Below are 114,133 nucleotides of genomic sequence, written 5' to 3' on the forward strand. Positions count from 1 at the left end.
CGTTCATCCCACGTCCCCTGCACGGAGGGTTCCGTCATGCCGGTCGAGTCGCTCTTCCCGCGCCTGGAGCCGCTGCTCCCGAGCGTGCAGAAGCCGATTCAGTACGTTGGCGGCGAGCTGAACTCCCAGCTCAAGGACTGGGACGCGACCACCGTCCGGTGGGCGCTGATGTACCCGGACGCCTACGAGGTGGGGCTGCCGAACCAGGGCGTCCAGATCCTCTACGAGATCCTCAACGAGCGCGACGGCGTCCTGGCCGAGCGCACGTACTCGGTGTGGCCCGACATGGAGGCCGTCATGCGGGAGCACGGCATCCCGCAGTTCACCGTCGACGCGCACCGGCCGGTCGCCGCCTTCGACGTGTTCGGCGTGTCGTTCTCCACCGAACTCGGCTACACCAACCTGCTGACGGCGCTCGACCTCGCGGGCATCCCGCTGGAGTCCGCCGACCGCACCGGCGACCACCCGATCGTGATCGCGGGCGGGCACGCCGCGTTCAACCCCGAGCCGATCGCCGACTTCGTCGACGCCGCCGTCCTCGGCGACGGCGAGGAGATCGCGCTCGCCATCACCGAGGTCGTCCGCGAGTGGAAGGCCGAGGGCGAGCCCGGCGGGCGGGACGGCCTGCTCCTGCGCCTCGCGGCGTCCGGCGGCGTGTACGTCCCGCGCTTCTACGACGTGACCTACCTGCCCGACGGCCGCATCCAGCGGGTCGCGCCGAACCGTCCGGGCGTCCCGTGGCGGATCGAGAAGCACACCGTCATGGACCTCGACCAGTGGCCGTACCCGAAGAAGCCCCTGGTCCCGCTCGCCGAGACCGTGCACGAGCGGTTCAGCGTGGAGATCTTCCGCGGCTGCACCCGCGGCTGCCGGTTCTGCCAGGCCGGAATGATCACCCGCCCGGTCCGGGAGCGGTCGATCACCACGATCGGCGACATGGTGGAGCAGGGGCTCACCGAGTCCGGCTTCCAGGAGGTCGGGCTGCTCAGCCTGTCCAGCGCCGACCACAGCGAGATCGGCGAGGTCGCCAAGGGCCTCGCCGACCGCTACGAGGGCACCAACACCTCGCTGTCGCTGCCGTCCACGCGGGTGGACGCCTTCAACATCACGCTCGCCAACGAGTTCTCCCGCGGCGGCCGCCGCTCCGGCCTGACGTTCGCGCCGGAGGGCGGCTCCGAGCGGATGCGCAAGGTGATCAACAAGATGGTCACCGAGGACGACCTGATCCGCACGGTCAGCACCGCCTACGAGAACGGCTGGCGGCAGGTCAAGCTGTACTTCATGTGCGGCCTGCCCACCGAGGAGGACGAGGACGTCCTCGCCATCGCCGACATGGCCAAGCGGGTCATCAAGGCCGGGCGGGACGCCACCGGCCGCAAGGACATCCGCTGCACCGTGTCCATCGGCGGGTTCGTGCCGAAGCCGCACACCCCGTTCCAGTGGGCCGCGCAGTGCGACCACGAGACCGTCGACCGCCGCCTGCGCGCCCTCAAGGACGCCCTGCGCGGCGACAAGGAGTACGGGCGCGCCATCGGCCTGCGCTACCACGACGGCCAGCCGTCGATCGTCGAGGGCCTGCTGTCGCGCGGCGACCGGCGCGTCGGCAAGGTCATCCGCGCCGTCTGGGAGGACGGCGGCCGCTTCGACGGCTGGAGCGAGCACTTCTCCTACGAGCGGTGGACGGCCTGCGCCGAGAAGGCCCTGGCCGGAGAGCCCGTCGACCTCGCCTGGTACACCGTCCGGGAGCGCGAGGAGGTCGAGGTGCTGCCCTGGGACCACCTCGACGCGGGCCTCGACCGCGAGTGGCTCTGGCAGGACTGGCAGGACGCCGTCGACGAGACCGAGGTCGAGGACTGCCGCTGGACGCCGTGCTACGACTGCGGCGTCTGCCCCACGATGGGCACCGAGATCCAGATCGGCCCGACCGGCAGGAAGTTGCTCCCACTGAACGTGGTGTAGCCGAATTCGACCGCTTCGTCCCTTGAGCTGCAAGGGTTCCGGGCCTACGGGGGCGGTGCCTGGCCGAACCGGGTCCGGCGCCCCGTACTCTATAGGGAGACCTTTATTTCGACTCGACACGAGTAGGAAGGACCAGAACCCTGGCACCCATGCCGGAGGGTCCGGCGCCGGCCCCCGTGACCCAGCGTCTGCGCGTCCGCTACGCCAAGCGGGGCAGGCTGCGGTTCACGAGCCATCGCGACATATCCCGGGCCGTGGAACGCGCCGTACGGCGCGCCGGGATCCCCGTCGCGTTCAGCGCCGGATTCACCCCCCACCCGAAGATCTCGTATGCGGGTGCGGCGGCGACAGGGGTGGCCAGTGAGGCCGAATACCTCGAACTCGGGCTCACCGAGACCCGCGACCCTGCGCGGGTGCGAGCCGATCTCGACGCGGCCCTGCCTCCCGGACTCGACGTCCTCGACGTCGTGCCGGTACGGGCGGGACGCGGCGACGCCCCGGTGAAGCCGGGCGCGTTCACCGATCGGCTCGAGGCGTCCGAATGGCGGATCCGGCTGGACGGCGTCGCCGAAAGCGACGCCGCCGCGGCCGTGGCCGCCTTCATGGGCGCCGAGAACATCGAGGTGGAACGCCTCACGAAGAAGGGACGGCGCCGTTTCGACGTGCGCGCCGCCGTGTCCGCCTGCGAGCTGGACCGGCGTGCCGCCGAGACGGCGGATGCCCCTTGTGCGATACTTCGAATGGTTGTTCGGCATTCCACACCCGCCGTTCGACCCGACGACATCCTCACCGGACTGCGCCAGGTCGCCGACCTCGCGCCGCCGTCACCGCCGCTGGTGACCAGGCTGGCGCAGGGGCCCCTCGACGCGGACACCGGTGGCCTCGCGGATCCCCTGGATCCCGACCGGGAGACCGGCCTGCCGTCCGGCGACGACGCCGATACGGCCCACGGCCGTGAGCGGCCGCGGTCCGGGGACACCGCGAGCGCGGATGCCGTCAGCGCCTGACCGTGGAACCGAAGCCGTGGAAGCACGGAACCGGTCCCGCAGGGTACGGAAGGCGCACCCCCGACGACTTCGTCGTCATGACCGGGCACCGTCCGGTCACGACGACACCGACTGACGAGGTGCTCTCGTGCGGCGCACCGCATCGTCCCGCTTCCGGCGGGGCGGGCGGACGCGCCCGGGAGCCTGACGGGAGATTGCCCGGATGCTTGAGAACGAAGCCGATGCGGCCGCAGCCGATGGCGCCGACGACGGGACCGTTGACAACGAGACCACGGGGAGCACGGAGACCGCGGGCGCGCAGAGCGGGAACGCCCAGAGCAAGGGCACGGGCGTGACGTCGCGTCCGCGCCGCGCGAGCCGGCCCGCGGGCCCGCCGCCCGACGTGGACGACACCTCCGCCGGGGCCCCCGCCGCGCAGCCGGAGCCCGCGCCCGCCGAGAAGCCCGCGCCCGCCGAGAAGCCCGCGCCCGCCGAGGAGGCCGCCGAGACGGCCGAGCCGCCGAAGCGGACCCGGACCCGCGCGCGCAAGACCACGAAGGCCGCCGCCGAGACGGCGGAGCCCGTCCCGATGACCGGTGCCGAGACCTCGCCCGAGGCCCCCGCCGAGCAGGCCGCCGCCCCCGCCGAGCAGGCCGCCGAGCCGCCCGCCGAAGAGGCGCCGGCGCCCCGCACGAGGACCCGCCGCCGCCCCGCCAAGGCCGCCGCCGAGGTCCCGTCCGTGCCGCAGGTCCCGGCCGTCCCGGTCGCCGGCGAGGTGCCGACCCCCGAGCAGGTGTCGGAGACCGAGCCCGCGAGCGGCGTCGGCGTCCCCGGCGTGACGTTCCAGCCGCCGATGGTCGTCTTCCAGCCGCCGCAGCCCAAGGCCGAGCAGCCCGCCCGCGCGAAGGCCGCCGAGCCCGAGCCCGAGGCGCAGGACGCAGGCGAGGAGGACCAGGACCACGGGCCCTCCGACGAGGACGACTCCGAGGACCGCCCGTCCCGCCGCCGTCGCCGCCGCGGCGGCCGCGGCCGGGGCCGGGGCGGCAAGGAGGGCGCCGAGGACGAGGGCGAGGACACCGAGGCCGAGGCCGAGGAGCCCAAGGAGGAGCCGCCCGCCAAGCCCGCCAGGGCCGCCAAGGGCAAGGTGGCGAAGGGCGGCAAGGCGTCCAAGGCCAAGGAGCAGGACAAGGAGCCCAAGGCCGAGGAGCCCGAGCAGGGCGCCGCCGACGGCGAGGAGGACGAGGACGGCGGCACGAGCCGCCGCCGTCGCCGCCGCAGGCGCCGGTCCGGGGCCGACGGCGAGTCCGGCGGCTCCGACGACCCGCCGAACACCGTCGTCCACGTCCGCACGGCCCGCGAGGAGCGCGCCGCCGCCGAGGACGAGGTCCAGTCGGTGCGGGGCTCGACCCGCCTGGAGGCCAAGAAGCAGCGCCGCCGCGAGGGCCGCGAGCAGGGCCGCCGCCGCCCGCCGGTGATCACCGAGGCGGAGTTCCTGGCCCGCCGCGAGGCCGTCGAGCGGGTCATGGTGGTCCGGCAGGAGGGCGAGCGCACCCAGATCGCCGTCCTGGAGGACGACGTGCTCGTCGAGCACTACGTCAACCGCGCGACGCACCAGTCCTACGTCGGCAACGTCTACCTCGGCAAGGTCCAGAACGTCCTGCCGTCGATGGAGGCGGCGTTCGTCGACATCGGCAAGGGCCGCAACGCCGTGCTCTACGCAGGCGAGGTCAACTGGGACGCCTCCGGCCTGGAGGGCCAGCCCCGCCGCATCGAGTCGGCGCTGAAGTCGGGCCAGTCGGTGCTCGTCCAGGTCACCAAGGACCCCCTCGGCCACAAGGGCGCCCGGCTGACCAGCCAGGTCTCCCTGCCCGGCCGTTACCTGGTGTACGTGCCGGACGGCTCGATGACCGGCATCAGCCGCAAGCTGCCCGACAAGGAGCGCAGCCGCCTCAAGTCGATCCTGAAGAAGGTCATGCCGGAGAACGCCGGCGTGATCGTGCGGACCGCGGCCGAGGGGGCGACCGAGGAGGAGCTCGCCCGCGACGTCTCGCGCCTGGCCGCCCAGTGGGACAGCATCCAGAAGAAGGTCAAGACGGCCTCGGCGCCGTCCCTGCTCTACGGCGAGCCCGACCTGACGATCCGGGTCGTCCGCGACATCTTCAACGAGGACTTCTCCAAGCTCGTGGTGTCCGGCGACGAGGCCTGGGACACCGTCTCCGACTACGTCCAGTACGTCGCCCCGCATCTGGCCGACCGCGTCGAGCGCTGGAACGGCGACCAGGACGCCCTGTCGGCGTACCGCATCGACGAGCAGATCGCCAAGGCGATGGACCGCAAGGTCTGGCTGCCGTCCGGCGGCTCCCTGGTGATCGACCGCACCGAGGCGATGACGGTCATCGACGTCAACACCGGCAAGTTCACCGGGCAGGGCGGCAACCTGGAGGAGACCGTCACCCGCAACAACCTGGAGGCGGCCGAGGAGATCGTCCGCCAGCTCCGGCTCCGCGACATCGGCGGCATCGTCGTGATCGACTTCATCGACATGGTGCTGGAGAGCAACCGGGACCTGGTGCTGCGCCGCCTCGTGGAGTGCCTGTCGCGGGACCGTACCAAGCACCAGGTCGCCGAGGTCACCTCGCTCGGACTGGTGCAGATGACCCGCAAGCGGGTCGGCCAGGGGCTGCTGGAGGCGTTCTCGGAGACCTGCGAGTCCTGCAACGGCCGCGGCATCCACGTCCACCTGACGCCGGTCGAGCCGAAGGCGGAGAAGGCGGCCGGCAAGGAGTCCGGACGCCGCCGCAAGCGCAAGGGCGAGGTCGAGAAGGCCGTCGAGGAGAAGCTGACCCGGCACGAGGCCAAGGCCAAGGAGCCCGCGGAGGAGCCCGCGAGGGAGCCGGTGAAGGAGCAGGCCGCCGAGACGGCGCCGGTCGTGGAGGCCGCGCCCGAGCCGGTCGTCCGCGCGCGGCCGAAGAAGTCCCGGCCCGCCAAGCGCCCGGCCGGTCCGCCGCCCGAGATCGACGAGGCTCCGGCGCAGGCCGCCGTGGAGGCCGCCGACGCCGCCGAGGAGGCATCCGGCACCGCGCCGGGCGCGCTGGACTCCGCCGAGCCGGTGCAGGTCGGCCCGAACGGCGCCGAACCGGCCGACGGTGAGAGCGCCGACGAGCTGAACGGCGCCGAGCTGCACGGCGCCGCCAACGGGGCCGAGCCCGCCCGCCGGCGCCGTACCCGGCGTCCCCGGGCGACGGCGGCGCAGACCGCCGACGGCGCCGAGTCCTCGGACTGACAGGGGCCGGGGCCCTGGCCGGACGCGTTCGCGTTCCGGCCAGGGCATCCGGTACCCTTGACCTTCGGCGCGTCTTCGACGCGTCGCCCGAATCCGCACCGCGAGCCCCGTCCGGGGAACGTTCGGTGTTCGCCTCACCGATCCGGTGGGGGCACAGCAGAGAGCGCCAGGGTCCTCCTGGTGTGCCGCCCTCGGCCCGGTGCCGGGGGTAGGCCCCCGTCCGGGGGCTGGTAAGCCACGCGCGGGACCGGTTCACTCCGGAAGCGCGCGCAGACGAAGGGTTTCCGCGGTGTACGCGATTGTCCGCGCAGGCGGCAGGCAGGAAAAGGTCGCCGTCGACGACGTGCTGACCGTCGACAAGCTGGCCGGTGACGTCGGGTCGACCATCACGCTCCAGCCCCTGCTGGTCGTGGACGGCGACGACGTCGTGAGCCGCACGGCCGACCTCGCCGGCTACGAGGTGACCGCCGAGATCCTCGGCGCGGTCAAGGGCCCCAAGATCAACATCATGCACTACCGGAACAAGACCGGGTACAAGCGGCGGATGGGTCACCGTCAGCCGTACACCGAGGTCAAGATCACCGGTATCAAGGCCGGCAAGAAGTAAAGGGAGAGCGGTCTCATGGCACACAAGAAGGGCGCATCGTCCAGCCGCAACGGTCGCGACTCCAACGCCCAGCGCCTCGGTGTGAAGCGCTTCGGCGGCCAGGTCGTCAACGCCGGCGAGATCATCGTCCGCCAGCGCGGCACCCACTTCCACCCCGGCCCGGGCGTCGGCCGCGGCGGCGATGACACGCTGTTCGCGCTGGTCGCGGGCGCGGTGAAGTTCCGCCGCTACCGCGGTCGCAACGCGGTGAGCGTCGTCCCGCCGGCGGAATAGTCCGCCGGGGGCAGCGACTTTTGTTCGAAGGGGCGGACCGTTTCCGGTCCGCCCCTTCGCCGTTCTTACCAAGGTTCACCGAGGAGAGTCACCGTGGCCGCTGGAGCGGGATCGGGCGCGCAGTTCGTCGACCGGGTGGTGCTGCACGTCGCGGCGGGCAACGGCGGCAACGGGTGCGCCTCGATCCACCGGGAGAAGTTCAAGCCGCTCGGCGGCCCTGACGGCGCCAACGGCGGCCGCGGCGGCGACGTCGTCCTCGTCGTCGACTCCAACGCGGCGAGCCTCCTCGAATACCACCGGCGCCCGCACCGCAAGGCGAGCAACGGCAGGCCGGGCCAGGGCAGCCTCCGGACGGGCGCGGACGGCGACGACGTGATCCTCTCCGTCCCCGACGGCACCGTCGTGAAGTCGGGCGACACCGTCCTCGCGGACCTGGTCGGAGAGGGCACCCGGTTCGTGATCGCCAAGGGCGGCAGCGGCGGCCTCGGGAACGCGGCGCTCGCGACGGCCAAGCGCAAGGCGCCCGGGTTCGCGCTGCTCGGCGAGCCGGGGGAGGAGCGCGACGTCGTCCTGGAGCTGAAGAGCGTCGCCGACGTCGCGCTCGTCGGATTCCCCAGCGCGGGCAAGTCGTCGCTGATCGCCGCGCTGTCGGCCGCCAAGCCGAAGATCGCCGACTACCCGTTCACGACGCTGATCCCGAACCTCGGCGTGGTCAGCGCGGGCGACTCGACGTTCACGGTCGCGGACGTGCCGGGCCTGATCGAGGGCGCCAGCGAGGGCCGCGGCCTCGGCCTGGACTTCCTGCGCCACATCGAGCGGTCCTCCACCCTCGCGCACGTCCTCGACTGCGCGACGATGGAGCCGGGCCGCGACCCGGTCAGCGACTTCGAGGTCATCGAGCGCGAACTCCAGGCCTACGACCGAGTCCTGGGCGACCGCCCGCTGTCGGACCGCCCCCGCGTCGTCGTCCTGAACAAGATCGACGTGCCGGACGGCCGCGACCTCGCCGAGATGGTGCGGCCGGAGTTCGAGGCCCGGGGCCTGCGGGTGTTCGAGGTGTCGGCGGCGACGCACGAGGGGCTGCGGGAGCTGTCGTTCGCGATGGCGGCGATGGTCACCGAGTACCGCGCCTCTCTGCCGCCGGCGGAGCCCACCCGCGTCGTCATCCGGCCCGAGCCGGTCGGCGGGGACACCGACTTCGAGGTCAGGACCCTCGGCGACAACACCTACCTGATCACCGGCGCGAAGCCGGTCCGGTGGCTGCGCCAGACCGACTTCGCCAACGAGGAGGCCGTGGGCTACCTCGCCGACCGCCTCGCCCGGCTCGGCGTCGAGGACGCGCTCGGCCAGGCGGGCGCCAGCGCGGGCGCCACCGTCCTGATCGGCACCATGGACGACTCGATCGTCTTCGACTGGGAGCCGGAGGTCGCGGCGGGCGACGGCACGAGGGGCCCGCGCGGCACCGACCGCCGCCTGGACGGCTGGTCCTAGGCTGTGTTTCACAGTCCCGGCCCACTCCGCTCGCCTGGCGGCTCGCTACGTGACCGGCACTGGGCGAACGCGGCATCGCTTCGCGATCTGCCCGGTTCCGCTCGCCTCCGGCCTCGCTGCACCGGGCAGGTCACGCGTTCGCGAGCGTGGCCGAGACCACTTCGAGGCAGGCCCTGGGAACGGAGCGATCCGGGGGTGCGGGAGTCGTTTCCCGCAGGGACAGAATTGAACAAGGAGAACCGGGTGCGGGGGCGTCTCCCCTCACCGAGCAGGGCATGAGCGGAGCTGGGCATGAGTGGGCGTGAGGCGGTCGCGAAGGCGCGGCGGATCGTGGTGAAGGCGGGCTCGTCCTCGCTGACCACGCCGCAGGGCACGATCGACGTGAACCGCATCGACGCGCTGGTGGGCGTTCTCGCCGCGCGCCGCGGCGAGGGCACCGAGATCGTGTTCGTGTCGTCCGGCGCGATCGCGGCGGGGCTCGGGCCGCTCGGGCTGACCCGCCGCCCGCCCGACCTCGCGACCCAGCAGGCGGCGGCGAGCGTCGGGCAGGGCCTGCTGTTCGCCCGCTACACCTCGTCCTTCTCCCGTTATGCCCTGACGGTGGGGCAGGTGCTGCTCACCGCCGACGACATGATGCGCCGCTCCCACCACCGCAACGCGCAGCGCACCCTCGCGCAGCTGCTCGCCATGGGCGTCCTGCCGATCGTGAACGAGAACGACACCGTCGCCACCGACGAGATCCGGTTCGGCGACAACGACCGGTTGGCCGCGCTCGTCGCGCATCTGATCCGCGCGGACGCGCTGGTCCTGCTCTCGGACGTCGACGCCCTCTACACCGGGGACCCGCGCCGTCCCGGGACCCGCCGCATCGACGACGTGCGCGGCCCGGACGACCTCCGGGACGTGGAGCTCGGCGGCTCCGGGCGGGTCGGCACCGGCGGCATGGTCACCAAGGTCGAGGCGGCGAGGATCGCGGGCATCCCCGTCGTGCTGACCAACGCCGCGTCCGCGGCGCGGGCGCTTTCCGGCGACCAGGTCGGGACGCTGTTCCATCCGGCGGAGGGCCGCCGCATGTCGACCCGCAACCTGTGGCTGGCGCACGCGACGACGGGCCAGGGCCGCGTCATGCTCGACGCGGGCGCGATCGAGGCGGTCGTGCGGCGCCGCAAGTCCCTGCTCCCGGCCGGGGTGACGGGCGTGGACGGCGACTTCGCCGCGGGCGACCCGGTCGACCTGTGCGACGCCGGCGGCGCGGTCGTCGCGCGCGGCCTGGTGAACTACGACGCGTCCGAGATCCCCGAGCTGATGGGGCGCTCGACGCGCTGGCTGGCGCGTGAGCTGGGCGCCGAGTACGAACGCGAGATAATCCACCGCGACCATCTGGTGATACTGCAATGACGGGAGCCTGCTGATGAGCGACGAGCGCGAGGAGTTCCTGCGGGTGGCGCGGCGCGCCAGGGAGGCCGCCGCGGGGCTGGCTCCGCTGCCGCGGTCGGCGAAGGACGCGGCGCTGCACCGCATCGCGGACGCCCTGGTCACCGCCGCACCGGAGATCGTCAAGGCGAACGAGGCCGATGTCGCGCGGGCCCGCGGGAACGGCACCTCCGAGTACATGATCGACCGGCTGAGCCTGTCGGAGGAGCGGATCGCCGCTATCGCCGACGCGGTCCGGAAGGTCGCGGCGCTGCCGGACCCGGTGGGGGAGGCGGTCCGCGGTAACGTGCTGCCGAACGGGCTGGAGCTGCGCCAGGTGCGGGTGCCGCTCGGCGTCGTCGGGATCATCTACGAGGGCCGCCCGAACGTGACCGTGGACGCCGCCGCGCTGTGCCTGAAGAGCGGGAACGTGGCGATGCTGCGCGGCTCGTCGTCGGCGTACGACTCCAACACGGTGCTGGTCGAGGTGATGCAGGGCGCGCTCACCGGCACCGAGGTCCCGCCGGACGCGGTGCAGCTCGTCCCGGGCACGTCCCGGGAGTCGGTGAAGCACCTGATGCGGGCGCGCGGCCTCGTGGACGTGCTGATCCCGCGCGGCGGCGCCTCGCTGATCAACTCGGTGGTGGAGGAGTCGACCGTCCCGGTGATCGAGACGGGCGTCGGGAACTGCGCGGTGTACGTGGACGCCGCCGCCGACGTCGACATGGCCGTGGACATCCTCCTGAACGCCAAGACGCAGCGTCCTTCGGTGTGCAACGCCGCTGAGACGGTCCTGGTGCACGCCGACATCGCCGACGTGTTCGTCCCGCGCGCGCTTGAGGCGCTGCGGAGCGCCGGTGTCACGGTGCACGGCGACGACCGGATCCGTTCCTTCGGCGGCGACGTCGTGGAGGCGACCGAGGACGACTGGTACGCCGAGTACCTCTCGCTCGACATCGCCGCCCGCGTGGTGGACTCCCTGGACGACGCCGTCGCGCACATCCGCCGGTACGGCTCGGGGCACACCGAGGCGATCGTCACGACGTCCCAGCCGGCCGCGAAGCGGTTCGTCGCGCTGGTCGACTCGGCGGCCGTGATGGTGAACGCGTCGACGCGCTTCACCGACGGCGAGGAGTTCGGGTTCGGCGCGGAGATCGGCATCTCGACGCAGAAGCTGCACGCCCGGGGCCCGATGGGGCTGCCGGAGCTGACGTCCACCAAGTACGTGGTGACCGGGGAAGGACACGTGCGCGGCTGAGCTCCGGATTTGTGACATCTTTGCCATTGATGTCACGTGTGCGGGTGTGGTCTGATTCACGATTGTGACTCGTCAGTACAGCCGCCGCCGCGTCCTGAAGGGCGCCGCCCTGGGCGCGGGGATCGCCACCACCGGACTGGCCGCCTTCCCCGCGCGTCCCGCCGCGGCGGCGGCGCCCGCGCTGCGCGGTCCCACCGCCGGCACCACCCTCGACCGGACCTACCTGCTCGGCGCCGCGGGCGCCGGCGGGTACCGCAAGGTGACCACCGGTCCGGGCGAGCCGCACCTGCTGCGCCGCGACCTCGGCGGCGCCGCCTCCGCCCGCCGGGCCGCCACCCGGCGCGGCATCCTGGCGTTCGGCCACCTCACCGACGTCCACATCATCGACGCGCAGTCCCCGGCCCGCGTCGAGTTCGTCGACCGGCTCAAGGACGGCCTGGACGTCCTGCCGGTCGAGGGCGCCTACCGGCCGCAGGAGATCCTGTCCACGCAGGTCGCCGAGGCGATGGTCCAGGCCGTGAACCGGGTCGGGCGCGGACCGGCGACCGGGCTCGGCCTCGCCTTCACCATCAACACCGGCGACGCCGCCGACAACGTCCAGCACAACGAGCTCCGCTGGATCATCGACCTGCTGGACGGCGGGCGCATCCGCCCCGACTCCGGCGACCCGAACCGCTACGAGGGCGTCATGGACTGGGCGTCCTACGACCGCTCGTTCTGGCACCCCGAGGGCCCGCCGCCCGGCGCCGAGGCCGACCTGCCGAGCACCAGGTACGGGTTCCCGCGCGTGCACGGCCTGATCGACGCCGCGCGCCGCCCCTTCCAGGCGACCGGCCTCGACGCGCCGTGGCTGGCCGCGTTCGGCAACCACGACGGGCTCGTCCAGGGCAACCTGCCGGTCAACCCGCTGGTCTCCGGCCTCGCCACCGGCGGCATCAAGATCGGCGCCCCGGCGGACGCCGGCCAGGCCGAGCGGCTCGCCCGCATGATGAGCGGCGGAAACGCCGCCGAACTCGTCCGCCTCAGCCGCGAGCAGGGCGGCGCGGGGGGCCTGTTCCGCCCGGTGACCCCCGACTCCGGCCGCCGGATGCTGTCGCGCGCCGAGGTCGTCGCCGAGCACTTCAAGACCACCGCGTCCCTGCGCGGCCACGGCTTCACCCTCGCCAACCTGCGCGACGGGACGGCCTACTACGCCTTCGACAAGGGCGTCGTGCGCGGTCTCGTCCTCGACACCGTCAACCCCAACGGCTACTCCGAGGGCTCGCTCGACAGGAAGCAGCTCGCGTGGCTGGAGTCGCAGCTCAAGGCCGGTAGCAGCCGCTACACGGCACCCGACGGCTCGGTCGTGAAGCACGCGGTGAAGGACCGGCTGTTCGTCCTGTTCAGCCACCACCCGATCGGCTCGCTGGAGAACCCGCTCGGCGGCGACCGCGTCCTTGGCGACGAGGTCGAGGCGCTCCTGCTGCGCTACCCGAACGTCGTCCTGTGGGTGAACGGCCACACGCACCGCAACCAGGTCATCCCGCACGCGCGCAAGGGCGGCGGCGGTTTCTGGGAGGTCAACACGGCCGCGCACATCGACTTCCCGCAGCAGAGCCGCATCGTCGAGCTGGCCGACAACGGCGACGGCACCCTCTCGGTGTTCGCGACGATCCTCGACTCCGCCGGGCCCGCCTCCCACGGCGGCCGCCTCACCGACCCGGTCGGGCTGGCGTCGCTGTCCCGCGAGCTGGCGGGCAACGACTGGCAGGACCGCGAGGAGGACCGCCGCGGCGAGGCCGCCGACCGCAACGTCGAGCTGCTGGTCCCGTCCCCCTTCTGAGGAACGGCGAAGGGCCGCCGCGTCCGTGTCGCGGCGGCCCCGGCTCGATGCCCGGTCAGCTGCCGGACGTGGGCCCGTTGTCGCGCCGGGTGAACCGGTCGAACAGCCCGCCGGCCGCCCCCGCCGCCGCGTCGGCCATGTCGCGGACCTTGCCCACGAACGGGTCGGCCGTCCGCTCCCACGACTCGCGGTACGACTGGGCGGCCTCCTTGATCCCGTCGCGGACCGACGCGCTGCCGTCGTCGTCCCGGCGCGCGTAGTCCCCGGCCAGGATGCGGTCGTACTCGCCGCTGCGCGCCCACCGGTCGATCTCGGCGAACCGGATCACCGCGAACGGGTGCGACTGCCCGAGCAGGTTCATGAACTTCAGCAGCCCGTCCCGCACGTCGCCGGCCGCGTCGTACTCGCGCGCCTGCTGCAGGAACGCCTCGGCGCTCATCTCGCCGAGCCGCGTCCCGCCCGCGAGCTTCATGTTCACCCGCTTGGCCGCGTCGAGGTCCTGCCCGGCGAGCAGCCCGGCCCGGTCCGACGACAGCTCCGCCTTCCGGAACCACTCGCGCAGCCCGATGATGATCGCCGCGATCCCGACGTTGCCGAGCGGCAGCCACGCCAGCCGCGCCCCGAGCTGCAGCAGGATCTGCATCATCGTCTGGTACACCGCGTGCCCGGACAGGATGTGCCCGACCTCGTGCCCGACGACGAAGCGCAGCTCCTCCTCGTCCAGCAGGTCGATCAGGCCGGTGTTCATCACGATGAACGGATGGTCGGACCCGAGCGCCATCGCGTTCGGCGTCGGGTCCTGCCGGACGTAGAGCTCGGGAACCTCCGGCATGTCCAGGATGTAGGAGGCGTCGCGGACCATGTCGTAGATGTGGCGGAACTGGTCCTCCCCGACGCGCACCGTCCCGCCGAGGAACATCAGCCGCAGCGACCGCTCGTTGACCAGCCCCGACAGCTTGCGCAGCACGACGTCGAACCCGGAGAGCGAGCGCAGCGCCACGAGCGCCGAACGGTCCGCCGGGTGTTCGTAGGCCCGGGAACTGATCCCCGGGAACCGCGTACGTGCTCGATCCGGTGTGTTCTCCGTCATGTCCGACCTCCTGGAGGGTGCAGGGCCTTATCAACGGGCGGACGTGAGACGGCGCCATGCCCCGGGAACGTCCGGGGCTGCGGGTCCACGCGTCTGTCCGACCTTCGCCGGCATGTTCGAATAGTGTTCACAGTGTGACGCACTGTGTCCGCCGGTCCTTCCGGTACCGCTTCTACCCGACCTCGGAACAGGTCGAGCACCTGAGCCGAACCTTTGGTTGTGTTCGTCTGGTCTACAACATGGCCTTGGAGGCGCGCATCAAGGCTCACCAGAAGGGCCGGAGCATGGCGTACAAAGAGTCGTCTGCGGCTCTGACGGCCTGGAAGCGGGAAGACGATTTCTCGTTCCTCAACGAGGTCTCCTGCGTGCCTCTGCAGCAGGCGCTGCGGCACCTCCAGACGGCTTTCCTCAACTATTCCGCCAAGCGGGCGGGACATCCCCGATTCAAGTCGCGCAAGCGCTCGCGCGCGTCCGCCGAGTACACCCGATCTGCCTTCAGATACGCCGACGGCCGCCTGTCCTTGGCCAAGCTGAAGGAGCCGCTGCGCGTCGTGTGGTCGCGCCCGCTGCCGGAGGGAGTGGAGCCCTCCACCGTGACGGTGTCGCGCGACCCGGCAGGACGCTGGTTCGTGTCCCTCCTGTGCGAGATCCCCGTCGAACTCATGGCGCCGACAGATAAGTCGGTCGGATTGGACGCCGGCATCACAGCCCTCGTCACCACGTCCGCAGGGGAGAAAGTGTGCAATCCCCGCCATGAGCGCTCCGATCGGCGCAGGCTCCTCAAAGCGCAACGCGTGCTGTCGCGAAGAGAGCCGGGGTCTGCCGGCCATGCCGAGGCCCGGCTCCGGCTTGCGCGCGTCCACGCGAGAATCGCCGACCGGCGACGCGACTTCCTCCACAAGCTCACGACCCGGCTCGTCCGCGAGAACCAAGCGGTCGTCATCGAGGACCTCAACGTGGCCGGCATGGTGCGCAACCATCGCCTCGCGCGCGCGATCACGGATGCGGCCCTGGCGGGAGATGCGGTTCATGCTGGAGTACAAGTGCGCCTCGTACGGACGTGACCTCGTGGTCATCGACCGCTGGTATCCGTCGTCCAAACGCTGCTCCGAGTGCGGGGCGGTCCGGCGGGACCTGCCGCTGGGCGTTCGCACCTGGACGTGCTCGTGCGGAGCGGAGCACGACAGAGACGTCAACGCGGCCCGCAACATCCTCGCCGTCGGGCTGGCGGAGAGGCGAAACGCCTGTGGAGCCGATGTCAGACCTCAACGGGAGTCTTCTTTCCGAGCGGGCGATCGGCGACGAAGCGGGAAATTCCTTTCAACAGGGGATAAGCCAAGTCTGGCATGGTAGTTCCGACGATCCACCGTGCCGCAGGGTTCCCCGCCGCGGGTGCCCCGTCCGGCTCTGGCCGCGCCCCTGGAGGCAGCCATGTTCGACCCGAAGGCCGAGGCGATGTCCCTCGACGAGCGCGCCGCGCTGCAGCGGCACCGGGTGTGGGGGCTGGTGGACCGGCTCCTCGCGGCCGGCGGCGTGCAGGGGCGGCGGCTCAAGGAGGCCGGGGTCGGGCGCGGGGCCGACGTGACGCTCGCCGGGCTGCGGGACCTCCCGTTCACCACCAAGCAGGACCTCTGGGACCACTACCCGTTCGGGATGCTCGCCGTGCCGCGCGACCAGGTCGCCGCCGTGCACGGGTCCAGCGGGACGCGGGGGCGCCCGACGCTCGTCGCCTACACCAGGGCCGACCTCGACCTGTGGGCGGCGATGTGCGCGCGCTCCCTGTCGTGCGCCGGGGCGTCGCCGGGCAGCATCGTCCACAACGCCTACGGGTACGGGCTGTTCACCGGCGGGATCGGCATCCACCAGGGGGCCGTCGCGCTCGGCGCGACCGTGGTGCCGATGTCGGGCGGCATGACCGACCGGCAGGTGCGCATGCTCGCCGACCTGCGCCCCGACATCCTCACCTGCACCCCCGCGTACGCGCTCCGGCTGGGGGAGGCCGTCGCCGAGGCCGGGGTCGACGTGACGTCGCTGAAGGCCGGGCTCTTCGGCGCCGAGCCGTGGTCGGAGGAGTTGCGCACCGCCATCGAGGACGTCCTGCCGATCAAGGCGATGGACGTGTACGGCCTGTCGGAGATCATCGGGCCCGGGGTGGCCACCGAATGCCTGGAGCAGGACGGGCTGCACGTCAACGAGGACCACTTCATCGTCGAGGCCGTCGATCCCGCCACCGGCGTCCCCGTCGAGGACGGCGTCCCGGGCGAGCTCGTCTTCACCACCCCCACCAAGCAGGCGCTGCCGCTGCTGCGCTACCGGACGGGCGACATCGCGTCCCTCACCCGCGGCGAATGCCCCTGCGGACGAACGCTCGTGCGGATGAGCAAGATCCTCGGCCGCGCCGACGACATGATCGTCGTCCGGGGTGTGAACGTGTACCCGAGCGAGGTCGAGCGGGTCCTGCTCGGCTCCGGGCTCGTCCGGCCGCACTACCAGCTCGTCGTGGACCGGCGCAGCCCCGCCGCGCGGCTCCTGGTCGTCTGCGAGGCCCTCTCCGGCGACCCCGAGGCCGCCCTCGTCCACGCCCTGTACGAGACGCTCGGCCTCACCGCCGAGGTCGCGGTCCTGCCCGGGGGCACCGTGCCGAGGGTCGAGGTGGGCAAAGCCGTCCGCGTCGTGACCTGGGAGGACGGCGACCCGCCGCTGCCCGGCCTCGGCTGAGCCGCCGGGGGCGGACGCTCCGGACGGCGGCCGGCTGGCTATTGTCGTCGCTATGACGCAAAAGCGGCGACTGGGGATCATGGGCGGCACGTTCGACCCGATCCACCACGGGCACCTCGTGGCCGCCAGCGAGGTCGCGCACTTCTTCTCCCTGGACGAGGTCGTGTTCGTGCCCACCGGCATCTCGGCCCACAAGGAGGGGGCCAAGGTCGTCGCCGCCGAGGACCGCTACCTCATGGCCGTCATCGCCACCGCGTCCAACCCGCGCTTCTCCGTCAGCCGCATCGACATCGACCGGCCCGGCGCCACCTACACCGTCGACACGCTCCGCGACATGCGCGAGATCCAGGGCCCCGACACCGACCTGTTCTTCATCACCGGCGCGGACGCGCTGGAGAAGATGCTCACCTGGCACGACACCGACGAACTGTTCGAACTTGCCCACTTCATCGGTGTCACCCGCCCCGGCCACCGGCTCGCCGACCCCGGGCTGCCCGACGGGCGCGTCTCCCTCATGGAGGTGCCCGCCCTGTCGATCTCCTCCACCGAGTGCCGCGAACGGGTCGGCAGCGGCGAACCCATCTGGTATCTCGTCCCGGACGGGATCGTCCAGTACATCAACAAGCGGGGCCTCTACCGCGGTGCCGCCTGACGCGGCGCCCCGGCCACATATTCTGGACGGAGACCGGGGCCGCATCTGCCATAGCGGTCGAACAACGACAAAGAGGTCGATCGACCGCCTCACATGAGAAGGTGGGAGCGGAGACGACCCCTACAGGGAGGATCGCGAGCGCACCGTGACCGCATCCGAGAGGGCGGCGCAGCTCGTCCGGATCGCCGCCGAGGCGGCGGGCGACAAGCTGGCCGACGACATCCTTGCCTACGACGTGAGCGAGCAGCTCGTCATCACCGACGCGTTCCTGCTCTGCTCGGCCCCCAACGACCGGCAGGTCCGCGCCATCGTGGACGAGGTCGAGAAGCGCCTGCGCGAAGAGGCCGAGGCCAAGCCCGTCCGCCGCGAGGGCGAACGCGAGGGCCGCTGGGTCCTGCTGGACTACGCCGACATCATCGTGCACATCCAGCACGAAGAAGACCGCATGTTCTACGCCCTCGAACGGCTCTGGAAAGACTGCCCCCTCATCGACCTGCCGGAAAGCGTCACCGCCCACCAGGCCCAGCGCGCCCGCGCCGTCGGGAGCCCCAGTGAGTGACGCCCGCCCGGCCCGCGAACCGGGCAGACGCCGCCTCGTCCTCTGGCGCCACGGCCAGACCGCATGGAACGTCGAACGCCGCTTCCAGGGCAAGACCGACATCCCCCTCGACGAGACGGGCATCGAGCAGGCCCGGCGCGCCGCCCGGCTCCTCGCCGGCCTCCGCCCCACCGCGCTGCTCTCCTCACCGCTGCGCCGCGCAGCCGACACCGCCCAAGCCCTCGCCGAAGTCACCGGACTGCCCGTCGGCTACGACCGCGACCTCATCGAACGCGACGGCGGCGCCTGGGAAGGCCTCACCTCCCGCGAAATCCGCGAACGCTACCCCGTCGAGCACGCCGCCTGGCAGCCGCCCGGCGGCGAGACCAGCGCCCAGGTCGCCAAACGGGTCGGCGCCGCCCTCGAACGCGCCCTCGACGACCTGCCGCCCACCGGCCAGCTCGTCGTCGCCTCCCACGGCGCCGCACTCCGCCTCGGCATGTCCCACCTCATTGGCCTCCCCGAAGAAGTCTGGGAACGCCTCGGCGGCCTCTCCAACTGCTGCTGGTCCGTCATCACCGAAATGCGCGACGGCGGCTGGCGCCTCGCCGAACACAACGCCGGCACCCTCCCCGAACCCGTCCTCAGCGACGACCGCCCCGACGCCGGCGCCTGACCCAAACGATTCGAGACCAGCCCCGGCCGTCCTATACACTGGCTGGGCGCCGCGGGATGAACGTCCACGCGGCGGCGGGGCTATGGCGCAGTTGGTAGCGCGCCTCCATGGCATGGAGGAGGTCTGGGGTTCGAATCCCCATAGCTCCACGAACGGAGTTGGGAGTCCTGTACTCACGGAAAGCGTGGGTGGGGACTCCCTTCTTTATGTCTTCTGGGGGGCGACCCCCAGACCCCCGATGTGGGGGCTCCGCCCCCACGCCCCCTCCCGGCTCAGCTTCCTGACCACCTGCGGGTTGGTGACGCGCACGGGCTTCGCTTGTTTGGGGCTTCGCCCCTCGCCCCCCTTTTGGTTCGGGTTTTTGAGCATCTGCGGGTTGGCGTGGGGTTGCTGTGCGGGCTTCGCCCGCGTGTTGGGGCTCCGCCCCTCGCTCCCCTTCTGGCTCAGCGTTCCGGGCATCTGGCGAGTTGGTGGGGCGTTGTGCGGGCTTCGCCTGCGTGGTTTGGGGCTTCGCCCCTTGCCCCCTTCTGGCTCGGGTTTCTGGGCATCTGCGGGTTGGCGTGGGGTTGCTTGTGCGGGCTTCGCCCGCGTGTTGGGGCTCCGCCCCTCACCCCCCTTTTGGTTCGGGTTTCTGGGCATCTGCGGGGTGGTGGGGGGTGTTGTGCGGGCTTCGCCTGCGTGGCTTGGGGGCTTCGCTCCTTGCCGCATTCGGGGCGCGGTTCTGATTGTGTGCGGGTGGGGCTGAGCATGGGCGGGGGGATGGTTTCATGCGGGGTATGGGAAGACACCGCAGGGGGGCGAAGCGCGAGGTCACCGTGGCCGACCTCATCGATGAGCTGCGCCGGTTCGATCCCGGGGCCGAGGTGCGGCTGGCGATCCAGCCGCGGATGCCGCAGGAGCACGGCGTCGGGACCCTCGCGCAGGCCGACGGGATCGTGTGGATCGGCGACGGCGGGCAGCGGGGGTACGCGCCCGACGAGGTCGGCGAACGCCTCGGCTGGAGCTGACGCAAAGCCTTCACCATGACGGCGGCTACCTTTCCTCCCGCCGCGCTTCGCCGTGTCGATCATGCGGGAAGGCCCTCACGTGGCGATGCATGATCGAGATGAGGGTTGACCCCATGAGAAGCCGGTTCACCGGGAAGAGGCTGCTGCTCGCGGCAGCCGTCGCCGGGGCGTCCGTCGCGGCGACGACCGTTCCCGCGCAGGCCGCTCCGCCGCCCGACGCGCAGGGCTACCAGGTCGACGACTGCGCCAAGGCGCTCGACGTGCTGTCGTCGTTCAAGCTGCTCCCGAACCAGCCCGACCTCGGCCGGACGCTGTGCTCCATCGTGCAGCAGCAGAGGGATCAGAAGGACCAGTACAGCAACGAGGTCCACACCGAGTACACCGACGAGAACGGCAAGAAGGTCGAGAGCGACAAGTCCCTCGGCTCGGTCGAGTGGCTCAAAAGCCTTACCGTCCGTGTGCCGACGATCAACGACCGCTGGTACGTCTACACCTCGCGGAACACCTGACCCGGGCGCCGGCCGCGGAGGAGTGACCCTCCGCGGCCCGCGCGTCCCAACCGCTCCCAACGTGCACTAAGCTTTTCCTCGCGAGGGGCTATGGCGCAGTTGGTAGCGCGCCTCCATGGCATGGAGGAGGTCTGGGGTTCGAATCCCCATAGCTCCACAAACGATTCGGGAGTGTCGCCCAGGGCGCCACTCCTTTTCGTTTCTCAGGCGGTGAAGCGCAGGACGGCGCCCACCTGCAGGGCCGGGGCCGGGCCGTCCGAAGGCAGGACGACCAGTTCGCCGTCCGTCGCCGCGGCCGCTCTCACCAGGGCGGCGTCGGCGCGTTCCTCACGGGGGTCGGAGACGCCGAACTCCTCGCGCAGCTCCTCGGCGGTGGTGGCGACCTGGGACGGGTCGGGGCCGACCCACAGCCGCGCCTGCGAGTCCGGTTCGTCCGCCAGCAGGAGCGTCTCCACCCGGGCCTGGCGCACGGCCTCCGTCGTCGCGTCCAGTCCGGAGACGGCGCGCTGCCCGTTCGCGAGTTCCCGGTCGAACCGCTCCGCCACGGTCATGATGCGCTCGGTGGACTTCAGTCGCAGGAGACGCCGCAGTTCGGCGTCGAGGTCCGGGTCGTCGACCGTGGTGTTCTTGTCCGCCTCGACGGTGTGCTCCAGGACGTGGTCCGAGACCTCCTCCAGGACGGCCGTCCGCGCGCGGGTGTCACCGGCGATCACGACGGCCTCGGCGCCGCAGCGTTCCGCGGCCCTGTCGATCTCGTGGGCGACCTTCTTGGCGTTGAGCTTCCAGACGTTCTCCGAGGAGCGCTGGAAACGGGACTGGTTCCAGTCGCCCGCCTTGACCTTGCGGATGGGGTAGTCCTCGTCCCCGTCCACGTCGATGCGCTCGCGCCTGCCGTCGGCGGTGACGCAGTCGATCGTGCCGCCGCGCCGGTCGACGACCGCGAGCAGGTGCGGGAACCGCTCGCCGCGCTCGGCGAGGTAGGGGAGGACGTCGGGGAGCGGGCCGAGGGTGGCGCGCGTGCCGCGGGGCGGGCCGGGAAGGCGCTCGGTGTGCACCACCTCGCCGTCCGCCGCGAAGATCACGATGCCTTCGGAGCGGCGCAGTTCCAGGTCGTCCTGGATGGTCCGCTCGACCGCGCGGAGCGTGGCGTCCGGCGTGTTCCGGGCCTCCAGCTCCGATCGCAGCGCCCGCCACCGCAGCTCCGCGGCCTTGGACGCGTCCTCGGTGGTCCGGGTGAGGTCGGCGTACACCGACGCGTACGGTCCCGGCTTTTGGTACAGCGTTTTGAGGAATGCCAGATCCATGGGTTCGCCGTACCCCCCGTATCTGTGACAAACGTGGCGCTTGGGGCGTCAGCCTTCGGCGGAGTTCTGGAGCCGCGCGTAGGCGAGCTGCAACCAGTCCGAGCCGGCGACCGCGGTCATCGTGGCACCGGCGAGACGGGTCGCGTCCGGGGCGAACACCAGGCCCGCCGCGTACGCCGTCGCGACCCACTGGGAGGTGCAGAACGGGCAGGTGATCAGCTCGCCGACGGCGTGCCGGACCCCCTTGCCGCGCACCTCCTCCGACAGCTCGGCCGGGCCGGCCGTCCCCGAGTAGCGGGTGAACGGGGCGCGCAGGGGGCTCGTCACCGGGTCCTTCGTGATCAGCCGGGACGCCTTGTGCGTCGTGATCGTCATCAGCGCCAGGTCGGCGAGACCGATCGCGGGGGCGCGGTCGCGGAGACGGCGGCCGAGCAGCGCCAGCGTCCCCGTCGTGAGGGCGTAGACAGCGAGCGTGCCGAGGTAGGAGCCGAGCGGCCGGTCCTCCCCGGCGGCGTACTCCTCCTTCTGCCTGCGCGCGGTGTCGACGACCCCGTTCATGGGCTCTCCTTCTTTCGGGGGGCGATCAGGCAGGGATCGGCTGCCCTCGGTGCGAAGAGCGCCTAGTGGTCGCGCAGCGCCTTGACCAGATCCGGCTTGTTCATCGAGGAGCGGCCCTCGATGCCGATCTCGCGGGCGCGCTTGAGCAGTTCGTCCTTCGTCCACTCGTCGTAGGACGGGCTCTTACCGCCCCTGCGCCCGACCTTCTTCTCTCCCTGGGCCGCGGAGGCGTTCGCGATCCGCGCGGCCTTCTCCTTGCTCTCGCCCTTCTCGCGGAGCTTCTGGTACTTCTTCTCGTCCTTGATCTGTGCTCTAGGCATAAGGAAGCCGTACCCGGCTCGCGAGATCCACACATCGGGGACAATGGCACCCGGGAAGGGGGCACGCGTGCGCATCGGCATCCTGGGACCGCTCGACGTGCGGGACGCGGCCGCGCGGCCCGTCGAGGTCGCGGGCCGCAGGCTGCGCGCCCTCCTCGTACGGCTGGCGGCCGAGGCGGGCCGTCCCGTGTCGGCCGAGCGGCTGCTGGACGACCTGTGGGAGGGCTCCCCGCCCGGCGGGAACGCGCTCCAGGCGCTCGTGTCCCGGCTGCGCGGCGTCGCCGGGCGGGACATGGTCGAGCACGGCCCGGCGGGCTACCGGCTCGGGATCGACCCCGCCGAGATCGACGCGGTCGCGTTCGAGCGCGCGGTCGCCGCCGCCCGCGCCGAGCCGGACCCCGGCGCGCGGGCGGACGGCCTGCGCGCGGCGCTCGCGCTGTGGCGCGGCTCCGCCCTCGCCGACGTCGCCGACAGCGATTTCGCCCACCCGACCATCGTGCGGCTGGAGGAACTGCGGCTCGCCGCCGTGGAGGACCGCGTCGACGCCGAGATCGCCGCCGGGCTCCCCGTCCCGCCGGTCGCCGAGCTGGAGCCCCTCGCCGCCGCGCACCCGCTGCGCGAGCGGCTGCGCGGCCAGCTGATGCGCGCCCTGTACGCGGCGGGACGCCAGGCCGACGCCCTGGAGGTGTACGAGGAGACGCGGCGCGCCCTCGCCGACCGGCTCGGCGTCGACCCGTCCCCGGAGCTCGCCGCCGTCCACCTGTCGATCCTCCGGCGGGAGGCGACGGCCCCGCCGCCCGAGCCGGCATCCGCCGTCCCGCGGCCCGCCCGCTCCAACCTGCCCGCGCAGCTCACCAGCTTCGTGGGACGGGAGGAGGAGTCGCAGCGGGTCGGCAAGCTGCTCCGCGAGACCCGCCTGGTCACCCTCACCGGCCCCGGCGGCGCCGGCAAGACGCGGCTGGCCGGCGAGAGCGCCGCCGCGCTCCTCGACGAGATGCCGGACGGCGTGTGGTTCGTCCCGCTCGCGCCGGTCAGCGACCCGGGCGACGTCGTGCAGGCGGTGCTGTCGGCGCTGGCGGTCCCCGAGAACGTCCGGCCCGCCGAGACCCGCGCCGTGGTGCGGCCCCTCGACCGGCTCACCGACTTCCTCGCCACCCGGCGCACCGTGCTCGTCCTCGACAACTGCGAGCACCTCATCGACGCCGTCGCCCGGCTCGTCGACCACGTCGTCGCGCACGCCGACGGCGTCCGCGTCCTCGCGACCAGCCGCGAACCGCTCGGCATCACCGGCGAATCGCTGTGCCCTGTGCCGTCCCTCCCGCTGCCCGCCGAGGACGACGCCGACCCGGCCGACGCCCTCGGCTACGCCTCGGTGCAGCTGTTCGCCGACCGCGCCGCCGCCGTCCGCCCCGGCTTCGCCGTTGACGCCGGCAGCGTCGCCGACGTCGTCGCGATCTGCCGCGCGCTCGACGGGATCCCGCTCGCGATCGAGCTGGCCGCCGCCCGGCTCCGCTCCCTCACCCCCGGCCAGGTCGCGGCCCGCCTCGGCGACCGGTTCCGGCTGCTGACCGGCGGCAGCCGCACCGCACTGCCCCGGCACCGGACCCTGCGCGCCGTCGTCGACTGGAGCTGGGACCTGCTGGACGAGACGGAGCGCGCCGTCCTGCGCCGCCTCGCGGTGTTCGCCGGCGGCGCCACGCCGGAAGCCGCCGTCCGCGTCTGCGGTCTCGACGCGCCGGACGCGCCCGACCCGCAGGACGTCATCGACGTGATCGCCGCGCTTATCGACAAGTCGCTGGTGATGGCCGACGGCGACACCGACGTCCGCTACCGGCTGCTGGAGACCGTCCGCGTCTACGCGGCGGAGCGGCTGGAGGAGGCCGGCGAGACCCGCCGCGTCCGCGACGCGCACGCCGCCTATCTGGTCGAGTTCGCCGAGCGCGCCGAGCCGGAGCTGCGCCGCCACGACCAGCTGGTCTGGTCCGCCCGCCTGGCCGCCGAACGCGAGAACATCACCGTCGTCTTCCGGCACGTCACCGAGGTCGGAGACGTCGAGGCCGCCCTGCGGCTCGTGGGCGCGCTGGTGTGGTTCTGGATCCTGCGCGACATGGAGCGGGAATCGGGCGGCTGGACGGTCGCCGTCCGCGACATGGCGGGCGGCGCCGCGCCCCCCGGCCTGGAGGAGCAGTACGCGATCAGCGTGGTCGCCGCCGCCATGGTCACCGAGATGACCAGGGAGTCGGGGCCCACGCAGGAGTCGCTGCGCCGGGCCATGAGCGACGCGGCGGCCGCGGTGCCCCCGGTGCCCATGCATCCCCTGCTCGCCCTCGCCGAGACGGGGGCCAGCATGTTCGGCGGGGACATGGCGGAGGTCCGGCGGAGCCTCGGCCGCATCCGCGACCACGCCGACCCGTGGGTGCGCGCCGTCGTCCGCGTCATCCTCGCGCACATGGGGATCAACCACGGCGAGATCGACGACGCCGCCGAGCAGGCCGCCGACGGCTACGCGCGGTTCCGCGAGCTGGGCGACCGGTTCGGAATGATCGTCGGGTTGAGCGGGATGATGCAGACCGCCATGGCGCGCGGCGACCTGGTGGAGGCCGTCCGCCTCGGTGAGGAGGCCCACGGCTACGCCACGGGCGGTGTCAGCCCCGAGCAGGGCTCCGCGCTGCTGGCCCAGCTCGCGTGGGCGCGCGCCCGGCAGGGTGAGATCGAGCGCGCCCGAGCCGACCTCGAACGCGCCATGGCGCAGTCCGAGCGCATCGGCGAGCTCGCCGACGCCGCGAACTCGTCCCTCATGCTGTGCGAGATAGCGCTGCTCGAAGGCGACCGCGAGGCCGCCCACGGCCATGCCGACCGCGCGTGCGCGTGGGTCGAGTCGCGTGGGCACCGCCCCGACTTCGCGCAGACCGCCCGCAGGACGTTCAGCCGCCTCGGCTGCCTGGCGGAGGAGGACGGCGACCTGGAGGCCGCGAAGCGCCGGCACGTCCAGGCGCTGGGCGACCTGCCGAACGACGCGCTCATGGGAAATCCGACCGTGGCGGCCCTCGTCGAGGGCGCCGCCGCCTACGCGGCCGCGCGCGGGGAGCACATCCGCGCCGCCGAGCTGCTGGGCACGGCGCACAACCTGCTCGGCTACCGCGACGCGGCGAACTACGAGGTCTGCAGGACGCTCCCGCTCGTCAGCGGCGTCCTCGGCGAGGAGGCGTTCGCCGCGGCGTACGAGCGTGGGCGCCTGGTCACCCGGGACGAGGTCTTCGAGCAGGCGGACGGGCTGGTCACCTCCATCTGAGCGCACCCGTTCCCAGGTCGGCGTCTTCGGTGCCCGAAAGGCGCGTCGCCCCGAGAACGGATCTCCGGGGCGACGCGCGTTCGGGGGGACGTCATGCTCTCCGCGAGTACATGCGCATGGCCAGCGGGAACGTCACCAGGACGATCCCCGCGGCCCAGGCGAGCGTGTACCAGGCGTGGTTCCCGATCGGGCCGCCGACGGTCAGCGCCCGCACCGACTCCGCCAGGTGCGTGACCGGGTTGACCTTCGTCCAGGCCTCCAGCCAGCCCGGCATCGTGGACGTGTCCGGCACGAGGATGCTGCTGCCGAACGTCAGCGGCATCACCCAGATGAACGCCAGCCCCTGCACCGTCTCCGGCGTCGGGGCGACCAGCCCCACGAGCACGGAGATCCAGCAGACCGCCAGGTAGAACACGTACGCCAGCGCGAACGCCGCCAGCACCGACAGCGGATCGGTGTGGAACCGGAACCCGAGGACCGACCCGAACCCGACGAGCACCGTCATCACGGTGATGAACCGGACCGTGTCCCCGAGGACCGTCCCGAGCAGCGGCGCCGAACGGGCGATCGGAAGGCTCCGGAACCGGTCGAACACTCCCTTGTGGATGTCCTCGTTCAGCGCCGTCCCGAGCCCCATCGTGGCGAACATCGCCATCTGCGCGACGAGCCCCGGGAGCAGCTTCTGCAGGTAGGAATGCGTGTCGCCGGCCACCGCGCCGCCGAACACGTACAGGAACAGCAGCAGGAACACGATCGGCATGAGCGTCGTGTCCAGCAGCTTCTCCGGCGAGTGCCTCAACTGGGCGACGTTGCGCCACGCCAGCGTCAGCCCGTGCCGCAGGGTCCGCTTCATGCTGATGCGCGCGGGCGGCTCCGCGGCGGACGGACGGCTGTCGACGGTGATGGCGGTCATGCCAGGCTCCCCTCGGAAACGAGCTCGGACGTGGGCTCTTCGGCGTGATGGCCCGTCAGCGTGAGGAACACCTCGTCGAGGCTCGGCATCCGCAACGCCAGCTCGGCCGCCACGATGGACGCCTCGTCCAGCCGCCTCACCAGGACCGAGAGCAGGCGCGGGTCGTGCACGGGCGCCGTGACGAGGCCCGCGGCCTCCTGCACCTCCGGACGCTCCCCGGTCAGCTCCGCGACGATCGCGGTGAGCTGCGCCGTGCGGAACGGCTCGGCCGCCCGGACCACCAGCGTCTGCCGCCCGATCCGCCCCTTCAGGTCGTCGGAGGTGCCCTCGGCGATGACCCGCCCGTGGTCGAACACCGCGATCCGGTCGGCGAGCGCGTCGGCCTCCTCCAGGTACTGCGTGGTCAGCAGGACCGTCGCCCCCTCGGCGACGACCTCCCGGACCGTGTCCCAGACCTCGTTGCGCGCCCGCGGGTCCAGCCCGGTCGTCGGCTCGTCCAGAAAAATGATCTCCGGGTGGTTGATCAGGCTCGCCGCCAGGTCCAGCCGGCGGCGCATCCCGCCCGAGTACGTCTTCACGGCGCGCGCCCCCGCGTCGGTGAGCCGGAACCGGTCGAGCAGCCGCCGCGCCCGCGCCTTCGCCTCCGCGTGCCCGAAGTCCAGCAGCCGGGCGATCATCACGAGGTTCTCGAAGCCGGTCAGCTCCTCGTCCACCGACGCGTACTGCCCGGTCAGCCCGATCTTGGCCCGGACGCGCACCGCGTCCTTGACGACGTCGTACCCGCCCACCTCGGCACGGCCGGCGTCCGGCTTCAGCAACGTCGCCAGCACGCGCACCGCGGTGGTCTTGCCCGCGCCGTTCGGCCCGAGGACCCCCAGCACCGTGCCGCGGCGAGCCGTGATGTCCACACCGTCCAGGGCCTTGGTGTCCCCGAACCGTTTCCGCAGCCCCTCCGCGCGGATCACATCATCCATCCGAGTGCCTCCCGTAAGTCTTTCGCTGTGACGGTCACCACCGTGGACGAGGGCGCTGACGCCGCGCGGACAGCGGGGCGCGGACGCTGACATGACGCTGACGGGTCGCTAACGCCGGCGACGTGAACCGCACGTGACCTGGGGGTATCGGCGGACGGGCGAACAGGTGGCCGAGCCCGATTTGACGGGCCTTCCGAGGCTGCCTAATCTCTGTGGTGCCCCAAGGGGATGCGGGACGCCGACAGGCGGACGGCCCCGGGGGACACTGACAGAGGAAAACGGTTCGCAGCGTTCTGCGCACCGGGGTACTCTGGAAGTACAAGCCCGGACGGGATGCAGGACGCCGCAAGGTGGCCGGCCCGCAGGGCGCCTCCCACGGAACGATCTCTTCCGAGTCTTCGGCTTGGTTGGTGTTCGTCGCGTGGGGGACCGGACACACCCTCGGACGTCAAAAAGATCTTCGCAGATCGACTTGACACCGAAGATGAGTCTGGTAAGTTAGCATGGTTGCCCCGGAGCCGGGGGCCGCGAGAGCGGGGTCCGGCGCGGTGGGTGTCCGTTTCTTGAGAACTCAACAGCGTGTTAAAAGCCAGTGCCTTTATCGGCTCGGTCATTGATTGGCCGGGTCGCCCCGTGCCGCCCTGCTTTGTGGGGTGGTGGGGATTTCTTTGAGGCAATGCCGTCCCCTTTGTGGGGATGGTGATGCTGGGATTGTTTCCTGAGGTTTGGCTGGTCGGGGTTCGCCCCCTGGCTGGTCGTTGGACCTTGATGGAGAGTTTGATCCTGGCTCAGGACGAACGCTGGCGGCGTGCTTAACACATGCAAGTCGAGCGGAAAGGCCCCTTCGGGGGTACTCGAGCGGCGAACGGGTGAGTAACACGTGAGCAACCTGCCCCTGACTCTGGGATAAGCCCGGGAAACTGGGTCTAATACCGGATATAACCACTGGTCTCATGATCGGGTGGTGGAAAGTTTTTCGGTTGGGGATGGGCTCGCGGCCTATCAGCTTGTTGGTGGGGTGATGGCCTACCAAGGCGACGACGGGTAACCGGCCTGAGAGGGCGACCGGTCACACTGGGACTGAGACACGGCCCAGACTCCTACGGGAGGCAGCAGTGGGGAATATTGCGCAATGGGCGGAAGCCTGACGCAGCGACGCCGCGTGAGGGATGACGGCCTTCGGGTTGTAAACCTCTTTCAGCAGGGACGAAGCTAACGTGACGGTACCTGCAGAAGAAGCGCCGGCTAACTACGTGCCAGCAGCCGCGGTAATACGTAGGGCGCAAGCGTTGTCCGGAATTATTGGGCGTAAAGAGCTCGTAGGCGGTTTGTCGCGTCTGTCGTGAAAGCCCACGGCTTAACCGTGGGTCTGCGGTGGATACGGGCAGACTAGAGGCAGGTAGGGGAGAATGGAATTCCCGGTGTAGCGGTGAAATGCGCAGATATCGGGAGGAACACCGGTGGCGAAGGCGGTTCTCTGGGCCTGTACTGACGCTGAGGAGCGAAAGCGTGGGGAGCGAACAGGATTAGATACCCTGGTAGTCCACGCCGTAAACGTTGGGCGCTAGGTGTGGGGTCCTTCCACGGATTCCGCGCCGCAGCTAACGCATTAAGCGCCCCGCCTGGGGAGTACGGCCGCAAGGCTAAAACTCAAAGGAATTGACGGGGGCCCGCACAAGCGGCGGAGCATGTTGCTTAATTCGACGCAACGCGAAGAACCTTACCAAGGCTTGACATCGCCGGAAAACCATCAGAGATGGTGGGTCCTTTTGGGCCGGTGACAGGTGGTGCATGGCTGTCGTCAGCTCGTGTCGTGAGATGTTGGGTTAAGTCCCGCAACGAGCGCAACCCTCGTTCCATGTTGCCAGCACTTCGGGTGGGGACTCATGGGAGACCGCCGGGGTCAACTCGGAGGAAGGTGGGGATGACGTCAAGTCATCATGCCCCTTATGTCTTGGGCTGCAAACATGCTACAATGGCCGGTACAGAGGGCTGCGATACCGTGAGGTGGAGCGAATCCCTTAAAGCCGGTCTCAGTTCGGATCGAAGTCTGCAACTCGACTTCGTGAAGTCGGAGTCGCTAGTAATCGCAGATCAGCAACGCTGCGGTGAATACGTTCCCGGGCCTTGTACACACCGCCCGTCACGTCACGAAAGTCGGCAACACCCGAAGCCCGTGGCCCAACCACCTTGTGTGGGGGGAGCGGTCGAAGGTGGGGCCGGCGATTGGGACGAAGTCGTAACAAGGTAGCCGTACCGGAAGGTGCGGCTGGATCACCTCCTTTCTAAGGAGCACCAACTGGCCCGCGTTGACCTTGGGATCTCTCCGGAGCTCCTGGGTGCGCAGGTCGGTGGCCGCCGTTGACAGCGAGTGTCTGTCAGGTGGCTGCTCATAGATGTGGAGCACTGGCTACTCAGCTCACCGCGTGTGTGAGCCGGCAAGTACCGTCCTTCGGTTTCGGCTGGGGGAAGGGGAACGGCGGTTTCAGGCGGGTGGCGGGTTGGACACGCTGTTGGGTCCTGAGGGAACGGGCGCGAGCTCGACCTCGGACTACGGGACCAGGACCACATTCCTTGATTGGGGTGTGGTTTTGGTGGGCCCGGTTGTTTTTTGAGAACTGCACAGTGGACGCGAGCATCTCTGGTAGATGACGGACTCGCAGAGGCCTTCGGGTTTTTGTGGGTTTGTTGTTTATCTGCGATTTGTTCTGATCGTTTTGTGTGTTCAAGTTTTTAAGGGCATACGGTGGATGCCTTGGCATCAGGAGCCGATGAAGGACGTGGGAGCCTGCGATATGCCTCGGGGAGTCGGCAACCAGACTTTGATCCGGGGATTTCCGAATGGGGAAACCTGGCACCCGTCATGGGGTGTCGCCGCCTGCTGAATGTATAGGCAGGTTGGTGGGAACGCGGGGAAGTGAAACATCTCAGTACCCGCAGGAAGAGAAAACAATAGTGATTCCGTGAGTAGTGGTGAGCGAAAGCGGAGGAGCCTAAACCGTGCGCGTGTGATAGCCGGCAGGCGTTGCGTGTGCGGGGTTGTGGGACCACCCTGGTTCAGCTGCCGCTGAATCGAGGAGTTATAAACCGCTGGGATAGTCGAATGGCTTGGGATGGCCGACCGTAGACGGTGAGAGTCCGGTAGACGAAATTCGAGTGGCTTCTGGGTGTGTTCCCGAGTAGCACGGGGCCCGTGAAATCCCGTGTGAATCTGCCACGACCACGTGGTAAGGCTGAATACTTCCTGATGACCGATAGCGGACCAGTACCGTGAGGGAAAGGTGAAAAGTGCCCCGGTGAGGGGTCGTGAAATAGTACCTGAAACCGTGTGCCTACAAGCCGTCAGAGCCTCCTCAGCAGGGACTTGTTCCTTGTTGTTGGTGATGGCGTGCCTTTTGAAGAATGAGCCTGCGAGTTATGGTGTGTGGCGAGGTTAACCGGTGGCGGGTAGCCGTAGCGAAAGCGAGTCTGAATAGGGCGTTTTTAGTCGCATGCTGTAGACCCGAAGCGGAGTGATCTAGCCATGGGCAGGGTGAAGCGCCGGTAAGACGGTGTGGAGGCCCGAACCCACCAGGGTTGAAAACCTGGGGGATGACCTGTGGTTAGGGGTGAAAGGCCAATCAAACTCCGTGATAGCTGGTTCTCCCCGAAATGCATTTAGGTGCAGCGTCGCGTGTTTCTTGCCGGAGGTAGAGCTACTGGATGGCTGATGGGCCCTACCAGGTTACTGACGTCAGCCAAACTCCGAATGCCGGTAAGTGAGAGCGCGGCAGTGAGACTGCGGGGGATAAGCTTCGTAGTCGAGAGGGAAACAGCCCAGATCATCGGCTAAGGCCCCTAAGCGTGTGCTAAGTGGGAAAGGATGTGGAGTTGCTGTGACAACCAGGAGGTTGGCTTAGAAGCAGCCACCCTTGAAAGAGTGCGTAATAGCTCACTGGTCAAGTGATTCCGCGCCGACAATGTAGCGGGGCTCAAGCACACCGCCGAAGCCGTGGCATTGACACGTAAGTGTTGATGGGTAGGGGAGCGTCCTGTATCCGGTGAAGCCTCGGGGTGACCCAGGGGTGGAGGGTGCGGGAGTGAGAATGCAGGCATGAGTAGCGAATCACACGTGAGAAACGTGTGCGCCGGATGACCAAGGGTTCCTGGGGCAGGCTAATCCGCCCAGGGTAAGTCGGGACCTAAGGCGAGGCCGACAGGCGTAGTCGATGGACAACGGGTTGATATTCCCGTACCCGCTGGTATGCGCCAACGCTGAATCCTCTGATGCTAACCACCCGAACCATGCTTCGGGCCTTCGGGCTTGTTGTGTGGGGAGCGTGGGGCCCGAGGGGGTAGTAGGTGAGTGATGGGGTGACGCAGGAGGGTAGCTCAGCCCGGGCGATGGTTGTCCCGGGGTAAGGCTGTAGGGAGAGAGATAGGTAAATCCGTCTCTCACGTATCCTGAGAGCTGATGCCGAGCCGTTTTAGGTGAAGTGAGTGATCCCATGCTGCCGAGAAAAGCCTCTAGCGAGTGTACCGGCGGCCCGTACCCCAAACCGACTCAGGTGGTCAGGTAGAGAATACCAAGGCGATCGGGTGAACTGTGGTTAAGGAACTCGGCAAATTGCCCCCGTAACTTTGGGAGAAGGGGGACCTCGCCCGGTGATGGCATTTGCTGTCTGAGCTGGGTGGGGTCGCAGAGGCCAGGGGGAAGCGACTGTTTACTAAAAACACAGGTCCGTGCGAAGTCGTAAGACGCTGTATACGGACTGACGCCTGCCCGGTGCCGGAACGTTAAGAGGACCGGTTAGGGGGACTTGTTCCTTCGAAGCTGAGAATCTAAGCGCCGGTAAACGGCGGTGGTAACTATAACCATCCTAAGGTAGCGAAATTCCTTGTCGGGTAAGTTCCGACCTGCACGAATGGCGTAACGACTTCCCCGCTGTCTCAACCACAGGCCCGGCGAAATTGCAGTACGAGTAAAGATGCTCGTTTCGCGCAGCAGGACGGAAAGACCCCGGGACCTTCACTATAGCTTGGCATTGGCGCTTGGAGCGTCTTGTGTAGGATAGGTGGGAGACTGTGAAGCCCAGACGCCAGTTTGGGTGGAGTCATTGGTGAAATACCACTCTGGTCGTTTTGAGCGTCTAACCCGCACCCGTGTATCCGGGTGGGGGACAGTGCCTGGTGGGTAGTTTAACTGGGGCGGTTGCCTCCCAAAATGTAACGGAGGCGCCCAAAGGTTCCCTCAGCCTGGTTGGCAATCAGGTGGCGAGTGCAAGGGCACAAGGGAGCTTGACTGTGAGACGGACGTGTCGAGCAGGTGCGAAAGCAGGGCCTAGTGATCCGGCACCTACGTGTGGAAGTGGTGTCGCTCAACGGCTAAAAGGTACCCCGGGGATAACAGGCTGATCTTCCCCAAGAGTCCATATCGACGGGATGGTTTGGCACCTCGATGTCGGCTCGTCGCATCCTGGGGCTGGAGTAGGTCCCAAGGGTTGGGCTGTTCGCCCATTAAAGCGGCACGCGAGCTGGGTTTAGAACGTCGCGAGACAGTTCGGTCCCTATCCGCTGTGCGCGTAGGAGAATTGTGAGGGTCTGTCCCTAGTACGAGAGGACCGGGACGGACGAACCTCTGGTGTGCCAGTTGTCCCGCCAGGGGCACGGCTGGTTGGCTACGTTCGGTCGGGATAACCGCTGAAAGCATCTAAGCGGGAAGCCTTCCTCGAGATGAGTTCTCCCACCCCGTCAGGGGTGTAAGGCCCCCGGTAGACGACCGGGTTGATAGGCCGGAGATGGAAGCGCGGTAACGTGTGGAGTCGACCGGTACTAATAGGCCGAGTGGCTTGAACACACTGAACGTTCAGAGTGAATTGCTGCGAGAGATTGTTCGCGTCCCTGTGTGGTTCCCAGGAAACAACTGGGTTCCCGTGTGTTGTTGATAACTGAATTTTTTCGAGCCGAATGGTTCGGACGTGGATTTGCCCACCTGCGGGTGGTGCGTTGAGACGTTCGGTGGTTTTGGCGAGGGGGAAACACCCGGTCCCATCCCGAACCCGGAAGTTAAGCCCTTCAGCGCCGATGGTACTGCATGGGAGACCGTGTGGGAGAGTAGGACGCCGCCGGACACATATTGCAGAAAGGCCCCGCCGTTACCGGCGGGGCCTTTCTCATTTGGCGTGGTGACCGGTCAGAGGGGCCGCTGGGCGATCTGGATCAGGTTGCCGCAGGTGTCGTCCAGGACGGCCGTGACCACCGGGCCCATCTCGACGGGCTCCTGGGTGAACCGCACGCCGAGTCCGCGCAGCCGGTCGTACTCTGCCTTGACGTCGTCGACGTCGAACGATGCGAAGGGGATGCCGTCGGCGACCAGGGCCTCCCTGAACGGCTTCACCGCGGGGTGGCTGCTGGGTTCGAGAAGCAGGTTGGTGCCCTCCGGGTCTTTGGGGGACACGACCGTGAGCCACCGGTCCTCGCCCAACGGGACGTCGTGCTTCTTCTCAAATCCCAGTATGTCGGTGTAGAACCTGAGCGCTCTTTCCTGGTCGTTCACGAACACGCTCGTCAGGTTGATTCTCATCCGGGTTCCCTTTCCGCCTTCTCGGTGCCGCCCTCAGGGACGCTTGGGGCCCGCGGGCCTGTGAGGCCACCGTTCGACGATGTATTGGAGCGGGCTGGTGTTGATGTAGTGGAACTTGTACCGGCCCTCGCGCCGGGTCTCGACCAGGCCGGCGGCCTCCAGGACGTCGAGATGCTGCGAGATCGCCTGCCGTGACGAACCGAGGCCGTGCGTGGTCGTCAGGCGGCCGCAGATCTCGAAGAGCGTCTGGCCGTTCTGGCGGGTCAGCTCGTCGAGGATCGTGCGCCGGGTGGGGTCGGCCAGCGCCTTGAACATGTCTCCCACTCACCCAACGTTAGGCAAGCTGTCGCTTGCCTGTCAAGGGGTCCTACTGCCCGGCGCGGCGGTCGCCCCCTGGCACTTGACCTGGTGACCCACGCCGGCCCGTATCCCGATGGGCCCGTTGATGCCGGTCTACCGGGACGCCAGGTACGTCCCGGACTTGCTCACCCCTCTGGGCGGGCCGAGAGGCGTTGTGCGGATGAGCAGCGGCAGGGCGGTGGCGGCCAGGCAGAGAAGACCGGCCGCGAGGGTGGCCGCGTGCAAGCCGCCCAGAGTGGCGTGGGCCGGATCCGTCGTCGACGAGAGTGCGCCGGCACGGGCCGTGACGATGGCCGCCAGGGCGGCTGTGCCGATGCCGCCGAGGAACTGCGGCAGTTGTGAAAGTCCCCCAGCGGTGCCCTGCTCGTCGTCCCGCAACCCGGACGTCATGGTGGCGATGAAGGAGACGACCGTCAGGACGTGGCCGAAGCCCATGGCGCCTGACGTGGCGAGCACGAGGGGGAGTCCGCCCTTCACCGGCAGGAAGACCATCGCGCCGGTGCCGAGGCCCTGCACGGCGAGGCCGAGGCTCATGGCGCGGGCCGTGCCCAGCGCTGCGATCAGGCGGGCGGCCAGTACTCCCGCGATGAGGGCCGCGATGCCCTCCGCCAGGAAGCCGGTGCCGGTGGCCAGCGCCGAGTAGCCGAGTACGTCCTGCATGTAGAGGCTGAGGAGGACGGTCGTGCCGCCGCACATGCCGAGGGTGACGAGGCCGACGAGTCCACTCCACTTCACCGTCGGCCTGTTCAGCAGGCCCAGCGGGATCAGGGGAGCCGGATGCCGCCGCTCCGCCAGGAAGAACGCGCTCAGGGAGAGCAGCGCCGCGGAGAGGGACCCCAGCGTCGGAAGGCTCAGCCACCCCGCGTCCGCGCCCGTCGAGATTCCATAGACCAGAGCGAACAGGCCGACGCTCGCCAGCACCGCGCCGGGGACGTCCAGGCGCGTCGGCGCCCGTGTGCCCGCAGCGCGCGGCAGCGTGGTCGTGCCGGGTAGCACCAGGACGCTGATGGCGGCCAGGAGCAGCATGGTCCAGCGCCAGTTCAGGCCGCTCGTGATGACGCCGCCGCCCAGCGTGCCGAGGACGAATCCCAGCGAGAGCACAACGCCGTTGACGCCCAGCGCGCGCGTTCGGCGGGGCCCTTCCGGGAACGCCGCCGTCATCAGTGCGATGGCGGTCGGGGTGATCATCGCGGCGGACGCGCCCTGGCCCGCGCGGGCGGCGATCAGCAGTGCGGGCCCGGTCGCCAGTGCCGCCGCCAGGGAGAAGCCGCCGAACAGGACTACTCCGAGGGCGAACAGCCGGCGGCGGCCGACGATGTCGGAGACGCGGCCGAAGAGGGGCAGCAAGCCCGCGGTCGGCAGCAGGCAGGCCGTGGCGACCCACTGCAGCGAACCGGCGCTCGCGAAGCCCAGGTCGCGTCCTATCTCAGGCAGCGCGACGGTGACGACGGAATAGTCCAGCCCCGTCATGAACGTGGCGCCGCACAAGGTGATCAGAACCAGCCATCCGCGATGGCCGAGTGCGCTGGAACGCGCGTGCGGAATCGAGTCGACCGTCATGTTCGCCTTTCCCGTGTGCCGTGCCGGGACGTGTCACGGCTTCCCGGCACGGCCCACCCTGCGGCGAACCGCGAGCATTACCCAGCCCCCTGCTGAGGGCACCCCTGCGGTGCCTACACCTGACAGGTAAAGGCACAGAAGGACGAAGGAGAGGCATGCTGGACGGCATGGAGCAGCGGTCCGAACTCGGCGAGTTCCTGCGCAGCCGTCGCGCCCGGCTCCGCCCCGAGGACGTCGGCCTGCCCGACTACGGCGGGCGGCGGCGCGTGCCCGGGCTGCGCCGCGAGGAGCTGGCGCAGCTCGCCGGCGTCAGCGCCGGGTACTACACGCGCCTGGAGCAGGGACAGAGCACCAACGCCTCGGAGGCCGTCCTCGACGCGATCGCCCGCGTGCTGCGGCTGGACGAGACGGAGCACGCCTACCTGCGGAGCCTCGCCCGCCAGAAGGCGGAACCGCGCCGGCGCCTGCGGCCGGAGCGGATGCGTCCCGCCGTCCAGCTCATGGTGGACGCGTTCGGCGACACTCCCGCCCTGGTCATGGGCCGCCGTTACGACGTGCTCGCCTGGAACCGAGCGGCGCACGCGCTACTCGCCGGGCACCTCCCGTTCGAGGTGCCCGAGGAGCCTCGCGGGCGTCCCAACATTGCCCGCCTCGTTTTTCTGGACCCGCACACGCGCGAGCTGTACGCGGACTGGCGGGCCAAGGCCCGGGACACGGTCGCCGACATCCGCATGACCGCCGCCCGCTACCCCCACGACCCGGAGCTGACGGGCCTCGTGGGCGAACTCGCCGTGCACAGCTCCGAGTTCGCGTCCATGTGGGCGGCACATCCGGTCCAGGACTGCGCCGCCCGCTACACGCGCGACTTCCGGCATCCGCTGGTGGGGGCGATGACGCTGAACAACGAGATCATGGAGCTGTCCAACGACGAGGGCCAGCGCATGGCCGTGTTCACCGCCGACCCGGGCACCCCTTCGGCCGCGGCCCTGAGCCTGCTCACGGGCATCGCCGACGAGTCGGCCGACCCTCACTCCGGCGCGCTCGACTCCACTTCGGAGCGGTCACACACGGCCTAGCGGCCCCGGCCCCGGGGGCGCAGCCAGGGTGGCGGCTCTTCGGGGTCATGCCATCGGCCGTTCCCGATCCGGCCGCCCCGCCGGCCGGATGCTCGCACACGGGGAACGCCTGGCCGGAACGGTCGAAGAGCGAGCCGCGTCCCATGGTCGGCCAAGGACAGTTGAGGAGATCGCACATGCAGCACGCGTGGGACCAGCCCCCCGCCATCGTCCGTGTGGCGGGGGACTTCGACGTCTACACGGCCCCTGGTGTGCGACAGGAGCTGCTCGCCGCGATGGGGTGGCAGGGCGAGAAGGGCCCCCGCCACGTGATCGTCGACCTTGACGATGCCGACCACGTCGACGCGCCGGGTCTGGGCGTGCTGATGGGGGCTCACTACCGCCTGCTCGAACGAGGCGGGGGCGTTCTGCTCGTCTCCACTCACGAACGGCACCGCAGGCTTCACCGGCTTACCGGCATCGCGGAGCCGGTGCCGCCGGTCACCAAGGGCATTCCGCTCTACGACTCGGTGGAGCAGGCGCTCACCGCAGCCCGGCAGGACCGGCCGACCTGATGGGACCGGTTCAGGCCAGCGCGTTGAAGACCGCCTCGGCGCGGTCGCGCTTGGCGTAGAGGTCCCACGCGGTGTCGGCGATGGTGTCTGGATCGAGGGTGGGGATGCTGAGCCCGTCCAGACCGTCCAGGCCATCCCGCTGGGACGTCACCATCCGGTGGATGTCGCCGCGTTCGATCAGGCCGCCGATCGTCAGCGTCCCGGCGTAGATCCCTTTCTCGGTCAGGGCCGAGTTGAGCGTCAGGGCGTAGTTCCGCAGGGCCGCCGAGGAGAGCGCGAGACCGCCGAGCATGGGCATCGGGACGATCGCGCTGAGGCCGCCCGCGAACAGCAGCCCGCCGTCGCCGCGCTCCAGCATGCCGGACAGGACGGCGCCCACCACGTCGATCGCGGGATACACCGAGCGCATCGCCTCCTGGGCGGCTGGCACGTCCGCCGAGGTGATGGGAACGGGCCGGGCGTTCAGATCCGACGCGCCGGGGCCGTAGTAGACGACGTCGACGTGGCCGATCCCGCGGAGCGCGGCGAGCAGCGCGTCGCGGTCGCGGACGTCCGCCGCGATGGCCGTGGCCTCGACGCCCTCGGCCTCCAGCGCCGCGATGTAGCCGGGGTGGCGCGCCCCGTTCCTTGACATGAGCACGATCTTGTGGCCTTCGCGGCCGAAGCGGTGGGCGACGGACATGCCGAGGCCCGGTCCGGCCCCGATGACGACGGTCGTGGAAGACATGCGCAACTCCCGTAAGTTGAGGTTGGCCTCAATTTAGCATGAAACTTGAGGGCATCCTCAACTTCGTAGGATGGAGGCATGGCCGGAAAGAGCAGGCCGCTTCGGGCGGACGCCGTGCGGAATCGGGACAAGCTGGTGGCCGCCGCCGCGGCCGTGTTCGGGGAACGCGGCCTGGACGCGCCGCTGGACGAGGTCGCGCGGAGGGCGGGCGTGAGCATCGGCACGCTCTACAACCACTTTCCCTCGCGCGAGAGCCTCTTCGACGCCATCTTCCCCGCCCGCCTGGCCGCGCTCGACGCGATCGTCGAGCGGTCCCTGGCCGATCCCGATCCCTGGAGCGGGTTCGTCGTCTACATCGAGGGGCTGTTCGCGCTGCAGGCCGAGGACCGGGGGCTCAACGACGCGCTCGCCCGGCGCTTCCCGCTCGCCCCCGAGTTGAACACCGCCTGCGATCGGGGATTCGGGCACCTGGTGACGATCATGGCCCGGGCCAAGGAGGCCGGCGCCCTGCGTCCCGACTTCGAGCCGCAGGACGTCGTGACGCTGATGTGGGCGATGTCGCAGGTGATCCGGGAGTCGGCGGACGTCGCGCCCGACGCCTGGCGGCGCTGCCTCGGGTTCTTCCTCGACGGGCTGCGTTCCGAGGCGGCGCGGCCGCTGCCCGTCCCGGCGCTGACCCCCGAGCAGGTCGCCCGTTTCATGGCGTGATGCCGGTGCGCTGGTGAGGCTCCCGCGCTCAGGCTTCCAGGTCGCTCAGGAGGGCTTGCAGCGCGTCCAGCTCGTCCTCGGTGAAGACGTGAATGCCGGAGCGGCGCAGGAGTGCGGTCGTCACGCCGGATCCGGGGACGGACGCGCCGGTGAAGGTGCCGTCGTAGACGCGGTGGCCGCCGCAGGACGGGCTGCCTTCCTTGAGCAGGGCGAGGCGGACCTCGGCGCGCTGGGCGGCCTCCAGGGCCAGGCGGGCGCCGCGCAGGAACTCGCCGGTGACGTCGCCGCCGCCGCCGGTGAGGATGCGGGCCCTGCCGTCCAGGACGTCGCCGCCGTCACCGCCGACGATCTCGGCGGGCGGGCGGGGGACGGGCAGACCGCCCGAAACCTCGGGGCAGAACGGGACGAGACGGCCCTCGGCGCGCCAGCGTTCGAAGGGGCCGCCGGCCACCGGCTTGGCCGCGCCGTCGTAGCGGACGGGCCGTCCGGCGAGGCACGAGCTGACCAGGATGCGCTCCACGCCGTCCAAGCCTATGCGCGTCCCGGGCGGCCGGAGCGGTCCGCCTTCGACCCGCGACGCCCGAAGCCGCCGCGGGTCGAAGGGGGTCGTGCTACTGGCCGGCGCGGATGCGGTTGACGGCGATCTGGGCGACGCGGACGGCCGCGCCCGGGTTGAGGCGGACGCCGCGCCAGGCGAGGCGGCCGTGGGCGGGCGCGACGATGAGGGCCTGGTTCTTGGCGACGCCGCGCATGATGTCGCGGGCGAGCTTCTCCGCCGTGTAGAGGCGCGGGGCCGCCTTCGCGATGTCGCCGGTGGCGTCGCCGCTCAGCGGGGTCTCGGGCAGGTCGGGGTTGACGTTGTGCAGCAGCGGGGTGTCCACGAAGCTCGGGCAAACCACGCTGACCTTGACGCCGCGCCCGGCGGCCTCGGCGCGCAGGCCGAGGGAGAGGCCGACGACGGCGTGCTTGGTGGCGGTGTAGGGGATGCCGATCGGCATCGGGACGAGCCCGGCGAGCGAGGCGGTGTTGACGATGTGGCCGCGGCCCTGCTCCAGCATGATCGGGTAGGCGGCGTGGACGCCGTGCACGACGCCCTTGAGGTTGATGTCGATGGCGCGGTTCCAGTGGTCGAGGGTGAGTTCCTCGGCCAGCCCGCCGACCGCGATGCCGGCGTTGTTGAACACCAGGTCGAGCCGTCCGTGGTCGGCCTTGACGCCCTGGTAGAGGTCGGCGACGGCGCCGGCGTCGGTGACGTCGAGGGCGGCGGAGACGGCCTTGCCCTTGCCGAGGGTGTTCAGCTTGTCGGCCACCTGCGCGGCGCCCTCGGCGTTGATGTCGGTGACCACGACGGTGTCGCCGCGCGCCACCAGGGACGTGGCGATCGCACGGCCGATGCCGGACGCTCCTCCGGTCACGATCGCGATGCTCATTGCCCGCTCCGCTCGGGTGAACAGCGGGCCCGGGCTCGGGGGTGGAGCGAGCCCGGACCGCACTGGCTAATTGGATATTCAGTTCAATTGCGTGGATTCTAGGCGGCGGTGCGGGCCGCCGGTACTCAGCGGGCCGACAAACTCGCCGCCGCCGACTCGTCCCGCCGCTCGATGTGGAAGTCGCCGGGGTCGAGGCGGCGGGTCCGCAGCCAGAATGCGAGGGTGGACGCCGGCCACGCCGCCCGGTTGACGCCGTCCCGGTCGAGGTACCAGCTGTCGCAGCCTCCGGCGACCCACACGGCGCCCTCCGACCTGCGCCGCACCCAGCGGTTGAACCGGTCCTGCGCGGACGGCTTCACCGAGATCGCGGTGCCGCCCGCGCCGTCCAGCATCGCCAGGCACTGCAGGACGTAGCGGACCTGCGCCTCGATGATGAAGATCATCGAGTTGTGGCCGAGGCCGGAGTTCGGGCCGAGCAGCAGGAACAGGTTCGGGAAGCCCTTCACGGCGACGCCGAGGTGCGCCTCGACGCCGTCCCGCCACGCGTCCTGGATCTTCAGGCCGTTCCGGCCCACGATGCGGGCGCCGTCGAAGGCGTCGGTGACGTGGAAGCCGGTGCCGAAGACGATGGCGTCCACCTCGTGCTCGCGCCCGTCGCGCGTGACGATCGAACGGGGGCGGACCTCGGCGATGCCCTCGGTCGTCAGCTCCACGTTGGGGCGCGTCAGGGCCGGGTAGTAGTCGCTGGACACCAGCGTCCGCTTGCAGCCCATCGTGTAGTCGGGGGTGAGCTTGCGGCGCAGGCTCCGGTCCGGCACCTGCCGGGCCAGGTGCCCGCGCGCCAGGGAACTCGCGGCCTTGAGGAGCCTCGGGTTCTTGAACCCGAGGACGAAGCTCTCCTGCATCAGGTAGATGCCGTTGCGGTAGCCGCGCTGGACGAGCGGGAAGCGGCGGAACAGTGCCCGCTCCACCCCGGTGACCCGGCGGTCGGGCTTCGGCAGGATCCACGGCGGCGTCCGCTGGAACACCGTCAGATGCCTGACCTTCGCCGCGATCCGCGGGACGAACTGGATCGCGGACGCGCCCGTCCCGATCACCGTGACCCGCTTGCCCTCCAGGTCGTAGGAGTGGTCCCACTCGGCGGAGTGGAACGCCGTCCCCTCGAACGAGGCGATACCGGGCAGGTCGGGGATGCTCGGACGGTGCAGCGGCCCCATCCCCGCGACCAGCGCCCGCCCGCGGACGGTCTCGCCGCCGTTGACGGTGACCTGCCAGGTGTCGGTGGCGTCGTCGTACTCCGTCGCGGTCACCTCGGCGTTGAACCGGATGTGCTGCGCGAGCTCGTACTTGTCGACGACGTCCTTGATGTACGCCAGCAGCTCGTGCTGCTCCGGGAACATCCGCGACCAGTCGGTCTTCGGCTCGAACGAGTAGGAGTACAGCAGCGACATGATGTCGCACGCGCATCCGGGATAGGTGTTCTCCCGCCACGTCCCGCCGACCTCGTCCGCCTTCTCCAGGATGACGAAGTCGTGCACGCCGGCCTTCTTCAGCCCGATCGCCATCCCGAGGCCGGAGAAGCCCGTCCCGATGACGACGACCTTGTACGGGCCGCCCGGCCCCGCCGCGGGCGTGACGACGGCGGGGCCGCCCTCGGCCTGCGCCATGCTCACGCGGCCTTGGCCGGCCCGGCGGCGCGGCGCCGCTTGGGCTCGTCCCAGATGCCGAAGGCCTTCCAGACCTGCTTGTTCACCGGCGTGACCACGCCGAGCTCGGCCATCAGGTCGCGGATCTTGCCGACCGAGTTGGAGATCTCCGCCTGCGCCGCGTCGTTCTTGTAGGCGGCGCGGACGACGTCCTTCGGGATGTTGAAGTGCCGCACCATCGGCCCGGGCGGGGACAGCATGATCCGCGCCATCACGCCGAGGACGACGGGCGTCGCGATGCCGAGGATCCGGCGGCGTGCCGGGTGCATGTTCGGGACCCGGTGCTTGAGGTAGTGCCGGGCGAAGGAGATGTGCCGGGCCTCCTCCGCGATGTGGATCTTCATGATGGTCTCCTCCAGGGGGTGCTTGATGTGCCCGCCCTTGAGGGACTTGCGCTGGACGTAGTCGATGGGGTCCTCGCCGCCGAGCACGAAGACGAAGAACATCTCGGTGCTGACCAGCGGGATCCACGGGGCCGCCTGCGCGATGAGGCTGAGCGCGCGCGGCATGCCGCGGATCGGCATCTTCGTCCGGTTCACGAACTCCTGGAACATCATCCCGTGATGACATTCCTCGGTCGTCTCGTGGTAGACGTAGCGGAACTCGGGCCGGCCGTTCGGCAGCCGGTAGGCGTAGTTGAGCAGCCCGCGCTTCAGCAGGTTCTCGAACTGCAGCCCGATCTTCATCGCGGTGGCGACGCGCCACAGGCCGATCTGCGACTGGATCTCCGGCGGCTGCGACCGGTACCACGCCGTCTCCCCGAGCCGGTCGAACGGCGGCAGCACCCAGCGCGGGTCGTTCTTGTCGACGAGGAACTCGGGGTCGTCCCAGGGGATGTCGGCGTAGGCCTCCCAGTGCTTGTCGACCGAGGCCTTGTTCAGGCGGTCGATGACGCCGAGGTACGACTTCTTGTCCTTGACCTGCTCGCGGACCTCGTCGGCGAGTTCGGTGGGGGCTTTCGGCATGGGGGACGCTCCCTCGGGGTGGTGCGGCCGGCCGGGGCCGGCGCGGGACGGGTCGTGGCTAGGGGCCGGTGCGGGGCCGGGCCTGCGCCGTGCCCTGCTCGGGGACGATCAGCTGCGCGACGTCCTTGACCTGGCGCAGCACCGCGGCCTGGTGGCCGTCGGCGTCGTCGTCGAGCGCGTTCTGGATGGACAGCCCGACGAACATCGCGAACAGGGTCCGCAGCGTCGTCGAGACGAAGTCGGGGGGAAGGGTGTTGTCGGGGAACAGCCGCTCGAAGGTCTCCGTGATGACCTGGAGGATCCGCTCGTTCAGGTCGCGGCACAGCGGCCGCAGCTCGTCGTCGGTGCGGGCCGCCACCGCCAGCTCCATGAGGGCCTTGGCCGGACGGCCGCGGAACACCTCCCAGAGCAGGTCGAGCGCCCCCGACACGTTGCGCCGCTCCGCCGGCAGCACCGCGAAGGCCGTCTCGTAGGCCAGGCGCTGCGCCTCCAGCAGGTGCTCCAGCGCGGCCGCGACGAGGACCATCTTCGTCGGGTAGTGGTGCTGCTGCGCCCCGCGCGAGACGCCGGCGCGGCGCGCCACCTCCGTGGTGGACGTCCCGGACCAGCCGAGGTCCACCAGGCACTCCGTGGTGGCCTCCAGGAGCCTGGCCTGCGTGCGCGACCGGCGCTCCTCCTGCGTGCGCCGCCCGGAGGAACCGTGGCGGTGACGTCTGCGGCTGCTTACTGACACGCCTCCGAAGGTACGAGCGCGACATACATGCAATCAAGCCTGCATGTATGTTGCCCGCATCACAATTGGACATCGCGTCTTATTGATCTTCGCGGCCGCCCCGTACCGCGCCCGACGTACCCGGCGCCCCGCGCGGCCTCCCCGGGGAGCAGGCGCAGTGCATCTCCTGGCCCGACGACGGGCCCCCTGGCGCCAGGCCACGATCCCGGTCATGGGAAACGCAGCGGAAGCAAGGCGATCGATCGGCGAGGGCGCCGTCGCGGGCGGCGCCCGCACGGTCGGCCTCGGCAAGGTGTACGGGGCCGGCGCCATGGCGGTGCGGGCCCTCGACGACGTCAGCGTGGAGTTCCCGGCGGGCCGGTTCACCGCGATCATGGGGCCGTCCGGGGCCGGGAAGTCCACGCTCATGCACTGCGTCGCGGGCCTGGAGGACGCGACGTCCGGCAAGGTCTACGTGGGCGGCCAGGAGCTCGGCGCGCTGTCGGACCGCCGCCTGACCCGGCTCAGGCGCGAGCGGATCGGATTCGTGTTCCAGGCGTTCAACCTGCTCCCCACGCTGACCGCCCGCGACAACATCCTCCTGCCCCTGACCCTCGCGGGGGCGGGCCCGGAGCGGGAGTGGCTCGACACGGTCGTCCGCGTCCTGAAACTGGGGGACCGGCTGTCGCACCGCCCGTCCGAGCTGTCGGGCGGGCAGCAGCAGCGGGTGGCGCTGGCACGCGCCCTGGTCACGCGCCCGCAGATCGTGTTCGCGGACGAGCCGACCGGCAACCTCGACTCCCGCACCGGCGCCGAGGTGCTGGCGCTCCTGCGCGACGCCGTGGACCACCTGGGCCAGACCGTGGCGATGGTCACCCACGACCCGGTCGCCGCCGGGCACGCCGACGCGGTGGTGTTCCTCGCCGACGGCAGGATCGTCGACGTCATGGACGCGCCCACGCCCGACCGCGTGCTCGACCGCATGCGCGGACTGGGGGACCCCCGATGACCGGCCTCGTCCTCAAGGAGCTGTGGGGACGCAAGCGCCGCCTGGCGGGCTCCCTGGTGGCGGTCTTCCTCGGCGTGACGTTCCTGACCGGGACGCTCGTCCTCGGCGACACCCTCGCGGCGAGCATCGACGGGTACGTGTCCAGCGCGTACGGCGACACGGACGTGGTCGTGCGGAACGCGACCAAGGTGAGCGACGCGCCGTGGGGCGCGCGCGGGCAGATCGACGCGTCGGTCCTGGACAGGGTGCGCCAGGTCAAGGGCGTCGCCAACGCCGAGCCGACCATCGAGGGATCCGGGCAGCTGCTCGCCTCGGACGGCACGGTGATCGCGTCGCGCGGCCCCCGGACGGCGGGCAACTGGAAGACCGACCCGAAGCTCAACCCCTACCGGCTCGCCGAGGGGCGGGCGCCCCGCGCGCCGGACGAGGTCGTCATCGACAGGATGTTCGCCGACGAGGGCCACCTGAAGGTCGGCGACCGGACGGCGGTGCTCACGCCCGAGAAGGTCCCGGTGACCGTTGTCGGCATCAGCATGTTCGGCGACGAGGAGGCCTTCGGCGAGACGTCCTTCACGGCGTTCTCCCTCGAAGGCGCCCGCCTGCACGTCGCGAAGGGCGCCGACCGCATCAGCGGTGTCGCCGTCCGGGCCCGGGACGGCGTCGACCAGGCGGAACTGGCGTCCCGCGTGCGGGCGGCGCTGCCCGCCGGGGTGCAGGCCCTCACGAAGAAGGCGCAGGTCGAGGAGGGCATGAGCCTCGTCCAGAACGGCTTCCTGCGCGTGTTCCGGACCGTGCTGGCCGCGTTCGGCGGGGTGGCGCTGCTGGTCGCCGCGTTCAGCATCCACAACACGTTCGCGATCACGATGGCGCAGCGGACCCGCGAGTCGGCCCTGCTGCGCGCGCTCGGCGCCGGGCGCCGGCAGGTCGTCACCATCGTCGGCTTCGAGGCGCTGGTGATCGGCGCCGCCGCGACCCTCGCCGGGTTCGCCGGCGGGCTCGGGTTCGCCGCCCTGCTGCGCGAGCTGTTCATCCGGTTCCGCATCGGGATCGCGCTGGAGGGCCTCACCGTCGCCGCCACCACGATCATGATCGCGGTTCCCGTCGGGCTGCTGGTCACGCTGGCCGCCGCGCTCGGGCCGGCGCTCAAGGCGTCGCGGGTGCCGCCGCTGGCCGCGCTGCGCGAGGTCGCGGCCGAGGCGTCCCGCCCGACCGAGACCCGGCTCATCGTCGGCGGCGTCTTCGCGGCCGTCGCGGTCGGCACCGTCGCGTTCGGCGCGGTCACCGAGCAGATGGCGATGGCGGCCGCGGGCGCGGTGATGACCGTCGTCTCTATGGTCGTCCTCGGGCCCGTCGCCGCCCGTCCCGTCGCGATGCTGCTCGGCGGGCCCGCGGCGCGGCTGCGCGGCGTGCCCGGGACGCTCGCGCGCGACAACGCCACCCGCAGCCCGGCGCGCACGGCAGGCGCGGCGACCGCCCTGATGATCGGCGTCGGGGTCGTCACGCTGATGACGGTGTTCCTCGGATCGCTGCGCGCCTCTCTGGAGGACGGCGTCGCCGGGTCGTTCCAGGGCCCGATCGTCGTGGACGCGGGCACCAACGAGACCGGCGGGTTCGCCACCTCGCTCGTTCAGGAGGCGGCCAAGCTGCCTCAGGTGAGTGACGTCGCCGGAATGGGCAGGGGCAGCATGCGGGTGAACGGCAAGCCGTCCACCGTAAGCGTGGCCGACCCGTCCGGCCTGCGGCGCGTCCTCGACCTGGACGTTACTCAAGGCGGCCTCACCGACGCCGGTACGTTCGCCGTCTCGAAGAAGGCCGCGGACGACAACGGCTGGCGCGTGGGTACAGCTGTCGGCGTGACGTTCGCGGACGGCGCCTCACAGAGGCTCACCGTGGGCGCCGTCTACGACAACACCGACTTGACCGGCGACTACCTCGTCCCGCGAACGGTGTGGAACGCGCACACCAGGCAGCCTCTGGACACCAGGGCGTTCCTCGAGCTGAAGCCGGGCGCGTCGGTCACGTCCGCGCGGCAGGCCCTCGCCGTCCTGGCCAAGCCGTACGGGGCGCCCGCCGTCGAGTCGCGGGACGAGTTCGTCGCGGCGCAGACCGAGGAGATGGCCGGTTTCATCAGCGTCGTCTACGGGATGCTGATCCTGGCCATCGTCGTCGCGCTGCTCGGCATCGCCAACACGCTGTCGCTCGCCGTCCACGAACGGACCCGCGAACTCGGCCTGCTCCGCGCGGTCGGCGCGACGCGCCCGCAGATCCGGTCGATGGTGCGCTGGGAATCGGTCATCGTGGCGCTGTTCGGCACCGGCGGTGGCCTCGTCCTCGGGGTCTTCCTGGGCTGGGGCCTCGGCGCGGCCCTCGGCAACCCGTTCGCGCCGCCCGCCGCGCAGGTCGCGGTCATCGCCGTGGTCGGCGCGGTCGCCGGGGCGCTCGCCGCGATCCGCCCCGCCCGGCGCGCGGCGCGGCTGGCGATCCTGTCGGCCATCGCCGCACCCTGACGCGCCCGCCCCTCCCCGTTCCCCCGGCGCCACGCCGGGGGACGGGGCGTCCTCCCAGGTCGCGAGGCCGTCCCGGGGCGGGCCGCGTGTCGCGCCCTGGCCGTGGCTAAGGTAAGTCCATGCAGGTCAACCAGTCGGGCAAGCTGATCAACGTCTGTTACGACATCCGCGGGCCGGTCCTCAAGCGCGCCAAGCAGCTGGAGAGCGAGGGAAGCAAGATCCTCAAGCTGCACATCGGCAACCCGGCCCCCTTCGGGTTCGAGGCACCGCCCGAACTCCTCCAGGACATGATCCGCAACCTGCCGGAGGCGCACGGCTACAGCGACTCCAAGGGCATCCTCCCCGCGCGCCGCGCCGTCGTGCAGCGCTTCGAGGACAGCGGGGTCGCCGGCGTCGACGTCGAGGACGTCTACCTCGGCAACGGCGTCTCCGAGCTCATCGTCATGACGCTGCAGGCGCTGCTCAACGACGGCGACGAGGTGCTCATCCCGGCGCCCGACTACCCGCTGTGGACGGCGTCGGCGTCGCTGTGCGGGGGCACGCCCGTCCACTACCTGTGCGACGAGGACGACGGCTGGCAGCCGAGCCTGGACGACATCGAGTCCAAGATCAGCGACCGCACCCGCGCCCTGGTGATCATCAACCCGAACAACCCGACCGGCGCCGTCTACTCGCGCGAGGTGCTCTCGCGCATCGTCGAGGTCGCCCGCCGCCGCAACCTGATCATCTTCGCGGACGAGATCTACGACCGGATCCTCTACGACGACACCGAACACGTCCCGATCGCGTCCCTGGCCCCCGACCTGCTGTGCCTCACCTTCGGCGGGCTGTCCAAGAACTACCGCGTCGCCGGGTTCCGCTCGGGATGGGTTGTGCTGTCCGGCCCTAAGGAGCACGCCGAGTCCTACATCGAGGGCCTCGACATCCTCGCCAACATGCGGCTGTGCCCGAACGTCCCGGGGCAGCACGCCATCCAGGCCGCCCTCGGCGGCTACCAGAGCATCGACGACCTCGTCCTGCCCACCGGGCGCCTCGGCGAGCAGCGCGACCGCGCCTGGAAACTGCTGAACGACCTGCCGGGCGTCAGCTGCGTCAAGCCCACGGGCGCCCTCTACGTCTTCCCGCGCCTCGACCCGGAGATGTACCCGATCGAGGACGACATGCGCTTCGCCCTCGACCTGCTGGAGCAGCAGAAGCTCCTCATCGTCCAGGGGACCGGGTTCAACTGGCCGTCCACCGACCACTTCCGCATCGTCACGCTCCAGTACGCCGACGACCTGGAGGACGCCGTCGGCCGCATCGGCGAGTTCCTGTCGGCCTACCGCCGCTAGGACGGCGCCGCGGCGGCGTCGAGGCGCCGGAGCGCGCCGCGGACGACCGCGGGATCCGTGGTCGCCCAGAACGGCGGCAGCGAGTTCTTGAGGAAGCCGCCGTAGCGGGCCGTGGCGAGCCGCGGGTCGAGGACGGCGACCACGCCGCGGTCGTCCATCGAGCGCAGCAGCCGGCCCGCGCCCTGCGCGAGCAGCAGCGCCGCGTGCGTCGCCGCGACCGCCATGAACCCGTTGCCGCCCCGCGCCGCGACGGCCCGGGACCGCGCCGACGACACCGGGTCGTCCGGGCGCGGGAACGGGATGCGGTCCATGATGACGAGCTGCAGCGACGGGCCGGGGACGTCGACGCCCTGCCACAGCGACAGGGTGCCGAACAGGCAGGTCCGCTCGTCCTCGGCGAACTGCTTCACCAGCAGGGACGTGGAGTCTTCGCCCTGGCAGAGCAGCGGGTGGGACAGGTGGTCCTTCAACTCGTCGGCGGCCTGGCGCGCGGCGCGCATCGAGGAGAACAGGCCGAGCGTCCGCCCGCCCGCCGCCTCGATCAGCTCGGTGATCTCGGTCAGGTAGGCGTCGGCGAGGCCGTCCCGCCCCGGCTGCGGCAGATGCCGCGCGACGTAGAGGATGCCCGCCTTCGGATGGTCGAACGGCGAACCGACGTCGAGCCCCGACCAGACGACCTGGGTCTCCTCCTCGCCCTTCTCCGTCGCGGTCTGGGCGAGGCCCTCGGCGGCGGTCTTGGCGTCCCGTGAGCCGCCCTCGTCCAGCGGCGGCAGGCCCCACTGGCGGGCGAGCGGCTCGAACGACCCGCCCAGCGTGAGCGTCGCCGACGTGAGCACTGCGGTGCGCTGCTCGAACAGCGTCGTGCGCAGCAGCCCGCCGACGCCGATCGGCGCCACGTGCAGCGCCGGAGGCCGCTTCGGGCGCCCTTCCTGGACGAACGGCTTCTCCAGCCACACCACGTCGAAGCGCTGCGCCATCTCGGGCTGGAACGCCTCCAGGATCCGCACCGCCGTGTCGTGCAGCTCCTCCAGCGAGGACCGCGCCGCCTTGCGCGCGGCCATGTCGCCGGGGTCGGCGTCCTTCTTCTCCGGCCCGAGCGCCGTGACGCAGGCGTGCGCGGCGTCCCGCACGGACGCCAGGGTGTTGCCCAGGCCGCCGGACAGGACGTCCATACGGCCCGCGGGCATCTCCTCCAGCAGAAGGCCGAGCCCTTCGGCGGCCTCCTTGAGCCGGTCGGCGAGGTGCTCCTCGGTCAGGCGCCCGCACCGCCGCGCGGCCGTCTCCACCCCGGCCGCGCTCAGATCCCCGGTCGCGACGGAGGTGACCCGGTCGACCAGCTCGTGCGCCTCGTCCACGATCACCACGTCGTGCTCGGGCAGGACCTGGAACTCCTCCAGGGCGTCGATGGCCAGCAGCGCGTGGTTCGTGACGACGATGTGCGCCTCGCCCGCCTCCGCCCGCGCCAGCTCGGCGAAGCACTCGCTGCCCTGCGGGCACCGCTGCGCGCCCAGGCACTCCTTCGCCGTCACGGCGACCTGCCGCCACGCCTGCTCGCCCACTCCCGGCACCAGCTCGTCGCGGTCGCCGGTCTTCGTCTCCTCGGCCCACTCGTTCAGCCGCTTGACCTGGCGCCCGAGCGAGGACAGCTGCTGCGGGTCGAACAGGCTCGGCCCGCCGTCCTCCTCCTCGGGCACGCCCGTCTGCACCCGGTGCAGGCACAGGTAGTTGCGGCGCCCCTTGAGGATCGCGAACTTCAGCTCCGTCCCGAGCAGTGGCCCGAGGGCCTCCGCGAGCCGCGGCAGGTCGCGGTCGACGAGCTGCCGCTGCAACGCGATCGTCGCCGTGGACACCACCACCGTCGTCTTCTCCTTGACGGCGTGGCGGATCGCGGGGACCAGATAGGCGAGCGACTTGCCCGTCCCCGTGCCCGCCTGAGCGGCGACGTGCTCCCCGGACTCGATGGCCTTCTCCACCGCCTGCGCCATCGTCACCTGCCCGGGGCGCTCGGCGCCCCCGACGGACGCGACGGCCGCGGCGAGAAGGGTCGCCATGTCGGAAATCTGGGTCTCGCTGCCGGTCAGCAGATCAGGGGCGGGCACGTCGCCCAACGCTACCGCCCGCGGCCGACACCCGCGCCCCGTCCCGCGCGACCGCGTCCCGAATCACCCCGGAGTTATCCACAGTTCGGCAAGCCGCGACGGCCCTCCGCCGCCCCTGAGAACCTCGGCACATGACATCACTGGTGATCCGCTCCGCCCAGGACGCCATCGCGGCCGTCCCCTACCTGCTCGGCTTCCACCCCTCGCGCAGCCTCGTCGTCATCGGCTTCGAGGGGCGGTCCCGCGGCACATGCGCGATCCGGCTCGACTTACCGTCGTCCGGCGAAGCCGAACGCGTCGCCGCCGTCCTGTCGGGCAACGGCTTCGCCCGCTCGCTCCTGCTCGGGTACGGCCCGCCCGGCGAGGTGGCGGAGGCCGCCCGGCCCATGCGCGCCGCCCTGGCCGCCGCGGGCGTCCCCGTCGCCGAGGCCATCCGCGTCGCCGACGGCCGCTGGTGGTCGCTCACCTGCGACGACGTCTGCTGCCCTCCCGAAGGCACCCCGTATGACATCTCCGCCAGCGCCGTCGCGGCCCAGGCGACGTTCGGAGGCCACGTGGCCCTGGCCGACCGCGCGGAGCTCGTCGCCTCCGTCCAGCCGCTCGACGGTCCCGCCCGCGCCGCCATGCACCACGCCACCGAACGCGCCGAGCGGCGCTACCTGGCCCGCCCGCCCTCGTCCGCCGAGAACGACCTCGCCTTCGTCCTCACCCTGCTCGCCCGCGCCCGCGACGGCTCCCGCCCGACCGACGACGAGGTCGCCTGGCTCGGCCTCCTCCTCACCGACCTGCGCGTCCGCGACGAGACCTGGAGCCACACCGACGAAGATCCCACGGCCGCCGACATCGCCTTCTGGCGCGACATCGTCCGCCGCGTCGACCCCGCCCGCGCCCCGGCCCCCGCGTCCCTGCTGGCGTTCGCCGCCTACAGCGCGGGCGACGGCGGCCTGGCCAACGTCGCCCTGCAACGCGCCCTGGACGCCGACCCCGCCTACTCCATGGCCGTCATCCTTCGCGAAGTGGTCAACGCCGGTGTTCCCCCCGCCAAGATGCGCCCACGCACAATTACCGCGGGCTCACGGCCCGGGGCTGCCCGCTAACGGCCCGTGAATCAGACCCGTGGTCGCAAGCCCAAGTGCTTGCGGCCGACGGTTCACGGCCACGGGCCGACGGTAACCCGGCCACGGCCGAAGCCCGTGGCCCGTGGCCCACGAGAGGGCGCGGTCGGACGACCGAGCGAGAGGAGGGGAGAGTGTGATCAGCCGGCGGCGTCGAGGACCTCGCGGAGCTTGCGCGCGAAGGCTTCGGGCTGCCCGGCGTAGCCGGACTCGCCGCCGACGAAGCCGCCGTGGTGACTCGGGAAGACGGCCGGTCGCTGACCGAGCAGCTCGGCCATCGCCACCGAGGTGCGTGCGGTGAAGGTGTCCCCGGACTCTTCGCCCACCGCGATCACGATCCTTGTCGGTGCCGCGGTCAGCGCGCCGACGTCGGGCCGGTAGTCACTGACCGCCCACGACCGGTCGGACAGCAGCGGATCGTCACGGGACCCGTCGTCCTCGGCCGGCATCCCGAACGCGGCGGGGTCCGGGGCGGGCTGGACGAAGTAGTCGTCGGTGAACTCGCCCTGCCACGACGTCATCACGATGAAGGCCGCCATGCCGGCGCCCGAGCCCGCCTTCTCGTAGACGTCCCGGACGCCGGCCCGGGCGCGCTCGGCGGCCCGGGCGTCGGGGAGCACCGCGATGAGCGGCGGCTCGTGCGCCACCAGGGTGGTCACGCAGTCGGGGTGGGCGGTCACGAGCGCGAGCGCGGTCACCGCGCCGCCGCTGCTCGCGAACATCTCGACCGGCCCCGCGCCGAGCGCCTCGATGACCGCGTACACGTCGCCGGCCTGGATCTCGGGCGCCTGGTCGACGCGGCCGTCCCTGCGGACGCTGCGCCCGAGCCCGCGCGGGTCATAGGTGATCACGCTGCGGTCAGGGAAGTGCGACGCCAGCGCGCCGAAGCCACTGGCGTCCATGGGCTGCCCGATCATGAACAGCGGCGGACGCCCGCCGCCGCCCGGCAGCGGCCCGTGAACGTCATAGACGAGGTCGACCTCGGGAGTCTTGAGCACCTGCGTAGTCATGACCACATTGACTCCGGCCACCTCGAAAACTCATCGCCCCCAACACCACAGACCACCCCGGCCAGCGCCATCGACGTGCTCGAGCGTGTTCCTGCCAAGGAGGGCATCGACATCTCCGCCGAGATCCCAAGGTCCTCACCGTCGACGCCGTCCAGGCCTCGGACGTCGTCATCACCATGGGCTGCGGCGACACGTCTCCCGTGTTCCCCGGCAAGCGCTACCTCGACTGGCGGCTCGACGACCCGGCGGGTCGGGGCGTCGACGCCGTCCGTCCCACCCGCGATGAGATCCGCGCACGCGTCGAGGCGCTCGCCGCGGAGCTCACGGCCTGAGCTTCCGGCGGGTTCCCGCCCGGTCAGGAGGAGACGGCCTCGCCAGGGGCGCCGGGGTCGATGCGACGGTCGCGGTTGCGGTCGTTCCAGGCGCGCATGCGGGGCGGGTACCCGACGATCTGGACGTCGTAGACGGGCAGGCCGAGGTCGCGGGCCACCTTGCCGATGACCTTGGGAGAGCCGACGCGGCGGCGCGTCCACTCGCCGTCGTGGGCGACGGCGACGGCCGTGGTGTCGGTGGCGTACGTCTCGGGCTCGACGAAGAACTCGACGCCGCGGCGGGCGCGGGCGAAGGCGATCAGCGCCTCGATGTCGGAGTCCGTCGCCTCCCGGTCGAGCTTGGTGACCGTGGAACCGCGGTGCCTGCGGATCCCGAACCGATCCCGGAACCTCATCGTCAACCCCGTCGTCTGGTCCCGCCCGGAACCGCTCCGGAGCGGGCTTGCGGTGTACGACGATAACGAGGCCGGCGGCGCGCCGGTTCCCGACACAGCGGCGGCGACCCCGGCGGGCCGGGAGGCCGCGCCCTAGACTGGCGCCTTCGGGGGATCATCACGCGGGGGTGTCGATGAACGGGCCGAACCTTGTTCGGCGGGTGGCCGGGGCCGTGCTCGCGGTCGCGGTGTTCGGGTTCCTGAGCACCCTCACCCCGGCCCAGGGCAAGGTGAGGCCCGTCGCGCGGACCGAACCCCCCAAGGCCGGCCCCGGGCCGAGACCGGCGGCGCCCCCCAAGCCGCCGCCGCCCGACTGCGCGCGGGCCAAGTGCCTGGCGCTGACGTTCGACGACGGGCCCGCGGAGAGCACCGCGGAGCTGCTGGACATCCTCGCCGCCCGCAAGGTCAGGGCGACGTTCTTCATCGTGGGCGAGAACGCCGCGAGGCACCCGGAGCTGGTGCGGCGCGAGCTGGAGGCCGGGCACGAGATCGCCGACCACAGCTACACGCACGCCGACCTCGGAAGGGCGTCCAAGAAGAAGATCATGGCGGAGCTGACGCGGACGCAGGACGCGATCCGGCGGGCGTCGGGGGTCACGCCCGTGCTGCTCAGGCCGCCCTACGGGTCGACCTCCGAGCGGCTGACGAAGATCACGCGGGAGCTGGGGATGGCGCAGGTGCTGTGGACGGTCGACCCCCTCGACTGGGAGCACCGCGACACCGCCTACGTCGAGAAGCGGGTGCTGAAGGCGGCGCGGCCCGGCTACATCGTGCTGATGCACGACATCCATCCGACGAGCGTGCGGGCCGTCCCGAAGATCATCGACCGGCTGGCGGCCGAGGGGTACGTGTTCGTCACGGTGCCCGAGCTGTTCGGCGGGCGCCTGACCCCCGGGAAGGAGTACGTCCAGCGGAATTCAGGGGATCCTCAGGGTCTTCCCTGATGGCCCCGCGGCGGGGCCGCGCGGAGCATGGGCGTATGAACAGCAGCTACGCGGTGGGGGATCTGCGGGTCTCGGACGCCGAGCGTGAACCGGTCATCCAGCGGCTTCAGGACGCCTACGCCGAGGGGCGGCTCGACGAGGACGAGTTCGACCTGCGCGTGCAACTGGCGATGACGGCCAAGACGCGCAACGACCTCGGCGCCGTCCTCCTCGATCTGGTGCCCGCTCCCGCGGGGCCCGTGGCGGTCGAGGGCGAGGCGGCGACCGGCGAGGACCGGATGCTGGCCGCCGTCGCGCACGCCGTCGCCGTCCCCACGCTGTTCGTCGGCCCGCTCGTGCTGATGCTGCTGAGCGGCAAGCGGTCGCCCTACGTCCGGCGGCAGGCGGCGGAGGCCGTGAACTTCCAGGTGACGCTGCTGCTGCTCACGATCGTCACCTTCGGCGTCGGCGGGGTCGTGTACGCGGTGGCGTGGGTGCTGTCGGCGATCGCGGCGGTCTTCGCGCTGACCGGCCAGACGTTCCGCTATCCGTGGATCCTGCGCCTGGTGAAGTGAGGCGGGGCGCACGGGCCCGGTGTTGAACGCGGCTCGGGTTTGTCGGAGTACCCCTCCGGGGAGGGTTGTCGTGGTCGCGTCGTGCGCGACCGGCCGCCTCCAGGAGATGGAACGACGCCTATGTGCACGCCCGTGGGTTTATTCCCCTCTCTACCTGTGACTCCTTTAACGTCCGAGTTATGTGGACCATGCATGGGATGATCGATTAACTATGCGAGGGAGGGGTAGATGACGGAGCTTGCGATCAAGGGCGATCACCAGCGGGCGGTGGAGGCGCTCCGGAGGTCCTACCAGGCCATCCCGGCGGGCACGCCGGTGCGGTTGGCCAAGCGGACCTCCAACCTGTTCCGGTGGCGCGACCCCTCGGAGGCGCCCGGCCTGGACGTCTCCGGGTTCGACAAGGTGCTGAGCGTCGACCCGGACGAGCGGACCGCGCAGGTCCAGGGCATGACGACCTACGAGGACCTGGTCGACGCGACGCTGCCGCACGGTCTGATGCCGACGGTCGTCCCCCAGCTGAAGACGATCACGCTGGGCGGGGCGGTGACCGGGCTCGGCATCGAGTCGACGTCGTTCCGGGACGGGCTGCCGCACGAGGGCGTCCTGGAGCTGGAGGTCCTCACCGGCGACGGGCAGATCGTCACGGCCACGCGCGACAACGAGCACAAGGACCTGTTCTACGGCTTCCCGAACTCCTACGGGACGCTCGGCTACAGCCTCCGGTTGAAGATCGAGCTGCGGGCCGTCCGGCCCTACGTCCGGCTGCGGCACCTGCGGTTCACCGACGCGGCGGAGCTCGCCCGCGTCCTCGGGGAGATCACCGAGTCCGGGACGTTCGAGGACGAGACCGTCGACTTCATGGACGGGACGGTCTTCGGCGCGGACGAGCAGTACATCACGCTGGGCTTCTTCGCCGACTCCGCGCCCTACACCTCCGACTACACCGGCCAGAAGATCTACTACAGGTCGATCCAGCAGCGGTCCGTCGACTTCCTCACGATCCGCGACTACATCTGGCGCTGGGACACCGACTGGTTCTGGTGCTCGGGCGCGTTCGGGGTGCAGAACCCGACCGTCCGGAAGCTGTGGCCCGACAGGTTCAAGCGCTCCGACGTGTACCGCAAGCTGGTCGCCTACGACCGCCGGTACCACATCGTCGCGCGTGCGGAGCGCTGGCGGGGGCTGCGGCCGCGCGAGGACGTGATCCAGGACATCGAGGTCCCGGTCGAGCGGCTTCCGGAGTTCCTGGAGTTCTTCCACGACAAGGTGGGCATGGCCCCGATCTGGCTGTGCCCGCTGCGTGCGAAGGAGCGGTGGCCGCTGTACCCGCTGGACGTGGGCCGCCCCTACGTGAACGCCGGTTTCTGGGGCACGGTGCGGATCCCGCCAGGGCAGATCCCCGAGTACCACAACCGGCTCATCGAACGTAAGGTCGCCGCCCTCGACGGCCACAAGTCCCTGTACTCGACCGCCTTCTACGGCCGGGACGAGTTCTGGCGGTACTACGACGGGGAGACCTACCGGCGGCTCAAGGGGTCCTACGATCCCGACGGGCGGCTGCTGGATCTCTACGACAAGTGCGTGCGCGGGCGCTGACCAGGCGCCCGCAGTTCGGGGGAGCCCCGCGCGGGAGGCGGCCGATCCGCCGCCGCCCGGGCCGGGGCGAAGAGACAGGAGGAACCAAGATGACGCTGGCCAGGGTCTTCGAGCAGCTCGCCGGGGCTGAGGCGCCAGTGGAGTTCACGGCCTACGACGGATCTCGGGCGGGGGTGCCCGGCGCCGACATCCGTTTCGACGTGCGCTCACCGTACGCGGTCTCGTACCTGCTGCACTCGCCGGGCGCGCTGGGGCTCGCCCGCGCCTACGTCACCGGCATGATCGACGTCGACGGCGACATGATCGCGGCGTTGACCACGATGCAGCAGGTGCTCAGCGATGTGACGCCGCGCGACAAGGCGAGGATCGTCGGCGGGGTGCTGGGCGATCCGCTGCTGCGCGCCGCGGCGTCGCGCCGGCTGGACCCGCCTCCGCAGGAGGCGCCGTTCAGCCGGATCCCGTCGTGGCTCCGGCACTCCAAGAGGCGGGACGCGCGGGCCATCTCCCACCACTACGACGTGTCCAACACCTTCTACGAGTGGGTTCTCGGCCCGTCCATGGCCTACACCTGCGCGTGCTACCCGCATGAGGGCGCCACGCTGGAGGAGGCGCAGTTCGCCAAGCACGACCTGGTGGCCAAGAAGATCGGCCTGAGGCCGGGGATGCGGCTGCTGGACGTGGGCTGCGGCTGGGGCGGCATGGTGATGCACGCCGCGAAGGAGTACGGCGTCAAGGCGCTCGGGGTGACGCTGTCCAAGCAGCAGGCCGAGTGGGCGCAGAAGGCGATCGCCGACCGTGGCCTGTCGGACCTCGCGGAGGTCCGGCACATGGACTACCGCGACGTCACCGAGACCGGCTTCGACGCGGTCAGCTCCATCGGCCTCACCGAGCACATCGGGAAGAAGAACCTTCCGGCCTACTTCTCCTTCCTCCACGGGAAGCTGAAGAAGGGCGGGCGGATGCTGAACCACACGATCACGCGTCCGGACAACACGTCCCCGTCCCGCAAGGAGAACGGGTTCATCAACCGGTACGTGTTCCCGGACGGCGAGCTCGAGGGCCCGGGCTACGTCCAGTGCCAGATGAACGACGCGGGGTTCGAGATCCGGCATCAGGAGAACCTGCGCGAGCACTACGCGCGCACGCTCACCGGCTGGTGCGAGAACCTCGACGCGCACTGGGACGAGGCCGTCGCCGAGGTCGGTGAGGGCACCGCCCGCGTGTGGCGCGTCTACATGGCGGGCTGCGTGCTCGGCTTCAACCAGAACTGGATCCAGCTGCACCAGACGCTCGGCGTGAAGGTGGAGGACGACGGCACGAGCCACATGCCGCTGCGGCCCGACTGGGGATCGTGACGGCGTCACCGCTTCGACCGCCGACGAGCCGACCGGAACGTTCCGGTCGGCTCGTCGGCTTTCGGGGGTCAGGCTCGCGCCTTCTCCCAGGCCTCGCTGCTGAGGAAGTAGGTGTCGTAGATCTCCTGGACGTCCAGGAGGCTTTCGGGCGGGACCTTCCCGTAGGCGATGCGCTCCAGGTGGCGGAAGTACTCGAACCGCTCGACGCCGGGGGTGATGACGATGAGGATGTCGGCGTCCTCCCCGGGGGCGGCGGCGAAGGCGTGCGGCAGGCCGGGCGGGACGACGACGAGGTCGCCGCGTTCGGCGGTCACCACCTGCTCGCCCGAGAGGAGCTGGGCGGTGCCGTCCAGCATGTAGAACATCTCGGCGGAACCGTCGTGGCGGTGCGGTTTGGCGCCGTCGGCGCCGGCGCCCAGGGTGACGCGCTGGGTGGACAGGGCGCCGCCGGTCGCGCCGCTGTCGGCCAGCAGCCGGATGGTGACGGGGGAGCGGCCGATCACCTCGGCCTCGGCGGAACGGACGATCACGGACTCGTCGAAGTCCGGTGAGATCAGCGACATGCGGTGGGCTCCTTCTCCGGGTCGGAGGGGTCAGATGGCGAACAGCAGGGCCGCGCTGACGAGCACGGCCACGGCGGTGGCGAAGTGGATGCCGAACGCGACGGCCTTGGTGCCGCCGTGGCGCAGCACGATCAGGGTGTCGCCGAGCGGCGCGATGGCCACGACCAGCATGTACCAGGCCGCGGCGTCGGCGTCGGCGAAAGCGATCAGGGCGAGGCCGAGGACGCCGAACGTCAGGTCGCGCAGCCCCTTGATCGTCAGGTAGGCGCCGTCGCCGTCGGCCTTGGCGGGGACGCCGTAGCCGGTGGCCGCGGCCTGGGGCGCCGTGAGGAACCGGACGCCGATGAGGACGCAGAACAGGGCGAGGACGATGGCCAGTCCGTAGGCGACAGGGGTGAGCATCAGCGTCTCCAGAAGTGCTAGCGGTGCTAGGAACGAGAACGACGCTAGCATAGCGTCGACAGGATGGCTAGCAATGCTAGGATCACTGCCATGTCGATCCAGGGACGCCGGGAGCGCGAGCGGGCCGAACGCGAGAAGCTGATCATCACGGCGGCGCGGGAACTGGCCGAGAGCGAGGGGTGGGACGCGGTGACGACGCGGCGGCTCGCCGCGGAGATCGAGTACAGCCAGCCCGTCCTCTACAGCCATTTCAAGGGCAAGGGCGCCATCATGGCGGCGGTCGCGGTCGAGGGGTGCGCCGAGCTCGCGGCCGAGTTGCGGGCGGCGCGCACCGCGGCGCCCGGGCCCGGCGAAGCGCTGGCGGACGTCGCGGCGGCCTACACCGACTTCGCGGAGCGCAGGCCCGCCCTCTACGACGTGATGTTCGTCAGGGACGTCGACCTGCCGTTCGCGACCCCCGAGGCGCCGCCCGCGCTCCAGGAGGCCTTCGGTGAGCTACGCGAGAGCGTCCGGCCGTTCGCGGGCGGGGACGACGTGGACGTGCTCACCGAGACGTTCTGGAGCGGCCTGCACGGGCTCCTCATCCTGATGCGCGACGGGCGCATGCACCGCGAGCACCACGAGCTGCGCGTGGCCGTCCTGCTCCGCCGCTTCGCCGCCTGATCCCGCCCGTCGCGGGCCGGGCCGGTCAGCCGGCGGTTGCGCGGCCCGCGCTGGTGGCCTTGATGAGGCCGTCGGGGGTGAAGGCGACGGTCACCTGCCCGCCCTGCGGGGAGATGCCCTCGACGACCTCCTCGGACTCCCTGATCCGGCACCCGTGGTGGGCGAGGTATCCGCTCACGACGCGGCGCTGCTCGGTGGGGAAGACCTCGGCGGCGGTCATCATCAGTCGCGTCGCCGAGAGCGGGTCGAACTCGGGCTTGGGCAGGGCGGGGTCGTCGACGTGGAAGTAGAACGAGCCCTTGCCGTCGTTCACGCGGCAGCTCTGCACGCCGCCGCCGCCGAGCAGCGCGGCGGCGGCGATGGCCATGGTGGTCGCGGCCTGGTGCGGTTCGGGGAAACCGGACAGGTCCAGCCGTCCCGCCGCCAGCTCCGGGACGGCGTGGCGCTCGCCGTGCTCACGGACGGCCGCCAGCGGTGCTACGGCGGGCACGCTCTCGCCGAAGTGGGGGTTGGCCCACGCCCACAGCCACGTGTCGCTCAGGTGCGAGAAGCTGCCGAGGAACGTCATGCCGTGGAAGGTGCGGCCGCCCGCGGTGAGGGTGCGTGCGTCGACGTCGAAGGCGATGTGAACCTCCCCGACGGCCTCGTTGAGGAGGTTCTGCCGCTGGATCGCCGCGGCCGACCCGGCGCTGGCGAACATGGTGAACTCCGGGCTGTAGCCGCTGAGCCCGTTCGGGAACTCCGTCCAGAACCGGGCGCGGGGCTCGTCGCCCCGGCGCCGGTAGAGGTCGCCGAGCCTGCGGGCGGCCTGCTCGGCGCCGGCCTCCTGCACGGACCTGCGGAACCAGCCGATTGCGGTGTCCTGGTCCCCCGCCTGCTCGAAGTGCGCGCCGAGGCAGTAGGCGGCCTTGGGGTGCCCGAGGTCGGCGGCCTGCCGCCACGCCTGGAGCGACCCCGCGGGGTCGCCCTTGTCCTGCCGCACGAACCCGAGGTTGAACGCGGCGCCGCCGTTGCCGCGTTCGGCGGCGCGGGTGTACCAGGTCTCCGCCGCGTCGAGGTCGCCCTTCCCGTCGTCGTCGTACAGGCGGCCGAGGTTGAAGGCGGCCTTGTCCGAGCCGAGATCCCACGCCCGGCGGAAGAAGCCCATGGCCTCCTCGACGTCGCCCCGGTTCTCCAGGAGGATGCCGAGGTTCAGGGTGCCGCCCGAGAACCCGCCCTCGGCGGACCGCCGGTACCAGCGTTCGGCGGCCTCCAGGTCGCCGGCCCGCTCCGCGCCGTAGCCGACCTCGAAGGCGCTCTCGGGGAGCCCCGCCTCGGCGGCGCGGCGCCACCACGCCAACGCCTCCCCGTCGTCGCCGCGTTCCGCCGCGATATGGCCGAGCTCGTGCGCGCCGCCCGGATGCCCCGCTTCGAACGCCTGCCGCAGCAACCGCTCGGCCTCCGCCAGGTCACCGCCGCGTTTGGCCTCCATGCCGCGCTCGTACGGTTCGACTCCGGCCGGGTGTTCGGTCATCGCACGCCCCCTCTGGGTGATCACGGATTCACGGGATCGACGCCGCGCGCGCGATCCGGGTTCCATCGGCGCGCGAACAACCGAAACCGCTACGCACGCATGGACGGGCGGACCCTCCCGGTGGTAAGCCCGGGGGAAGAGCGGGCCGTGCCGCGGCCCGTGGAGAGCGGGAGCCCCCCATGGAACACGACTATGTCATCGTCGGCGCCGGGTCCGCGGGGTGCGCCCTGGCCGCCCGGCTCTCCGAGGACGCCTCCGTCACCGTCGCCCTCCTGGAGGCGGGCGGGCCGGACGACAAGAGCGAGATCCACATCCCGGCCGCGTTCCCGAAGCTCTTCAAGACCGAGTACGACTGGGACTACAGCACCGCCGCGCAGCCGGAGATGGACGGGCGCGAGCTGTACTGGCCGCGGGGGAGGATGCTCGGCGGGTCGTCCTCGCTGAACGCGATGATGTGGGTGCGCGGCCACTACGACGACTACGACGACTGGGACGTCCCCGGCTGGTCGTACGAGGACGTCGTCCCGTACTTCAAGCGGGTGGAGGGGCGCGTCGGCAGCAACAAGGGCGACGTGTACGGGACGTCCGGCCCGGTCACGATCTCCGAGCAGCGCAGCCCGAACGTGACGACGCGGGCGTTCCTGGAGGCGTGCGCCGCGTCCGGCCTCAACCGGCTGCCCGAGCTGAACGGCCCGTCCAACGAGGGGTACGCGCTGACGCCGGTCAGCCAGCGGCGCGGCAGGCGGTGCAGCGCGGCCGACGCGTACCTGCGCCCCGCGCGCAAGCGGCCCAACCTGACCGTCGTGACGGGCGCGCAGGTGTCGCGGGTCCTGATCGAGGACGGCCGCGCGACCGGCGTGGAGTACGGCGGGGAGCGCGTCACGGCGCGCCGGGAGGTCGTCCTGGCCGCGGGCGCCGTCGGGTCGCCGCACCTGCTGATGCTGTCCGGCGTCGGCGACCCCGAGCATCTGCGGAGCGCCGGAGTCGAGCCGCTCGTGGAGTCCCCGGAGGTGGGCCGCCACCTCCAGGACCACCTGTCGGTCGGCGTCGTGCGGCACTGCCCGAGGAAGGTCACGCTCGCGGGTGCGGAGTCGCTGCCGAACATCGCCCGCTACCTGCTCGCGCGGCGCGGGCCGTTCACCTCCAACGTGGGCGAGGCGGTCGTCTTCACCAAGAGCGACTCCGCGCTGCACGCCCCCGACCTCGAACTGATCTTCGCGCCGGCGCCCTACGTCGCGCACGGGCTCACGCCGCCGGCCGAGCACGGCGTGACGCTCGGCGTCGTGCTGCTGCGTCCCGAGTCGTCCGGGCGCGTCGCGCTCGCCTCCGCCGACCCGGCCGCGCCGCCGGTGATCGACCCCGGCTACCTGACGGAGGAGAGCGACCTGCGGCGGCTGATGCACGGCGTCCGCCGCGCGGAGGAGCTGCTGGCCGCCGACGCGCTCAGGCCCTTCGTCGGCGACGTCATGGAGCCGTACGTGGGGGCCGGCGACGAGGAGGCGCTTGCCGCGTACGTCCGGGGGCACGCCGAGACGCTCTACCACCCGACCGGCACGTGCCGGATGGGCACCGGCGCCGACTCCGTCGTCGACCCGGACCTGCGCGTCCGCGGCGTCGACGGGCTCAGGGTCGCGGACGTGTCGGTCCTGCCGCAGATCACCCGGGGCCACACCAACGCCCCCGCGATCATGATCGGTGAGAAGGCCGCCGACCTGATCAGGGCGCGAGCCAGCTGAGCACGCGCTCGTTCACCTCGGCGGGGCGGTCCAGCTGGAGGAAGTGGCCGGCGCCGCCGATCCGCTCGGCCCGCGACCCCGGCGGGAGGGCGGCCCGGACGGCGTCGAGGTCCACCGCGTCCGCGGCGAGGCAGCCGTCCTCGGCGCCGTGCAGGTAGAGCACGGGGCGCTCGCCCACGACGGTGGTCGCCCGCTGCTCGGCCGCGTACCGGTCGACGAGCCGGGACGGGTCGAGCATCGCGCGGTAGTACCCGATCGCCGCCGCCGCGTTGGCGGGCGCGGCGAGGCACTCCATGACGCGGTCGACGTCCCCGGACCGGTCGCGGCCGTCCGCCGGGGACCAGTCGCGCCACAGCCCCTCGACGAACGCGCGGTTCAGGGCGAGCTCGGCGAGCGGCGTCTGGAAGACGAAGATGTAGAACGAGCGCTTGAGCTGCTCGTAGTCGAAGAACGCGGTCGTCATCACCGATATGGGCGGGACGGACAGGGCGACGGCCGTGCGCCAGCGGTCGGGGGCGGCGTTGGCGGCGCCGTAGGTGGCGAAGGCGCCCCAGTCGTGGCCGACGAGCACGGCGTCGGGGCCGCCGCCGAGGGCCTCGTGGAGGGCGACGGCGTCGGCGGCGAGCGCGCCGCTCTGGTACGCGCCGTCCTCGGGGACGGACGTGGGGGCGTAGCCGCGCATGAAGGGGGCCACGGCGCGGTATCCGGCGGCGGCCAGTTCCGGCATGAGGTGCCGCCAGGTGTGCGGGGAGTCTGGGAAGCCGTGCAGCAGCAGCGCCAGGGGCCCGTCCTGGGGGCCGGCGGCGAGGTATCCGAAGTCGAGCCCGTTGGCGTTGACCGATCCGGTCGTGATGTCGCCCATGTACGCCTCCTCGGTTCGCGGCGAAACGGTACCCGCGGCTCCGCGGCGCGGGATCGGCGGGACCCTTGCTCTTCGGATATCGGCGTATCGCCATGTATTTACAGCGGATTCCGCAGTCACATAGCATCGATGCAACTGGATCGATCGCAGCGAGGGAAACGTGATGACGGAGTCGGACGTGACCAGCCAGCAGCACGACGCGATGCAGAGGGCGGCGCGCGACCATCTGTGGATGCACTTCGCGCGGCACGCGGCGTCCGGGGACGGCGGCGAGATCCCGGTGATCGTCCGGGGCGAGGGCCCCTACGTGTACGACTCGGCGGGCCGCCGCTACCTGGACGGGCTCGCCGGGCTGTTCACCGTCCAGGCCGGGCACGGGCGCGAGGAACTGGCGCAGGCCGCCGCCAAGCAGGCCGCCGAGCTGGCCTACTTCCCGATCTGGTCGTACGCGCATCCGAAGGCCGTCGAGCTGGCCGAGCGGCTCGCCGCCCTCGCGCCGGGCGACCTGAACCGCGTCTTCTTCACCACCGGGGGCGGCGACGCGGTCGAGAGCGCGTGGAAGCTCGCCAAGCACTACTTCAAGCTCACCGGGAAGCCGGGCAAGCACAAGGTGATCAGCCGCGCGGTCGCCTACCACGGCACCCCGCACGGCGCGCTGTCGATCACGGGCCTGCCGGGCCTGAAGGCGCCCTACGAGCCGCTGGTGCCGAGCGGCTTCCGGGTGCCGAACACCAACATCTACCGGGCCGCCCAGCACCGCGACGACCCCGAGGCGTTCGGCCGGTGGGCCGCCGACCGGATCGAGGAGGCCATCGAGTTCGAGGGCGCCGACACCGTCGCCGCCGTGTTCCTGGAGCCGGTGCAGAACGCCGGCGGCTGCTTCCCGCCGCCGCCCGGCTACTTCGAGCGCGTCCGCGAGATCTGCGACAGGCACGACGTCCTGCTGGTGTCGGACGAGGTGATCTGCGCGTTCGGCCGCCTCGGGACGATGTTCGGCGCGCAGCGCTTCGGCTACACGCCCGACATCATCACCTTCGCCAAGGGTGTGACGTCCGGGTATGCGCCGCTCGGCGGGATGCTCGTCGCCGACCGCCTGTTCGAGCCGTTCAGGGGCGGGACGGAGATGTTCGCGCACGGCTACACCTTCGGTGGTCACCCGGTGTCGGCCGCGGTGGCGCTGGCCAACCTCGACCTGTTCGAGCGCGAGGACCTGACCGGGCACGTCACGCGCAACCGGGACGCGTTCCGGGGCACGCTGGAGCGGCTGCGCGACCTGCCGATCGTCGGGGACGTGCGCGGCGACGGCTACTTCTACGGGATCGAGCTGGTGAAGGACCAGGAGACGCGCGAGACGTTCGACGACGAGGAGTCCGAGCGCCTGCTGCGCGGGTTCCTCGACAAGGCCCTCTACGAGGCGGGCCTGTACTGCCGGGCCGACGACCGCGGCGACCCCGTCGTCCAGCTGGCGCCGCCGCTGATCTGCGACCAGGGGCACTTCGACGAGATCGAGCAGATCCTGCGCTCGGTCCTCCAGGAGGCGTGGACGCGGTTGTGAGGGCCGCCGGGCCCGGGTGCGCGCTCCGGGCCCGGCGGACTAATGTGAGGCGCGTCACCCGGCCGTCAGTGTGCGCTTGCATCTTTACTTTGAGAGGGTGCATGTAAACCGAATCGGGTTCGGACGTGACGAGGTGGTGGGCGCGTGCTCAAGGTCGACGACATCAACCTGACGGACTGGGAGTTCTGGCGGCGGCCGCACGACCACCGGCACGAGGCCTTCAAGGCGCTGCGGTGGCACGCCGGCCTCATCCGGTACGAGGAGCCGGACATCGTCATCGCCCCCCAGGGCCCCGGCTACTACGCGCTGACCAGGCACGCCGACGTCGTCGAGGCGTCCCGCCGTCCGCAGGACTTCTGCTCCGGCCGGGGCGCCATCAGCATCCCGGACATGCCGGGCGACATGCACGAGTACTTCGGCTCGATGATCAGCATGGACGACCCCCGGCACGCCAAGATCAGGCGGATCGTGTCCCGGGCGTTCTCGCCCCGCATGATCCAGCGGTTCGAGGACCGGGTCGAGGCGGTCGCGGGCCAGATCGTCGAGAACGTGGCGGCGGGCGGCGGCACGGGCGACTTCGTCGCGGACGTGGCCGCCCGGCTCCCCCTGAAGATCATTTGCGACATGATGGGGATCGCGGAGGAGCAGTACGGGACCGTCCTGGACGCCACGAACGTCATCCTGGCGGGCAACGACCCCGAGTTCATCCCGTCCGCGGAGCCGGAGCAGATGGCGATGGCGCTGCTCGGCGCCGGCGAGACGCTGCGCGGCCTGGTCGAGGAGCTCGGGCGGCGGCGCCGCGCGAACCCCACCGACGACCTCACCTCCGCCCTGGTGAACGCCAACCTCGACGGCGAGTCGCTGACCGACCAGGAGCTCGGCTCGTTCTTCATCCTGCTGGTCGTCGCCGGCAACGAGACCACCCGCAACGCGATCGCCCACGGCCTCGACCTGTTCACCCGCAACCCCGACCAGCGGGCCCTGCTCGTCGAGGACTTCGACGCCCGGATGCCCGGCGCGGTCGAGGAGATCGTCCGGTACGTCTCGCCGGTCATCTGGATGCGCAGGACCGCGACCCGCGACACCGTGCTGAACGAGCACGAGATCAAGGAGGGCGACAAGCTCGTCCTCTACTACTGGTCGGCCAACCGGGACGAGTCGGTCTTCACCGACCCGGAGCGGTTCGACATCCTGCGCGACCCGAACCCGCACGTCGGGTTCGGCGGGCCCGGGCCGCACTTCTGCCTCGGCGCGCACCTGGCCAGGCGCGAGATCACCGTGATGTTCCGCGAGCTGCTGCGCCGCGCCCCCGCCATCCGCGCCGCGGGCGACCCCGACCGCCTGGAGTCCAACTTCATCAACGGGATCAAGCGCCTGCCCTACACGATCTGAGCCCGGACTACCAGGGCAGGGGGCCGTCCTCGGCGAGGAACGCGCCCGTCGGGGCGCCGTCGCCGAGGAGGGCCACCCCGGCGATCACGGACGCCCCCTGCTCCGGCGTCCGGTGCCCGGCGTGCTCGTTGAGATCCGTCGCGCAGTACCCGGGCGTGGTGGCGTTCACCGTGATCGAGGTGCCGGCCAGCTCCTTGGCGTAGGCGACGGTGACGGCGTTCAGCGCCGACTTGGACGCGTTGTACGGCAGCAGGTTGACGCCGTGCACCGGGCTGGACGGGTCGCCGTGCAACGTCAGCGAGCCGAGCTCGCTGGAGACGTTGACGATCCGCCCGGCGGGGGAGCGGCGCAGCAGCGGAAGCATCGCGTTGGTGACCGCGACGACGCCGAACACGTTGGTCTCGAACGCGGTCCGGACCAGGTCCGGCGCCGTCCGGCTCGGCGGGAAACCGGTCGCTCCCGTCGTGGTGATCCCGGCGTTGTTGACCAGGATGTCGAGCCGGCCGAACTCGGCGTCGACCCACCGGGCGGCGGCCTCGACGGTGCCGGCGTCGGTGACGTCCAGCCGGACGAACCGGGCGTCGATCCCCTCGGCGGCGAGCGCGGCGGCGGCCGGCCCGCCACGCTCGGCCGAACGCGCCCCGAGCAGGACGACGGCGCCGCCGCGGCCGAGGGCGCGGGCCGTCTCGAAGCCGATGCCCTTGTTGGCTCCGGTGATGAGTGCGATCTGTGTCGTCATGCCGTCCAGGTTTCCCGGCGGCGTCCGGGCTGAGGAGAGACCGCCCGAAGCTGGGATCGGCCGTACCACCCTCGACCCGGCGGCCGCCCCGCCGAATCGGACATGCTGGAGGACATGGACAGACAGGAGATGGCGGTGTTCCTGCGGTCCCGGCGGGCCCGCATCCGGCCCGCGGACGTCGGGCTCCCGGGAGGGACGCGCCGCCGGACCCCCGGTCTGCGCCGGGAAGAGGTCGCGCGACTGGCCGGGATGTCGGTGGACTACTACATCCGGCTGGAGCAGGGACGCGGGCCCCGCCCGTCGAGGCAGATCCTCGGTGCGCTGGCGCGCGCGCTGAGGCTGACCGACGACGAGCGCGCCTACCTCCACGGCCTCGCCGGCGAGGCGCCGGAACCGCCGAGCGGCCCTTCGCAGGACGTCCCGCCGGGCATCGTCCACCTGCTCGAACGGCTGGACGACACCCCCGCCTACGTGCTGAGCGCCCGGCAGGACATCATCGCCTGGAACCCGCTCGCGGCGGCGCTCATGACCGACTTCGCCGCGATGGCGCCCCAGGACCGCAACGTCGTCCGCTGGCTGTTCACCGGCCCCGACATCGAGCGGTACGGCGCCGACGAGCACGTCACGCAGTTCGCCCGTGGCCTGGTGGCCGACCTGCGGGCCGCGTTCGGCCGGTATCCGGGCGACGCCGGCATCGCCGGGCTGGTCGCCGAGGTCGCCGGCCGCAGCGCGCTGTTCGCCCGGCTCTGGGACGAGGGCGAGGTCGGCGTCAGGCGCGGCAGCCGCAAGCGCATGAGGCATCCCGTCGTCGGCGAGCTGGACATGCACTGCGACGTCCTGTACGTCCCGGAACGCGACCAGCGGGTCGTCCTCTACACGACCACGCCGGGCACGCCGTCGCACGAGGCGATGAAACTGCTGCGCGTCGTCGGGACCCAGGACCTCGGCATCCGCTGAGGCCCCGGGTCCCGCGGGCGGTCAGCGCAGCTCGCGCTTGAGGATCTTGCCGGTGGCCGTCATCGGCAGCTCGTCGCGGAACTCGACGATCCGCGGGTACTTGTAGTTCGCGAACTGCTCCTTGCCCCACGCGACCAGCTCGTCCTCGGTCACGGAGGCGCCGGGCGTGCGGATCACGTAGGCCTTGACCTCCTCGCCGTGCGAGGGGTGCGCGACGCCCACGACCGCCGCCAGCGAGACCTCCGGGTGGGTCATCAGGACCTCTTCCAGCTCCCGCGGGTACACGTTGTACCCGCCCCGGATGATCATGTCCTTGGAGCGGTCGATGATGTAGTAGTAGCCGTCCTCGTCGCGGCGGGCCACGTCACCGGTGCGGAACCAGCCGTCCCTGATGGAGCTTTCGGTCGCCTCGGGCCGCCCGTGGTAGCCCTTCATGATGTTGTGGCCCCGGATGGCGATCTCGCCGGGCCCCTCGCCCTCGATCTCCTTCCAGTCGTCGTCGATCAGCTTCATCTCCACGCCCCACACCGGCAGGCCGATCGAGCCGGGCCTGGTCGGACGGTCCGGCCGGTTGAACGAGGCCACCGGCGACGTCTCCGACAGGCCGTAGCCCTCCAGGACGTCCACGCCGAACTTGGTCTTGATCCCCTTGAGGACCTCCATCGGCAGCGCCGACCCGCCCGACACCGCGACCCGCAGGTTCTCCCGGATCGCCTCGATGTCCTCGTCGGACGTCTCGTCGGTCAGCAGGCCCCAGTACATCGTCGGGACGCCCGCGAAGATGTTCACCTTCTCCTTGACCATCAGCTCGACGGCCTGCCGGGCGTCGAACCTCGCCTGCATCACGAGCGTCGCCCGCCGGTAGAGGCCGACGTTCATCACGCACGTCTGCCCGAATATGTGGAACAGCGGCAGCGTGACCAGCGACGTGTCGTGCAGGGTCCGGTAGAAGAGCGTGTCGTCCACCATCGCGTTCATCAGCAGGTTGCTGTGCGTGAGCTCGGCGCCCTTCGGCTGCCCGGTCGTCCCGCTGGTGTAGATGATCACGGCGGTGTCGCCCGGTCCGGTGCGGGCCGTCTCGAAGGTGCCCGGCTTCCCCGCGAGCGCCGCCCAGAACAGCTCGGCCCCCTCGACCGGGGACTCGGCGGCGGACGGGTCGGCGGGCAGCAGGAAGAGGTGCTCGCACCCCTCCGCCTGCTCGAACCCGGCGCGCCCCATCTCGCCGAGCGGCAGCTCCGGCGTCCCCTCGAAGCAGAAGAACGCCTTGGCCCCGGAGTCGCCGAGGTGGTAGGCGATCTCCCGCGGCTTCAGCAGCACGTTCAGCGGGACGACCACCGCCCCCGCCTTGAGCACCCCGAAGTACACCATCGGGAAGTACGGGAGGTTCGGGCAGGAGAGCGCCACCTTGTCGCCCGGCCCGATGCCGCGCTCGCGCAGCAGGTTCGCGACCTGGTTCGCGACTTGGTCGAGGAAGGAGTAGGACAGCCGGAGGTCGCCGAACACGACGGCGTCGCGGTCGGGCGTCTCCCGGGCGGCGTCCTCCAGCAGCACGGACAGGTTGAGCATGGCACTCCTCGCGCGGAAAGGTGACCGGCCGGTTAGTTACCGACGAGTGTATGAATTGTTCCGCACATCCTGCTGCACGGGGCTCGTCCGGCGCCATCATTCGCAGGCTTTGACGTGGCGTTTCCGTCGTCGCGGCGGGGCGGGGGCCGTCCCCGGCGCCGTGACCGGATCCGGTCCGTCCGGCGCGGGCGCCGGGCCCGCGCCGGATGCCGGCCGCCCGGCGGCGCTAGCATGTGCCGCTGCAGCGAGAAAGGGTGCGCGATCTTGATCATCTTCGGCTGGCGGGTGGTGTTCTTCACCCTGACCAGGGGAACCTTCCACTGCCCCGGGTGCGGCGGCGACCGCGAGTACCGCCGCCGGCAGGGGCGCAACTTCTTCACGCTGTTCTTCATCCCGGTCATACCGCTGACGAAGGCCGGCGGCGAGTTCGTCGAATGCGACACCTGCAAGGGCCGCTGGAACCCCGCCGTGCTCGACGTGCCGACGACCGCGCAGCTCGCGCAGATGCCCGCGATGCTGCTGCGCATGGCCATCGCCCAGGTCCTGCGCTCCGGCGACTACACCAACGCGGCCGCCCGCTCCCGCGCCGTCTCCGTCGTCCGGCAGGCCGGCGAGCCCGGGTACGACGAGCCCGCCCTGGACGCCGACCTCGGCCGTCCCTTCGACGAGGTCCGCGTCGAGATGGCGCGCGCCGCCTCGGCCCTCGCCCCCGAGGCGCGGGAGAGCATCCTGCGCGCCGCCGCCGAGATCGCGCTGGTCGACGGCCCGCTGACCGTCTCCGAGGAGGAGACGCTGTCCGCCGTCGGCGCCGACCTGGAGCTGACCCGCGTGCAGGTGACCGGCGTCGTGTCCATGGCCCGCCAGGAGTCGGGGCACTAAGTCGCGGCAAGCGGGGTTGCGGTTGCGCTACCCTTTGAGGTATGCCAGCCAGGCTGCTCCTCGAAGGACCGCGTTGACGCACTGACGTCAGCGTGGTGGCCCCTCCTGTGCGAGGGGCCGTTTCATGTCGGCGGACGGCCACGACCCAGCAGCAGGAACCGGAGTCAGAAGCGTGAGCAGCGACGTTCCCCACCGCGCAACGCCGGAGGGTGCAGGGGGGGCGTCCCCCCTGCACGACGGGTACGACCCACGGGCGGTTCAGGACAAGTGGCAGGCCCGCTGGGAGGAGCTCGACCCGTTCAAGGCGGACGAGAAGGGCACCGCCGAGGAGCGCCGCTACGCCCTGGACATGTTCCCCTACCCCAGCGGCGACCTGCACATGGGCCACGCGGAGGCGTTCGCCATCGGCGACGTCGTCGCGCGCTACTGGTTCCAGCGCGGCTTCAACGTCCTGCACCCGATCGGCTGGGACTCCTTCGGCCTGCCCGCCGAGAACGCCGCCATCAAGCGCGACTCGCACCCGGCCGAGTGGACGTACGCCAACATCGAGACGCAGGCGGCCTCCTTCCACCGCTACGCGCCGTCCTTCGACTGGACCCGGCGCCTGCACACCTCCGACCCCGAGTACTACAAGTGGACGCAGTGGCTGTTCCTGCGCTTCTACGAGCGGGGCCTGGCCTACCGCAAGGGCGGCCACGTCAACTGGTGCCCGAAGGACCAGACCGTCCTCGCCAACGAGCAGGTCGTCGGCGGGCACTGCGAGCGCTGCGGCGCGCTGGTCGAGAAGCGCGTGCTGACCCAGTGGTACTTCAAGATCACCGAGTACGCGGACCGGCTGCTGGACGACATGGCGCAGCTGGAGGGCAAGTGGCCCGAGCGCGTCCTGCTGATGCAGCGCAACTGGATCGGCCGCTCCACCGGCGCCGACGTCGACTTCGTGATCGAGGGGCGCGACGAGCCCGTCACCGTCTACACCACCCGCCCCGACACCCTGTACGGCGCGACGTTCATGGTCGTGGCCGCCGACGCCGCGCTGGCCGAGGAGATCTGCCACCCCGACCACCGCGCCGCGTTCGAGGCCTACCGCGACGAGGTCTCCCGCGAGAGCGAGATCGAGCGGCTGTCCACCGAGCGTGAGAAGACCGGCGTGTTCCTGGGCCGCTACGCGGTCAACCCGGTCAACGGCGAGCGGCTGCCCGTCTGGACGTCCGACTACGTCCTGGCCGAGTACGGACATGGCGCGATCATGGCCGTCCCGGCGCACGACCAGCGCGACCTGGACTTCGCGCTGAAGTTCGGGCTGCCCGTCCGCGTCGTCGTCGAGACCGGCCTGGCCGACCCCGCCGAGACCGGCGTCGCCACCCCGGGCGACGGCGCGATCGTCAACTCCGGCCCCATCGACGGGCTGACCAAGGCCGACGGCATCGCCCGCATCACCGGGATCCTGGAGGAGCGCGGCACCGGCCGCGCGTCGGTGAACTTCCGGCTGCGCGACTGGCTGGTGTCCCGGCAGCGGTTCTGGGGCTGCCCGATCCCGATCGTGCACTGCGAGGCGTGCGGCGAGGTCCCCGTCCCCGACGACCAGCTGCCGGTGACCCTGCCCGAGGGCCTGCGCGGCGCCGACCTGGCCCCCAAGGGCACCTCGCCCCTGGCCGCCGCGTCCGACTGGGTGAACACCGAGTGCCCCAAGTGCGGCGGCGCCGCCACCCGCGACACCGACACCATGGACACGTTCGTCGACTCGTCCTGGTACTACTTCCGCTACTGCTCGCCCGGCTACGAGGGCGGCCCGTTCGACGTCGAGCAGGTCCGCAAGTGGATGCCGGTCGACCAGTACACGGGCGGCGTCGAGCACGCGATCCTGCACCTGCTGTACAGCCGGTTCTTCACCAAGGTCCTGTACGACATGGGCATGGTCGACTTCACCGAGCCCTTCACCCGGCTGCTGAACCAGGGCCAGGTGATCAACCAGGGCAAGGCGATGTCGAAGTCGCTGGGCAACGGCGTCGACCTGGGCGAGCAGATCGGCGAGTTCGGGGTGGACGTCGTCCGCCTGGCGATCCTGTTCTCCGGCCCGCCCGAGGACGATATCGACTGGGCCGACGTGTCCCCGCACGGCATGTCGAAGTTCCTGACCCGCGTGCACCGGATCGCCGCCGAGGTCGCCTCCCCGCCCGGAGCGGACGTCACCTCCGGCGACGCGGCCCTGCGCCGTGCCACGGCCCGCACGGTCGACGAGGCCACCACGCTGGTCGAGACGCAGCGGTTCAACGTCGCCATCGCGCGGATCATGGAGCTGGTCACCGCGACCCGCAAGGCCATCGACTCCGGCCCCGGCGCCGCCGACCCGGCCGTCCGCGAGGCCGCCGAGGCGATCGCGGTTCTGCTGTCGCTGTTCGCCCCCTACACCGCCGACGAGGCGTGGGAGCTGCTGGGCCGCACCGCGCCGGTGGTCCGCGCGGGCTGGCCGTCCGCCGACCCGGCGCTGCTGGTGGAGGAGTCGGTCACCTGCGTCGTGCAGGTCGCAGGCAAGGTCCGCGACCGGCTGGACGTCCCGCCCGGCATCGCCGAGGAGGAACTGGAGCGCCGGGCCCTGGCCTCGGTCAAGGTCCAGGACGCCCTGGCCGGCGCCGACATCGCCAAGATCATCGTCCGCGCCCCCAAGATCGTCAACATCGTCCCCAAGCGCTGACCACGGCCGACGCCGCGCCGCTCCCACCCGAGCGGCGCGGCACCCCGTCCCGCCCACCGTTGCCAGGGCGTGCTGCGGGCGTGCGCGGGGGGCGTTTCGGGGGAAGGCGGGCGCGCGAGAGCGGCCGCCGGAGGGGTTCCGGCGGCCGCTGAAAGCCTGCGTCACATCTTGCGGAGGACCGCCACGACCCGGCCGAGGACGGACGCCTCGTCGCCGGGGATCGGCTCGTAGGCGGGGTTCTGGGGCATCAGCCAGATGTGGCCGTCGTCGCGGCGCTTGAACGTCTTGACCGTGGCCTCGCCGTCGATCATGGCGGCCACGATGTCGCCCTGCTCGGCCACCGGCTGCTGCCGCACGACCACCCAGTCACCGTCCGCGATCGCGGCCTCGATCATCGAGTCGCCGGTGACCTTCAGCAGGAAGTGGGTGCCCTCGCCGACGAGCTGCTTCGGCAGCGTGAAGACGTCCTCGACGGCCTCCTCGGCGAGGATCGGGCCACCGGCGGCGATGCGGCCGACGAGCGGCACGTAGGCGGGCGCGGGCTGCCCCGAGGACGGCTCGTAGGCCTCCTCGTGCGTGCGCACCGGCGTCGTGCCCGGCACCCGGACCTCGACCGCGCGCGGCCGGTTCGGGTCGCGACGCAGGAAGCCCTTGCGCTGGAGCGCCCGGAGCTGGTGCGACACGCTGGACGTGCTGGTCAGCCCCACGGCCTCGCCGATCTCGCGCATCGAGGGCGGGTACCCGCGGCGCTGGACCGAGTCACGGATCACCTCCAGGACCATGCGCTGTCGCTGGGTCAGGCCCGTCTCGTCCATCGGCCCGTCGGGCAGCTCCCGGACCTTGCTCATCGCTCGTCGCCTCCCGGGCGCCTCGATCCGTCACTCCTTGTCATGGAACGCTATCGCGTCCAGGCCCGATGATCAAACAATTGTTCGAAGATGTGCTCGCTTTTTGCGGACGGCCCCTGGTAGAACATCGTACAGGTGTTCGATCGAAAATGCATTCGAAGTCGAGGAGGGGAGAGATGCCGGGTTCACCCCACAGTGACCGTCCCCCGATCCGCCTGACCCGCCGGGGCCGCGTCGTCCTGGTCGCCTTCGCCGCCACGGTGACCCTCATTCTGCTCTGGCTCACCGTGGGGCCGGGCGCTTTCGCCGGTTCCCGGGCGGGCCACGTGGGTCCGTCCCGCCCCGCGGCCACGGTCGTCGTCGAGCCCGGCGAGACCCTCTGGGACATCGCGTCCACCGCCGATCCCGGCAGCGACCCGCGCATCGTGGTGCAGCGCATCATCGACCTCAACGGCCTGGCCGGTGATCCCACCGTCCATCCCGGGCAAGAACTCAGGCTTCCCTCAAGCTGACCGGGCGCCCCCGGCTCCGCCACGCTCGGTCACCGCCGAGCGGCACCCGGGGCGCCCGTCGAACGATGCGACGTCCCTCTCTCGCCGTCCGGCCGCAGGGGTGTCTTGCTGGGACTTCGGCGTGCCGGAGGTTACCGGGAGGGGCCTGTTGGCGGCGGTCGGTGACGACACGCCCGGAGGGAAAAACGAGGTGTCGAACATGACCTGCGCGGACGGGGCGGATGTGACGCAGGAGGCTCGCGAGCAGGTTGCGAACGAGTCCGGTGAGCCCTACGGTTGACCACAACATCTAGTAGTCACATCGATGTAGTTCCCTATATATGGCGGCATCATCGGTGTAAGTCGTTTACGTCAGGGGAGGGATTGAACGTGCACTGCCCGTTCTGTCGCAACCCCGACACCAAAGTGATCGACAGCCGTTCGACCGATGACGGGGGCGCCATTCGGCGTCGCCGGTCGTGCTCGGAATGCGGCAAGCGATTCACGACGCAGGAGAATGTGCTCGTGATGGTGGCCAAGCGCAGCGGGGTCACCGAGCCGTTCTCCCGGGAGAAGATCATCGCCGGTGTGCGCAGGGCCTGCCAGGGCCGTCCGGTCGACGAGGATGCGCTCGCGAAGCTGGGGCAGCGGGTCGAAGAGGCGATCAGGTCGTCCGGGTCCGCGGAAATCCCCTCGCACGAGATCGGCCTCGCGATCCTGGGGCCGCTCGGCGAACTCGACGAGGTCGCCTATCTGCGATTCGCCTCGGTCTACCGAAGCTTCGAGTCGCTGGACGACTTCGCCAAGGAGATCGAAGCACTGCGGAAGGCCGGTTCCTCGGGGGAGCCCGGCCCGTCCCGGTAGGGACGGTTCCGGAAACACATCAGCACAAGTAAAGGACGTCTCCGCGCGGGCATGGCCCGTGCGGCGGCGTGGTTGTTCCTGGACAGGGCCCGGCGGGAGGGTCCGAGAGGGGGAAGGTCATGACGGAGACGGTGAGCGGCTCGGCGGCGCGGCGCGGCAAGGGGGTCCGCAAGGGGCTGAAGATGGAGCGCATCTTCACCACGCCCGGCGTGCACCCGTACGACGAGATGCGCTGGGAGCGTCGTGACGTCGTCATGACCAACTGGCGCGACGGCTCGGTGAACTTCGAGCAGCGCGGCGTCGAGTTCCCCGACTTCTGGTCGCTGAACGCCGTCAACATCGTCACGTCCAAGTACTTCCGCGGGGCGGTCGGCACGCCGCAGCGGGAGTGGAGCCTGAAGCAGCTCGTCGACCGTGTCGTCCGGATGTACGTGGACACGGGCCTCAAGGAGGGCTACTTCGCCTCCGAGGAGGACGCCGAGATCTTCGACCACGAGCTGAAGTACGCGCTGGTCCACCAGCTGTTCAGCTTCAACTCCCCCGTGTGGTTCAACGTCGGAACCAAGTCCCCGCAGCAGGTCTCGGCGTGCTTCATCCTGTCGGTGGACGACACGATGGAGTCGATCCTGGAGTGGTACAAGGAAGAGGGCGTGATCTTCAAGGGCGGCTCCGGCGCCGGCCTGAACCTCTCCCGCATCCGCTCCAGCCGGGAGCTGCTGTCCTCGGGCGGGACGGCCAGCGGCCCGGTGTCGTTCATGCGCGGCGCCGACGCGTCCGCCGGAACGATCAAGTCGGGCGGCGCGACCCGCCGTGCCGCCAAGATGGTCGTGCTGGACGTCGACCACCCCGACATCGGGGAGTTCATCGAGACCAAGGCGCGCGAGGAGGACAAGATCCGCGCGCTGCGGGACGCCGGGTTCGACATGGACCTCGGCGGCAAGGACATCGGCAGCGTCCAGTACCAGAACGCCAACAACTCCGTCCGGGTGTCGGACGAGTTCATGCACGCCGTGGAGTCGGACGGCGAGTTCGCGCTGCGCGCCCGGATGACCGGCGAGGTCGTCGAGACGATCAAGGCCAAGGAGCTGTTCCGGCTCATGGCCAAGGCGGCGTGGGAGTGCGCCGACCCCGGCATCCAGTACGACGACACGATCAACGACTGGCACACCAACCCCGAGACCGGGCGGATCACCGCGTCCAACCCCTGCTCGGAGTACATGAGCCTGGACAACTCGTCCTGCAACCTCGCGAGCATCAACCTGCTGAAGTTCCTCACCCCCGAGGACGCGTTCGACGTCGCGAGGTTCGTCAAGCTCACCGAGCTGATCATCACGGCGATGGACATCTCCATCACGTTCGCCGACTTCCCGACGGAGAAGATCGCGCAGACGACCCGCGACTACCGGCAGCTCGGCATCGGCTACGCCAACCTGGGCGCGCTGCTGATGGCGACCGGGCACGCCTACGACTCCGAGGGCGGACGGTCCCTCGCCGCGGCGATCACGTCGCTGATGACGGGCGTCGCCTACCGCCGCTCGGCCGAGATCGCGGGCGTGGTCGGCCCGTACGCGGGCTACGCGCGCAACGCCGAGGGCCACAAGCGCGTCATGCGCAAGCACGCCGCCGCCAACGACGACATCCGCACCCTGGACGCGACCGACAAGGCGATCCACGCCGCCGCGGCCAAGCAGTGGGCGGACTGCCTGAAGGCCGGCGAGAAGAACGGCTACCGCAACGCGCAGGCCAGCCTGCTCGCCCCCACCGGGACGATCGGCCTGATGATGGACTGCGACACCACCGGCATCGAGCCCGACCTCGCGCTGATGAAGTTCAAGAAGCTCGTCGGCGGCGGCTCCATGCAGATCGTCAACCACACGGTGCCGCGCGCCCTGAAGCAGCTCGGCTACCAGCAGGAGCAGATCGAGGCGATCGTCGAGTACATCTCCGAGCACGGCCACGTCGTGGACGCGCCCGGGCTGCGCCCCGAGCACTACGAGGTGTTCGACTGCGCGATGGGCGAGCGGACGATCAGCCCGATGGGGCACGTCCGGATGATGGCGGCCGTCCAGCCGTTCCTGTCCGGCGCGATCTCCAAGACCGTCAACATGCCGGAGCAGGCCACCATCGAGGACATCGAGAAGGTGTACTTCGAGGGCTGGCGGCTCGGCCTGAAGGCCCTGGCGATCTACCGCGACAACTGCAAGGTCGGCCAGCCGCTGTCGGCCGCGGGCAAGAAGGAGCAGCCGGTGGCGGCGGCGCCCGCGGAGACGACGCCGCGCCCCGTCCGCAGGCGGCTGCCGAAGCAGCGGCCCGCGACCGTGACCCGCTTCTCCGTGGCGGGCGCCGAGGGGTACATGACCGCCTCGTCCTACCCGGACGACGGCGTCGGCGAGGTCTTCCTCAAGCTCGGCAAGCAGGGCTCCACGCTCGCCGGCGTGATGGACGCCTTCTCCATGGCGATCTCCATCAGCCTCCAGTACGGCGTCCCGCTGGAGACGTGGGTGGAGAAGTTCACCAACATGCGCTTCGAGCCGGCGGGCATGACCGACGACCCGGACATCCGCATGGCGACCTCGGTGATGGACTACATCTTCCGCCGCCTGGCGCTGGACCACCTCCCGTACGAGGAGCGCGCCGAACTCGGCATCTTCACCGCCGAGGAGCGCTCGATGCAGGCCAACGGCGAGGACCCCGCCGCCCTGCACGCCGAGGAGGAGGTCGACCGCGAGTCGCTGGCGCAGTCCGCCGAGATCGCCCGGCCGTCGGCGCCCGCCCCGGCCGCCGGCGGTGAGGCCCGCTCGTCCATGGAGGTGATCGAGAGCCGCCAGGGCCGCACGGCCGACGCGCCGCTCTGCCTCACCTGCGGCACCAAGATGCGCCCGGCGGGCAGCTGCTACGTCTGCGAGGGCTGCGGCTCCACCAGCGGCTGCAGCTGATCCAGGGCCGGTGACGGCTGCGTAGTTCCCGGTCAGAGCGGGGTATCGGAGACAGTCCGGTACCCCGCTCTCGCTTTCGCTGGTCATACGGCCGTCATCAGCGGGGAGCTTCGGGCGCGGAATCCGGACGGGCCTTCATGGTCAGGGCCAGCAGGATGGTGCAGGCGGTGAACGCCGCTCCGACGGTGAAGGCCGTAGTCGCCCCCTTGGTGAAGACGTGGTGGCCTGCTCCGTGCGCCGTGCGGGTGGCGGCCCCGAACGCGGTGACGAGGATGGCCAGCCCCAGCGCGCCGCCGATCTGCTGCATGACGTTGAGCAGGCCGGAGGCGGCGCCGGCGTCCTCCGCGTGGACGCCGGAGGTCAGCACGGTGGTGATCCCGACCAGCAGGGTGCCCATGCCGAGGCCGGCGACGAGTGTCGGACCGAGCAGCGATCCCGCGTACCCGCCCGACGGTGTCAGCCGGGCCAGCCAGAGGAGGCCCACGGTGATGGCCGCGGCGCCGGAGGCGGTGAGCGTCTTCGCTCCGAGGCGGGGCAGCAGCCGAGCGGAGGCGTTCGAGGAGATGAGGATCAGGACGGTGAGCGGCACGAACGCGAGGCCGGCCTTCAGCGGGTCGTAGCCGCGGATCTGCTGCAGGAACTGGGTGAGGAAGAAGAACATGCCGTTGCCCGCGGCCATGACGAACAGCAGGCCGAGGTAGCCGGCGGCCCGGTCGCGGTCGGCGAACAGCCGCAGCGGCGTGATCGGCTGCCGGGCACGGGCCTCGGTGGCCACGAACAGCGCGAGCAGGATGGCGGCCGCGCCGAGCGCGCCGAGGGCGGCCGGGTCGCCGAAGTCCTGCTCGGCGGCGCGGATGAAGCCGAAGACGAGCGCGGTCATGCCCAGGGTCGAGGTCAGCGAGCCGGCGAGGTCGAAGTGGCCGGGACGGCGGTGGGTCTCGGCGACGAACAGCGGGGCCGCGGCGAGCAGGACGGCGCCGACCGGCACGTTGATGAACAGGACCCAGCGCCAGGAGATCCAGTCGGTGAGCATTCCGCCGGCGATCAGGCCGAGGGCGGCGCCGGAGCCGGAGACGGCCGCGTAGGCGCCGAGCGCCCGGCCTCGCGCGGCCGGCCCGGGGAAGCCGGTGGTGATCAGGGCGAGCACGGTCGGCGCGGCGACGGCGGCGCCGATCCCCTGCCCGGCGCGGGCGGCGAGCAGCATCCCGGCCGAGGTCGACAGCCCGCCGGCCAGTGAGGCGGCGGTGAACACGGCGACTCCGCCGATGAGCGCCCGCCGCTGGCCGAAGATGTCGCCGACGCGTCCGCCGAGGAGGAGCAGCCCGCCGAAGGCCAGCATGTAGGCGTTCAGCACCCACGACAGGTCGGCGGGGGAGAAGGCCATGTCGCGCTGGATGCGGGGCAGGGCGATGTTCACCACGCTGGTGTCGAGGATGAACATCGTCTGGCAGATCAGCACGATCGCCAGCACGAGGCCCGGACGGCGCTGCGATCCGGGCGGATCGGGCAGACGGGCGCCCTCCGTCGTCGGTGTGGGCAGGATCTCTTCGGTCATGACGCTCCTCGCGGCGGCGGTGAGAGTTAAACGAGGAGGTTCCTCGCTACAAGCCCGGTACATTATGAGGAGGTTCCTCGTTTAGCAACCGGCGGAGGGTTCATGACGAACGGGCGGGCGACCGGGCGGGCGCCGCGCAAGGACGCGCGGCGCAACTACGACCGGCTGCTGACGGCGGCACGGGCGGCGTTCGGCGAGCAGGGCGTCGGCACGTCCCTGAACGACATCGCGCGTAGAGCCGGCGTCGGGAACGTGACCCTCTACCGGCACTTCCCGACCCGCCAGGCTCTCCTGGAGGCGCTACTGGGGGAGAGCCTGCGCGGACTGCGCGTCCGCTCGGACGCCCTGCTCACCGCCGCCATGCCCGGCGACGCGCTGGCCAGGTGGTTCGAGGCCGCGGTGGAGCATGCGATGACCTACCGCGGCCTGGTCGACGCCCTCGTCGACAGCCTCGCCGATCCGGAATCGGACCTGCACGCCAGTTGCCAGGCCATGAAAGCGGGCGGGGCGCAGTTGCTGGCGCGCGCCCAGCAGGCCGGAGCCGTCCGGCCGGACGTCGACGACTCCGCGCTCTTCTCGCTCGTCGCGGCGGTCGCCTGGGCCGTGGAACGAGCACCTGGGGACCGCGAGCAGATCCTGGCCGTCCTGTTCGACGGGCTCCGCCCCGCTGCGGGACCCGTACGCGGTGGCGGCGGCGCCTCAGGACGAGATTAGGATCGGCTCATGCCTTTGACAGGGGAGGACGTCGACCGGTTCGAGGCGGCGCGGCCCCGTCTGGAGGCCATCGCCTACCGTCTCCTCGGCTCCGCGGACGAGGCACAGGACCTCGTGCAGGAGACGTTCCTGCGCTGGCAGGCCGCCGACGTCGCCCGCGTCGAGGTCCCGGAGGCCTGGCTGACGAAGGTGCTCACCAACCTGTGCCTCAACCAGCTCGCCTCCGCACGGGCGCGGCGCGAGACCTACGTGGGCCGGTGGCTCCCCGAGCCGCTGCTAGCGGGGGACCCGATGCTCGGCCCGGCCGGCACCGCCGAGCAGCGCGAATCGGTGTCGTTCGCGGTTCTCACCTTGCTGGAGCGGCTGTCCCCCCGCGAACGGGCGGTCTACGTGCTGCGGGAGGCCTTCGACCACCCGCACCGGGAGATCGCCGAGATCCTCGACATCACCGAGGCCGCCAGCCAGCAGATCTTCCACCGCGCCAGGAAGCACGTCGCCGACGGCAGGGCCCGCCGGGAGATCGATGAGGCCGCCGCCCGCCGGATCGTCGAGGAGTTCCTCGCGGCCGCCGCCAGCGGCCAGACCGGTGAGCTCGTACGGCTGCTCACCAAGGACGCCATCTCCGTCGGCGACGGCGGAGGGAAGGTCCCGGCACGCGCCAAGGCGTTCGAGGGCGCCGCCGCGGTCGCGAAGTTCGTGCGGACCCTCCTCAGGCCCACCGAGGCCAAACGCGCCATCGTCGGCGGCTCGTCCGAGATCTACGCATGGGTCGCCAACGGAGAACCCGCCGTCGTGGCCGTCGTGGACGGCCGGGTCGTCGCCATCATGTGCCTGGAGGTCACAGCCGAGGGGATCACCGCCTGCCGTACCCAGGCGAACCCCGACAAGCTCGAACGCGCGACCGAGCAGTGGGCGGTGGCCGACCATGCGGAGCCTCTGCTCACGGTGTGACGCACGACACGTCCGGCCCCTGTCAGCAATCGGCGGGCCGTCCGGTTCAAGAGTCGAACCCGAACCGGACGGCAGAGGAGCCGACAATGAGAGTCCTGGTAGCAGGAGCGACCGGAGCGATCGGCAGGGAACTCCTGCCCCGTCTGATCGAGTCGGGCCACGAGGTGTTCGCCATGGTCCGCGGCGAATCCGGAATGTCCGAGGCGACGCGGATGGGCGCGGAGCCGGTCGTCGCCGACGCGCTCGACCGCGCCCAGGTCGAGGCGGCCGTGCGGCAGGCGGCCCCCGAGGTGATCGTCCACCAGTTGACCGCCATCGGGCACGTCGACACCCGCCACTTCGAGCGCACCTTCGCCGCCACCGACCGGCTGCGGACCGAGGGCACCGACAACCTTCTCGCGGCCGCGCGCGCCGTAGGAGTGCGGCGGTTCGTCGTCCAGAGCAACGGGGCGTTCACCTACGACCGGACCGGCGGGCCGGTCAAGAGCGAGGACGACCCCCTGGACCGCTCGCCGATCGCCCAGATGACCTCGATGATCGCAGCGATCGGGCATCTGGAGAAGGCCGTGCTGGACGCCGGCTGGACCGAGGGGATCGTGCTGCGCTACGGCGCGTTCTACGGGCCCGGCACCTCCATGGCCCCGGGGTCCGAGCAGTTCGAGATGATCCGCAAGCGCAGGTTCCCGATCGTCGGCGACGGCGGCGGGGTCTGGTCGTTCGTCCACATCGCCGACGCCGCGGAGGCCACGCTCGCGGCGGTGGAGAACGGGGGCCGCGGTGTCTACAACATCGTCGATGACGACCCCGCCCCGGTCTCCCAATGGCTGCCGGAGCTGGCGGCGATGCTCGGCGCCAGGAAGCCGATGCGCGTGCCGCGGTTCGTCGGACGGCTCGCCGCCGGAGAGGCCGGCGTCGTGCTCATGACCGAGCTGCGCGGCGCGTCCAACGCCAAGGCCAAGCGCGAACTGGGCTGGCACCCCGCACACCCGAGCTGGCGTCAGGGACTCCAGGCCGGGACGTGACCCGCTGCTCGCCGTTCGATGTTCGCAGAGAGAGGGACCGACTTCGGCCAGTCCCTTCTCGCCTGGTTCAGGACGGTGTGTCGGTGTCGTCGGCGGGACGCTTGGACGGCTGGGTGGTCGAGGCGCGGCGGCGCTGGGCCGGCTTGCGGCGGCCGGCCACCAGCACGTCGTCGGGGTCGTCGGCGGGCTTGTCCGGTTTCTCGGACGCATCCGGGGCGGGGATCGCGGGCGGTTTGGGGGAGCGGCGCGGCTTCTTCGCGGGCTTCAGCTCGGCCTGGCGCAGCGACTCCACGAACTTCGCCGCGTCCTCCTCGTCCTCGTCGTCCTCGTCGCCCGGGCCGGGGCGGCGGAGGCGCTTCGCGACGACCCACTGGTCGAGGGTCAGGCGGCCGCCGCCGCCCGCCGCGAACAGCAGGCTGACCATGGCGAGCGCGAGGACCAGTTCGTAGCCGTTCTGGACGCTCTTGCCGTCCACCATGAACAGGCCCCGGTCCGCGTGGACGAAGACGAACGCGCCCGCCATGTCGATGAAGAGCAGGGCCCCGGTGAGCGGCAGGCCGAGCCCGACGATCAGCGCCGCCCCGCCGAGGAGTTCGACGAACGCGGAGTAGACGGCCGCGACCGTCGGCACCGGCACGCCGAGGGCGTCGAACGAGCGGCCCGTCGCGGTGACCCCCGCCTCGATCTTCTGCCAGCCGTGCGCCATGAAGACGATGCCCACGCCTAGCCGCGCCAGGACGGCGACGACGTCGTACAGCGGACGAGTGCGCATGCCGGCGGCTCCTTCGGCGGGAGGGACGGGCCCTGGTTCGACGGAGAGTATGACGGCCCCGGTGCGGATCTCGCGAACATCGCAGGTGAACGGGCCGCTCAGGTTTCGATGGAGGCGCGGGCGAGGGCCGCGGCGACGGTTTTGCAGGCGTGCTCGACGGTCTCGACACCGTCCCGCATTGTGGCGCCGCGTTCGGAGAGGGCGGCGATCAGGAAGGTGCGGCCCGCGGCGCGGACGATGCCGATGCTGTTGACCGTCCAGGCCCCGCCGTGCCTTTCGCGGGGGAGCCAGCCGTTCTTCACCTCGGCGCCGGTCCCCGCCGCGCTGACTCCCCATGCCTGCTCCGGCGCCACGTCCCCCATCAGGTGGCGGACGTAGCGGCGGCCTGCGGAGCTGAGCGGACTGCCCGCGGACGTGAGGGCGGTCAGCAGCCGGATCTGGTCGGCGGCGCTCGTCGTGGTCGAACCCCATGAGCCGCCGGGGCCGGGCTCGGTGTCGCGCAGGCCCAGCGTCCTGTTGGCGGAGGCGAGGCCGTGCGCGCCGCCGATGGACCGCCACAGCTCGCTGGCGGCATCGTTGTCGCTGACCTTGATCGCACGCTCGGCCAGGGCCTTCTCCATGGACGTGAGCGCGCGTCGCTCGTGCTGCGCCCGGAGGAGCAGCGCCATGACGATGTCGACCTTGACGATGCTGGCCGTCGCCGTGCGCAGGCTCTCGCCGTAGGAGTAGGAGAGGCCGGTGGACGCCTCGCGCACCGAGATCGACAGGTCGCCGGACCTGCCGTCCAGGTACCGGCGGAGTGCGCGGGTGAGTTCCTCGCGCTGGGGTCGGGTGAAAGTGGGCGTCGTCGGGTGCCGCCTCGGGGCCGGGGTCGTCGCGGTCGTCGCGGTCGTCGTAGGGACTCTGGGGGGCTCGTAGACGAACGCCGTGGAGCCGGCCACGAGTATCGCGGTCGCGGCGAGCACCGCGCAGGCGAGAAGCACGGCCCGTCTCATCGACGCCGTCCTGCGTCGGAATCCATGATCGGGAGTGTCGTGAGCCGGCTGTTACCCCTGTGTTAGCACCCGCGAGGGCGTAATAGTGGAATCACATGGCTGGCTCCGTGGTGAGAACATGAGCGCATGATGGGTTCTCGCCAGCTGGAGTACTTCAGGGCGGTGGCGCGTGAGCTGCACTTCACGCGTGCGGCGGAGACGCTGCAGATCGCGCAGCCCGCGCTGTCCCAGCAGATCCGCAAGCTGGAGCGGCAGCTCGGCATCACCCTGTTCGAGCGCAACAACCACAGGGTCGAGCTGACTCCGGCCGGGGCGGCGCTCCTGGAGCACGCCGAACGGATCCTGTCCGACATCGCGGCGGTCGAGGACGAGATGCGCGGCTGGGCGGAGGGGACGCGGGGCCGGATCCGCCTCGGCGGGGCCCGCGGCCTGACGGCCCGGCTCGCGCGCCTGCTGGCGGAGTTCTCCGAGGAGTTCCCGGCGGTCGACGTGGAACTGCGGGAGATGAACACCGAGGAGATGGTCGCGGGCCTCGGCGGAGGACGCCTCGACGCGGCGACCGTCGTCCGGATGCCGCCGCAGGAGGAAGGGCGGCGGTTGGAGTCCCTCCCGCTCGGCGAGGAGCCGCTCGTCCTGATCACGTCGGTGTCGGCGCCCCTCGCAGGCAGGTACAGGGTGCCCGTCGCCGCGCTGGACGGCATCGACCTGGTCTGCTACTCGCCGGGCTCGGTGATCCGCGAGATCGTCCTGTCCGCCTTGGCGGCCGCCGGCGCTACGGCGCGCATCCGGTTCGAGACGCGGGAGTACAGCACGGCCAGGGCCATGGCGAGCGTGGGACTGGCCGCGGCCGTCGTCCCCCGCTCGGTGGCCGAGGAACCGGGCCAGCCGGTGAGCGTCGTCCGGCTCGACCCCGAACCGCACCTGGGCGCCGTCCCTCGCCTGGCCCGCCGGACGCCGCCCGAGCCCAGCGCTGGCCGCGTTCATCGACTTCGCCGCCCGCCGTCCGGACCTCGCCTCGATCGGACCCTGACCGCTCGGCTCGCCGCGCAGGCCCAGCCGTCCGTGATGCCGGTTCCTGCGGGACGTGGGGGAGCCCTCAGCGCGGCCGACGCCGGCGGCGAATCGCGCCGCCAAGGTTGGACAGTTAATAAGCAAGAGATATGACTGCGAGCTTCACCAGGTCTTGGACATCTTGCAGCTATCGGCATGAGCATGGAGGCGTCCCACAGAACGTGGACTCTTTACTGAGGAGCAGGACATGAACCGTGGCGAGCGCGGGCGGCGCGAATACGAGGGGTTGATGGGGCGCAGGCCCGAAGAGGCGCTCGGTGAGGTGCTCCGGACGTCCCCGCAGATGTTCGAGGCCGTGGTGGAGGGGGCGTTCGGCGGGGCGCTGGCCCGGCCCGAACTGGGCCGCCGAGCGCGCGAACTCGCCTCCGTCGCCATCATCGCGGCGCTGGGAGGCGCGGAACGCCGTCTCGCCAGCCATGTGCGAGGAGCGTTGCGTCAGGGCATCGAGCCGTCCGAACTGCTGGCCCTGTGCGAGCACCTATCGGTCTACGCGGGTTTTCCTCGCGCGCTGGACGCGCTCGCCGTCGTCAACGGCGTTCTCGAAGAGCAGGGCCTTCCGAAGCCGCCGCTCATGCACCGCGTGGCGCTGGCCGACCACGAGACCATCGTCGCGCAGAAGGGCGACCACGGACCGGCTGTGATCCTTTCGCACTCTCTGGGCGTGGACTGGCGCATGTGGGAGCCCGTCATGGAACGGCTGGCGAACGGCCGGCGGGTCTTCGCCTACGACTTCCGCGGACACGGCGGCGCCGCCGGGGCGCCCCGACCGTTCACGATGGACGACCTCGCCGCGGACCTGCTCGGCGTCCTCGACGCCTTCGACGTGGACCGGGCGCACGTCGTCGGCCTGTCGATGGGCGGCGGCATCGCGCAGACCGTCGCCGTCCGCGCACCCGAACGCGTCGCCTCGCTGGCGTTGCTCGCCACCACCGACCACGCCTTCGACGCCTTCGAGGGCCGCGCCCGATCCGGCGAGGACGACGGCATGGAGGCGCAGATCGTCCCCACCCTGACGCGCTGGTTCACACCTGCCGCGCTCGCCACCGACCCCTGGGGCGTCCGGTACGCGCGGGAGCGCATCCGGCGCCTCGACTCCGCCGACTGGGCCGCGGCCTGGCGGGCTTTCAAGGGCTTGGACGTCCAGGGCAGGATCGCTGGGAAGGACTTCCCGACCCTGGTGCTCGCGGGCGAGGCGGACGCCTCGACGACCCCGGAGATCATGTCCGGCATCGCCGAGCGGATCCCGGGCTCGACCTACCGGGAGCTTCCCGGCACGCCGCACATGCAGACCCTCGAACGTCCCGACCTGGTCGCCGCGGCCCTCGACGACTTCCTCCCCGCCGATCGCCAGAGCCGGCGCCCTCCCCCGCGCGGGTGAAGGAGACGCCCCGCGCGGGGGAGGGGCGCCCGCCCTGGCGGACGGCAGGCTTCGATCATGACGGGAATGCCCGGAGTGATCGGGACGAGATGGGCGGCGGCGCGACGGTTCGGCGGCTACGGCGCCGCCGCGTCGCTGTCGCTGTATCTGGCGGTCAAGGTCGTGTGGATAGCGGCCGCGGTGCTCGGCCACGTGCCGGCGGATTTCGGCGGCGCGGACTGGATCGTGCTCAACGTGGTGACGGTCGGCATGTCCGCGACCGGGATCGTGCTGGGTCTCGTCCTGGCACGGGGCATGCGGTGGCGGATTCCAGCCGCGCCCCTGGTCTTCTTCACGTGGGTTGGCAGCGGCTTCCTGATACCCCTCATGCCGTACAGCCTGGTCAGCGCCGTCCTGGGCGGCGGTGAGGAGGACACCGGCGGCGACGCGGCACCGTCCTGGGAGCTGACCCTCATCGGCATCGGATTCACCGGCATGGCCATCGGCCTCGCCATCGCGCTGCCCATCTACATGCGGGAACGATGGCCGTCCGCCTTCGTGGGACGCCTCCCCGACCGCGGGAGAACCACCGTCCGGCGCGCCCGCACGGCCGCCGTCCTCGCCGCCGTGCCGGCCGCGTTCTGGACGCTCTGGTCTGCAGGCGCGGAACTCGGCCTCGCCCACCGCGACATGATCGACCTGAACGCCCGGCTTCTCCTGGGCGACTCGGCGCTCTGGGCGCTCCTCGGCGCCTGGAGCGTCCTGGCCGTGAGCTTCGCGCGTCCGAACGTGCCCGCCTGGCTGCCGACGGCTCTCGGGTTCACCGCATCCGGCTCACTTTTCGCCTGGGGCGGCTGGAGGCTCGCGGTCGCCCTCCTGCGCCCAGGCGGCTACACGCCCGCCGAGCATCCGGTCGCGGCAGTGGCCCTCAACGGCCTAGCCGCCGCAAGCGGCGTCCTGATGCTGAGCGCCCTTCTGACCTCCGTCCGCCCCTCCGAAGCACCGCCCCGGGTGAACGCGACGTGAGGCCGGTCAGCGAGTCCGGCCCCTTGGCTTCAGGGGTGTCGCGGGCATGGCGGGCGCGGGGATCGGGGCGCCGTCGTAGCCGCTCACGGTGCCGAAGCGGTCGCCTCCCATCCAGTCCTCCCGGGCGCGGGCTATCTCTTCTCCGGTCCGGGCGACGAAGTTCCACCACATGACGAGCTTCTCCTCGAACGGTTCGCCGCCCAGAAGCACGAACTCGCTCGCGCCGTCGCCCCTCAGGGAAAGTTCGCGGCGGCCGGATCCCAGGTAGAGCATCGACCCGGGGTCCAGGCGCATGCCGTCGACCTCCGTGACGCCGGACATCGTGAGCGCCGCGTACTCGAAGTCCGGCTCCAGTGGCAGGCGCACGTCGGCGCCGTCCGCCAAGGCGACGTCCGCCCCGACGATGGGCGTGAAGACCGTGCCGGGCGAGGCGGCCCCGTCGAGTTCCCCGACGATCACGGTGGCGCTGAATCCCGGCCCTTCGACGACGGGCAGGTCGGCGTGATGCTCGAACGCCGGGTCGCCGCCCCTGTCCGAATCGGGCAGCGCTACCCAGAGCTGGGCCCCATGCAGGACGGGCCCGTGCCCACGCGGCGATTCCTCCGAGTGGGAGATGGCCCGTCCGGACGTCATCAGCCCGAGTTCCTTCGGCCGGACGGTCTGCAGGCTGCCCAGGCTGTCGCGGTGGAGCACCTCGCCGCCGTGCAGCCAGCTCACCGTCTGCAGGCCGATGTGCGGATGCGGCGGCACCTGCATGCCGGGCTCGTCGGCGATGTCGTCCGGCCCGTAGTGGTCGACGAAGCACCAGGCCCCGACCATCCGGCGCCCCAGGCTGGGCAGCAGCCGCCGGACGACCGTGCTCTCACCGAGCGGCACCCGCCGGGGCGGCAGCAGCTCATGCACCGGCCCTCCCGGAACGTCCTCCCGCCCCCCGCACTCGACCGGCTTCGGCTTGACGTCGAGATTGCTCACCCAGACCGCCCTCCCTGCAACACCCCCATTCAACAACGCCCCCGAACCACCCCACCACCAGAGCCCCTCCCAACAACCCCCACACCCGAACGAGCTCGTCACCTCCACACCGACACGCGCCCCCACCCTGACCGCGAACCCCAGCCCCGCCCCCCCGCAGAACCCCAACCCCGCCCCACCGCTGACGTAGAGCGAGATCTCCTCCACTCCCAACAACCCCCACCCCCAACAACCCCCACACCCGAACGAGCTCGTCGCCTCCACGGCGACGCGCGGCCCCGCCCTGACCGCGAACCCCAGCCCCACCACCCCCGCGGAACCCCAACCCCGCCCCACCGCTGACGTAGAGCAAGATCCACCAAGATTGCGCCGACGCCCGACCAGCCGGTAGGGCGCAGGCCCGGTACTTGCGGGCCTCCTGACGACGCCCTACAACCAGGCGCCGAACTCGACGCGCCCGTCGAATCAGCCACGCAACCGGAAACGGTCGCGAACGCCTCCGCGACCACAAGGTCGGCAAGAGACCCGCCGCCGCTTGACGCAGACGTGCAGCCGCAGCGAGCGCCCGCAGAACAACGCGCCGAAGATTTCGAGGCCGTACAAACCGACGGGCGTGGTGGTGTGGGTCTGGGCGCTCATGGCGGTGGTCCTTCCGTGCGCTGTCTCATCGGCCTTCACAGACGCGTCGCACGGCCCGGCGACCGGGTGCTCGCGTGCTCCAAGGGGCTCGGCGTCAACGCCGTCGGCAGCGTGACCTACGAGGACACCCGCTCCCGCGAGGTCGACGTCGCCATCGAGTCCCCCGCCCTGGGCCGGGCGGTCAAGACCCGCATCCTGCTGCCGAAGAACTGGACGCGGAACGCGACGGCGACGTGGCCGGGCCCCGGACTGGTTCGAACGGCCTCGTGGCGTACTCAGGATGCGTGCAGGCCCTGCCGATTGCCGATTGTGTGGGCGCACCCGGGTGTGAGTTGGGGGCTCAGCGAGTTCGAGTGCGGCGTCGGGCTGGCCTGTCTGTCTGTCGGGTCTCGTGTCGATGGTGTGGTGGTTGACGGTCCCCGCCCGCAGGGCCCGGTGGAAGGACGTGGAGGCGCGTTTGGGTGGAGTTGCGAGAGTGGTTTCGGGGGCTCGGGTGGTTTGGGCTGTGGCCCTGTGGGGGTGTGGTCGGGCGCGTATTTGGAGGCTGGGGCCGGCGGGCGGGGGTCAGGGGGTGGTGGGGGTGGGGAAGGTGGGGGCCCAGGGTTCGTTGTCGAGGTCCAGGGTGTTGATCAGTTGGCTGATGGTGCGGTACCAGCCGGCGAGCACCAGGAGTTCGAGTAGTTGTTCCTCGTCGTAGTGCTCGGCGAGGGCGGTCCAGGTTCGGTGGGAGATGCGGGCCGAGTCGTGGAGTTCGTCGGCCGCGCTCAGCAGGAGGCGCTCCTTCGGCGACCAGGGGGCGGTGTCGTCGGACACGGTCGCGTGGAGTTGCTCCCGGCTGAGCCCCGCGGCCTCGCCGAACGTCGCGGCGTGGACGCCCCACTCGTACTCGCAGCCGGTGCGGGCGCAGGTCCGGTCGATGATGATCTCGCGGTCCCGGGCGGGCAGGCGGCCGTGGGCGAGAAGGCCGGCGCCGAGCACGCGCATGCGGGACGCCAGCTCGGGGTTCCGGTGCAGGGTGCGGAACAGCACCAGCGGGTCGTGCGCGACGTCCGGCGGCATCCATCTGGCCAGCGCGGCGGCGATCTCGGGGGTGTAGGGGGGATCCAGCGGCGGGATGCGCGGCACGGCGACCTCCGGGAGTGCTTCGATTTTAGAAGCAGTCTGGTGCTTCGAAAACAGAAACGCAAGGGAGGTGCCGGATCAGCCGTGGCCCTGCTGGAGGGTGCGGAAGCCGAGGGGCGCGTCCTGCGACTCCCAGACGATGCGCAGCGTCCAGCGGCGGCCGAAGAGGTCCAGAGCCGCCATGAGCGGGTGGCCCTCGGACGAGCGGCGTACCGGTCTTCCCGGTTTCGGCATGCCCCCTCCTGTGGCTCGGTAGCCGCAGCGGCCGGCGGCCGTCGGACCACTGTCCAGCACGCGGTGGAATCCGCCGGGTGGCCGCGGGGTTCAGATCTACGTGATGCACGGTGAGTACAAGGTCCCCGGCGGCAAGCTGGTCGTCGCCGATGTCGACGTCGTGGACGGGCTGCTGCGCGGCCCGAGGATCAGCGGCGACTTCTTCCTGGAGCCGGACGGCGCCCTCGAAACGATCAACGCGGCCCTGGACGGGCTGCCGGCCGGGCTGGACGCCCGGGCGATCGGGGCCCGCGTCCAGGCGGGCCTGCCGCGGGACACGGTGATGCTCGGCATCACCGCCGAGGCCGTGGGGATCGCGGTGCGGCGGGCCGTCGCGCGCGCGTCCGACTGGCGCGAGCACGACTGGCGGCTCATCCATGAGCCGCCGCAGGACCCCGCGCTGCACATGGCCCTCGACCAGGTGCTCGCCGAGGAGGTCGGCGCGGGACGGCGGCCGCCGACGCTGCGCGTGTGGGAGTGGGCGTCGCCGGCGGTGGTCATCGGCAGCTTCCAGTCGCTGCGCAACGAGGTCGACGCCGCGCGGGCCGAGCGCCACGGGGTGGACGTGGTCCGCCGGATCAGCGGCGGCGGCGCGATGTTCATCGAGCCGGGCAACACCATCACCTACTCGCTCTACGCGCCGGAGAGCCTGGTGGCGGGGATGTCCTTCGCCGAGAGCTACGCCTTCCTCGACGACTGGGTGCTGGGCGCGCTGGGCGAACTCGGCATCAGGGCCTGGTACCAGCCGCTGAACGACATCACCTCCGACCACGGCAAGATCGCCGGGGCCGCGCAGAAGCGGCTGGCCGCAGGTGCCGTGCTGCACCACGTGACCATGGCCTACGACATCGACGCGGACAAGATGCTGCAGGTGCTCCGCATCGGCCGGGAGAAGATCTCCGACAAGGGCATCGCCAGCGCGGTCAAGCGCGTGGACCCGCTCCGCCGCCAGACCGGCCTGCCCCGCGAAGAGATCATCGACCGCATGATCGCCCATTTCCGCGGCCGCTACGGCCTCTCCGACGACCGCGTGACCGCGGACGAACGACGCCTCGCCGACAAGTACGTGACCGACAAGTTCGCCACGCCCGCCTGGACCGCCCGGGTTCCCTGACCCCACGCCGCCTCCTCTCTCTCGCTCGTCATGGCCCACGCGTGCTGGTGGTCAGGCGGTCCGGGTGTGAGAGCAAGGCGCGGGTTCTGGAATGGGGTGTGGTGCGGGTCTGCCGGTCCGTTCTGGACGGGCTATGAGGCGCCAGGCTGCCAGGGCCGCGGTGAGGTAGGCGGCTCCGACCAGTGAGAACGCGATGGTCGCGGCGGTCGTCCAGTCGGTGGACGCGCCCAGGACGGCGCCGATGAGCGCGATGCCGATGAGCGTGCCTATCTGGCGGCCCGTGTTAAGGACGGAGCCGGCGACGTTGCCGTTTCCGGGGCCTGAGGCCTCGACCATGGCCGCCGTCATGGCAGGAGAGACGATGCCGCCCGCGATGCCGGTCGCCGCCAGGGCCGCGGCGGTCGTCCAGTAGGGGCTGGACGGGGTGATCGTGGTCAGTGCGAACGAGGCCGCGGCCGCGGCGAGGAGGGAGACGGTCAGCAGGAGCCCGGAGTTGACGCGCCCGGACAGGTGCGCGAAGGCCAGGTTGCTCAAGGGTAGGAAGACGGTCATCGGGAGGACCATCAGACCCGCCCGGAGCGGGCCGGCGCCCGTGCCGTGCTGGAAGTACAGGCCGACCAGGAAAAGCGTGCCGAAGAAGGCGGCGTTGAACAGGAAGCCCACGGCGTTGGCGCCGGTGAAGCGCGGTTTGCGGAACAGCGCCCACGGCATCACGGTGGTGCGGGCGCGGTGCTCTCGCAGGGGAAGGAGGGCGGCGACGCCCAGCACCACGGCGATCGCGGCGAGGACCGGGAGGGAGGTCCAGCCGCGGTGCGGACCCTCGATCAGCGCGAAGCTCAGGGCGCCGAGCCCGGCGGCCAGTGCGGCGTGGCCGGGGAGGGCGAGCGGGGCGGGACGGCCCGGGACGGGGGCGATGTGGCGGCGGGCCAGGGCCATGCCCGCGATCGCTAGCGGCACGTTGATCAGGAAGATGGCGCGCCAGCCGAGCGTGCTCACCAGGACGCCGCCGACCGTCGGGCCGAGCGCGATGGAGGACGACACGATCGCCGACCACAGGCCGAGCACGCGCGTGCGGCGCCGCGGGTCTGGGAACGCGTCGACCAGCAGCGCCAGCGAGCTCGGCATGAACAGCGCGGCTCCCGCGCCCTGGACGAGCCGGGCCGCGATGAGGACCTCGATCGCGGGGGCGAGCGCGGCCGCCAGCGAGGCGGCGAGGAACACCGCCATGCCCGCCAGGTAGACCCGCCGGGCCCCGAGCCGCCCGGCGAGACCGCCCGCCAGCATCAGCAGGGCCGCGAACGTCAGCACGTAGCCGTCGACGGCCCAGGTGAGGCGGCTCAGCGGGGCGTGCAGGCGCTCCTGGACGGTCGCCCCGGCGATCTGCATGACCGTGGCGTCCACGCTCGCCATCACGAAGCCCGCGGCGAGCGCGGTGATCTTCATGGCGGGGGAGCCGCCGTGTCCGGATGGCATGTTCGGTCCCTTCGTCAAGCGGACGGGCCGCGTCCGCTTCGAGGACGCTAGCGCAACCGGACGCGGGTTGTCCACTTAAATCGGACCGAAGTCGTCCGGTTGTGGCTAGAATCCGGTTCATGAGCGGTACCAGGAGCGCCGTGGACCGGCTGCTGGACGACGGCACGGGCCGCCGCCCGCGGGCCGACGCCCGGCGCAACGTGGAGCGTCTCGTCGTGGCGGCGCGCGAGGCCGCCGTCGAGATCGGCGGCGAGGTCACGGCCCATGAGATCGCGCGCCGCGCCGGGGTGGGCGTCGGCACGTTCTACCGCCGCGTCAGCACGCTGGAGACGCTGCTCGAAGCCGTCCTCGCCGAGGTGCTCGGCGAGATCGTGGCCAAGGGCGACGAGGGGCTCGCCGCTCCCGACCCCTGGGAGGGCTTCTGCGACTTCGCGGCGTCCTACACCCGGCTTCGCAACGAACTGTGCGACATCAACTACGCGCTGGGCGGTGGCATCGACCACGCGCGCGCGGAACTGCGCGAGCGCATCCGCCTTCTCGTGGAGCGGGCCCAGGGCGCCGGTGCCATGCGCGTGGACATCACGTGGCAGGACGTCGCGTTCCTGTTGGTGTCGGTCTCCACAGGCGACCACACGGTGGGCCTTCAGGCGAGTGACCAGCAGTGGGACCGCAATCTGCGCATCGTCCTGGACGGCCTGCGCACGCCCGAGCCCGCGCCGCTGCCAGGTGCGCCGCCCACAGACTCGTCCGGGTGAGGACGCGCGAGCGAAACGGAACTCCCTGCGTTCCCCGTGCGTCCTCCCCTCATGGCATGTCGCGGGGCCGGGCGGCTGCCCGTAGGTTGGTGACAGTCGGTCGATGACGAGGAGCGTTCATGTCGATGCAGAAGGGCGCCAACACGGCGGTTCCGGTTCCTTCGGTGCGGGTCGAGCTCGGCTGGCAGGGCGGCCCCGGGGTACCCGACGCGGACGCCTCGGCGCTCCTGGTGGCGGAGACCGGCCGGGTCCGGTCGGACGACGACTTCGTCTTCTACAACCAGCCGGTGCACGGTTCGGGCGCGGTCAGGCACGAGGGCAAGCAGCAGGGGCCGACCGTCCTCGACGTCCTGGCGGTCGACCTGAACCGGGTCGAGCCCGCCATCGACAAGATCGTCATCGCGGCGTCCTCGGACGGTGGGAAGTTCTCCCAGTTCCGGGGGCTCTACGTGCGCGTGGTGGACGCCGCGGCCGGGACGGAGGTCGCCCGGTTCGAGAGCCAGGGCGCCACCACCGAGACGGCGTACGTGCTCGGCGAGCTCTACCGCAGGCAGGGCGCGTGGAAGTTCCGCGCGATCGGCCAGGGCTACGACTCCGGGCTCGCCGGGCTGGCCACCGACTTCGGTATCAGCGTCGACGACCCGGGCCAGGCGGCGCCGCCCGCGCCCCCGCAGCCTCAGGCCACGCCGCCCGCGCCTCCGCAGCCGCAGACCCCGCCCCCGCCTCCCGCGCCGCAGGAGCAGTACGCGCCTCCCGGCGGCCAGTACACGCCTCCGCCGCCGCCCCCTGGAGGGCAGTACGCGCCCCCGCCGCCGCCTCCCGGCGGGCAGTACGCGCCTCCTCCCGGGCAGTATCCGCCCCCGCCCGGGCAGTACACGCCTCCGCCGCCTCCTGGCCAGTACCAGCCTCCGGCGGACCAGTACGCCCCTCCGGCCGGCCAGTACCCGCCGCCTCCTGGCGGGCAGTACGCGCCCCCGCCTCCGGCCGGGGCCACCCCGCCGCAGCAGCAGGGCGGCAAGATCTCCCTGACGAAGAACGCGCCGTCGGTGTCGCTCACCAAGCACGGAGCGACCGGCGGCCACATGCGCGTCAACCTCAACTGGACGGCGCGCGAGGGCGCCGCCAAGGGGCTCCTCGGCAAGCGCCGCCGCGGCGTCGACCTCGACCTAGACCTGTGCTGCCTGTGGGAGCTCAAGGACGGCCGGAAGGGCATCATCCACGCTCTCGGCGACATGGGCGCGTTGGACCGTCCGCCCTTCATCAAGCTCGACAAGGACGACCGCACGGGCGCGATCGAGTCGGGGGAGAACCTCCACATCAACCTCGACCACACGGCGGACTTCAAGCGGATCCTGGTGTTCGCCGAGATCTATGACGGCGCGGACGACTTCCGGGGCATGAACGCGGTCGCCACGCTGTACCCGGTGGGCGCGCCGCCGATCGAGATGCACATGAACGACTGCATGGACGCCTCCCGTGACGCGGTCCTGGCGCTCATCGAGAACGTGAACGGGGAACTGGTCGTCCGCCGTGAGGGCCGGTACGTCATGCCGCCGCCCGGCCGTCCTCGCTGGGGCAAGATGACGGTCGACCAGGCGTACGGCTGGAATCTGGAGTGGGTCGCCTCGCGCGGTAAGGACTGAGCACCGGGCGACGCTCGGAGTGCCTGAACGGGCCCGGAACGTTGGCTGATCCTGCCGATTGTCCCGGGCCCGTGGCCGACGGTAGGAACGGTCACATGAGCACCCAGCCGCAGTACCCCGTCGTGCCGGCGCCCCGTTTCGACGTCCCGCCAGAGCAGTCGGTGGAGCGCGTCCAGTCGTTCGCCGACACGATGACGCTGCGCCGCACCGTTCGGGACTTCTCGGATCGTCCGGTGCCGCGCGAGGTCATCGAGCACGCGATCCGGGCCGCGGCGACGGCGCCCAGCGGCGCGAACCTTCAGCCGTGGCGTTTCGTGGTGGTGACCGACCCGGAGCGCAAGAGACTGCTCAGGGACGCGGCCGAGCGGGAGGAGCGGGAGTTCTACGAACGGCGCGCCTCGCAGGAGTGGCTGGATGCGCTGGCTCCGCTGGGCACTGACTGGCGCAAACCCTTTCTTGAGGACGCCCCGGCGGTCATCATCGTCTTCGAGGTGCACAAGGGCCCTGAGACTCCGCGTCCGTACTACGTGAAGGAGTCGGTGGGTATCGCGGTGGGGTTTCTGTTGGCAGCTCTCCACCAGGCGGGCTTGGCGACCCTTACGCACACCCCGAGCCCGATGCGCTTCTTGAACGAGGTGTGCGAGCGTCCGCAGGAGGAACGCGCCTACGTCGTGATTCCCGTCGGCTACCCAGCGGACGACGCGATGGTGCCCGACATCACCCGCAAGAAGGTGGACGAGGTCGTCGTCTGGACGTGACGTGTGCGCGCCGCGCTCACGCGGCTTTCAGATGGTCGGCGAACTTCTTGTCCCGGGCGACTCTGACGAGCGCCGCGGTGAGCCGTGCCAGGTCCTTCTCCGGGACCTGCGAAGCGAGGTTCTCGGCGTCGCTGGGCAGGCCGAGCCGCTCGGCTCCCTTCTTCACCTGGTCGTCGACGTAGGGGCGGAGCCATGGCCAGATGACCTGCGCCTCGCGGCAGAAGATGTCCACTCCGGTGGGGCCGATGCCGGGGAACTCCCGCAGCAGCTTCGCCGCCTTCTGGGGGTCGCGTCCGGCTTCGATGGCGAGCCGCCTCAGGTCGCCCTTGTACCTGTCCTCGACGAGTTCCGCCACATCGCCCAGGCGGGACGCGGTGCTCTCGTCGTAGCGGACGTAGTGGCCCCGGCCGAGCGCGTCGACGCGTTCCTGCCAGGTGAGCCTGGCCATGCCGCGCGCCGTGCCGCCCCCTGCCTCGAACAGTTCGCGGGCGGCGGCGAGGGCGATGTCCGAGGAGATGCGGGCGCTCAGCAGGTTGGCCAGGACGAGCAGTTTGAACAGTGCGCCGGGCTGGTCTTTGAGGGTTATGCCGGCCTCCTCGGCGAACGTCCCGCCGGACTCCCGCAGCAGCTTCTTGACGACGGCATCCATGGCATTCACCTCCCGTGTCTGCCGCTCTACCCGAGCCATCGGGGATGACTCATGCACGCGCGCGGGGCAGGCTCACAGGGGGTTCACAGCAGGCTGAGCTGTCCTTCACCGGCGAGCGGGTCGCGGTGCTTCTTCATGTGCCGCCAGCGTGGAAGGTCGTCAAGGTACGACCACGACAGCCTGTGGTGCGGGGTGGGCCCCTGCTCCTCCAATGCCTTCTGATGGACGGGCGAGGGGTATCCGGCACTGTCGGCGAACCCGTAGCCGGGGAAATCGTCGCCCAGATCTGCCATGAGGCGGTCCCGATGCACCTTCGCCAAGACGGACGCGGCAGCGACGGTGACGGACCTCTGGTCCGCCTTGACCTCGCACCGCACGCGCCAGGGACGGCTGAGGAAATCGTGCTTGCCGTCGAGGATGACCACATCTGGCTGGACGGGCAGCGCCTCCAACGCGCGGACGGCGGCGCGCCTGAGCGCCGCGGTCATGCCCAGCTCGTCGATCTCTTCGGGGCTGGACGCGCCGATGGCGTGCCCGGCCAGCCAGCCGGGAAGGATTTCTGCGAACGCGTCTCGATGCGCATGCGTGAGGAGCTTGGAGTCGGTCAGCGCGATCGTCTTCTTGCCGCGACCGGGCAGGACCGGCGGCGGGCTCAGGTCCGTCACGGCCGCACACACCACGACGGGGCCGGCCCATGCGCCGCGCCCGACCTCGTCCACTCCCGCGATCACGACCGGGTGGCCGCTCCCGGACGGCGCGGCCCGCAGCTCCTCCTCGATCTCGTAGCCCGCGGCACGCGCCACCTTCGGGGCGGCGGGAGAGGGCACCAGCCCGGGGAAGGCACCGGTGGAGTCGGTCAAGGGGTCTCCTTAGAGCGCGAACGGCCTGCGCGACCGATCGTAGGGGCGCGTCGTGCCGCGCGCTCGGAGGCGGCGGTTCCCAGCTGAGCCGAACATCCACTTCTGGACAGGACAAATGTCCAGGTCTTCGGTGGGGCCTGGGCTCTGCTTCGCACCAGGCAGGCTCGATGTAAGTCAACGAACAGGGCGCGGGTAGTCCCGTTCCGGGCGGTCCTGCGCTTTACTCGCTCTTGATGGCTTTGTTCGGCAGGTCTCGCTCCCGCCCGGCGAAGAACGCCGCGGCGCGGGATCTTTTCGAGCGCCTGAGATGGCGCTACTTCCAGGTCACCCCCGGGCTGAGGTTCTTGGGGGCGGTCCTGCTCGTCGCGCTCGTGCTGGTGGCGACGGTTCTTCTGGACGGGCCGATCCTCGGCGCGGCCCCGTTCACGGTGATTCTGCTGGTGGTCGTCCACCTGACGTTGCGCTCGCCCACAGGCATGGCCGTCGTCGCGGTCATCCTGGCCTGGCTGGGCCTATCGGTGCCTCTGGGCGGGCTCTACCCGGACGAAGGAAACCCGCCCTATCTGAACCCGTCACTGCTTCTCGCACTGCTCGCCCTGCCCGTCGCATTCGTTGCCTTCCGCCTGCGGGGTTATGCGCCGTGGCGTACGACGCTCCTGGGATTGGCTGCCGCGGGCGTAGCGACGGCGGCGTGCTCCCATCCGCTGCCGGAGGCCAGTGTTATGCCGGGCTGGCTGGCGGCACTGGCCGTTCTCGCCTACCGCTGGGATCGGGCAAGGCGAGCCGTTCCTGCGGAGGCTTATGAAACGGGTTGGGTGCAGGAACAGGCGAGCCCGAAGGGGGACGCCATGGCAGGGACGCGTAAGAACTCGTCTGGCCCGGAAAAGCGTGAACGGACGGACAAGCCGAGCCGGCCAGACCGGCGCGGTTCTGGAGAGGACGGAGCCGTCGGCACTGCCGCGCAGGCGGCCCACGACCAGCGCGCCGCGGCGCAGGCCGCCGATCCCGGAGCCGCCCCGGAGCGCCAGGCGCCGCCCGAGCGCCGCACCGAGTCACCGGACATCTCCGTGGCGGACGCGCTCGCGGAGCTGGAGCACATGATCGGGCTGGAGCCGGTCAAGCGGCAGGTCCGCTCCATCGCCGCGTCCATCGAGGCCGCGCACATGCGCGCCGCCGCCGGGGTGCCCACCGAGAAGCCCATGCGGCATTTCGTGTTCGTCGGGCCGTCCGGCACGGGCAAGACCACCGTCGCCCGCGTGCTGGCCAAGATTTTCTACGCGTTCGGGCTGCTGCCCGAACCGGCCCTGGTCGAGGCCCACCGCGCGGATCTCGTCGGTGAGTTCCTGGGGGCGACGGCCATCAAGACCAACCGGCTCGTCGACTCGGCCTTGGGCGGTGTCCTTTTCATCGACGAGGCGTACAGCCTGGTCAACTCGGCGGAGGGGCAACCCGACCGGTTCGGCGACGAGGCCGTCCAGACGTTGCTCAAGCGGGCCGAGGACGACCGTGACAACCTCGTCATCATCCTGGCCGGGTACGAGACCCAGATGGCGGAGTTCCTCGACTCCAACCCTGGGCTCGCCTCCCGGTTCGGCACGCGCGTGCTCTTCCCGTCCTACCGCCCCTCTGAGCTGTTGCAGATCGCCGACTACCACACCGCCCTGCGCGATGACCGGCTCGACGTGGAGGCCCGCCAACGGCTCGCCGCGCGCTTCGAAGAGGTCGAGCGGCGCGGCATCGTCGACGACCTCGGCAACGGCCGGTTCGTCAGGTCGCTGGCCGAGGCTGCGGCTCGCGCGCGGGACGTGCGCGTGGTCGAAGCCGTCTCGTCGTCGGGCGCACCGGCCAGGCCCACCGCCGAAGACCTGGTCACCGTGCGCGCCGAGGACGTGGAGACCGCCTTCGCCGAGGTCACCGAGCGGTTCCGCGGCTACGCCGAGACCCCGACCCTGGACGAGGCGCTCGGCTCCCTCGACGCGATGATCGGGCTGGAGCCGGTGAAGCGGCAGGTCCGCGAGATCGCCGCCCAGTTGCAGGTGGCCCGGATGCGGCAGGAGCAGGGCCTGGTCACCCGCACTCCGACCCGCCATTTCGTGTTCACGGGACCGCCGGGCACCGGCAAGACCACCGTCGCGCGGGTCCTCGGCAGCATCTTCGCCGCGTTCGGGCTGCTCGCGCGCCCGGAGGTGGTCGAGGCCCAGCGCGCCGACCTCGTCGGCGAGCACCTGGGCGCGACGGCGTTGAAGACGAACAAGATCGTGGACTCCGCGCTCGGGGGCGTCCTGTTCGTCGACGAGGCGTACGCGCTGAGCAACTCCGGCTACTCGGGCGGTGACGCGTTCGGGGCGGAGGCGGTGCAGACGCTGCTCAAGCGGGCCGAGGACGACCGCGACCGCCTCGTCGTCATTCTCGCCGGATACGACGCCGACATGACCCGGTTCCTGGCCTCCAACCCTGGGCTCGCCTCCCGGTTCGACGTGCGCGTGGACTTCCCGTCCTACGGCCCGGACGAACTGCTCCGCATCGCCCAGCTCATGGCCGAGCAAGGCGGCGACCAGTGGGAGGAGCGCGCCCTGGACGACCTGGCCCTCGTGTTCCAGCGCGCATGCGGAACGGGCCGGATCGACGAGTTGGGCAACGGTCGCTTCGCCCGCTCCATGTACGAGAAGGCGAGCGCGTGCCGGGCGCTTCGAGCGGCCCGGCTCGGGTCCGCGGCGACCGCCGCCGACCTGACGCTCCTCACCACCGACGACGTCCGGGACGCCTTCGCCGAACTGTCCCACCGTCTCGCCTGACGGGGCGACCGCGGTCCGGAGTGTCGGTGAGCTGCGATGTAATCGGGCCATGGCCTCGGTGACGTGGAAGCAGGTCCTCGCCTGGCGGATGCGGCGGCAGTTCGTCGAGCAGGCGGGGGACGTGTCCGCCCTGGAAATCGCGCGGAGACTGGCGGGCGTGCAGGCGCAGGTGGCGTCCGCCGCCGAGTTCGCCATCGCGGTACGCCGGCGGGCGCCCGTCTCCGGCGAGGTGACACGGGCCCTGCTGGACGAACGGACGCTCGTCAAGACCTGGGCCGCGCGCGGCACCCTGCATCTCCTGCCCGCCGACGAGGCCGCCGCCCACCTCATGCTGTGCTCGTCCATCCGCAACTGGGAGAAGGGGGCCTGGCAGAGGACCTTCGGTGCCACACCCGCCGACCTCGAAGCGATCGCCGCCGCCGCCGACGGAGCGCTGTCGGACGGAGCGGCGCTCACCCGCGAGGAGCTCACCCGGGCCGTCGTGGACGAGACGGGCTCGCGGCATCTGGCCGAGGTGCTCGGGTCCGGTTGGGGCACGCTGCTCAAGCCGCTGGCCTGGTGGGGAGTGCTCTGCTACGGGCCGCCACAGGGCACCAAAGTCACTTTCACGTCACCGGCGCGATGGCTCCCGGGCTGGACGGGCCTTCCCTCCATGGAGGACGCCGCCCGCACCGTGATCCGCGCTTATCTGGGCGCCCATGGGCCCGCTACCCCTGACATGTTCGACAACTGGCTGATGCGTAAGCAGAGCAGGAAGAAGGACGTCCGGGCCTGGTTCGCGGCCGTCGAGGAAGGGTTGGCCACCGTTGAGGTCGAAGGTGTCCCCATGTACGTCCTGGAAGAGCACAGGGACGAACTCCTCGATACCGCGCCCACCACGTCCGTCCGGCTGCTCGGTGGGTTCGACCAGTACATCCTTGGTGCCGGGACGGGCTCGACCTACCTGGTGCCCGCCGAGCACAAGGCTCAGGTGAGCCGGGCAGCGGGATGGATTTCTCCAGTTGTCCTGTATGAAGGGCGGGTCGCAGGTGTCTGGGAAGCCGCAGACGACGACGTGACCGTGACTCCGTTCGTGGACATCCCCGCCGCGCCCCTCAAAGAGGAACTGGACCGTCTGGCCCCGTTGCTTGGCTGACTCACATCCCGCCAAGAGCGAGACGACCGAACCCCACTGATATCCAGTTCGGATCGGTCGTCTAGGGTGCCCAGCGTGGACGAGCGGGATGAGCCGACCGAGTATCGGCAGACGCCGTACAAGGCGCCGGACGGCGCCACCGAAGTCCTTCTCATCAGGCACGGCGCTTCCGCACCGGCACGCCCCGACCGGCCTTTCCCACTGGTGGACGGCCACGGCGACCCCGAACTCGCGCCCGAAGGACGGGATCAGGCCGAGCGGGTCGGCGAGCGGCTCGCGGACGAGCCCTTGGACGCCATCTACGTGACGCCTCTGCGCCGTACGTCGCAAACTGCGGCGCCGCTGGCCCGCCGCCTCGGCCTGGAGCCACGGGTCGAGCCGGGCCTGCGCGAAGTTCACCTCGGCGAGTGGGAGGGCGGCCTCTTCCGCAAGATGGTCGCCGAGAACGACCCGGTGGCGCAGCGGATGTTCGCCGAGGAACGTTGGGACGTCATCCCAGGGGCGGAGAAGAACGAGGCTTTCGCCGCGCGCGTCGAGGAGGGGCTCGTCCGGCTTGCGGCGGCCCATGCGGGTGGCCGGATCGCCGTGTTCACCCACGGCGGGGTGATCGCCCAGGCCCTCGCGGCCGCCACGGGCTCCAGGCCGTTCGCGTTCCTCGGCGCGGACAACGGCTCGATCTCACGGCTGGTGAGGCTCGGTGGCCTGTCGTCGCTCCGTGGCTTCAACGATGTCTCCCACCTGGGCTGGTCCGTTCCCGCGCCGCTGACCTGAACGCCGGGCTACACCCGGAAGCGGAGCTTCTGCCCGGGGCGCAACTGGGCGGCCTCGGCCACGGCGGCCGAGGCGAGCACGGCGACCACCGGATAGCCGCCGGTGGTCGGATGGTCGGCCAGGAAGATGATGGGCAGCCCGCTGGGCGGCACCTGGAGAGAACCGATGACCATGCCCTCGCTGCCGAGTTCGCCGTCGCGCGCACGCACGAGGGGCGGACCGTTCAGTCGCACGCCCACGCGATTGCTGTCCGGCGTCACCTCGTAGGGCGTGGACGTGAGCGTGGCCAGCGCGTCGTGGGCGAACCAGTCGTCGCGCGGTCCGGGCAGGATTTGCAGGATCGGGGTCTCCGGCATGGCCGCCACAGGCACCACGTCCACATTGATGTGCCGGAGCCCCGCGGCAGAGCCGATCGGCAGACGGTCGCCAGGCGCGAGCGGCGCCGGCCCGAGGCCGGACAGCAGGTCGGTCGACCGGCTGCCCAGCACTTCGTCAACGGCGATACCGCCTCGCACGGCGACGTAGCTGCGAAGCCCGGACGCGGGCGTGTCCAGTTCGACGACGGCACCGGACGACACGGAGCAGGGCGCGTTCATCCCGTGAGGGCGACCGTCGATGCGCAGCGTCACCGGAGCGCCGGTCACCGAGATCCAGGCGCGCACGTGGAAGCGCAGGGCCGCCCCACCGAAGGTGACCTCCACGCCCGCCGCGCCTTCCGGATTGCCCACGAGGCGGTTGGCCAGCCGGAACGCCCGCTGGTCTGCGGCACCGGACCGGGGGACGCCGAGATGCGCGCGACCGGGCCTGCCGAGATCCTGGACGGTCGCCAGCGGCCCGGGCCGCACGACCTCGATCAAGAACGCTCCTCGGGGACGAACCGGACCCGCGTCCCCGGCCGGAGCAGGGACGGCGGATCGCGCGACACGTCCCACAGCGGCAGGCGGCTGCGGCCGAGGAGCCGCCAGCCGCCCGGCGACCGGGACGGGTACACGGCCGCGTACGGGCCCGCCACCGCCACCGAACCGGCAGGGACGGCCTTCCTCGGTGATGCGCGCCTTGCCACGTGCAGTGCCGGGTCCAGCCCGGACAGGTAGCCGAAGCCGGGGGAGAAACCGAGGTAGGCGACCGTGTACGAGCCCGCGGAGTGCCGCCGGACGACCTCCGCGCGCGTCAGCCCGGTCAGGGAGGCGACCTCGTCGAGATCCTCGCCGTCGTAGACGACCGGTATCTCCAACGGCTCGGCGTCGCTCACCGTGTCGTCGGCCAGGGGCAGACGTGGGAGGAGCGCGGCCAGGCGGTTCAGGTCGGCGGAGTGGTCCGCCACCACCAGGACGGTCCGCTCCCCAGGGACGACGTCCACGACACCGGGTAGCGGGACGTTCCTGAGGGCGGCGTTCATCCGGTGGGCGGTCGCCAGATCCCCGGTCTCCACGAGCAAGGCGGTGTCACCGACCCGCCGCACCTTCACGCGAACGGTTCCAGGGTGACGCCCGCTTCGGACAGCGCGGACCGGACGGACCTGGCGAGTACCACCGCGCCCGGGGTATCGCCATGCACGCAGATGGAACGGGCCTTCAACGCGACCTCGGTGCCGTCTACGGCGACGACGGTGCCGTCCACCGCCATCCGCACCGCGCGCTGCACGACCGTATCGGGGTCGTGGACGACCGCCCCCTGCTCGCGGCGGGACACGAGCGCGCCGGACGGCGTGTAGGCGCGGTCGGCGAAGCACTCGGCGACGACGGTGAGCCCGTCAGCGACGTCGTGCACTGCGGAGGCCGGAAGCGTGAGCAGGGGGAGCGACGGGTCGTACGCCCGCACCGCGTCGGCCACGGCACGCGCCTGGACGGGGTCACGCGCGACCCTGTTGTACAGGGCGCCGTGCGGCTTCACGTACGCCACGCGTCCGCCTTCCGCGCGCGCGATGCCGTCCAGCGCCGCGAGCTGGTACAGGATCTCCGCGGTCAGCTCCGGGGCGGCCACGTCCATCTCCCGCCGGCCGAAACCGGCGAGGTCCCAGTAGGAGACCTGCGCGCCGATCGTCACGCCGCGTTCGACGGCCGCCGAGCACACCCTCCGCATGATGAGCGGATCGCCCGCGTGGAACCCGCACGCCACGTTCGCGCTCGTGATGACGTCGAGCAGCGCCGAGTCGTCGCCCAGCTTCCAGACCCCGAACCCCTCGCCGAGGTCGGCGTTGATGTCGATGACCGTCATGGCCCGACCCGTCATGCCCCCACCACCGTTCCCGTGCTCAGACGGTCTCCTCGCGCAGATCCTCGACCTCGTGCCGGGACGCCCACGCCTGGTACACGCCCCGGTCGAACGGCTCCAGGCCGAGCTGTTCGGCCACCGGGGCCTTGCCGCCGCTGTACTCCACGCGCAGCCAGCCCTCGTGCTCGCCGAGGACCACGAACGGCTCGCCGCGCCACGTGCAGTGTGTGGTCACGTACTGGAGACGGTCGACGTCCGCCAGAGGCACCACCTGGACGTACCGGTCCGGGGAGACCTGCAGGAACCCGTCCGCGTGCCGCGAGGCGTAGAGGCGCACCTTGTCGCCGTCCGGGCTCGCCTCGTACTGGGCGTCCCGCCAGCCCGCGTAGTAGCCGTGCCGGATGCTCACCCCTGGCCTCCCGGCAGTTTCACGAGCCACCTGCGCAGATCAGCGTCGTAACCCGCCACGAGGGACTCCCTGCCCTGCGCGTCGAGCCGGTACATCTCGGCCCCGTGCGGCAGGCGCTGGCTCTCGATCTTGAACTCGGGGATCGCGGGCCCGTCGCCCGGCGCGTACCCCGATCCCGGGAACGGCGCCTTCTCGATCACCCATCCGTCCGGGATGATCCCCATGCTCCATTCGTCGATGCCGCCCAGCGGGCGGCGGAACAGGGCGGGCTTCACGGCCGGCCAGCGGATCACGAAGATCTGCTCGTCCGCCGGAGCGAACGGAGACCCCTCGTACACCAGCCCGAGCGCCCGGATCAGCGCGGCGGGACTTCTCAGCTCCTGGACGTCCTGGAGCCGGTGCACGTATCCGGCGACCAGGTCGTAGCCGCCTTCCAGATAATGCTGTACATGCTCGGGCCGCACGGCCTTCTGCATCACCACGACCTGGGATGGGTCAGCGGGCCCCTGCGCCCGGGGCGCCGGGCCCCGCCCCCCTGAGGGGGCCCGGGCTCCGCGTTCGACGATGCTGGGCGTTCTCTCTGCCCGAGTCTGCGCGGCCGCGGCCGGGACGCTCTGCTTCCGGGTGTCCGTGCTTGGACGCCTGGGGTCTGTTCGCGGTTGTCTGGTGTCGGCGCGTGCCCGCTCCCGCTGGCCGTAGAGCGGCGCTACTGGGAGCCCCTGTGGGTCGCTCGGCGTCTCCCGGGCCACCGATGGTTCCTTCGCGGCCGGTCTTTCCCGCGGGATCGGCGTCTCCCTGGTCACCGGGGCCTGCCCAGCGGCAGGGATCTCGGGACGGCGCGGCGGAGCCGGGGGCGCCTGGGGCGGAGCCGGCCGCCGCGGGGCTGGCGTGCGGACCGCGGGCGCGGGCGGGCCGTCCGGCGGCGCTGTGCTCGCGTGTGAGGGCGCCGGCGGCGCGGAGGGTGCCTCGGCCCGGGGGCGCGCCGGTTCCGGGCGCTGAGGCGGCCTGGGGGCCTGGCGGCCGCCGGCCGGGGTGGCGCGGCCCTCAGGACGGGACGCGGAACCGCGCGCCGGGGGGCGGCGCGACGACGGGCCGGCCACGTGGACGTCGGTCGGCACCGGCGGCGTGGGCGTCCGGGGCTCCTCGGGCTCGAGCAGCGCGTTGGCGTCCAGGTAGCACGCACTCGGCAGGCCGGGGTTCACGGCGAGCTGCCACTCCGGGTGCGGCCAGCGCCGCGACAGCTCCGCCAGCGAGGCCTGCCGGTGGTGGACCGCCTGCCCCTGGAGGGAGCGGTCCATGGCCTCGGGGGAAGTGAACGCGAGCACGAACGTGCCGTCGCCGAACTGGGCCGTGGCGAACTGGTGGTCGCCGCCCTCCGGATCGCCGGGCGAGGGCAGGTACAGCGTCGCGCGCGCCAGGAGCTCCAGGTAGCCGTGCTGGTCGCCGCGCTCGCGGGCCTCGGAGAGGGCCGCCTCCAGGGTCGACCCGGACGGGCGCGCCGGGCGCGCTGACGCCTGTGCGGGACGCTCGTCCTCAGGGACGGCGAGCGCGATGCCGAGACCGGGCAGGGCCAAGGGCCCGCCGTCGGGCCCGGCCTTGCTCGCCTGGTAGACGAGTTCGAGCGGGGACTCGATGCCGTAGACGTCTCGGAACGCGCCCATCATCTGCCCGGCGAGCAGGGCGCACGCCTCCAGCAGCTCCGAGGAGGCGCGGCCGCCACGCTCGCGGAAGGTGAGCCTGTCCCACCAGTTCTTGCGCTCCTCCTCGTCTGGCGGCTCCCAGCCGAGCGCTCTCAGCCGCCGCTCCTGCCGTGACGCGAGGGGGCGGGGCAGGAACGCGCTGCCGACGGCCTCGGCGTCGAGCGTCCCTTCGGAGCGCATCGCCTGGACGTAGGGCAGGCCGCTCGGACCTTGCAGGATGAGGAACGACGTGACCGGCAGCCGTGAAAGCTCCAGTGTCAGCCGTCTGGCGAAGTCGTTCCAGTCCACTGGGGATCCACTTTCACGTGCGGGGCGGGATTCCGTACTCGACGGTAGCCGAAGGCTGCGTCACTCGGTCCAGGGAGACGGAACAGCGTCGGCCCGCACCGGTGTCCAGATGCCGCCGATGGCGTCGTAGACGGCGACCGGTGCGTGCTCGCCCTCGCCCGCCGAGCGCCACAGGCGCGTGCCGTGCGGGGGGCGCAGCGGAACGCCGGCGGGGCGCGGCCCAGGAGCGGGCGCCTGACGCGCCGGCCGGTCAGGCGGACCGTCGGCCGGTCGGGTGTCGGCCCGTGGTGAGTCGGCCCGTGGTGAGTCGGCGAGCGGTGAGTCGGCCCGTGTTGGGTCGGCCCGTGGTGGGTCAATCGGCGGTGGGTCGGCCGGCGGGTCGTCGGTCGGTGCGCCGAGAGGCGCCGCCGCCGGCTCCGGGGCCTTGGGCGGGGCACCGGCTTCGAGGGCCGCCCTCAGGTCGGCCGCCGTGTACGGGTCGATCGCCGTGTGGGAGTCGTCGTAAGGGCCGTCGGCCGCCTCACGCGGCGGCATTCCGCCCGGAGTCGGCCCGCTTGGAGCCGCCCCGCCTGGGGCGGGCATGCCGTGGGCCGAACCGTTGACCGGGGGAGTCGAGCCGCCTGCGACGGGGTTCGGCCCAGCGAGCGCGTTGGGGTCGACTGTTCCGTACGGGTTGGGTTCGTTCGGCAGAGGGTCGTATTGGAGGGGATCGGGCACCCCGCCTCTGCCGCCCTGCAACCGGCCGATGACGGACGAGTCCAGTAGCACTTCGCTGGGCAGCCCCCAGTTGATGGCCAGGCGCCACGCGGGGTCGGGCCAGCCGGCGGCCAACCGGGCGAACGAGGTGCGCCGGTACAGGCCGGGGTGCCGGTCACCGGTGCGCGCCAGTGCCCCGGGCGAGGTGAACACCGTGACATAGGTGCCGCTGCCGATGGTGATGGTGGGGAACTCGGCCCGGTCAGGGTCTTCCACGGCGGAGGCGGTCGCCGGCAGGACCAGGTCGGCGTTCTCCAGAAGCTTGAAGTAGGTGGTGTTGTCGCCGTTCGCCTTGGCTTCGGCGAGACGCGGTTCGAGCAGTTCCGCGTCCATGCCGGGCAGCGCCTGCTCCGGCAGCGGCAGCCGCGTCCCCGCCGGGGGAGGGCCGGCAGGCAAAGGGTCTGCGCCCGACAGAGGGTCTGGGCCGGACAGGGGGTCGGCGACGGAACGGACGCCGCCGGACGACGCGCGGCGCTTGTTCACCCGTGACGGGTCGGCCACCTCGATCCCGAAGTCGAGCAGTTCGATGAGGCCGGACCCGTGCCGGTGGAACGACTCGTACACGAGGTCGGACGGGCGCCGGACGCCCTGGACGTCCCGGAGCGCCGTGACCATCACGTCGGCCAGGCGCGAGAAGTCGGCTTCGGTCACGCTCAGCATCCCGCCGGGCATGCCCGCCTCCGGCAGTTCCGTCCACCAGTTGCGCGGCGCGGGGTCGGCGGGCGGGCGCCAGCCCGACTCGCTCATGACCTCTTCGTCGGCCAGGGTGAGCAGCAGGGGCCCTTCGAGGAAGTTGTTGCTGACGGCCTCGGCGTAGAGCCGGTCGGGCTCGCGCATGGCCTGGACGTAGTGACGGCTCTCGTCGCGTTCGCGCACGATCAGGATCGTGTCCCGTTCGAGCCCCGCCAGCTCACGTCCCAGCCGCCGGGCGAACTCGGACCACTCCAACAAGATCACTCCCTACGACCAGGGGCCGGTGCCGACCCCCGCGAGACCGCGCCCGGGATCCGATGATTGTCGCCGGGAGCGCGACGCGCAAACCGGGAGTTCAGTCGGGCGGAGGTTCGTGACGAAGCACACGCAGCGCCTCCCGGAGGGCCCCCGGATCGTCCCCCCAGAGGTCGAGGACGTCGATGAGCCTGTGCAGGATCTCATGGCGTTCGTACCCGACGTCCAGCAGCGACTGGGCGGTGTCCCACAGGTGCGGCGGCTCACCGTCCCACAGCATGGCCGCGAGCCGCATGTGCGCGTCGAGGTGCTCCTCGTCGCCGCCGGGGTGCTCGAACTCCATTAGGACGCGGCGGTCGCCGGGGTCGGCCGGGTCGAGCTCCGACAGGTCGACGAGGCCGTGCCCGTCCGCGCGCCGGTGCGTGCCCGACAGGAACGGCAGGGCGAACGCGCGGCGGGGGAGGGCCTCCAGGTCGCCGTCGGGCAGCAGCCGGTCGACCAGAGCCCTGTCGAGGCCGAAGGCGGCCGGGTCGCGGTAGGCCGCGGAGAACTTCGCGGTGGCGTCCCAGAGGGCGTCCAGGGTCGCCCTGACCCCCTCCTCCGGCAGCCCCGTCCGCCGGCCTGCCCAGCGGACCCACGCGGCCAGCACGTGGGGGACGGCCTCCTGTTCCGACGGGGAGAGCAGGACCTTGCGCGGCAGCCAGTCGAGCAGGAACAACTCGCACTTGATCGGGCTGACCCGCAGCGGCCGCCCGAAGTCGTGCGCGCAGCCGTAGTCGATGATCCGGTCCACGCACCGGATCGCCGCGGAGATGTCCGACAGCTCGCCCGCCTCGTCAGAGGCGAGGAACCGCGTCGCGATCGTGGCGCGCCTGTCGCGCCCGTACACCGGAGGCTGGGGGAGGCGACCGCCCGGCGGGAGGATGTCCACACGTGCGCGGACGAACGCGTGGTAGGAGCCGAAGTTCTCGTTCACCGGCGGGCCGTCTGTCTCGTCGGTGAGATCCAGGGCGCTCTGCAGCAACGCTTTGGTGTCGCGCGGGTCGAGCTCTTCGAACCGCATCAGCGGGTTGTCACGGCCTTCGCGGCGGCAGTGGTCGAGGAGCCGGTCCACCCTGGAGGAGACCCAGGCGTCCCGGACCATCCCGCTCGCCGGCGTCCGCACCGCAGGCGCGGCGGACGCGAACGGGCCGCCGTGGGTCTGGACGGCCCCGGCCCTGTTGCGGTCGACCAGGATGACCAGGGCATGCCTTTCGGTGCCCCCGTAGGTGTAGGTGCAGATGACGGAGTCTTGGTCGCCGTAGACGTCACGGGACGCGAAGCACGCCTCGGGCTCGACCATGCCGACGCGGTCGGCCCAGCCGGGCCTGGCGACGCCGTCGCTCATCAGCTGCAATGCCGCGCGCTCTGCCTTGGCCGCCTGCCGCGGGGTGCCCATGTAGGCGATCCCGGTGAGCAGCGCCAGCGCCGCCGGCGTGGCGGCGGCTGTGGCGTAGCCGACCAGGGCCTCGCCTATGACCTCTTCCACGTCGCCGTCCGGGATGCGCTGCCCCCACCAGGAGCCGAGGATCTCGCTGACGATGAGCTCCGCGTCCAGGGGACTGCGCACCGCCAGCAGTTCGCGGGCGTGCTGGAGCATTCCGTCGAAAATCGCCGAGACCTCGTCCGGGGGGTTCGGTCCGTCCCGGGCCGGGTCCCCGGAGGAGCGGCTGCGGCTGCGGGGACTCACCCCACTAGCCTCTCAGATCCGGCGCGGACGGTGGCCCGGACGCCGCCGAAGGCCGGAATGGGTCGCCGTCGCGCCACACGGGCGGGCAACGGTTCCGCTCAGCCGTCCACGCCGCTCGCGGGCTCGCGCCCTGAGGGCGGCTGCGATTTCAGGATCCCGGTGAGCTGCTCTCGCGCCATCCGCTCGACTCTTGCCGGCGTGGCGTCCAGACCAAGATGGGCCATGCAGGCCTGGACGTCGGCCACACACCGGTGCACCGCGTCTGAGGGGAAGGACGCGAACTCGTCGCAAAGCCGTCGTGCGAGCTCGTCGCGTGTCTCGTTCCGGTGATCGGCCAGTGCAGGCATCAGCGCACACCTCCGCGCACGGGGTTCCGGCAGGCGGGGACGCCGCCGGTGAGACGGAGCACGCCTCGGACCGGCCCTGGCATGGGAGCTTCAACGAGAACCCCGCCTCGATGTCACATTTCAGGCCCCTGCCCGGGGAGAGTCAAGACGTGCCGGGAGGTCGTTTCGCAAATTCTGGACTCCGTTCACCGGAGCTCTCCATGGCGTCGGCCCAGCTCGCGTGATGCCGTGCGGCCCAGTCGCGGTCCACCCGTCCGGTCAACATCCCCCCGAGCGCCCCGCGGTCCCGCAGCGCTTCCCAGAGGTGCCCGGCGGTCACCACGAGGACGGCGAGGAAGAGCCAGTCGTGGACGAAGGTGGAGCCCGTCCGCCACCGATCGCCCCACGGCCCGGGGAACGTCAAGATCTCGCCGGTGCCGAGCATGACCAGGATCGCGCCCGCCGTGAACGCCGCGTTCAGCTTCTGGCCCGCGTTGAACTTGCCCACGGGCAGGACCCCGCGACCGTCCCGCACGGCCCTGCGGTCACCGCGCCTCAGCCACTGCCAGTCGGCGGGCGCGAATCTGTTCAACCTGCGAAGGTCGGCCCTGAACGCCCGGGACAGCAGACCGAGCACGATCGGCACGGGCAGGGCGAACCCGCACCAGACATGGACGGTCTTGACCATCTCCCTGCGGCCCACCAGCGTCGACAGCGACGGCAGGTAGAGCAGCGCCGCGGTCACCAGGCAGACCAGCATCAGCAGCGCGGTGACATGGTGGATCGAGCGTTCGGCCCGGGTGAACCGCACGAGCCACCCTGGCGACGACTCAGGTCGGCGCATCGCTACGTCCGTTCGACCGTCCCACCCAGGCGTCCACGTCGTAACCGAGTTCCTCCCAGTAGCCGGGCTTCACCCGGTCGGTCAGTTCGATGCCGCCGAGCCACTTCAGCGACTTGTAGCCGTACATGGGCGCGACGTACAGCCGCGTGGGGCCGCCGTGGTCGTGGGTGACGGGCTTGCCGTCCATCTGGGTCGCGACCAGGACGTCCCGGCGTCGCGCCTGCTCCAGCGTCAGCGACTCGGTGTAGACGCCGTCGAACGACGTGAAGCGCACGGCCCGGGCGTCGGAGGACACTCCGACCGCGTCCAGCAGGTCGGGCAGCGCGACCCCGGCCCACCGCACGTCCGGCACCCGCCAGCCCGTCACGCACTGGAAGTCCCTGTCGAGGACTGTCTGCGGAAAATGCGCCAGATCGGCCATCCCAAACGATTGCGGCTTGTCGATAAGGCCGGAAACGGTCACCCGGTGCGTCGCGACGCTGTGCCGCTTCACACCGGGCGTGACCGAGTAGTAGCGGAACCCGCCGGCCGCCGGCAGGACGTCCCCGATCGGCCCGACCGGCGCCAGGGTCCGGCTCACCTTGTCCTGGACCGATGCCCCCACGGCGACCCCCGCCACGCCGAGGCCGAGCATCCCCAGGACGACTCTCCGCCCTACCGGGCTGCCTTCCGCCCGTTCGTCCTCGCTCACCGCTCCATTCGAGCACCACCGCCCGCGGCCCGCCAGGGATCGGCCGACCTTGTAAGACTTCCGACAGATTCGGGCGCCGCCCCTGAGCGGATCCGGTTGCCGCCCTAAGCTGGGCTCATGGCCACGAAGGTTCATCTCGCACAGCGTCCCGAGGCCGACGAGCTGCTCGGACGCAGTCCGCTGGCCGCTCTCGTGGGCATGCTGCTCGACCAGCAGATCCCGATGGAATGGGCGTTCTCCGGCCCCTACACCATCACGCGGCGGCTCGGCTCGGACGACCTGGACGCCCACGAGATCGCCGCCTACGACCCCGAGCGGTTCGCGGCGCTCCTGGCGGAGAAGCCTGCCGTCCACCGCTACCCGGGTTCGATGGCCAAGCGCGTCCAGCAGCTTTGCCAGTACCTCGTGGACCACTACGACGGGGACGCCGAGAAGGTCTGGAAGGGCGCTGACAGCGGCAAGGAGCTGTACAAGCGGCTGAACGGCCTTCCTGGCTTCGGCAAGCAGAAGGCGCAGATCTTCCTTGCCCTGCTCGGCAAGCAGTACGGAATCCGGCCGGACGGCTGGCGCGAGGCGGCCGGCGCCTACGGTGAGGAGGGCTCGCACCGGTCCGTCGCCGACATCACCGGCCCTGACTCCCTCGCCAGGGTGCGGGCCTTCAAGCAGGAGATGAAGGCCGCCGCCAAGGCCGCCAAGTAGGAGCGGGACTGGGCGGAACTCGCCGAACGGGGCGAGTTGACACCCCGTGACGCACGCACGCCGTAACATCTCCTACTTGCCGTCCGAGCCGGGCCGCCCCGCGCGCCCTTCCAGGACGGTGTCCGAAACCGACGAGTTCGTCCGAGGCCGATGGGACAAG

The 114,133-nt window shown here is 71.1% G+C and carries 97 protein-coding genes, 2 tRNA genes, 3 rRNA genes and 1 pseudogene; 58 read left to right on the top strand and 45 right to left on the bottom strand.

Going from position 1 to position 114,133, the window contains the following annotated elements; genetic code table 11:
* The first annotated feature begins 36 nt into the window (after positions 1–36).
* The 9 genes from BJY14_RS32330 to BJY14_RS32370 all read left to right on the top strand — a co-directional run bounded on the left by BJY14_RS32330 (position 37) and on the right by BJY14_RS32370 (position 13,092).
* The gene (locus tag BJY14_RS32330; protein ID WP_179847072.1) at positions 37–1,959 is read left to right on the top strand and encodes a TIGR03960 family B12-binding radical SAM protein; all 1,923 of its coding nucleotides are present in this window, start codon (positions 37–39) and stop codon (positions 1,957–1,959) included.
* Between the two features lie 149 nt (positions 1,960–2,108).
* Positions 2,109–2,966: a TIGR03936 family radical SAM-associated protein gene (locus BJY14_RS32335; RefSeq protein WP_179847073.1), complete on the top strand. Its 858-nt coding sequence runs from the start codon at positions 2,109–2,111 to the stop codon at positions 2,964–2,966.
* Between the two features lie 202 nt (positions 2,967–3,168).
* Positions 3,169–6,228, top strand: coding sequence for an Rne/Rng family ribonuclease (locus BJY14_RS32340; protein WP_179847074.1), 3,060 nt, complete (start codon positions 3,169–3,171; stop codon positions 6,226–6,228).
* 289 nt (positions 6,229–6,517) lie between these two features.
* Positions 6,518–6,835: a 50S ribosomal protein L21 gene (rplU, locus tag BJY14_RS32345; protein WP_089309479.1), complete on the top strand. Its 318-nt coding sequence runs from the start codon at positions 6,518–6,520 to the stop codon at positions 6,833–6,835.
* Between the two features lie 15 nt (positions 6,836–6,850).
* Positions 6,851–7,108, top strand: a complete 258-nt coding sequence (gene rpmA / locus BJY14_RS32350) for a 50S ribosomal protein L27 (RefSeq protein ID WP_179847075.1) — start codon at positions 6,851–6,853, stop codon at positions 7,106–7,108.
* Positions 7,109–7,201: 93 nt separating this feature from the next.
* Positions 7,202–8,599 carry a GTPase ObgE gene (gene obgE, locus BJY14_RS32355; RefSeq protein ID WP_179847076.1) on the top strand — a complete coding sequence of 466 codons (1,398 nt, stop codon included), beginning with the start codon at positions 7,202–7,204 and terminating at the stop codon, positions 8,597–8,599.
* Positions 8,600–8,890: 291 nt separating this feature from the next.
* The gene (proB, locus tag BJY14_RS32360; protein ID WP_179847077.1) at positions 8,891–9,997 is read left to right on the top strand and encodes a glutamate 5-kinase; all 1,107 of its coding nucleotides are present in this window, start codon (positions 8,891–8,893) and stop codon (positions 9,995–9,997) included.
* A gap of 13 nt (positions 9,998–10,010) precedes the next feature.
* The gene (locus BJY14_RS32365; protein ID WP_179847078.1) at positions 10,011–11,270 is read left to right on the top strand and encodes a glutamate-5-semialdehyde dehydrogenase; all 1,260 of its coding nucleotides are present in this window, start codon (positions 10,011–10,013) and stop codon (positions 11,268–11,270) included.
* Between the two features lie 64 nt (positions 11,271–11,334).
* Complete coding sequence (locus tag BJY14_RS32370) at positions 11,335–13,092, top strand: TIGR03767 family metallophosphoesterase (RefSeq protein ID WP_179847079.1); 1,758 nt, start codon at positions 11,335–11,337, stop codon at positions 13,090–13,092.
* Between the two features lie 55 nt (positions 13,093–13,147).
* On the opposite strand, the gene BJY14_RS32375 is transcribed toward BJY14_RS32370, so the two are convergent.
* Positions 13,148–14,182, bottom strand: coding sequence for a M48 family metallopeptidase (locus tag BJY14_RS32375; RefSeq protein ID WP_179847080.1), 1,035 nt, complete (start codon positions 14,180–14,182; stop codon positions 13,148–13,150).
* 134 nt (positions 14,183–14,316) lie between these two features.
* Between BJY14_RS32375 and BJY14_RS32380 the strand changes: the two are divergent.
* From BJY14_RS32380 to BJY14_RS32420, 9 genes and pseudogenes are all read left to right on the top strand, one after another.
* Positions 14,317–15,516: pseudogene (locus BJY14_RS32380) on the top strand (RNA-guided endonuclease InsQ/TnpB family protein).
* A 97-nt stretch (positions 15,517–15,613) separates the two neighbouring features.
* Positions 15,614–16,900, top strand: a complete 1,287-nt coding sequence (locus BJY14_RS32385) for a phenylacetate--CoA ligase family protein (RefSeq protein ID WP_218905685.1) — start codon at positions 15,614–15,616, stop codon at positions 16,898–16,900.
* Positions 16,901–16,952: 52 nt separating this feature from the next.
* Positions 16,953–17,552 (top strand): nicotinate-nucleotide adenylyltransferase, encoded by a 600-nt coding sequence (gene nadD, locus BJY14_RS32390; protein ID WP_179847081.1) that lies wholly within the window; start codon positions 16,953–16,955, stop codon positions 17,550–17,552.
* Positions 17,553–17,697: 145 nt separating this feature from the next.
* Positions 17,698–18,111, top strand: coding sequence for a ribosome silencing factor (gene rsfS / locus BJY14_RS32395; protein ID WP_179847082.1), 414 nt, complete (start codon positions 17,698–17,700; stop codon positions 18,109–18,111).
* The gene (locus tag BJY14_RS32400) at positions 18,104–18,766 is read left to right on the top strand and encodes a histidine phosphatase family protein (RefSeq protein WP_179847083.1); all 663 of its coding nucleotides are present in this window, start codon (positions 18,104–18,106) and stop codon (positions 18,764–18,766) included. Before rsfS ends, BJY14_RS32400 begins: the two co-directional genes overlap by 8 nt.
* A gap of 76 nt (positions 18,767–18,842) precedes the next feature.
* Positions 18,843–18,915, top strand: a tRNA-Ala gene (locus BJY14_RS32405).
* A 627-nt stretch (positions 18,916–19,542) separates the two neighbouring features.
* Positions 19,543–19,773, top strand: a complete 231-nt coding sequence (locus BJY14_RS32410) for a hypothetical protein (protein WP_179847084.1) — start codon at positions 19,543–19,545, stop codon at positions 19,771–19,773.
* Positions 19,774–19,886: 113 nt separating this feature from the next.
* The gene (locus BJY14_RS32415; RefSeq protein WP_179847085.1) at positions 19,887–20,282 is read left to right on the top strand and encodes a hypothetical protein; all 396 of its coding nucleotides are present in this window, start codon (positions 19,887–19,889) and stop codon (positions 20,280–20,282) included.
* Positions 20,283–20,366: 84 nt separating this feature from the next.
* Positions 20,367–20,439 (top strand) — tRNA-Ala (locus BJY14_RS32420).
* A gap of 46 nt (positions 20,440–20,485) precedes the next feature.
* Here the strand turns inward: BJY14_RS32420 and BJY14_RS32425 are convergent.
* The 3 genes from BJY14_RS32425 to BJY14_RS32435 form a co-directional block, all read right to left on the bottom strand.
* The gene (locus BJY14_RS32425; protein WP_179847086.1) at positions 20,486–21,586 is read right to left on the bottom strand and encodes a baeRF2 domain-containing protein; all 1,101 of its coding nucleotides are present in this window, start codon (positions 21,584–21,586) and stop codon (positions 20,486–20,488) included.
* A 48-nt stretch (positions 21,587–21,634) separates the two neighbouring features.
* The gene (locus tag BJY14_RS32430) at positions 21,635–22,144 is read right to left on the bottom strand and encodes a DUF1360 domain-containing protein (protein WP_179847087.1); all 510 of its coding nucleotides are present in this window, start codon (positions 22,142–22,144) and stop codon (positions 21,635–21,637) included.
* 62 nt (positions 22,145–22,206) lie between these two features.
* Positions 22,207–22,464, bottom strand: coding sequence for a DUF7218 family protein (locus tag BJY14_RS32435; protein WP_179847088.1), 258 nt, complete (start codon positions 22,462–22,464; stop codon positions 22,207–22,209).
* 67 nt (positions 22,465–22,531) lie between these two features.
* On the opposite strand from BJY14_RS32435, the gene BJY14_RS32440 reads away from it, so the two are divergent.
* On the top strand, positions 22,532–25,756 hold the full coding sequence (locus tag BJY14_RS32440; RefSeq protein WP_179847089.1) for an AfsR/SARP family transcriptional regulator: 3,225 nt from the start codon (positions 22,532–22,534) through the stop codon (positions 25,754–25,756).
* A gap of 91 nt (positions 25,757–25,847) precedes the next feature.
* Here BJY14_RS32440 and BJY14_RS32445 read toward each other — a convergent pair whose 3' ends face one another.
* Together BJY14_RS32445 and BJY14_RS32450 are read right to left on the bottom strand one after the other, a co-directional pair.
* Entirely contained in the window at positions 25,848–26,669 is an 822-nt protein-coding gene (locus BJY14_RS32445; protein ID WP_179847090.1) for an ABC transporter permease, read from the bottom strand.
* Positions 26,666–27,643, bottom strand: a complete 978-nt coding sequence (locus tag BJY14_RS32450; RefSeq protein ID WP_179847091.1) for an efflux ABC transporter ATPase subunit, DrrA-related — start codon at positions 27,641–27,643, stop codon at positions 26,666–26,668. Before BJY14_RS32450 ends, BJY14_RS32445 begins: the two co-directional genes overlap by 4 nt.
* A gap of 765 nt (positions 27,644–28,408) precedes the next feature.
* Between BJY14_RS32450 and BJY14_RS32455 the strand changes: the two genes are divergently transcribed.
* The 3 genes from BJY14_RS32455 (at position 28,409) to rrf (ending at position 33,753) form a co-directional block, all read left to right on the top strand.
* Positions 28,409–29,928, top strand: a 16S ribosomal RNA gene (locus BJY14_RS32455).
* Between the two features lie 438 nt (positions 29,929–30,366).
* Positions 30,367–33,479: ribosomal RNA gene (locus tag BJY14_RS32460) — 23S ribosomal RNA — on the top strand.
* A 157-nt stretch (positions 33,480–33,636) separates the two neighbouring features.
* Positions 33,637–33,753 (top strand): 5S ribosomal RNA (gene rrf / locus BJY14_RS32465).
* The 16S, 23S and 5S rRNA genes sit together here, the layout of an rRNA operon.
* A 62-nt stretch (positions 33,754–33,815) precedes the next feature.
* Here the strand turns inward: rrf and BJY14_RS32470 are convergent.
* The 3 genes from BJY14_RS32470 to BJY14_RS32480 all read right to left on the bottom strand — a co-directional run bounded on the left by BJY14_RS32470 (position 33,816) and on the right by BJY14_RS32480 (position 36,125).
* Positions 33,816–34,205, bottom strand: coding sequence for a VOC family protein (locus BJY14_RS32470; RefSeq protein ID WP_179847092.1), 390 nt, complete (start codon positions 34,203–34,205; stop codon positions 33,816–33,818).
* Positions 34,206–34,238: 33 nt separating this feature from the next.
* The gene (locus BJY14_RS32475) at positions 34,239–34,520 is read right to left on the bottom strand and encodes an ArsR/SmtB family transcription factor (RefSeq protein ID WP_179849778.1); all 282 of its coding nucleotides are present in this window, start codon (positions 34,518–34,520) and stop codon (positions 34,239–34,241) included.
* Positions 34,521–34,658: 138 nt separating this feature from the next.
* Complete coding sequence (locus BJY14_RS32480; RefSeq protein WP_179847093.1) at positions 34,659–36,125, bottom strand: MFS transporter; 1,467 nt, start codon at positions 36,123–36,125, stop codon at positions 34,659–34,661.
* 155 nt (positions 36,126–36,280) lie between these two features.
* Here BJY14_RS32480 and BJY14_RS32485 point away from each other — a divergent pair, with 155 nt between their 5' ends.
* Entirely contained in the window at positions 36,281–37,201 is a 921-nt protein-coding gene (locus BJY14_RS32485) for a helix-turn-helix transcriptional regulator (RefSeq protein WP_218905686.1), read from the top strand.
* A gap of 176 nt (positions 37,202–37,377) precedes the next feature.
* Positions 37,378–37,755, top strand: coding sequence for an STAS domain-containing protein (locus BJY14_RS32490; protein ID WP_179847094.1), 378 nt, complete (start codon positions 37,378–37,380; stop codon positions 37,753–37,755).
* Positions 37,756–37,765: 10 nt separating this feature from the next.
* Here the strand turns inward: BJY14_RS32490 and BJY14_RS32495 are convergent, their stop codons facing one another.
* Positions 37,766–38,482 (bottom strand): SDR family NAD(P)-dependent oxidoreductase, encoded by a 717-nt coding sequence (locus tag BJY14_RS32495; protein ID WP_179847095.1) that lies wholly within the window; start codon positions 38,480–38,482, stop codon positions 37,766–37,768.
* A 78-nt stretch (positions 38,483–38,560) separates the two neighbouring features.
* Between BJY14_RS32495 and BJY14_RS32500 the strand changes: the two genes are divergently transcribed.
* A complete protein-coding gene (locus tag BJY14_RS32500) occupies positions 38,561–39,190 on the top strand; it encodes a TetR/AcrR family transcriptional regulator (protein WP_179847096.1) in 630 nt (209 codons plus the stop codon).
* 28 nt (positions 39,191–39,218) lie between these two features.
* Here the strand turns inward: BJY14_RS32500 and BJY14_RS32505 are convergent, their stop codons facing one another.
* The 5 genes from BJY14_RS32505 to BJY14_RS32525 all read right to left on the bottom strand — a co-directional run bounded on the left by BJY14_RS32505 (position 39,219) and on the right by BJY14_RS32525 (position 44,024).
* Complete coding sequence (locus BJY14_RS32505; RefSeq protein WP_179847097.1) at positions 39,219–39,710, bottom strand: 2-thiouracil desulfurase family protein; 492 nt, start codon at positions 39,708–39,710, stop codon at positions 39,219–39,221.
* Positions 39,711–39,801: 91 nt separating this feature from the next.
* Positions 39,802–40,620 (bottom strand): SDR family NAD(P)-dependent oxidoreductase, encoded by an 819-nt coding sequence (locus BJY14_RS32510; RefSeq protein ID WP_179847098.1) that lies wholly within the window; start codon positions 40,618–40,620, stop codon positions 39,802–39,804.
* A 125-nt stretch (positions 40,621–40,745) separates the two neighbouring features.
* Entirely contained in the window at positions 40,746–42,287 is a 1,542-nt protein-coding gene (locus tag BJY14_RS32515; protein WP_179847099.1) for a flavin-containing monooxygenase, read from the bottom strand.
* Positions 42,288–42,289: 2 nt separating this feature from the next.
* The gene (locus BJY14_RS32520; protein WP_179847100.1) at positions 42,290–43,291 is read right to left on the bottom strand and encodes an AurF N-oxygenase family protein; all 1,002 of its coding nucleotides are present in this window, start codon (positions 43,289–43,291) and stop codon (positions 42,290–42,292) included.
* Positions 43,292–43,349: 58 nt separating this feature from the next.
* Positions 43,350–44,024, bottom strand: a complete 675-nt coding sequence (locus tag BJY14_RS32525) for a TetR/AcrR family transcriptional regulator (RefSeq protein WP_179847101.1) — start codon at positions 44,022–44,024, stop codon at positions 43,350–43,352.
* A 211-nt stretch (positions 44,025–44,235) separates the two neighbouring features.
* Here BJY14_RS32525 and BJY14_RS32530 point away from each other — a divergent pair, with 211 nt between their 5' ends.
* The 3 genes from BJY14_RS32530 (at position 44,236) to BJY14_RS32540 (ending at position 48,850) form a co-directional block, all read left to right on the top strand.
* Positions 44,236–45,012: an ABC transporter ATP-binding protein gene (locus BJY14_RS32530; RefSeq protein WP_179847102.1), complete on the top strand. Its 777-nt coding sequence runs from the start codon at positions 44,236–44,238 to the stop codon at positions 45,010–45,012.
* Positions 45,009–47,519 (top strand): ABC transporter permease, encoded by a 2,511-nt coding sequence (locus tag BJY14_RS32535; protein WP_179847103.1) that lies wholly within the window; start codon positions 45,009–45,011, stop codon positions 47,517–47,519. Before BJY14_RS32530 ends, BJY14_RS32535 begins: the two co-directional genes overlap by 4 nt.
* Positions 47,520–47,638: 119 nt before the next feature.
* On the top strand, positions 47,639–48,850 hold the full coding sequence (locus BJY14_RS32540) for a pyridoxal phosphate-dependent aminotransferase (RefSeq protein ID WP_179847104.1): 1,212 nt from the start codon (positions 47,639–47,641) through the stop codon (positions 48,848–48,850).
* On the opposite strand, the gene BJY14_RS32545 is transcribed toward BJY14_RS32540, so the two are convergent.
* The gene (locus tag BJY14_RS32545; RefSeq protein WP_179849780.1) at positions 48,847–50,901 is read right to left on the bottom strand and encodes an ATP-dependent DNA helicase; all 2,055 of its coding nucleotides are present in this window, start codon (positions 50,899–50,901) and stop codon (positions 48,847–48,849) included. The two genes, BJY14_RS32540 and BJY14_RS32545, sit on opposite strands and share 4 nt — an antisense overlap.
* A gap of 179 nt (positions 50,902–51,080) precedes the next feature.
* Between BJY14_RS32545 and BJY14_RS32550 the strand changes: the two genes are divergently transcribed.
* Complete coding sequence (locus tag BJY14_RS32550; RefSeq protein WP_179847105.1) at positions 51,081–52,046, top strand: DUF4192 domain-containing protein; 966 nt, start codon at positions 51,081–51,083, stop codon at positions 52,044–52,046.
* Positions 52,047–52,204: 158 nt separating this feature from the next.
* Here the strand turns inward: BJY14_RS32550 and BJY14_RS32555 are convergent, their stop codons facing one another.
* The gene (locus BJY14_RS32555) at positions 52,205–53,074 is read right to left on the bottom strand and encodes an alpha/beta fold hydrolase (protein ID WP_179847106.1); all 870 of its coding nucleotides are present in this window, start codon (positions 53,072–53,074) and stop codon (positions 52,205–52,207) included.
* Positions 53,075–53,250: 176 nt separating this feature from the next.
* Between BJY14_RS32555 and BJY14_RS32560 the strand changes: the two genes are divergently transcribed.
* On the top strand, positions 53,251–53,406 hold the full coding sequence (locus BJY14_RS32560; RefSeq protein WP_446678448.1) for a low molecular weight phosphatase family protein: 156 nt from the start codon (positions 53,251–53,253) through the stop codon (positions 53,404–53,406).
* A 23-nt stretch (positions 53,407–53,429) separates the two neighbouring features.
* On the opposite strand, the gene BJY14_RS32565 is transcribed toward BJY14_RS32560, so the two are convergent.
* Positions 53,430–53,801, bottom strand: coding sequence for a hypothetical protein (locus BJY14_RS32565; RefSeq protein ID WP_179847107.1), 372 nt, complete (start codon positions 53,799–53,801; stop codon positions 53,430–53,432).
* A 173-nt stretch (positions 53,802–53,974) separates the two neighbouring features.
* On the opposite strand from BJY14_RS32565, the gene BJY14_RS32570 reads away from it, so the two are divergent.
* From BJY14_RS32570 to BJY14_RS32585, 4 genes are all read left to right on the top strand, one after another.
* Positions 53,975–54,784 carry a polysaccharide deacetylase family protein gene (locus BJY14_RS32570; protein ID WP_179847108.1) on the top strand — a complete coding sequence of 270 codons (810 nt, stop codon included), beginning with the start codon at positions 53,975–53,977 and terminating at the stop codon, positions 54,782–54,784.
* Between the two features lie 35 nt (positions 54,785–54,819).
* Entirely contained in the window at positions 54,820–55,338 is a 519-nt protein-coding gene (locus BJY14_RS32575) for a DUF1707 and DUF4870 domain-containing protein (RefSeq protein WP_179847109.1), read from the top strand.
* 228 nt (positions 55,339–55,566) lie between these two features.
* Positions 55,567–56,934, top strand: a complete 1,368-nt coding sequence (locus BJY14_RS32580) for an FAD-binding oxidoreductase (protein WP_179847110.1) — start codon at positions 55,567–55,569, stop codon at positions 56,932–56,934.
* Positions 56,935–57,023: 89 nt separating this feature from the next.
* Positions 57,024–58,289 carry an SAM-dependent methyltransferase gene (locus tag BJY14_RS32585; RefSeq protein WP_179847111.1) on the top strand — a complete coding sequence of 422 codons (1,266 nt, stop codon included), beginning with the start codon at positions 57,024–57,026 and terminating at the stop codon, positions 58,287–58,289.
* 68 nt (positions 58,290–58,357) lie between these two features.
* Here the strand turns inward: BJY14_RS32585 and BJY14_RS32590 are convergent, their stop codons facing one another.
* Both BJY14_RS32590 and BJY14_RS32595 read right to left on the bottom strand, forming a co-directional pair.
* Entirely contained in the window at positions 58,358–58,852 is a 495-nt protein-coding gene (locus BJY14_RS32590) for a cupin domain-containing protein (RefSeq protein ID WP_179847112.1), read from the bottom strand.
* Positions 58,853–58,882: 30 nt separating this feature from the next.
* Positions 58,883–59,254 carry a DUF4267 domain-containing protein gene (locus tag BJY14_RS32595; protein WP_179847113.1) on the bottom strand — a complete coding sequence of 124 codons (372 nt, stop codon included), beginning with the start codon at positions 59,252–59,254 and terminating at the stop codon, positions 58,883–58,885.
* Between the two features lie 90 nt (positions 59,255–59,344).
* Here BJY14_RS32595 and BJY14_RS32600 point away from each other — a divergent pair, with 90 nt between their 5' ends.
* The gene (locus tag BJY14_RS32600) at positions 59,345–59,917 is read left to right on the top strand and encodes a TetR/AcrR family transcriptional regulator (protein WP_179847114.1); all 573 of its coding nucleotides are present in this window, start codon (positions 59,345–59,347) and stop codon (positions 59,915–59,917) included.
* A gap of 25 nt (positions 59,918–59,942) precedes the next feature.
* Here BJY14_RS32600 and BJY14_RS32605 read toward each other — a convergent pair whose 3' ends face one another.
* Positions 59,943–61,430: a tetratricopeptide repeat protein gene (locus BJY14_RS32605; protein WP_179847115.1), complete on the bottom strand. Its 1,488-nt coding sequence runs from the start codon at positions 61,428–61,430 to the stop codon at positions 59,943–59,945.
* Between the two features lie 179 nt (positions 61,431–61,609).
* On the opposite strand from BJY14_RS32605, the gene BJY14_RS32610 reads away from it, so the two are divergent.
* Complete coding sequence (locus BJY14_RS32610; RefSeq protein ID WP_179847116.1) at positions 61,610–63,166, top strand: GMC family oxidoreductase; 1,557 nt, start codon at positions 61,610–61,612, stop codon at positions 63,164–63,166.
* Here the strand turns inward: BJY14_RS32610 and BJY14_RS32615 are convergent.
* On the bottom strand, positions 63,147–64,028 hold the full coding sequence (locus BJY14_RS32615; protein ID WP_179847117.1) for an alpha/beta fold hydrolase: 882 nt from the start codon (positions 64,026–64,028) through the stop codon (positions 63,147–63,149). The two genes, BJY14_RS32610 and BJY14_RS32615, sit on opposite strands and share 20 nt — an antisense overlap.
* Before the next feature lie 163 nt (positions 64,029–64,191).
* On the opposite strand from BJY14_RS32615, the gene BJY14_RS32620 reads away from it, so the two are divergent.
* The gene (locus BJY14_RS32620) at positions 64,192–65,583 is read left to right on the top strand and encodes an aspartate aminotransferase family protein (protein ID WP_179847118.1); all 1,392 of its coding nucleotides are present in this window, start codon (positions 64,192–64,194) and stop codon (positions 65,581–65,583) included.
* Positions 65,584–65,727: 144 nt separating this feature from the next.
* Complete coding sequence (locus tag BJY14_RS32625; protein ID WP_179847119.1) at positions 65,728–66,975, top strand: cytochrome P450; 1,248 nt, start codon at positions 65,728–65,730, stop codon at positions 66,973–66,975.
* A gap of 7 nt (positions 66,976–66,982) precedes the next feature.
* On the opposite strand, the gene BJY14_RS32630 is transcribed toward BJY14_RS32625, so the two are convergent.
* Entirely contained in the window at positions 66,983–67,714 is a 732-nt protein-coding gene (locus tag BJY14_RS32630) for an SDR family oxidoreductase (protein ID WP_179847120.1), read from the bottom strand.
* A gap of 114 nt (positions 67,715–67,828) precedes the next feature.
* Between BJY14_RS32630 and BJY14_RS32635 the strand changes: the two genes are divergently transcribed.
* A complete protein-coding gene (locus BJY14_RS32635; RefSeq protein ID WP_179847121.1) occupies positions 67,829–68,671 on the top strand; it encodes a helix-turn-helix transcriptional regulator in 843 nt (280 codons plus the stop codon).
* A gap of 21 nt (positions 68,672–68,692) precedes the next feature.
* Here the strand turns inward: BJY14_RS32635 and BJY14_RS32640 are convergent, their stop codons facing one another.
* The gene (locus BJY14_RS32640) at positions 68,693–70,237 is read right to left on the bottom strand and encodes a long-chain-fatty-acid--CoA ligase (protein WP_179847122.1); all 1,545 of its coding nucleotides are present in this window, start codon (positions 70,235–70,237) and stop codon (positions 68,693–68,695) included.
* A 264-nt stretch (positions 70,238–70,501) separates the two neighbouring features.
* Here BJY14_RS32640 and BJY14_RS32645 point away from each other — a divergent pair, with 264 nt between their 5' ends.
* On the top strand, positions 70,502–71,116 hold the full coding sequence (locus BJY14_RS32645) for a TerB family tellurite resistance protein (protein ID WP_179847123.1): 615 nt from the start codon (positions 70,502–70,504) through the stop codon (positions 71,114–71,116).
* Positions 71,117–71,345: 229 nt separating this feature from the next.
* Entirely contained in the window at positions 71,346–73,808 is a 2,463-nt protein-coding gene (gene leuS / locus BJY14_RS32650) for a leucine--tRNA ligase (protein WP_246397498.1), read from the top strand.
* 161 nt (positions 73,809–73,969) lie between these two features.
* Here the strand turns inward: leuS and lexA are convergent, their stop codons facing one another.
* Positions 73,970–74,656 carry a transcriptional repressor LexA gene (lexA, locus tag BJY14_RS32655; protein ID WP_179847125.1) on the bottom strand — a complete coding sequence of 229 codons (687 nt, stop codon included), beginning with the start codon at positions 74,654–74,656 and terminating at the stop codon, positions 73,970–73,972.
* Positions 74,657–74,832: 176 nt separating this feature from the next.
* On the opposite strand from lexA, the gene BJY14_RS32660 reads away from it, so the two are divergent.
* The 3 genes from BJY14_RS32660 to BJY14_RS32670 all read left to right on the top strand — a co-directional run bounded on the left by BJY14_RS32660 (position 74,833) and on the right by BJY14_RS32670 (position 78,947).
* On the top strand, positions 74,833–75,168 hold the full coding sequence (locus tag BJY14_RS32660; RefSeq protein WP_179847126.1) for a LysM peptidoglycan-binding domain-containing protein: 336 nt from the start codon (positions 74,833–74,835) through the stop codon (positions 75,166–75,168).
* Between the two features lie 369 nt (positions 75,169–75,537).
* On the top strand, positions 75,538–76,011 hold the full coding sequence (nrdR, locus tag BJY14_RS32665; RefSeq protein WP_141583086.1) for a transcriptional regulator NrdR: 474 nt from the start codon (positions 75,538–75,540) through the stop codon (positions 76,009–76,011).
* Between the two features lie 119 nt (positions 76,012–76,130).
* On the top strand, positions 76,131–78,947 hold the full coding sequence (locus tag BJY14_RS32670) for a vitamin B12-dependent ribonucleotide reductase (RefSeq protein WP_179847127.1): 2,817 nt from the start codon (positions 76,131–76,133) through the stop codon (positions 78,945–78,947).
* Between the two features lie 97 nt (positions 78,948–79,044).
* On the opposite strand, the gene BJY14_RS32675 is transcribed toward BJY14_RS32670, so the two are convergent.
* The gene (locus BJY14_RS32675; RefSeq protein WP_179847128.1) at positions 79,045–80,502 is read right to left on the bottom strand and encodes an MFS transporter; all 1,458 of its coding nucleotides are present in this window, start codon (positions 80,500–80,502) and stop codon (positions 79,045–79,047) included.
* A 102-nt stretch (positions 80,503–80,604) separates the two neighbouring features.
* Between BJY14_RS32675 and BJY14_RS32680 the strand changes: the two genes are divergently transcribed.
* The 3 genes from BJY14_RS32680 to BJY14_RS32690 all read left to right on the top strand — a co-directional run bounded on the left by BJY14_RS32680 (position 80,605) and on the right by BJY14_RS32690 (position 83,189).
* Positions 80,605–81,216: a TetR/AcrR family transcriptional regulator gene (locus BJY14_RS32680; protein WP_179847129.1), complete on the top strand. Its 612-nt coding sequence runs from the start codon at positions 80,605–80,607 to the stop codon at positions 81,214–81,216.
* A gap of 9 nt (positions 81,217–81,225) precedes the next feature.
* Complete coding sequence (gene sigJ / locus BJY14_RS32685; RefSeq protein WP_179847130.1) at positions 81,226–82,167, top strand: RNA polymerase sigma factor SigJ; 942 nt, start codon at positions 81,226–81,228, stop codon at positions 82,165–82,167.
* Positions 82,168–82,253: 86 nt separating this feature from the next.
* Positions 82,254–83,189 carry an NAD-dependent epimerase/dehydratase family protein gene (locus BJY14_RS32690; protein ID WP_179847131.1) on the top strand — a complete coding sequence of 312 codons (936 nt, stop codon included), beginning with the start codon at positions 82,254–82,256 and terminating at the stop codon, positions 83,187–83,189.
* A gap of 67 nt (positions 83,190–83,256) precedes the next feature.
* On the opposite strand, the gene BJY14_RS32695 is transcribed toward BJY14_RS32690, so the two are convergent.
* Positions 83,257–83,961, bottom strand: a complete 705-nt coding sequence (locus BJY14_RS32695) for a DoxX family protein (protein ID WP_179847132.1) — start codon at positions 83,959–83,961, stop codon at positions 83,257–83,259.
* Positions 83,962–84,059: 98 nt separating this feature from the next.
* A complete protein-coding gene (locus tag BJY14_RS32700; protein ID WP_179847133.1) occupies positions 84,060–84,956 on the bottom strand; it encodes a serine hydrolase in 897 nt (298 codons plus the stop codon).
* Between the two features lie 126 nt (positions 84,957–85,082).
* Here BJY14_RS32700 and BJY14_RS32705 point away from each other — a divergent pair, with 126 nt between their 5' ends.
* The 3 genes from BJY14_RS32705 to BJY14_RS32715 all read left to right on the top strand — a co-directional run bounded on the left by BJY14_RS32705 (position 85,083) and on the right by BJY14_RS32715 (position 88,410).
* Positions 85,083–86,120, top strand: a complete 1,038-nt coding sequence (locus BJY14_RS32705) for a LysR family transcriptional regulator (RefSeq protein WP_179847134.1) — start codon at positions 85,083–85,085, stop codon at positions 86,118–86,120.
* Between the two features lie 94 nt (positions 86,121–86,214).
* Positions 86,215–87,405, top strand: coding sequence for an alpha/beta hydrolase (locus BJY14_RS32710; protein WP_179847135.1), 1,191 nt, complete (start codon positions 86,215–86,217; stop codon positions 87,403–87,405).
* Between the two features lie 57 nt (positions 87,406–87,462).
* Positions 87,463–88,410 carry a hypothetical protein gene (locus BJY14_RS32715; protein ID WP_179847136.1) on the top strand — a complete coding sequence of 316 codons (948 nt, stop codon included), beginning with the start codon at positions 87,463–87,465 and terminating at the stop codon, positions 88,408–88,410.
* Positions 88,411–88,416: 6 nt separating this feature from the next.
* Here the strand turns inward: BJY14_RS32715 and BJY14_RS32720 are convergent, their stop codons facing one another.
* The 4 genes from BJY14_RS32720 to BJY14_RS45845 all read right to left on the bottom strand — a co-directional run bounded on the left by BJY14_RS32720 (position 88,417) and on the right by BJY14_RS45845 (position 91,377).
* Positions 88,417–89,382: a pirin family protein gene (locus BJY14_RS32720; RefSeq protein ID WP_179847137.1), complete on the bottom strand. Its 966-nt coding sequence runs from the start codon at positions 89,380–89,382 to the stop codon at positions 88,417–88,419.
* A gap of 465 nt (positions 89,383–89,847) precedes the next feature.
* Entirely contained in the window at positions 89,848–90,021 is a 174-nt protein-coding gene (locus BJY14_RS32725) for a hypothetical protein (RefSeq protein ID WP_179847138.1), read from the bottom strand.
* Positions 90,022–90,585: 564 nt separating this feature from the next.
* A complete protein-coding gene (locus BJY14_RS32730) occupies positions 90,586–91,146 on the bottom strand; it encodes a carboxymuconolactone decarboxylase family protein (RefSeq protein WP_179847139.1) in 561 nt (186 codons plus the stop codon).
* 75 nt (positions 91,147–91,221) lie between these two features.
* Positions 91,222–91,377 (bottom strand): hypothetical protein, encoded by a 156-nt coding sequence (locus tag BJY14_RS45845; RefSeq protein ID WP_246396194.1) that lies wholly within the window; start codon positions 91,375–91,377, stop codon positions 91,222–91,224.
* A gap of 103 nt (positions 91,378–91,480) precedes the next feature.
* On the opposite strand from BJY14_RS45845, the gene lplAB reads away from it, so the two are divergent.
* On the top strand, positions 91,481–92,530 hold the full coding sequence (gene lplAB / locus BJY14_RS32740) for a lipoate-protein ligase LplAB (protein WP_179847140.1): 1,050 nt from the start codon (positions 91,481–91,483) through the stop codon (positions 92,528–92,530).
* 51 nt (positions 92,531–92,581) lie between these two features.
* On the opposite strand, the gene BJY14_RS32745 is transcribed toward lplAB, so the two are convergent.
* The gene (locus BJY14_RS32745) at positions 92,582–94,003 is read right to left on the bottom strand and encodes an MFS transporter (protein ID WP_179847141.1); all 1,422 of its coding nucleotides are present in this window, start codon (positions 94,001–94,003) and stop codon (positions 92,582–92,584) included.
* A 119-nt stretch (positions 94,004–94,122) separates the two neighbouring features.
* Here BJY14_RS32745 and BJY14_RS32750 point away from each other — a divergent pair, with 119 nt between their 5' ends.
* The 3 genes from BJY14_RS32750 to BJY14_RS32760 all read left to right on the top strand — a co-directional run bounded on the left by BJY14_RS32750 (position 94,123) and on the right by BJY14_RS32760 (position 97,159).
* Positions 94,123–94,758, top strand: a complete 636-nt coding sequence (locus BJY14_RS32750; protein ID WP_179847142.1) for a TetR/AcrR family transcriptional regulator — start codon at positions 94,123–94,125, stop codon at positions 94,756–94,758.
* Between the two features lie 119 nt (positions 94,759–94,877).
* Complete coding sequence (locus BJY14_RS32755; RefSeq protein WP_179847143.1) at positions 94,878–96,401, top strand: TerD family protein; 1,524 nt, start codon at positions 94,878–94,880, stop codon at positions 96,399–96,401.
* 95 nt (positions 96,402–96,496) lie between these two features.
* On the top strand, positions 96,497–97,159 hold the full coding sequence (locus BJY14_RS32760) for a nitroreductase family protein (protein ID WP_179847144.1): 663 nt from the start codon (positions 96,497–96,499) through the stop codon (positions 97,157–97,159).
* 16 nt (positions 97,160–97,175) lie between these two features.
* Here the strand turns inward: BJY14_RS32760 and BJY14_RS32765 are convergent, their stop codons facing one another.
* A complete protein-coding gene (locus tag BJY14_RS32765) occupies positions 97,176–97,808 on the bottom strand; it encodes an HhH-GDP family DNA glycosylase (RefSeq protein ID WP_179847145.1) in 633 nt (210 codons plus the stop codon).
* 83 nt (positions 97,809–97,891) lie between these two features.
* Positions 97,892–98,611: a ribonuclease HII gene (gene rnhB, locus BJY14_RS32770; RefSeq protein WP_179849781.1), complete on the bottom strand. Its 720-nt coding sequence runs from the start codon at positions 98,609–98,611 to the stop codon at positions 97,892–97,894.
* 290 nt (positions 98,612–98,901) lie between these two features.
* Between rnhB and BJY14_RS32775 the strand changes: the two genes are divergently transcribed.
* The 3 genes from BJY14_RS32775 (at position 98,902) to BJY14_RS32785 (ending at position 103,369) form a co-directional block, all read left to right on the top strand.
* Positions 98,902–101,463: an AAA family ATPase gene (locus BJY14_RS32775; RefSeq protein ID WP_179847146.1), complete on the top strand. Its 2,562-nt coding sequence runs from the start codon at positions 98,902–98,904 to the stop codon at positions 101,461–101,463.
* A 49-nt stretch (positions 101,464–101,512) separates the two neighbouring features.
* Positions 101,513–102,598, top strand: a complete 1,086-nt coding sequence (locus BJY14_RS32780) for a winged helix DNA-binding domain-containing protein (protein WP_179847147.1) — start codon at positions 101,513–101,515, stop codon at positions 102,596–102,598.
* Between the two features lie 66 nt (positions 102,599–102,664).
* Positions 102,665–103,369, top strand: a complete 705-nt coding sequence (locus BJY14_RS32785; RefSeq protein WP_312879502.1) for a histidine phosphatase family protein — start codon at positions 102,665–102,667, stop codon at positions 103,367–103,369.
* An 8-nt stretch (positions 103,370–103,377) separates the two neighbouring features.
* On the opposite strand, the gene BJY14_RS32790 is transcribed toward BJY14_RS32785, so the two are convergent.
* The 10 genes from BJY14_RS32790 to BJY14_RS45855 all read right to left on the bottom strand — a co-directional run bounded on the left by BJY14_RS32790 (position 103,378) and on the right by BJY14_RS45855 (position 113,274).
* A complete protein-coding gene (locus BJY14_RS32790; RefSeq protein WP_179847148.1) occupies positions 103,378–104,226 on the bottom strand; it encodes a 5-oxoprolinase subunit C family protein in 849 nt (282 codons plus the stop codon).
* Complete coding sequence (pxpB, locus tag BJY14_RS32795) at positions 104,223–104,837, bottom strand: 5-oxoprolinase subunit PxpB (protein WP_179847149.1); 615 nt, start codon at positions 104,835–104,837, stop codon at positions 104,223–104,225. Before pxpB ends, BJY14_RS32790 begins: the two co-directional genes overlap by 4 nt.
* Positions 104,834–105,586: a LamB/YcsF family protein gene (locus tag BJY14_RS32800; protein WP_179849783.1), complete on the bottom strand. Its 753-nt coding sequence runs from the start codon at positions 105,584–105,586 to the stop codon at positions 104,834–104,836. The genes pxpB and BJY14_RS32800 overlap by 4 nt, the downstream gene beginning before the upstream one ends.
* Positions 105,587–105,623: 37 nt before the next feature.
* Positions 105,624–105,992, bottom strand: coding sequence for a UCP033725 family protein (locus BJY14_RS32805; RefSeq protein ID WP_312879504.1), 369 nt, complete (start codon positions 105,990–105,992; stop codon positions 105,624–105,626).
* Positions 105,989–107,980 carry a TY-Chap domain-containing protein gene (locus tag BJY14_RS32810; RefSeq protein WP_179847150.1) on the bottom strand — a complete coding sequence of 664 codons (1,992 nt, stop codon included), beginning with the start codon at positions 107,978–107,980 and terminating at the stop codon, positions 105,989–105,991. Before BJY14_RS32810 ends, BJY14_RS32805 begins: the two co-directional genes overlap by 4 nt.
* 60 nt (positions 107,981–108,040) lie before the next feature.
* Positions 108,041–109,687 (bottom strand): TY-Chap domain-containing protein, encoded by a 1,647-nt coding sequence (locus BJY14_RS45850; RefSeq protein WP_246396196.1) that lies wholly within the window; start codon positions 109,685–109,687, stop codon positions 108,041–108,043.
* Positions 109,688–109,784: 97 nt separating this feature from the next.
* Positions 109,785–111,323, bottom strand: a complete 1,539-nt coding sequence (locus BJY14_RS32820; RefSeq protein ID WP_179849785.1) for a hypothetical protein — start codon at positions 111,321–111,323, stop codon at positions 109,785–109,787.
* Between the two features lie 188 nt (positions 111,324–111,511).
* Positions 111,512–111,760, bottom strand: coding sequence for a hypothetical protein (locus tag BJY14_RS32825; protein ID WP_179847151.1), 249 nt, complete (start codon positions 111,758–111,760; stop codon positions 111,512–111,514).
* Between the two features lie 142 nt (positions 111,761–111,902).
* Positions 111,903–112,550, bottom strand: a complete 648-nt coding sequence (locus tag BJY14_RS32830) for a cytochrome b/b6 domain-containing protein (protein WP_218905691.1) — start codon at positions 112,548–112,550, stop codon at positions 111,903–111,905.
* 19 nt (positions 112,551–112,569) lie between these two features.
* Entirely contained in the window at positions 112,570–113,274 is a 705-nt protein-coding gene (locus BJY14_RS45855) for a molybdopterin-dependent oxidoreductase (protein WP_218905692.1), read from the bottom strand.
* A 117-nt stretch (positions 113,275–113,391) separates the two neighbouring features.
* Here BJY14_RS45855 and BJY14_RS32840 point away from each other — a divergent pair, with 117 nt between their 5' ends.
* Positions 113,392–113,973: an HhH-GPD-type base excision DNA repair protein gene (locus BJY14_RS32840; RefSeq protein WP_179847154.1), complete on the top strand. Its 582-nt coding sequence runs from the start codon at positions 113,392–113,394 to the stop codon at positions 113,971–113,973.
* The last annotated feature ends 160 nt before the right edge of the window (positions 113,974–114,133 follow it).

The sequence above is a fragment of the Actinomadura luteofluorescens genome (assembly GCF_013409365.1).
Classification (GTDB): Bacteria; Actinomycetota; Actinomycetes; order Streptosporangiales; family Streptosporangiaceae; genus Spirillospora; species Spirillospora luteofluorescens.

Coding starts and splice junctions, on each gene's coding strand:
- BJY14_RS32330 (WP_179847072.1), top strand. CDS start 37: ATGCCGGTCGAGTCGCTCTTCCCGCGCCTGGAGCCGCTGCTCCCGAGC.
- BJY14_RS32335 (WP_179847073.1), top strand. CDS start 2,109: ATGCCGGAGGGTCCGGCGCCGGCCCCCGTGACCCAGCGTCTGCGCGTC.
- BJY14_RS32340 (WP_179847074.1), top strand. CDS start 3,169: ATGCTTGAGAACGAAGCCGATGCGGCCGCAGCCGATGGCGCCGACGAC.
- rpmA (WP_179847075.1), top strand. CDS start 6,851: ATGGCACACAAGAAGGGCGCATCGTCCAGCCGCAACGGTCGCGACTCC.
- proB (WP_179847077.1), top strand. CDS start 8,891: ATGAGTGGGCGTGAGGCGGTCGCGAAGGCGCGGCGGATCGTGGTGAAG.
- BJY14_RS32365 (WP_179847078.1), top strand. CDS start 10,011: ATGAGCGACGAGCGCGAGGAGTTCCTGCGGGTGGCGCGGCGCGCCAGG.
- BJY14_RS32375 (WP_179847080.1), bottom strand. CDS start 14,182: ATGACGGAGAACACACCGGATCGAGCACGTACGCGGTTCCCGGGGATC.
- BJY14_RS32385 (WP_218905685.1), top strand. CDS start 15,614: ATGTTCGACCCGAAGGCCGAGGCGATGTCCCTCGACGAGCGCGCCGCG.
- nadD (WP_179847081.1), top strand. CDS start 16,953: ATGACGCAAAAGCGGCGACTGGGGATCATGGGCGGCACGTTCGACCCG.
- BJY14_RS32410 (WP_179847084.1), top strand. CDS start 19,543: ATGGGAAGACACCGCAGGGGGGCGAAGCGCGAGGTCACCGTGGCCGAC.
- BJY14_RS32415 (WP_179847085.1), top strand. CDS start 19,887: ATGAGAAGCCGGTTCACCGGGAAGAGGCTGCTGCTCGCGGCAGCCGTC.
- BJY14_RS32425 (WP_179847086.1), bottom strand. CDS start 21,586: ATGGATCTGGCATTCCTCAAAACGCTGTACCAAAAGCCGGGACCGTAC.
- BJY14_RS32430 (WP_179847087.1), bottom strand. CDS start 22,144: ATGAACGGGGTCGTCGACACCGCGCGCAGGCAGAAGGAGGAGTACGCC.
- BJY14_RS32435 (WP_179847088.1), bottom strand. CDS start 22,464: ATGCCTAGAGCACAGATCAAGGACGAGAAGAAGTACCAGAAGCTCCGC.
- BJY14_RS32445 (WP_179847090.1), bottom strand. CDS start 26,669: ATGACCGCCATCACCGTCGACAGCCGTCCGTCCGCCGCGGAGCCGCCC.
- BJY14_RS32450 (WP_179847091.1), bottom strand. CDS start 27,643: ATGGATGATGTGATCCGCGCGGAGGGGCTGCGGAAACGGTTCGGGGAC.
- BJY14_RS32470 (WP_179847092.1), bottom strand. CDS start 34,205: ATGAGAATCAACCTGACGAGCGTGTTCGTGAACGACCAGGAAAGAGCG.
- BJY14_RS32475 (WP_179849778.1), bottom strand. CDS start 34,520: ATGTTCAAGGCGCTGGCCGACCCCACCCGGCGCACGATCCTCGACGAG.
- BJY14_RS32480 (WP_179847093.1), bottom strand. CDS start 36,125: ATGACGGTCGACTCGATTCCGCACGCGCGTTCCAGCGCACTCGGCCAT.
- BJY14_RS32485 (WP_218905686.1), top strand. CDS start 36,281: ATGCTGGACGGCATGGAGCAGCGGTCCGAACTCGGCGAGTTCCTGCGC.
- BJY14_RS32490 (WP_179847094.1), top strand. CDS start 37,378: ATGCAGCACGCGTGGGACCAGCCCCCCGCCATCGTCCGTGTGGCGGGG.
- BJY14_RS32495 (WP_179847095.1), bottom strand. CDS start 38,482: ATGTCTTCCACGACCGTCGTCATCGGGGCCGGACCGGGCCTCGGCATG.
- BJY14_RS32500 (WP_179847096.1), top strand. CDS start 38,561: ATGGCCGGAAAGAGCAGGCCGCTTCGGGCGGACGCCGTGCGGAATCGG.
- BJY14_RS32510 (WP_179847098.1), bottom strand. CDS start 40,620: ATGAGCATCGCGATCGTGACCGGAGGAGCGTCCGGCATCGGCCGTGCG.
- BJY14_RS32515 (WP_179847099.1), bottom strand. CDS start 42,287: ATGGCGCAGGCCGAGGGCGGCCCCGCCGTCGTCACGCCCGCGGCGGGG.
- BJY14_RS32520 (WP_179847100.1), bottom strand. CDS start 43,291: ATGCCGAAAGCCCCCACCGAACTCGCCGACGAGGTCCGCGAGCAGGTC.
- BJY14_RS32530 (WP_179847102.1), top strand. CDS start 44,236: ATGGGAAACGCAGCGGAAGCAAGGCGATCGATCGGCGAGGGCGCCGTC.
- BJY14_RS32535 (WP_179847103.1), top strand. CDS start 45,009: ATGACCGGCCTCGTCCTCAAGGAGCTGTGGGGACGCAAGCGCCGCCTG.
- BJY14_RS32540 (WP_179847104.1), top strand. CDS start 47,639: ATGCAGGTCAACCAGTCGGGCAAGCTGATCAACGTCTGTTACGACATC.
- BJY14_RS32545 (WP_179849780.1), bottom strand. CDS start 50,901: ATGGCGACCCTTCTCGCCGCGGCCGTCGCGTCCGTCGGGGGCGCCGAG.
- BJY14_RS32550 (WP_179847105.1), top strand. CDS start 51,081: ATGACATCACTGGTGATCCGCTCCGCCCAGGACGCCATCGCGGCCGTC.
- BJY14_RS32555 (WP_179847106.1), bottom strand. CDS start 53,074: ATGACTACGCAGGTGCTCAAGACTCCCGAGGTCGACCTCGTCTATGAC.
- BJY14_RS32560 (WP_446678448.1), top strand. CDS start 53,251: ATGGGCTGCGGCGACACGTCTCCCGTGTTCCCCGGCAAGCGCTACCTC.
- BJY14_RS32565 (WP_179847107.1), bottom strand. CDS start 53,801: ATGAGGTTCCGGGATCGGTTCGGGATCCGCAGGCACCGCGGTTCCACG.
- BJY14_RS32570 (WP_179847108.1), top strand. CDS start 53,975: ATGAACGGGCCGAACCTTGTTCGGCGGGTGGCCGGGGCCGTGCTCGCG.
- BJY14_RS32575 (WP_179847109.1), top strand. CDS start 54,820: ATGAACAGCAGCTACGCGGTGGGGGATCTGCGGGTCTCGGACGCCGAG.
- BJY14_RS32580 (WP_179847110.1), top strand. CDS start 55,567: ATGACGGAGCTTGCGATCAAGGGCGATCACCAGCGGGCGGTGGAGGCG.
- BJY14_RS32585 (WP_179847111.1), top strand. CDS start 57,024: ATGACGCTGGCCAGGGTCTTCGAGCAGCTCGCCGGGGCTGAGGCGCCA.
- BJY14_RS32590 (WP_179847112.1), bottom strand. CDS start 58,852: ATGTCGCTGATCTCACCGGACTTCGACGAGTCCGTGATCGTCCGTTCC.
- BJY14_RS32595 (WP_179847113.1), bottom strand. CDS start 59,254: ATGCTCACCCCTGTCGCCTACGGACTGGCCATCGTCCTCGCCCTGTTC.
- BJY14_RS32600 (WP_179847114.1), top strand. CDS start 59,345: ATGTCGATCCAGGGACGCCGGGAGCGCGAGCGGGCCGAACGCGAGAAG.
- BJY14_RS32605 (WP_179847115.1), bottom strand. CDS start 61,430: ATGACCGAACACCCGGCCGGAGTCGAACCGTACGAGCGCGGCATGGAG.
- BJY14_RS32610 (WP_179847116.1), top strand. CDS start 61,610: ATGGAACACGACTATGTCATCGTCGGCGCCGGGTCCGCGGGGTGCGCC.
- BJY14_RS32615 (WP_179847117.1), bottom strand. CDS start 64,028: ATGGGCGACATCACGACCGGATCGGTCAACGCCAACGGGCTCGACTTC.
- BJY14_RS32620 (WP_179847118.1), top strand. CDS start 64,192: ATGACGGAGTCGGACGTGACCAGCCAGCAGCACGACGCGATGCAGAGG.
- BJY14_RS32630 (WP_179847120.1), bottom strand. CDS start 67,714: ATGACGACACAGATCGCACTCATCACCGGAGCCAACAAGGGCATCGGC.
- BJY14_RS32635 (WP_179847121.1), top strand. CDS start 67,829: ATGGACAGACAGGAGATGGCGGTGTTCCTGCGGTCCCGGCGGGCCCGC.
- BJY14_RS32640 (WP_179847122.1), bottom strand. CDS start 70,237: ATGCTCAACCTGTCCGTGCTGCTGGAGGACGCCGCCCGGGAGACGCCC.
- lexA (WP_179847125.1), bottom strand. CDS start 74,656: ATGAGCAAGGTCCGGGAGCTGCCCGACGGGCCGATGGACGAGACGGGC.
- BJY14_RS32660 (WP_179847126.1), top strand. CDS start 74,833: ATGCCGGGTTCACCCCACAGTGACCGTCCCCCGATCCGCCTGACCCGC.
- BJY14_RS32670 (WP_179847127.1), top strand. CDS start 76,131: ATGACGGAGACGGTGAGCGGCTCGGCGGCGCGGCGCGGCAAGGGGGTC.
- BJY14_RS32675 (WP_179847128.1), bottom strand. CDS start 80,502: ATGACCGAAGAGATCCTGCCCACACCGACGACGGAGGGCGCCCGTCTG.
- BJY14_RS32680 (WP_179847129.1), top strand. CDS start 80,605: ATGACGAACGGGCGGGCGACCGGGCGGGCGCCGCGCAAGGACGCGCGG.
- sigJ (WP_179847130.1), top strand. CDS start 81,226: ATGCCTTTGACAGGGGAGGACGTCGACCGGTTCGAGGCGGCGCGGCCC.
- BJY14_RS32690 (WP_179847131.1), top strand. CDS start 82,254: ATGAGAGTCCTGGTAGCAGGAGCGACCGGAGCGATCGGCAGGGAACTC.
- BJY14_RS32695 (WP_179847132.1), bottom strand. CDS start 83,961: ATGCGCACTCGTCCGCTGTACGACGTCGTCGCCGTCCTGGCGCGGCTA.
- BJY14_RS32700 (WP_179847133.1), bottom strand. CDS start 84,956: ATGAGACGGGCCGTGCTTCTCGCCTGCGCGGTGCTCGCCGCGACCGCG.
- BJY14_RS32705 (WP_179847134.1), top strand. CDS start 85,083: ATGATGGGTTCTCGCCAGCTGGAGTACTTCAGGGCGGTGGCGCGTGAG.
- BJY14_RS32710 (WP_179847135.1), top strand. CDS start 86,215: ATGAACCGTGGCGAGCGCGGGCGGCGCGAATACGAGGGGTTGATGGGG.
- BJY14_RS32715 (WP_179847136.1), top strand. CDS start 87,463: ATGACGGGAATGCCCGGAGTGATCGGGACGAGATGGGCGGCGGCGCGA.
- BJY14_RS32725 (WP_179847138.1), bottom strand. CDS start 90,021: ATGAGCGCCCAGACCCACACCACCACGCCCGTCGGTTTGTACGGCCTC.
- BJY14_RS45845 (WP_246396194.1), bottom strand. CDS start 91,377: ATGCCGAAACCGGGAAGACCGGTACGCCGCTCGTCCGAGGGCCACCCG.
- lplAB (WP_179847140.1), top strand. CDS start 91,481: ATGCACGGTGAGTACAAGGTCCCCGGCGGCAAGCTGGTCGTCGCCGAT.
- BJY14_RS32745 (WP_179847141.1), bottom strand. CDS start 94,003: ATGCCATCCGGACACGGCGGCTCCCCCGCCATGAAGATCACCGCGCTC.
- BJY14_RS32750 (WP_179847142.1), top strand. CDS start 94,123: ATGAGCGGTACCAGGAGCGCCGTGGACCGGCTGCTGGACGACGGCACG.
- BJY14_RS32755 (WP_179847143.1), top strand. CDS start 94,878: ATGTCGATGCAGAAGGGCGCCAACACGGCGGTTCCGGTTCCTTCGGTG.
- BJY14_RS32760 (WP_179847144.1), top strand. CDS start 96,497: ATGAGCACCCAGCCGCAGTACCCCGTCGTGCCGGCGCCCCGTTTCGAC.
- BJY14_RS32765 (WP_179847145.1), bottom strand. CDS start 97,808: ATGGATGCCGTCGTCAAGAAGCTGCTGCGGGAGTCCGGCGGGACGTTC.
- BJY14_RS32775 (WP_179847146.1), top strand. CDS start 98,902: ATGGCTTTGTTCGGCAGGTCTCGCTCCCGCCCGGCGAAGAACGCCGCG.
- BJY14_RS32780 (WP_179847147.1), top strand. CDS start 101,513: ATGGCCTCGGTGACGTGGAAGCAGGTCCTCGCCTGGCGGATGCGGCGG.
- BJY14_RS32800 (WP_179849783.1), bottom strand. CDS start 105,586: ATGACGGTCATCGACATCAACGCCGACCTCGGCGAGGGGTTCGGGGTC.
- BJY14_RS32820 (WP_179849785.1), bottom strand. CDS start 111,323: ATGCTCCAGCACGCCCGCGAACTGCTGGCGGTGCGCAGTCCCCTGGAC.
- BJY14_RS32825 (WP_179847151.1), bottom strand. CDS start 111,760: ATGCCTGCACTGGCCGATCACCGGAACGAGACACGCGACGAGCTCGCA.
- BJY14_RS32840 (WP_179847154.1), top strand. CDS start 113,392: ATGGCCACGAAGGTTCATCTCGCACAGCGTCCCGAGGCCGACGAGCTG.